Annotated in this window: 72 protein-coding genes, 3 tRNA genes and 3 rRNA genes (1 of these 78 running past the window's edge); 35 read left to right on the top strand and 43 right to left on the bottom strand. The window is 41.7% G+C overall.

Features of this window, described 5'->3' with window-relative positions:
* The first annotated feature begins 548 nt into the window (after positions 1 to 548).
* The gene (pdxR, locus tag PING_RS03015) at positions 549 to 2,048 is read left to right on the top strand and encodes a MocR-like pyridoxine biosynthesis transcription factor PdxR (RefSeq protein WP_011768982.1); all 1,500 of its coding nucleotides are present in this window, start codon (positions 549 to 551) and stop codon (positions 2,046 to 2,048) included.
* A 1,050-nt stretch (positions 2,049 to 3,098) separates the two neighbouring features.
* On the opposite strand, the gene rrf is transcribed toward pdxR, so the two are convergent.
* From rrf to PING_RS02990, 5 genes are all read right to left on the bottom strand, one after another.
* Positions 3,099 to 3,214: ribosomal RNA gene (rrf, locus tag PING_RS03010) — 5S ribosomal RNA — on the bottom strand.
* Between the two features lie 306 nt (positions 3,215 to 3,520).
* A 23S ribosomal RNA gene (locus PING_RS03005) occupies positions 3,521 to 6,412 on the bottom strand.
* Positions 6,413 to 6,891: 479 nt separating this feature from the next.
* Positions 6,892 to 6,967, bottom strand: a tRNA-Ala gene (locus tag PING_RS03000).
* Positions 6,968 to 7,017: 50 nt separating this feature from the next.
* Positions 7,018 to 7,094: transfer RNA gene (locus PING_RS02995), tRNA-Ile, on the bottom strand.
* Between the two features lie 202 nt (positions 7,095 to 7,296).
* Positions 7,297 to 8,843 (bottom strand): 16S ribosomal RNA (locus PING_RS02990).
* The 16S, 23S and 5S rRNA genes sit together here with 2 tRNA genes alongside, the layout of an rRNA operon.
* A gap of 647 nt (positions 8,844 to 9,490) precedes the next feature.
* Between PING_RS02990 and rapA the strand changes: the two genes are divergently transcribed.
* From rapA to pntB, 4 genes are all read left to right on the top strand, one after another.
* The gene (gene rapA / locus PING_RS02985) at positions 9,491 to 12,403 is read left to right on the top strand and encodes an RNA polymerase-associated protein RapA (RefSeq protein ID WP_011768981.1); all 2,913 of its coding nucleotides are present in this window, start codon (positions 9,491 to 9,493) and stop codon (positions 12,401 to 12,403) included.
* 152 nt (positions 12,404 to 12,555) lie between these two features.
* Positions 12,556 to 13,224, top strand: a complete 669-nt coding sequence (locus tag PING_RS02980; protein ID WP_011768980.1) for a pseudouridine synthase — start codon at positions 12,556 to 12,558, stop codon at positions 13,222 to 13,224.
* Positions 13,225 to 13,734: 510 nt separating this feature from the next.
* Positions 13,735 to 15,279 carry a Re/Si-specific NAD(P)(+) transhydrogenase subunit alpha gene (locus PING_RS02975; protein WP_011768979.1) on the top strand — a complete coding sequence of 515 codons (1,545 nt, stop codon included), beginning with the start codon at positions 13,735 to 13,737 and terminating at the stop codon, positions 15,277 to 15,279.
* 2 nt (positions 15,280 to 15,281) lie between these two features.
* Positions 15,282 to 16,658, top strand: a complete 1,377-nt coding sequence (pntB, locus tag PING_RS02970; protein ID WP_011768978.1) for a Re/Si-specific NAD(P)(+) transhydrogenase subunit beta — start codon at positions 15,282 to 15,284, stop codon at positions 16,656 to 16,658.
* 132 nt (positions 16,659 to 16,790) lie between these two features.
* On the opposite strand, the gene PING_RS02965 is transcribed toward pntB, so the two are convergent.
* From PING_RS02965 to PING_RS02950, 4 genes are all read right to left on the bottom strand, one after another.
* Positions 16,791 to 17,735: an ABC transporter permease gene (locus tag PING_RS02965; RefSeq protein ID WP_011768977.1), complete on the bottom strand. Its 945-nt coding sequence runs from the start codon at positions 17,733 to 17,735 to the stop codon at positions 16,791 to 16,793.
* Between the two features lie 2 nt (positions 17,736 to 17,737).
* Positions 17,738 to 18,715, bottom strand: coding sequence for an ABC transporter permease (locus PING_RS02960; RefSeq protein ID WP_011768976.1), 978 nt, complete (start codon positions 18,713 to 18,715; stop codon positions 17,738 to 17,740).
* 235 nt (positions 18,716 to 18,950) lie between these two features.
* On the bottom strand, positions 18,951 to 20,507 hold the full coding sequence (locus PING_RS02955; protein ID WP_011768975.1) for an ABC transporter substrate-binding protein: 1,557 nt from the start codon (positions 20,505 to 20,507) through the stop codon (positions 18,951 to 18,953).
* A gap of 127 nt (positions 20,508 to 20,634) precedes the next feature.
* On the bottom strand, positions 20,635 to 22,335 hold the full coding sequence (locus tag PING_RS02950) for a dipeptide ABC transporter ATP-binding protein (RefSeq protein ID WP_011768974.1): 1,701 nt from the start codon (positions 22,333 to 22,335) through the stop codon (positions 20,635 to 20,637).
* Positions 22,336 to 23,357: 1,022 nt separating this feature from the next.
* Here PING_RS02950 and PING_RS02945 point away from each other — a divergent pair.
* Positions 23,358 to 24,302 carry a MalM family protein gene (locus tag PING_RS02945; protein ID WP_011768973.1) on the top strand — a complete coding sequence of 315 codons (945 nt, stop codon included), beginning with the start codon at positions 23,358 to 23,360 and terminating at the stop codon, positions 24,300 to 24,302.
* Between the two features lie 247 nt (positions 24,303 to 24,549).
* On the opposite strand, the gene PING_RS02940 is transcribed toward PING_RS02945, so the two are convergent.
* Positions 24,550 to 26,643, bottom strand: coding sequence for a carboxypeptidase-like regulatory domain-containing protein (locus PING_RS02940; RefSeq protein ID WP_011768972.1), 2,094 nt, complete (start codon positions 26,641 to 26,643; stop codon positions 24,550 to 24,552).
* Between the two features lie 449 nt (positions 26,644 to 27,092).
* Here PING_RS02940 and PING_RS02935 point away from each other — a divergent pair, with 449 nt between their 5' ends.
* Together PING_RS02935 and PING_RS02930 are read left to right on the top strand one after the other, a co-directional pair.
* Positions 27,093 to 28,442, top strand: a complete 1,350-nt coding sequence (locus PING_RS02935; protein WP_011768971.1) for a glycoside hydrolase family 16 protein — start codon at positions 27,093 to 27,095, stop codon at positions 28,440 to 28,442.
* Positions 28,443 to 28,903: 461 nt separating this feature from the next.
* Positions 28,904 to 29,545: a thiol:disulfide interchange protein DsbA/DsbL gene (locus PING_RS02930; protein WP_011768970.1), complete on the top strand. Its 642-nt coding sequence runs from the start codon at positions 28,904 to 28,906 to the stop codon at positions 29,543 to 29,545.
* A gap of 1,216 nt (positions 29,546 to 30,761) precedes the next feature.
* Here the strand turns inward: PING_RS02930 and PING_RS02920 are convergent.
* Together PING_RS02920 and PING_RS19340 are read right to left on the bottom strand one after the other, a co-directional pair.
* The gene (locus PING_RS02920; RefSeq protein ID WP_011768969.1) at positions 30,762 to 32,624 is read right to left on the bottom strand and encodes a glycoside hydrolase family 17 protein; all 1,863 of its coding nucleotides are present in this window, start codon (positions 32,622 to 32,624) and stop codon (positions 30,762 to 30,764) included.
* Positions 32,625 to 32,871: 247 nt separating this feature from the next.
* Positions 32,872 to 37,152, bottom strand: coding sequence for a carbohydrate-binding CenC domain-containing protein (locus tag PING_RS19340; RefSeq protein WP_011768968.1), 4,281 nt, complete (start codon positions 37,150 to 37,152; stop codon positions 32,872 to 32,874).
* Positions 37,153 to 38,139: 987 nt separating this feature from the next.
* Here PING_RS19340 and PING_RS02910 point away from each other — a divergent pair.
* Positions 38,140 to 39,738 (top strand): glycoside hydrolase family 16 protein, encoded by a 1,599-nt coding sequence (locus PING_RS02910; protein WP_011768967.1) that lies wholly within the window; start codon positions 38,140 to 38,142, stop codon positions 39,736 to 39,738.
* Positions 39,739 to 40,823: 1,085 nt separating this feature from the next.
* On the opposite strand, the gene PING_RS02905 is transcribed toward PING_RS02910, so the two are convergent.
* The gene (locus tag PING_RS02905) at positions 40,824 to 42,176 is read right to left on the bottom strand and encodes a carbohydrate porin (protein ID WP_011768966.1); all 1,353 of its coding nucleotides are present in this window, start codon (positions 42,174 to 42,176) and stop codon (positions 40,824 to 40,826) included.
* A gap of 493 nt (positions 42,177 to 42,669) precedes the next feature.
* On the opposite strand from PING_RS02905, the gene PING_RS02900 reads away from it, so the two are divergent.
* Positions 42,670 to 43,674 (top strand): LacI family DNA-binding transcriptional regulator, encoded by a 1,005-nt coding sequence (locus tag PING_RS02900; protein WP_011768965.1) that lies wholly within the window; start codon positions 42,670 to 42,672, stop codon positions 43,672 to 43,674.
* Between the two features lie 187 nt (positions 43,675 to 43,861).
* Here PING_RS02900 and PING_RS02895 read toward each other — a convergent pair whose 3' ends face one another.
* The 8 genes from PING_RS02895 to PING_RS02860 all read right to left on the bottom strand — a co-directional run bounded on the left by PING_RS02895 (position 43,862) and on the right by PING_RS02860 (position 54,783).
* Entirely contained in the window at positions 43,862 to 44,293 is a 432-nt protein-coding gene (locus PING_RS02895) for a hypothetical protein (RefSeq protein WP_011768964.1), read from the bottom strand.
* A gap of 8 nt (positions 44,294 to 44,301) precedes the next feature.
* On the bottom strand, positions 44,302 to 47,841 hold the full coding sequence (locus PING_RS02890; RefSeq protein WP_011768963.1) for a hypothetical protein: 3,540 nt from the start codon (positions 47,839 to 47,841) through the stop codon (positions 44,302 to 44,304).
* 73 nt (positions 47,842 to 47,914) lie between these two features.
* Complete coding sequence (locus PING_RS02885; protein ID WP_011768962.1) at positions 47,915 to 48,901, bottom strand: ABC transporter ATP-binding protein; 987 nt, start codon at positions 48,899 to 48,901, stop codon at positions 47,915 to 47,917.
* A gap of 7 nt (positions 48,902 to 48,908) precedes the next feature.
* Positions 48,909 to 49,865, bottom strand: coding sequence for an ABC transporter ATP-binding protein (locus PING_RS02880; RefSeq protein ID WP_011768961.1), 957 nt, complete (start codon positions 49,863 to 49,865; stop codon positions 48,909 to 48,911).
* Positions 49,862 to 50,845, bottom strand: coding sequence for an ABC transporter permease (locus tag PING_RS02875; RefSeq protein ID WP_011768960.1), 984 nt, complete (start codon positions 50,843 to 50,845; stop codon positions 49,862 to 49,864). Before PING_RS02875 ends, PING_RS02880 begins: the two co-directional genes overlap by 4 nt.
* Positions 50,846 to 50,855: 10 nt before the next feature.
* Positions 50,856 to 51,830 (bottom strand): ABC transporter permease, encoded by a 975-nt coding sequence (locus PING_RS02870; protein ID WP_011768959.1) that lies wholly within the window; start codon positions 51,828 to 51,830, stop codon positions 50,856 to 50,858.
* Between the two features lie 53 nt (positions 51,831 to 51,883).
* Positions 51,884 to 53,521 (bottom strand): ABC transporter substrate-binding protein, encoded by a 1,638-nt coding sequence (locus PING_RS02865; protein ID WP_011768958.1) that lies wholly within the window; start codon positions 53,519 to 53,521, stop codon positions 51,884 to 51,886.
* A gap of 302 nt (positions 53,522 to 53,823) precedes the next feature.
* Positions 53,824 to 54,783, bottom strand: a complete 960-nt coding sequence (locus PING_RS02860) for a LysR substrate-binding domain-containing protein (RefSeq protein ID WP_041765859.1) — start codon at positions 54,781 to 54,783, stop codon at positions 53,824 to 53,826.
* A gap of 185 nt (positions 54,784 to 54,968) precedes the next feature.
* Here PING_RS02860 and PING_RS02855 point away from each other — a divergent pair, with 185 nt between their 5' ends.
* Positions 54,969 to 56,171 (top strand): multidrug effflux MFS transporter, encoded by a 1,203-nt coding sequence (locus PING_RS02855; RefSeq protein WP_011768956.1) that lies wholly within the window; start codon positions 54,969 to 54,971, stop codon positions 56,169 to 56,171.
* 42 nt (positions 56,172 to 56,213) lie between these two features.
* Here PING_RS02855 and PING_RS02850 read toward each other — a convergent pair whose 3' ends face one another.
* Complete coding sequence (locus tag PING_RS02850) at positions 56,214 to 56,858, bottom strand: alpha/beta fold hydrolase (RefSeq protein ID WP_011768955.1); 645 nt, start codon at positions 56,856 to 56,858, stop codon at positions 56,214 to 56,216.
* Between the two features lie 240 nt (positions 56,859 to 57,098).
* Between PING_RS02850 and PING_RS02845 the strand changes: the two genes are divergently transcribed.
* The 5 genes from PING_RS02845 (at position 57,099) to PING_RS02820 (ending at position 63,482) form a co-directional block, all read left to right on the top strand.
* Positions 57,099 to 57,920, top strand: a complete 822-nt coding sequence (locus tag PING_RS02845; protein WP_011768954.1) for a mechanosensitive ion channel family protein — start codon at positions 57,099 to 57,101, stop codon at positions 57,918 to 57,920.
* 598 nt (positions 57,921 to 58,518) lie between these two features.
* The gene (locus PING_RS02835) at positions 58,519 to 59,517 is read left to right on the top strand and encodes a DctP family TRAP transporter solute-binding subunit (RefSeq protein ID WP_011768953.1); all 999 of its coding nucleotides are present in this window, start codon (positions 58,519 to 58,521) and stop codon (positions 59,515 to 59,517) included.
* Between the two features lie 171 nt (positions 59,518 to 59,688).
* The gene (locus tag PING_RS02830; protein ID WP_011768952.1) at positions 59,689 to 60,312 is read left to right on the top strand and encodes a TRAP transporter small permease; all 624 of its coding nucleotides are present in this window, start codon (positions 59,689 to 59,691) and stop codon (positions 60,310 to 60,312) included.
* A gap of 2 nt (positions 60,313 to 60,314) precedes the next feature.
* Positions 60,315 to 61,688: a TRAP transporter large permease gene (locus tag PING_RS02825; protein ID WP_011768951.1), complete on the top strand. Its 1,374-nt coding sequence runs from the start codon at positions 60,315 to 60,317 to the stop codon at positions 61,686 to 61,688.
* Between the two features lie 111 nt (positions 61,689 to 61,799).
* Positions 61,800 to 63,482 carry an NAD-dependent malic enzyme gene (locus PING_RS02820; RefSeq protein WP_011768950.1) on the top strand — a complete coding sequence of 561 codons (1,683 nt, stop codon included), beginning with the start codon at positions 61,800 to 61,802 and terminating at the stop codon, positions 63,480 to 63,482.
* Between the two features lie 192 nt (positions 63,483 to 63,674).
* On the opposite strand, the gene PING_RS02815 is transcribed toward PING_RS02820, so the two are convergent.
* Complete coding sequence (locus PING_RS02815) at positions 63,675 to 64,832, bottom strand: FAD-dependent monooxygenase (protein WP_011768949.1); 1,158 nt, start codon at positions 64,830 to 64,832, stop codon at positions 63,675 to 63,677.
* A 182-nt stretch (positions 64,833 to 65,014) separates the two neighbouring features.
* On the opposite strand from PING_RS02815, the gene miaB reads away from it, so the two are divergent.
* From miaB to lnt, 5 genes are all read left to right on the top strand, one after another.
* Positions 65,015 to 66,436 (top strand): tRNA (N6-isopentenyl adenosine(37)-C2)-methylthiotransferase MiaB, encoded by a 1,422-nt coding sequence (miaB, locus tag PING_RS02810; RefSeq protein WP_011768948.1) that lies wholly within the window; start codon positions 65,015 to 65,017, stop codon positions 66,434 to 66,436.
* A 170-nt stretch (positions 66,437 to 66,606) separates the two neighbouring features.
* Positions 66,607 to 67,635: a PhoH family protein gene (locus PING_RS02805; protein WP_011768947.1), complete on the top strand. Its 1,029-nt coding sequence runs from the start codon at positions 66,607 to 66,609 to the stop codon at positions 67,633 to 67,635.
* Positions 67,635 to 68,111, top strand: coding sequence for an rRNA maturation RNase YbeY (gene ybeY, locus PING_RS02800; RefSeq protein ID WP_011768946.1), 477 nt, complete (start codon positions 67,635 to 67,637; stop codon positions 68,109 to 68,111). The genes PING_RS02805 and ybeY overlap by 1 nt, the downstream gene beginning before the upstream one ends.
* 9 nt (positions 68,112 to 68,120) lie before the next feature.
* Positions 68,121 to 68,981 carry an HlyC/CorC family transporter gene (locus PING_RS02795; protein WP_011768945.1) on the top strand — a complete coding sequence of 287 codons (861 nt, stop codon included), beginning with the start codon at positions 68,121 to 68,123 and terminating at the stop codon, positions 68,979 to 68,981.
* On the top strand, positions 68,974 to 70,563 hold the full coding sequence (gene lnt, locus PING_RS02790; protein ID WP_157035297.1) for an apolipoprotein N-acyltransferase: 1,590 nt from the start codon (positions 68,974 to 68,976) through the stop codon (positions 70,561 to 70,563). Before PING_RS02795 ends, lnt begins: the two co-directional genes overlap by 8 nt.
* A gap of 253 nt (positions 70,564 to 70,816) precedes the next feature.
* On the opposite strand, the gene relA is transcribed toward lnt, so the two are convergent.
* Positions 70,817 to 73,030, bottom strand: a complete 2,214-nt coding sequence (gene relA / locus PING_RS02785) for a GTP diphosphokinase (protein WP_011768943.1) — start codon at positions 73,028 to 73,030, stop codon at positions 70,817 to 70,819.
* A 30-nt stretch (positions 73,031 to 73,060) separates the two neighbouring features.
* Positions 73,061 to 74,395 carry a 23S rRNA (uracil(1939)-C(5))-methyltransferase RlmD gene (rlmD, locus tag PING_RS02780; protein ID WP_011768942.1) on the bottom strand — a complete coding sequence of 445 codons (1,335 nt, stop codon included), beginning with the start codon at positions 74,393 to 74,395 and terminating at the stop codon, positions 73,061 to 73,063.
* A gap of 471 nt (positions 74,396 to 74,866) precedes the next feature.
* Between rlmD and barA the strand changes: the two genes are divergently transcribed.
* On the top strand, positions 74,867 to 77,647 hold the full coding sequence (barA, locus tag PING_RS02775) for a two-component sensor histidine kinase BarA (protein ID WP_011768941.1): 2,781 nt from the start codon (positions 74,867 to 74,869) through the stop codon (positions 77,645 to 77,647).
* A 93-nt stretch (positions 77,648 to 77,740) separates the two neighbouring features.
* Here the strand turns inward: barA and cgtA are convergent, their stop codons facing one another.
* The 3 genes from cgtA to rplU form a co-directional block, all read right to left on the bottom strand.
* On the bottom strand, positions 77,741 to 78,901 hold the full coding sequence (gene cgtA, locus PING_RS02770; RefSeq protein WP_011768940.1) for an Obg family GTPase CgtA: 1,161 nt from the start codon (positions 78,899 to 78,901) through the stop codon (positions 77,741 to 77,743).
* A gap of 417 nt (positions 78,902 to 79,318) precedes the next feature.
* Positions 79,319 to 79,576 carry a 50S ribosomal protein L27 gene (gene rpmA / locus PING_RS02765; protein ID WP_011768939.1) on the bottom strand — a complete coding sequence of 86 codons (258 nt, stop codon included), beginning with the start codon at positions 79,574 to 79,576 and terminating at the stop codon, positions 79,319 to 79,321.
* Between the two features lie 16 nt (positions 79,577 to 79,592).
* Positions 79,593 to 79,904 carry a 50S ribosomal protein L21 gene (gene rplU / locus PING_RS02760; RefSeq protein ID WP_011768938.1) on the bottom strand — a complete coding sequence of 104 codons (312 nt, stop codon included), beginning with the start codon at positions 79,902 to 79,904 and terminating at the stop codon, positions 79,593 to 79,595.
* A 469-nt stretch (positions 79,905 to 80,373) separates the two neighbouring features.
* Here rplU and ispB point away from each other — a divergent pair, with 469 nt between their 5' ends.
* On the top strand, positions 80,374 to 81,345 hold the full coding sequence (gene ispB, locus PING_RS02755) for an octaprenyl diphosphate synthase (protein ID WP_041765849.1): 972 nt from the start codon (positions 80,374 to 80,376) through the stop codon (positions 81,343 to 81,345).
* 232 nt (positions 81,346 to 81,577) lie between these two features.
* Here ispB and treC read toward each other — a convergent pair whose 3' ends face one another.
* From treC to PING_RS02735, 4 genes are all read right to left on the bottom strand, one after another.
* The gene (treC, locus tag PING_RS02750) at positions 81,578 to 83,260 is read right to left on the bottom strand and encodes an alpha,alpha-phosphotrehalase (RefSeq protein ID WP_011768936.1); all 1,683 of its coding nucleotides are present in this window, start codon (positions 83,258 to 83,260) and stop codon (positions 81,578 to 81,580) included.
* A gap of 135 nt (positions 83,261 to 83,395) precedes the next feature.
* The gene (treB, locus tag PING_RS02745) at positions 83,396 to 84,856 is read right to left on the bottom strand and encodes a PTS trehalose transporter subunit IIBC (RefSeq protein WP_011768935.1); all 1,461 of its coding nucleotides are present in this window, start codon (positions 84,854 to 84,856) and stop codon (positions 83,396 to 83,398) included.
* Between the two features lie 445 nt (positions 84,857 to 85,301).
* Positions 85,302 to 86,285, bottom strand: a complete 984-nt coding sequence (locus PING_RS02740) for a glutathione S-transferase family protein (protein ID WP_011768934.1) — start codon at positions 86,283 to 86,285, stop codon at positions 85,302 to 85,304.
* Between the two features lie 220 nt (positions 86,286 to 86,505).
* Positions 86,506 to 87,243: a pirin family protein gene (locus PING_RS02735; RefSeq protein WP_011768933.1), complete on the bottom strand. Its 738-nt coding sequence runs from the start codon at positions 87,241 to 87,243 to the stop codon at positions 86,506 to 86,508.
* Between the two features lie 189 nt (positions 87,244 to 87,432).
* Here PING_RS02735 and PING_RS20395 point away from each other — a divergent pair, with 189 nt between their 5' ends.
* Positions 87,433 to 87,576: a hypothetical protein gene (locus PING_RS20395; RefSeq protein ID WP_157035296.1), complete on the top strand. Its 144-nt coding sequence runs from the start codon at positions 87,433 to 87,435 to the stop codon at positions 87,574 to 87,576.
* Positions 87,577 to 87,664: 88 nt separating this feature from the next.
* Positions 87,665 to 87,793 carry a hypothetical protein gene (locus PING_RS21575; protein ID WP_269571557.1) on the top strand — a complete coding sequence of 43 codons (129 nt, stop codon included), beginning with the start codon at positions 87,665 to 87,667 and terminating at the stop codon, positions 87,791 to 87,793.
* A gap of 141 nt (positions 87,794 to 87,934) precedes the next feature.
* On the opposite strand, the gene ribA is transcribed toward PING_RS21575, so the two are convergent.
* Together ribA and PING_RS02725 are read right to left on the bottom strand one after the other, a co-directional pair.
* Entirely contained in the window at positions 87,935 to 88,537 is a 603-nt protein-coding gene (ribA, locus tag PING_RS02730) for a GTP cyclohydrolase II (protein WP_011768932.1), read from the bottom strand.
* A gap of 99 nt (positions 88,538 to 88,636) precedes the next feature.
* Positions 88,637 to 88,897 (bottom strand): hypothetical protein, encoded by a 261-nt coding sequence (locus PING_RS02725; protein WP_011768931.1) that lies wholly within the window; start codon positions 88,895 to 88,897, stop codon positions 88,637 to 88,639.
* 457 nt (positions 88,898 to 89,354) lie between these two features.
* On the opposite strand from PING_RS02725, the gene PING_RS02720 reads away from it, so the two are divergent.
* Positions 89,355 to 92,297: a bifunctional diguanylate cyclase/phosphodiesterase gene (locus tag PING_RS02720; RefSeq protein ID WP_011768930.1), complete on the top strand. Its 2,943-nt coding sequence runs from the start codon at positions 89,355 to 89,357 to the stop codon at positions 92,295 to 92,297.
* 75 nt (positions 92,298 to 92,372) lie between these two features.
* Here the strand turns inward: PING_RS02720 and yegD are convergent, their stop codons facing one another.
* Positions 92,373 to 93,686: a molecular chaperone gene (gene yegD / locus PING_RS02715; RefSeq protein ID WP_011768929.1), complete on the bottom strand. Its 1,314-nt coding sequence runs from the start codon at positions 93,684 to 93,686 to the stop codon at positions 92,373 to 92,375.
* A gap of 283 nt (positions 93,687 to 93,969) precedes the next feature.
* Here yegD and PING_RS02710 point away from each other — a divergent pair, with 283 nt between their 5' ends.
* Positions 93,970 to 94,962 carry a metallophosphoesterase gene (locus tag PING_RS02710; protein ID WP_011768928.1) on the top strand — a complete coding sequence of 331 codons (993 nt, stop codon included), beginning with the start codon at positions 93,970 to 93,972 and terminating at the stop codon, positions 94,960 to 94,962.
* A gap of 427 nt (positions 94,963 to 95,389) precedes the next feature.
* Here the strand turns inward: PING_RS02710 and PING_RS02700 are convergent, their stop codons facing one another.
* A complete protein-coding gene (locus PING_RS02700; RefSeq protein ID WP_011768927.1) occupies positions 95,390 to 96,391 on the bottom strand; it encodes an LLM class flavin-dependent oxidoreductase in 1,002 nt (333 codons plus the stop codon).
* 965 nt (positions 96,392 to 97,356) lie between these two features.
* Positions 97,357 to 99,477: an FG-GAP repeat protein gene (locus tag PING_RS19335; RefSeq protein WP_011768926.1), complete on the bottom strand. Its 2,121-nt coding sequence runs from the start codon at positions 99,475 to 99,477 to the stop codon at positions 97,357 to 97,359.
* A 507-nt stretch (positions 99,478 to 99,984) separates the two neighbouring features.
* Here PING_RS19335 and PING_RS02690 point away from each other — a divergent pair.
* From PING_RS02690 to PING_RS02680, 3 genes are all read left to right on the top strand, one after another.
* Positions 99,985 to 100,377 carry a hypothetical protein gene (locus PING_RS02690; RefSeq protein WP_011768925.1) on the top strand — a complete coding sequence of 131 codons (393 nt, stop codon included), beginning with the start codon at positions 99,985 to 99,987 and terminating at the stop codon, positions 100,375 to 100,377.
* 98 nt (positions 100,378 to 100,475) lie between these two features.
* The gene (locus PING_RS02685) at positions 100,476 to 100,937 is read left to right on the top strand and encodes a PEP-CTERM sorting domain-containing protein (protein WP_011768924.1); all 462 of its coding nucleotides are present in this window, start codon (positions 100,476 to 100,478) and stop codon (positions 100,935 to 100,937) included.
* A gap of 437 nt (positions 100,938 to 101,374) precedes the next feature.
* Entirely contained in the window at positions 101,375 to 103,213 is a 1,839-nt protein-coding gene (locus PING_RS02680) for a putative bifunctional diguanylate cyclase/phosphodiesterase (protein ID WP_157035294.1), read from the top strand.
* Positions 103,214 to 103,640: 427 nt separating this feature from the next.
* On the opposite strand, the gene PING_RS02675 is transcribed toward PING_RS02680, so the two are convergent.
* A tRNA-Trp gene (locus PING_RS02675) sits at positions 103,641 to 103,716 on the bottom strand.
* A 210-nt stretch (positions 103,717 to 103,926) separates the two neighbouring features.
* Here PING_RS02675 and PING_RS02670 point away from each other — a divergent pair.
* Both PING_RS02670 and gorA read left to right on the top strand, forming a co-directional pair.
* Positions 103,927 to 105,051, top strand: a complete 1,125-nt coding sequence (locus tag PING_RS02670; RefSeq protein WP_011768922.1) for a phosphoserine transaminase — start codon at positions 103,927 to 103,929, stop codon at positions 105,049 to 105,051.
* 26 nt (positions 105,052 to 105,077) lie between these two features.
* Complete coding sequence (gorA, locus tag PING_RS02665; protein ID WP_011768921.1) at positions 105,078 to 106,436, top strand: glutathione-disulfide reductase; 1,359 nt, start codon at positions 105,078 to 105,080, stop codon at positions 106,434 to 106,436.
* A 76-nt stretch (positions 106,437 to 106,512) separates the two neighbouring features.
* Here gorA and PING_RS02660 read toward each other — a convergent pair whose 3' ends face one another.
* Both PING_RS02660 and lgt read right to left on the bottom strand, forming a co-directional pair.
* Positions 106,513 to 107,364 (bottom strand): thymidylate synthase, encoded by an 852-nt coding sequence (locus PING_RS02660; RefSeq protein ID WP_011768920.1) that lies wholly within the window; start codon positions 107,362 to 107,364, stop codon positions 106,513 to 106,515.
* A gap of 33 nt (positions 107,365 to 107,397) precedes the next feature.
* Complete coding sequence (gene lgt, locus PING_RS02655) at positions 107,398 to 108,261, bottom strand: prolipoprotein diacylglyceryl transferase (protein WP_011768919.1); 864 nt, start codon at positions 108,259 to 108,261, stop codon at positions 107,398 to 107,400.
* Positions 108,262 to 108,556: 295 nt separating this feature from the next.
* Here lgt and sstT point away from each other — a divergent pair, with 295 nt between their 5' ends.
* Positions 108,557 to 109,834, top strand: a complete 1,278-nt coding sequence (sstT, locus tag PING_RS02650) for a serine/threonine transporter SstT (protein WP_011768918.1) — start codon at positions 108,557 to 108,559, stop codon at positions 109,832 to 109,834.
* A 154-nt stretch (positions 109,835 to 109,988) separates the two neighbouring features.
* On the opposite strand, the gene ptsP is transcribed toward sstT, so the two are convergent.
* Together ptsP and rppH are read right to left on the bottom strand one after the other, a co-directional pair.
* A complete protein-coding gene (gene ptsP, locus PING_RS02645) occupies positions 109,989 to 112,271 on the bottom strand; it encodes a phosphoenolpyruvate--protein phosphotransferase (protein ID WP_011768917.1) in 2,283 nt (760 codons plus the stop codon).
* A 29-nt stretch (positions 112,272 to 112,300) separates the two neighbouring features.
* Positions 112,301 to 112,846 carry an RNA pyrophosphohydrolase gene (rppH, locus tag PING_RS02640; RefSeq protein WP_011768916.1) on the bottom strand — a complete coding sequence of 182 codons (546 nt, stop codon included), beginning with the start codon at positions 112,844 to 112,846 and terminating at the stop codon, positions 112,301 to 112,303.
* 610 nt (positions 112,847 to 113,456) lie between these two features.
* Here rppH and mutH point away from each other — a divergent pair.
* Positions 113,457 to 114,131 (top strand): DNA mismatch repair endonuclease MutH, encoded by a 675-nt coding sequence (gene mutH, locus PING_RS02635; RefSeq protein ID WP_011768915.1) that lies wholly within the window; start codon positions 113,457 to 113,459, stop codon positions 114,129 to 114,131.
* Between the two features lie 73 nt (positions 114,132 to 114,204).
* On the top strand, positions 114,205 to 114,534 hold the full coding sequence (locus tag PING_RS02630) for a hypothetical protein (RefSeq protein ID WP_011768914.1): 330 nt from the start codon (positions 114,205 to 114,207) through the stop codon (positions 114,532 to 114,534).
* Between the two features lie 67 nt (positions 114,535 to 114,601).
* Here the strand turns inward: PING_RS02630 and PING_RS02625 are convergent, their stop codons facing one another.
* Positions 114,602 to 115,343: the final stretch of a lytic transglycosylase gene (locus tag PING_RS02625; RefSeq protein WP_011768913.1), read on the bottom strand. 833 nt of this gene lie beyond the right edge of the window; the window shows 742 of its 1,575 coding nt (coding positions 834-1,575); its start codon lies off the right edge, out of view — the gene reads right to left on this strand; its stop codon occupies positions 114,602 to 114,604.

Below are 115,343 nucleotides of genomic sequence, written 5' to 3'. Positions count from 1 at the left end.
TTAATATTTTAAAATCAATAAAAACCTCCATATGTTAAACTTTTTTGCATTAAAATGGGGCATTACGCACATTATTGGTGCAAAAATCAAATAACTTTAAATAATATAAAAGTTATTAAATAAAAATTAATTAAATCAACAAATTACAACAAAATAAAAATAAAAAATTTAATTTAAGTTAATTTTAGACAAGCGGCGTTAATGAGCTTTTTTTGCTTTAAAGGGAGGCTGTTTTTGGGAAAAAAAGAGACTTTTAACGTTTCTTATTTAACAGCAAAAAAGATCTAAAGATGAAGTCAATATCAATAATTTTATTGTTTTACACATTCGATAAGATGGTATTTTTCACCCATACATAAAAATCACAGGTACTGTCAACAACACAAAATATTGCATCAGCTCAACGTTTATTTAGTTTGTATTAATAGTCATCTTATATTCAATCTTTCAAGCTAGTATGTTAATAAAGTGTTACAACCGAGGGGATGTATTTATACGGCATGTGGTTGTATAATCTAGTACCAATTGTTATTAATTAAGGGGGCCAATTGGAATCATTAAGTAGCGATCTATTATTACAACGGTTTGCAGAGCAGTCCGATGAGAAACTTTATAAACGTCTGTATAACGCGATTCGCAGCACTATTCTAGAGGGTAGTTTGCTGCCGTCGAGCCGCTTACCTGCAACGCGTGATCTGGCAAAGGTACTGCAATTATCACGTAATACCGTCCTGACGGTTTACGATCAATTACAGGCAGAAGGTTATTTATTAACGCGCGCCGGCAGTGGTACTTTTGTGGCGGAAACCCTGCCGGATAGTTACTTATCCAGCGAAAGCGTGCCCGATCAACTATCAATTAGCAGCCGACAAATTAAGCTATCCCAACGAGGTTGCACACTGCTTGGAGATGCCAGCGCAAGCCCTGAACAATGGGGTGCATTTATCCCGGGGGTACCTGATGTTACGGCCTTTCCCCATCATTTATTCAGCAAAATTCAGGCACGCATTAATCGCCGTCCTCCGCCGCAGGAGCTAAGCTACAGCAATCAGGGAGGCCACCCCGAATTACGTCATGCATTGGTTGATTATCTGCGCGTAGCACGTTCAGTACGTTGCAGCGCGGATCAAATTCTGATTACCGAAGGAATTCACCAGGCCATTGATCTGGTCACCCGTCTATTATGTGATCCCGGGGATACAGTCTGGCTTGAAGAGCCTGGGTATTGGGGAATACGCAATATTCTGCACATGAATGAAGTTAATATTCACCCGCTTCCGGTGGATAAATCAGGTCTGGTGTTACCTAAAAAAATAGAAAAAAAACCCAGTTTAACCTTCGTGACCCCCTCCCATCAATATCCATTAGGGTCGGTAATGAGCCTCAGACGCAGACAGCGTTTGCTTTTGATGGCGGCAAAAACAGGAAGTTGGATTATTGAGGACGATTACGATAGTGAGTTTCGCTTCTCCGGTCAGCCTATTCCCGCCCTGCAGGGCTTGCAATCCGATGCACCGGTGATCTACATAGGCACTTTTAGTAAAACCTTATACCCGGCATTACGTATTGGCTATGTAGTCATACCCAAATCATTAATGAAACCATTAAAAACCGCCCATTCAGAATTATATCGCGGTGGCCACCTTCTGATTCAAAAAGCATTAGGACAGTTTATTCAAGAAGGTCACTACGCTGCCCATATTCGCAGGATGCGTTTACTCTATGCAAAACGCCGCGCCTTTTTGGTTGAGTTAATTGAATCTCATTTAGGCAAAACAGCGCTAAGTGAATTCAATAGCAATGCAGGTTTACATCTCATTTTAAATCTGCCGGATAACAGTAATGATGTCGCTATCAGTGAGGCCGCCAATGCACAGGGAGTGTTGGTCAGGCCGTTATCCCGTTATTACATGTTAGACAATGTACGACAAGGCTTACTGATGGGTTTTGCTTGTGTTCCTGAAGAGCAAATGGCTAAAGCCTTCACCCTATTATTGGATTGTATACGCAACGCAAGCAGCAAGTTTGAGATAAACACAACACACTAAGCGATGAGATAGAGTTCACTGAACTTAAACGCTTAAACGAAAAAATTCCTGCTGACGTTAGTCAACAGGGATTTTTCTGGATTTAATTGCACAGCTTGTGCGAGATACTCGCGATGGAACGGGATTCGCAGAGCTCACCCGCTCATGAACCTTGGCTGAAGCCAAATTATCCAGGGCACGTAAAACTTAGCCCGTTCGTAACACTCAGCTATCGCTGAACTCACCCCGACTATTACATGGATTGAATGCCACTACGTGGCTACTCTTGATTTCCCATGTGAGAGTAGCTCATCGCCCAAGCGCTTAAACGAAAAAATCCCTGCTGACGTTAGTCAACAGGGATTGTTTTAGATTTAATTGCTCAGCTTGTGCGAGATACTGGCGATGGAACAGGGTTCGCAGAGCTCACCCGCTCGTGACACTTGCCTGCCGGCAAATTCGCCCTACTCCACATGGATGGGTTAATGCCTACGGCATACTCTTAACCTTTCCCATGTTCGAGTTGGTCATCGCGTCAAAGCCCTAATAACGAAAAAATCCCAGCACTTCTTTTGAAGGACTGGGATTTATCGTTATTAGGCGCTTGGCGATGGAACAGGATTCGCAGAGCTCACCCGCTCGTAAACCTTTCCTGCCGGCAAACAACCAGGGCACGCAGAGCTTAGCCCGCTCATGACACTTTGCTAATGCAAAATTCGCCTTCCTACTCGAGAGTAGGTCATCGTCTCAAGCGATTAAACGAAAAAATCCCTGCTGACGTTAGTCAGCAGGGATTTATCTGGATTTAATTGCTCAGCTTGTGCGAGATACTGCCGATGGTCCTAATTGTTTAAGTTTGTGCACAATACTGGCGATGGAACAGGGTTCGCAGAGCTCACCCGCTCGTGACACTTGCCTTCCAGCAAACTCACCCTACTCCACATGGATAGGTTAATGCCTACGGCATACTCTTAACCTTTTCCATGTTCGAGTTGGTCATCGCGTCAAAGCCCTAATAACAAAAAAATCCCAGCCCTTCTTTCGAAGGACTGGGATTTATCGTTATTAGGCGCTTGGCGATGACCTACTCTCACATGGGGAGACCCCACACTACCATCGGCGCAATTGCGTTTCACTGCTGAGTTCGGAATGGGATCAGGTGGTACCACAATGCTATGGTCGCCAAGCAAAAACTTTTTAAAGCTTAGGCTTTTTTTAGCTTTAAATTGTTTTGGCCGGTAGGAGATTAACGTCTTTTTGTTAATCTTCCGTAAGGCAACAATCTAAAGTCTTTTTAAAATTTAATTAGAAAAGCTGTTTATTGTTCTGTGTTTTGATACAAGCATTAATTTTTGTAAAATATGTTTCGCAAGCATATTTTTTCTTTGTCTTGGATACTGTTGTTTCAACTCTTAGCTTAATCAGAGGGAATGTTAATAACATTCACTGACCCACTATGCGTCTACTGCAACTCAACACGTCTTAGGTGTTGTATGGTTAAGCCTCACGGGTAATTAGTACAAGTTAGCTCAATACATTACTGCACTTACACACCTTGCCTATCAACGTTGTAGTCTCCAACGGCCCTTTAGGGAGCTTAAAGCTCCAGTGAGAACTCATCTCGAGGCTCGCTTCCCGCTTAGATGCTTTCAGCGGTTATCGATTCCGAACGTAGCTACCGGGCAATGCATCTGGCGATACAACCCGAACACCAGCGGTTCGTCCACTCCGGTCCTCTCGTACTAGGAGCAGCTCCTCTCAATTCTCAAACGCCCACGGCAGATAGGGACCGAACTGTCTCACGACGTTCTAAACCCAGCTCGCGTACCACTTTAAATGGCGAACAGCCATACCCTTGGGACCGACTTCAGCCCCAGGATGTGATGAGCCGACATCGAGGTGCCAAACACCGCCGTCGATATGAACTCTTGGGCGGTATCAGCCTGTTATCCCCGGAGTACCTTTTATCCGTTGAGCGATGGCCCTTCCATTCAGAACCACCGGATCACTATGACCTACTTTCGTACCTGCTCGACGTGTCTGTCTCGCAGTTAAGCTGGCTTATACCATTGTACTAACCTCACGATGTCCGACCGTGATTAGCCAACCTTCGTACTCCTCCGTTACTCTTTAGGAGGAGACCGCCCCAGTCAAACTACCCACCAAACAATGTTCCAAACCCCGATTCAGGGGCCATGGTTAGAACTCAAAACATACAAGGGTGGTATTTCAAGGTTGGCTCCACGTCATCTAGCGACAACGCTTCAAAGCCTCCCACCTATCCTACACATGTAGGCTCTAAGTTCACTGCTAAGCTGTAGTAAAGGTTCACGGGGTCTTTCCGTCTAGCCGCGGGGACGCAGCATCTTCACTGCGATTTCAACTTCACTGAGTCTCGGGTGGAGACAGCATGGCCATCATTACGCCATTCGTGCAGGTCGGAACTTACCCGACAAGGAATTTCGCTACCTTAGGACCGTTATAGTTACGGCCGCCGTTTACCGGGGCTTCGATCAAAAGCTTCGACCTGAGTCTAACCTCATCAATTAACCTTCCGGCACCGGGCAGGCGTCACACCCTATACGTCATCTTACGATTTAGCAGAGTGCTGTGTTTTTAATAAACAGTTGCAGCCATCTGGTATCTTCGGCCTCCAACAGCTCAGAGAGCAAGTCTCGTCACCGTCGGAGGCGTACCTTCTCCCGAAGTTACGGTACCATTTTGCCTAGTTCCTTCACCCGAGTTCTCTCAAGCGCCTTAGTATTCTCTACCTGACCACCTGTGTCGGTTTGGGGTACGATCCTCTATTACCTGAAGCTTAGAGACTTTTCCTGGAAGCATGGCATCAATGACTTCATCACCTTGGTGACTCGACATCGTGTCTCAGCGTTAAAAGAAACCCGGATTTACCTAAGTCTCCCGCCTACGCACTTGAACCTGGACAACCATCGCCAGGCTCACCTAGCCTTCTCCGTCCTCCCATCGCAATAATAAAGGGTACTGGAATATTAACCCGTTTCCCATCGACTACGCCTTTCGGCCTCGCCTTAGGGGTCGACTCACCCTGCCCCGATTAACGTTGGACAGGAACCCTTGGTCTTCCGGCGGGGAGGTTTTTCACCTCCCTTATCGTTACTCATGTCAACATTCGCACTTCTGATACCTCCAGGATGGTTTACACCTTTCCCTTCGACGGCTTACAGAACGCTCCTCTACCATGCCTATAAATAAGCATCCGCAGCTTCGGTGATATGTTTAGCCCCGTTAAATCTTCCGCGCAGACCGACTCGACTAGTGAGCTATTACGCTTTCTTTAAAAGATGGCTGCTTCTAAGCCAACTTCCTAGCTGTCTGAGCCTTTCCACATCGTTTCCCACTTAACATATACTTAGGGACCTTAGCTGGCGGTCTGGGTTGTTTCCCTTTCCACGACGGACGTTAGCACCCGCCGTGTGTCTCCCGTGATTGCACTTGTTGGTATTCGGAGTTTGCATGGGGTTGGTAAGTCGGGATGACCCCCTAGCCCAAACAGTGCTCTACCCCCAACAGTGATACACGAGGCGCTACCTAAATAGCTTTCGAGGAGAACCAGCTATCTCTTGGTTTGATTGGCCTTTCACCCCCAGCCACAAGTCATCCCCTAATTTTTCAACATTAGTGGGTTCGGTCCTCCAGTTGATGTTACTCAACCTTCAACCTGCTCATGGCTAGATCACCAAGTTTCGGGTCTAATCCCAGCAACTATTCGCCCAGTTAAGACTCGGTTTCCCTACGGCTCCCCTATTTGGTTAACCTTGCTACTGAAATTAAGTCGTTGACCCATTATACAAAAGGTACGCAGTCACGGAACACAATGTCCGCTCCTACTGCTTGTACGTACACGGTTTCAGGTTCTATTTCACTCCCCTCACAGGGGTTCTTTTCGCCTTTCCCTCACGGTACTGGTTCACTATCGGTCAATTAGGAGTATTTAGCCTTGGAGGATGGTCCCCCCATATTCAGTCAGGATTTCTCGTGTCCCGACCTACTCGCTTTCACTGTAAAGAAGTTTTTGTGTACGGGGCTATCACCCTGTATCGCGGCACTTTCCAGAGCCTTCCACTAACTTTTAAACAGCTTAAGGGCTGTTCCAATTTCGCTCGCCGCTACTATCGGAATCTCGGTTGATTTCTTTTCCTAAGGGTACTTAGATGTTTCAGTTCCCCTCGTTCGCTTCGTTATGCTATGTATTCACATAACGATGACACTAAGTGCCGGGTTGCCCCATTCGGAAATTCCAGGATATAACGCTTGTTATCAACTCCCCTGGACTTATCGCAGATTACCACGTCCTTCATCGCCTCTAATTGCCTAGGCATCCACCGTGCACGCTTATTCACTTAACCATACAACACCTAAAAGGTGTCACTTTAAGCGTTTTTATGAATGTTAATAACATTCAAAAAACACATAAGACAACAAAATCTAGATTTTGTATTTATTTGAGTTTCCAAGACGCTTGCGATTTCTCATATTTTACAATACAAAAAACAACATTCGTTTTTCGTGCACCTAGAATTAATGTTTAACGATTAATTCGTAGATACGTACGTTATCCAAAGTATCAGTTTGAACAACATTTATTTTTGCTTGATTACGATTATTTAAATAAATTTAAATAATCGAGAACAATTTCGTTTAATTTATCACACCAATCAACACCTGAGTGCCATTGTTATTGTGTGATAAAAAGAACTTTTATCAGCTTTCCTAATTGTTAAAGAGCAAACTTTTTAGTAAAAAAAAGCTTAAGGTAAATTTTATAATTTATCTTAAGCCTCTCCTCAAAAAGAGGTTCATGTCGGATACTTATCGTTACAATAAGTGGTGGAGCTATGCGGGATCGAACCGCAGACCTCCTGCGTGCAAGGCAGGCGCTCTCCCAACTGAGCTATAGCCCCGACATGTTGTGTATAAATAGACTCTGTCATGCGTTCCCAAATCAACGATTTGGTGGGTCTGAGTAGATTTGAACTACCGACCTCACCCTTATCAGGGGTGCGCTCTAACCAACTGAGCTACAGACCCAGCATAAGGTCTATCTATACTCTCTATACATTCTAATCAAACAATCTGTGTGAACACTCATCAAGTATTTGCAAAGCAAAAACTTGAGCCGTAAGGTGAATTTGCAAAGCAAAATCGCCGAAAGGCTTGTACTGCAGAGCACTTGCAAGCAAGTCTCTAATGTGTCAATCCGCAAGCGAATTAACTGATGTGTCTCTTTACGTAAGGAGGTGATCCAGCCCCAGGTTCCCCTAGGGCTACCTTGTTACGACTTCACCCCAGTCATGAACCACACCGTGGTCATCGCCATCCCCGAAGGGTTAAGCTAATGACTTCTGGTGCAGCCCACTCCCATGGTGTGACGGGCGGTGTGTACAAGGCCCGGGAACGTATTCACCGTGGCATTCTGATCCACGATTACTAGCGATTCCAACTTCACGGAGTCGAGTTGCAGACTCCGATCCGGACTACGACAAACTTTATGAGATTCGCATACCTTCGCAGGCTAGCAACCCTTTGTATTTGCCATTGTAGCACGTGTGTAGCCCATCCCGTAAGGGCCATGATGACTTGACGTCGTCCCCACCTTCCTCCGGTTTATCACCGGCAGTCTCCCTAGAGTTCCCACCATTACGTGCTGGCAACTAAGGATAAGGGTTGCGCTCGTTGCGGGACTTAACCCAACATTTCACAACACGAGCTGACGACAGCCATGCAGCACCTGTCTCAGAGTTCCCGAAGGCACTCTACTATCTCTAACAGATTCTCTGGATGTCAAGGGATGGTAAGGTTCTTCGCGTTGCATCGAATTAAACCACATGCTCCACCGCTTGTGCGGGCCCCCGTCAATTCATTTGAGTTTTAACCTTGCGGCCGTACTCCCCAGGCGGTCTATTTAATGCGTTAGCTTTGAAACCCACGGCATATAGCCACAAACTTCTAATAGACATCGTTTACTGCGTGGACTACCGGGGTATCTAATCCCGTTTGCTCCCCACGCCTTCGCGCCTCAGCGTCAGTCTTTGTCCAGGTGGCCGCCTTCGCCACTGGTATTCCTTCAGATCTCTACGCATTTCACCGCTACACCTGAAATTCTACCACCCTCTACAAAACTCTAGTTAACCAGTTTCAAATGCAGTTCCAAGGTTGAGCCCTGGGCTTTCACATCTGACTTAATTAACCGCCTACGCGCGCTTTACGCCCAGTAATTCCGATTAACGCTCGCACCCTCCGTATTACCGCGGCTGCTGGCACGGAGTTAGCCGGTGCTTCTTCTGCGAGTAACGTCACAGATATTGGATATTAACCAATACCCTTTCCTCCTCGCTGAAAGTGCTTTACAACCCGAAAGCCTTCTTCACACACGCGGCATGGCTGCATCAGAGTTTCCTCCATTGTGCAATATTCCCCACTGCTGCCTCCCGTAGGAGTCTGGACCGTGTCTCAGTTCCAGTGTGGCTGGTCATCCTCTAAGACCAGCTAGGGATCGACGCCTTGGTAAGCCATTACCTTACCAACTAGCTAATCCCACTTGGGCTCATCTTGTCGCGATAGCATATAAATAGAGGCCACCTTTGGTCCGGAGACATTATGCGGTATTAGCAGTCGTTTCCAACTGTTGTCCCCCGCAACAAGGCAAATTCCCAAGCATTACTCACCCGTCCGCCACTCGTCAGCAAAATAGCAAGCTATTCTCTGTTACCGTTCGACTTGCATGTGTTAAGCCTGCCGCCAGCGTTCAATCTGAGCCATGATCAAACTCTTCAATTTAAAGTTTAATTTGCAGCTTGCGCTGCGACTCAATATAACTGACTAAAACTAATTACTCTTCATTTCAACACCTAAGTATGAAAACTTCAGTATAAAAATAATGAATAACTTATTATTCTGAATAAATAAATTTATTCGTGTGTCACTTTTATTGATGAGTAAGCTATTTACGAAGTAAAAAGTTACTGCCTTTACAAGAAAGGACTTTGATTTTTTTGAAATCACATCAACAATAAGTGTCCACACAGATTGTTTGATTAAATTGTTAAAGAGCGTGCCTTTCGGCGAGGTGCATATATTACGCTACCTGCAAACGATGTCAATGATTATTTTTAATGTTTTTAATCAACGTTTAACGTTATTAAAAACTTAACCTCTTTCGTTCTAAGTAACCGGTTTGACTTGCGTCTTTCCCGTTTCCGTGGGGCGCATTATAGGGATTTTGTTAACGTTGGCAAGGGTTTATTTACAACAAACTTCTGACTGCTTATTTGTTAAACAACTGCTAAACAATGCCCAATATTTCTTCATTTATATGGGAGTTTCAAACAATCCCTGTTTTTATTGATTTATAACTAGCACCAGCCAAGGTGATTTAGGTAACATAGCGCCCCTTCTTGTTTTAGTTTTATTTTGAGTGGTATTTTATGATATTTTCTTTAGGTCAGCGTTGGATTAGTGATACAGAATCCGAATTAGGATTAGGCACCATTGTCGCCTTAGAGGGACGTATGTTGACAGTGTTATTCGCAGCTTCAGGTGAGCAGCGTTTGTATGCTATTGAAGAAGCGCCTATTACACGTGTTCGTTTTAATGTCGGGGATGAAATTCTTAGCCATGACGACTCGAAATTATTGGTCAGTGAAGTCGTCGAAAAGGATAACTTAATAACCTATATAGGAACACGTGTAGATAATGGTTCAGCAAGCGAATTAAGAGAAACGTTCCTAAATAATTTCATCAAATTTAATAAACCGCAGGATAAACTGTTTGCCGGTCAGATTGATAAATTTGATCGTTTTGTGCTGCGTTATAAATCCTTAACCAATCAACACCAGCAACAAAAATCTAAACTGCGTGGTTTATTAGGCCCGCGGGTAGATCTTATTCCCCACCAGTTTTATATAGCAGAAGAAGTGGGTAAGCGTCATGCCCCTCGTGTTTTATTGGCCGATGAAGTGGGTCTTGGTAAAACTATTGAAGCGGGTTTAATTATCCACCAGCAATTAGTGACCGGTCGCGCTAAACGTATCTTAATTGTTTTACCTGAAAATTTACAGCATCAGTGGTTGGTCGAAATGATGCGACGTTTTAATTTACATTTTAGTATTTTCGATGATGCACGTTGTAATGAAGCTTATCTTGATTCGATTAACCCCTTTGAAACTGAACAATTAGTCCTGTGCAGTATTGATTTATTACGTAAAAGAACCCATTTCGAAAATGCATTAGAAGCGGATTGGGATTTACTGATCGTTGATGAAGCACATCACCTTATCTGGGATAAAGAAAAACCAAGTCGCGACTATCAGGTTGTTGAAGCCTTATCAAAAAGTATTCCCGGCATTTTATTACTGACAGCCACACCTGAGCAACTGGGTCACGAGAGCCATTTTGCACGTTTGCGTTTATTAGATCCAAATCGTTTCTTTGATTACCAAAAATTTATCCAGGAAGAAGAAGGTTACAAGCCCGTTGCGACAGCAATTAATGAACTGCTGGACAACAATCAATTATCCAATGAATCAAAGAACAGTATTACAGAACTGCTCCGCGAACAGGATGTGCAGCCCCTGTTTAATATTATTGATGATATTTCTCTTGAAAATGACGAACGTCAGTCCGCACAGCATGAATTGATAAGTAACTTGTTAGACAGACATGGCACCGGGCGCTTATTATTCCGTAATACCCGTTCGGCTATTCAAGGCTTCCCAAAACGTCATTTAAAAACCATTGCCCTGCCTTTGCCTGAGCAATATAAAACCGCGATTAAAGTATCTAAAATGTTGCCTTCCGGCACACTTCAAGAACAAGCCTTTCGGGCTCTTTATCCTGAACAGATTTATCAAGCCTTTGAAGGGGGTGAAAGCAATTCCTGGTGTTCATTCGATCCACGCATAAATTGGTTAATTGATCTTATTCAGCAGTTAAAAGGGGAAAAGATCTTAATTATTGCAGCACAAGCTGAAACCGCATTAGCACTTGAAGAGGCATTACGCACGCGTGAAGCCATTAAATCGGCTGTTTTCCATGAAGGTTTATCATTAATTGAACGTGATAAAGCGGCCGCTTATTTTGCCCAAACTGAAGAGGGTGCGCAGGTGATGATTTGTTCTGAAATTGGTTCAGAGGGGCGTAACTTCCAATTTGCCCATCACCTGGTATTATTTGACCTGCCGATCAACCCGGATCTGCTTGAGCAGCGTATTGGCCGCTTAGACAGGATAGGCCAACGTTGCGACATTCAAATCTATACCCCGTATTTAAAGGGTACATCACAGGAAAACCTGCAAAAGTGGTATGAACAAGGTCTGCAAGCCTTCACGCAGACGACTCCTACGGGCCACACTATCTTTGAGTTAGTTGAAGAGGATTTAATTAATTTACTGGCAACGGGTGAAAACGATAATGGTGAAGTAGATAAACTTATTAAGCTGACACGCAGTCATAACGACAAGCTTAAAAAGCAGCTTGAACAAGGCCGTGACAAATTATTAGAAATCAACTCCAGTGGTATTCTACATAACAGTGATCTGCTTGATGATATTACGGAAATCGATCAGAAACCGGATTTCACCCAGTTTGCTTTGCAGCTCTTTGATGTGGTGGGTGTACAGCAGGAAGACCGGGGTAATCACTGTTTAGCGCTCCGCCCTACCGAGCATATGCTGACCAGCGATTTTCCGGGATTACCGGAAGAAGGGACAACCATCACCTTTAACAGAAAAACCGCATTAAGTCGTGATGATGTGCAGTATTTAACCTGGGAGCATCCCATGATAAGCGGCGGTATGGAAATGATCTTAAGCTCAGATACCGGTACAACCGCGGTGGCCATTTTAAAAAACAATTCATTACCCGCTGCGACAACATTTTTAGAATTAATCTATGTCGTAGAAACAATCAATACAGAAAATGCACAATTAAAACGTTTCTTACCCACAACCCCTATTCGTTTGTTATTGGATAAAAATGCAAAAGATTTAGGACAGAATGTCACCTTTGATAGCTTTAATCGCCAGTTAACTCCCATTAACCGCCATATCAGTCGTAAAGTCGCCAATACCTCACAGCCTTTAATTCATCAATTGATTAAAGACTCACGGCCAACAGCACAAAAACTAATGGCTGAAATTATTGATCAGGCAAAACACAATATGCAGCAGACATTACAGCAGGAACAAGATCGTCTGCAGGCATTAAAAGCGGTCAATCCAAATATCCGCGAAGAAGAGATCCAGCACCTACGGGATCAGCAAAGCAACTTCGAAAAGATATTAGATCAAACCCAATTAAAATTAGATGCCATCCGATTTATTGTTTCAACACAATCCTAGAAAAGGCCGACAGCTGATAGCTAACAGCTGTCAGCTTTATTTCGAGCCTCTAGCTTCGAATTTCGTAGCTCGTAGCTAAGATACTGGCCGACAGCTGACGGCTAACAGCTGTCAGCTTTCTTATCGCTTTCAAACCTATAGCAGATACTCATATGCCAAATTTTGTTTACTATCCCCCCACAACCCCCTATTTAGATATCCTTTATCAGGATGACGATATTGTTGTCTTAAATAAACCCTATGGTTTATTAAGTGTCCCTGGCCGAGCAAAAAAAAATCGTGACAGTTTGGCCTTACGTATTTTACGTGTCTGGCCAAATGCATCCGTTGTACACCGTTTAGATATGGCCACCTCTGGACTGCTTATTTTAACCATGCGTAAATCTGCACAAAGTCATATAGGACGACAATTCCAACAAAAAATAATAGATAAAACCTATTACGCACGCGTTGAAGGCATTATCAAAGAGGATAATGGAGTCATTGATTTACCCATTCGTTGTGACTGGGAAAACCGCCCGCGTCAAATTGTTGATTTTGCCGAGGGTAAAAGCTCGCAAACAGAGTGGTCAGTGGTTAAAAGAGAAAAGTTAACCACTTTAGTTTGTTTAAAGCCTTTAACGGGGCGGACTCATCAGTTACGCGTACATCTGCAGGCGATTGGGCACGCGATTGTTGGCGATGAATTTTACTCAACCGAATTTGGTAAGAAATTATCACCGCAGCGCCTGGCATTACACGCCGCAAGCATCACCCTTACCCATCCTTCAACTCAGCAACGTATTACCTTTAATTGCCCTCCACCCTTTATGAATATTTAAACGGCTAATCGACTCTCTCAGATCATTTGGTGATCCAGGTTCAAGTGATTTGAGCTTTAATAGATAATAACAATCAACTTAATAAATTTAAACGAATTTACAAGCGTTAATACTCTTGTCAAAATTCGATTCTATTTTATTTAAATACGATCAAGATCACCTTTCTTTATATAACTAAATGTTATATAAAGTGACATAATTATACTGTTGAGCGGAGTTTAAAGAGTGAAAATAGTAGCCGTACACAGATTTTTTCACTAGTATGTGACGTCACCACATATATTAATAGAATAAAAAATGTATAGAGCTCACTTCGAGTTCCCCTCTTTTTTGTTGTACTTACAACAAGAAAAAACGCAACAGGCCTACAAAACCAGATCAAGGTCTTTAAGTTAATTAAATAAATAAAAGCCTGTACAAATAAAAGCTGAATATGATCCAGATCTATTTATGCCTTTTTTTTGTACGTAAAATCAACAATTCATAATAACAAGCGATCATGGACTTACTATGCAGATAGGTATACCTAGAGAGATCCAAGAGAATGAAAACCGCGTGGCAGCAACACCAAATACTGTTGAGCTGCTCATTAAACAGGGTTTTACTTTTCTTGTGGAAAAAAACGCCGGAATAGCTGCCAGCTTTTCTGATCAAGCCTACCAGAATTCTGGTGCCGAAATTGGCACTGATAAAAATCTGGTATGGCAATCAGATATTATTTTCAAAGTGAATGCGCCTACCGATACTGAGATTACCTTAATGAAGGAAGGGGCGACCCTAGTCAGTTTCATCTGGCCAGCACAAAACCCTGAATTACTTGAAAAATTAACCAGTAAAAAAATCAGTGTTATTGCAATGGATTCAGTACCACGTACTTCCCGGGCACAAGCACTTGATGCACTGAGCTCAATGGCCAATATCGCAGGTTACCGTGCCGTTATTGAAGCCGCTAATCAGTTTGGCCGTTTCTTCACCGGACAGATCACGGCAGCAGGTAAAGTACCACCCGCCAAGGTACTGATTATAGGCGCGGGTGTTGCAGGTCTTTCTGCATTAGGCACCGCCGGCAGTTTAGGCGCAATTGTACGCGCATTTGATACTCGCCCTGAAGTAAAAGAGCAAGTTGAGAGTATGGGTGCTGAATTCTTAGTCGTTGAATACGAAGAAGAAAACGAGGTCAGCAGCTCGGGTTATGCTAAGACTATGAGCGAGGGTTATCAAAAAGCGCAAGCTGCAATGATGGCTGAGCAAGCTAAAGATGTTGACATCATTATTACAACGGCACTTATTCCAGGTAAACCGGCTCCGCTTCTTGTGACCAAAGAAATGATAGCATCGATGAAAGCGGGTAGTGTGATCGTTGATTTAGCAGCGCAAGCAGGCGGTAACGCGGCACTCACGGTTAAAGATGAAGTTTTCTTAACCGATAACGGTGTAAAAATCGTTGGCTATACGGATCTTCCCAGCCGTTTACCGACGCAATCAAGCCAGCTTTATTCAACCAATTTAGTTAACTTGATGAAGCTGCTTTGTAAAGATAAAGACGGCATTATCAATATTGACTTCAACGATGAAGTTATCCGCGGTGCAACCGTTGTCAAAGAAGGTGAAATTTCCTGGCCACCACCGGCAATCAATGTCAGTGCTGCACCTGCGCCTAAAGCAGAAGCTGCAAAATCGGCTACCGTTGTTGAGAAAAAACCAGAAAATAAATGGATTAAACCCGCTGCAGCTGTTGTTGCTGCCATCCTATTTGGATGGCTTGCAAGCGTCGCACCGGCAAACTTTCTCGCTCATTTTACCGTCTTTATACTGGCCTGTATTGTGGGTTACGGCGTGGTTTGGAATGTTGCCCATTCTCTGCATACACCACTAATGAGTGTAACCAACGCAATCAGCGGCATTATCATCATCGGAGCGCTGCTGCAGGTAGGTCAAGGTAACGGTTTTGTGACTACCCTGTCGACCATTGCAATACTGATCGCCACTATCAATATCGTGGGTGGCTTTACCGTTACTCAGCGTATGTTGAAAATGTTCCAAAAGGATAAATAAGCATGTCTCAAGGATTAATTACAGCTGCATACATGATTGCAGCCATCCTCTTTATTGCCAGCCTTAACGGCTTAAGCAGTCAAGAAAGTGCCAAGCGTGGTAACACTTTTGGCATCATAGGTATGATAGTTGCAATTATTGCAACTATCGCCAGCGCACAAGTTGCAGGCATGGGTTACATTACCGTGGCAATGGCTATTGGCGCAGGGATTGGAGTTCGTTTAGCATTAAAAGTAGAAATGACTTCAATGCCGGAGCTTATCGCAGTACTGCATAGTTTTGTTGGTCTGGCTGCGGTCTTTATCGGTTTCAACTCTTATTTAGAACATGGTCTGCTGACCGGTATTGAGCAATCAATCCATGATGTAGAAGTGTTTTTAGGTATCTTTATTGGCTCTGTTACCTTTACTGGTTCAATTGTTGCCTATGGTAAACTGAGCGGAAAAATTAACAGCACGCCACTTAACCTGCCGGGTAAAAACTGGATTAACCTTGCGGTGCTGGCATCAAGCGCCTTCCTGTTAGTGGGTTTTGTCAGCAGTGGTTTAGGTTTAACCGCTCTTATCATAATGACCATTATTGCTCTGGCCTTCGGTTGGCATTTGGTTGCTTCAATCGGCGGCGCAGATATGCCGGTGGTTGTATCAATGCTTAACTCCTATTCAGGTTGGGCAGCAGCAGCAACAGGTTTTATGCTCTCCAACGATCTGCTGATCATCACAGGTGCATTAGTGGGTTCTTCAGGTGCCATTCTTTCTTATATTATGTGTAAAGCAATGAACCGTTCGTTCATTAGCGTTATCTTAGGTGGTTTTGGTAACGAAGTGACGGTGCAAAGTGGCGATGAGGAGCAGGGAGAGCATTTTGAAACAAGTGCTCAAGAGGTTGCAGATTCACTGGCCGCGGCTAAAAATGTGGTAATTGTTCCAGGTTACGGCATGGCCGTTGCGCAGGCACAATACCCCGTTGCTGAACTAACCAAATACTTGCGCAGTAAAGGTAAAAAAGTGCGTTTTGGTATTCATCCGGTTGCAGGACGTCTGCCTGGTCATATGAACGTATTATTAGCGGAAGCAAAAGTACCCTACGATATCGTATTGGAAATGGATGAAATCAATGACGATTTCGCTAAAACCGATGTGGTCTTAGTCATTGGTGCAAATGATACGGTCAATCCGGCCGCCAATGAGCCAGGTACGCCTATCTCAGGTATGCCAGTATTACACGTTTGGGAGGCCGAAAAAGTGGTTGTCTTTAAACGTTCAATGGCATCAGGTTATGCAGGTGTGCAAAATCCATTGTTCTTTAAAGAGAACTCTGAAATGTTATTTGGCGATGCAAAAGCATCGGTTAATGCTATTTTACAAAATCTTAATTAACCTCTCAGTTAAATAAGATATTAATCAAAAAGGCGCTATCCAGCGCCTTTTTTGTATCTAAAAATCGGAAAGCTGGAAAGCTAACGGCTGACGGCTGACGGCTGACGGCTGACGGCTGAAAGCATTAAAGGCTTAACCTTTGTAGATTTTCGGGTTAAAGGCATCTCTTAACCAGTCACCCAGCAGGTTAATAACCAGTACCAGAGTTACCAGCACAATCCCAGGGAAGAGTGTTATCCACCAGGCACCCGAGAAAATATATTTAAAACCTATACTAATCAGCGCACCTAATGAAGGCTGGTCAACGGGTAAACCTAAGCCCAAAAATGATAATGCAGCTTCAGACATGATTGCATTAGCAACTTGTACCGTAGAAATAACCAGAATCGGTGATAGACAATTTGGTAAAATATGTCTGAACATTATTCGACCGGCTTTAAATCCCATCACCTGCGCAGCTTCTACGTATTCTTTTTCCTTTTCCGCCAGTACCGAAGCACGAATGGTGCGCGCATATTGCGGCCATTCGGCAATACCGATGATCACAACCAGCATGATCACCGCATATTCACTGTAGAATTCATTACCAAAACTCGCTTTAAAAATAGCCGAGACAATAATAGCCACCATCAGGGTTGAGAAGGACAACTGTACATCGGCAAAACGCATCAGAAAACTGTCAATACGTCCGCCAAAATAACCAGAAGAAAGACCAATGACTATACCTAATATAAGCTGCAAGCCGACGGCTAAAAAGCCAATGGTTAAGGATAAACGAGAGCCATAAAGTATGGTTGAGAATATATCGCGCCCTTGATCGTCAGTTCCCAGTAAAAAATTCTCATCTCCCTCTGCCATCCAAGCAGGGGGAAGTTCCGAATCCATCAGACTAATGCTGGTAAGATCATAGGGATCAGTCGGTGCAATAAGTGGCGCAAATAAAGACATCAGCAAACAAGTCAGAAAGATGGCAAAACTGAACATTGCGACTTTGTCTTTCAGAAAATAATAAATCAGATCTGAGTTTTTCAAACGTTCCCAACGGGTCGGGACATGAGAAGAAGTAATAGTATTCATGTTTAAGCACCTTTACCGGTTATATTAACAGTAGGATCAACCACACCATATAAAAGATCAACAACGGTATTTGTCACCACAAAGATTAAACCGACAAAAATAACATAAGCCGTAATCAAGGGTGTATCCACACGGTTAACTGCTTCTAAAAATAAAAAACCGGTTCCCGGCCATTGAAATACCGTCTCGGTTAAAATCGTATAAGCAACCATAGTCCCTATTTGTACGCCACCTACAGTCAACACCGGCAGCATAGTATTTTTCAGAGCATGCTGGTAATGAACTTTATTCACCGCCAACCCTTTCGCCATGGCAAATTTAACATATTCAGAGCCAAGCGCTTCCAGCATTTCAGAACGCACTAAACGGATAAACAGCGGCAACATAATAGACGCTAAAGAAACACAAGGTAAAATAAGGTGTAACAGACCATCTTTAGTCAGATATCCTGTCTCCCAACCCAAAACATTAAAGGTTTCACCACGTCCGTAGGAGGGCAGCCACTGAAGCTCAATGGAAAACACATACATCAGCATAATGGCAGTCAGGAAAACCGGAACAGAAATACCCAAACTGCTGAATGCCATAATCATTTTTGTCCATGCGCTTTTAGGGTGAATAGCACAGTAGACCCCCAGCGGTATAGCCACAAAAAGAATAATCAATGCAGCCCCAAAAACCAGTTCAAGGGTTGCTTCAAGTTTATCGAATATAACTTCAACAACAGGCTTTTTAAAGAAATAAGAAGTGCCTAAATCCCCATGGGCAGCATTTACAATAAAACGGGTGTATTTGACAGGAAATGGATCATTAAGACCTAATTCATCACGTAGTATTTGTCTCTCTTCCTCGGAGACAGATTGGCCAACTAACTCACGAAGCGGATCGCCCAGATTATCTTGAATAGAGAAGGCAACCAAACTGATCACAAACATCACTACCAGAGCCTGAAAAAGGCGCTTGATCAGAAACGTAAACATTCCTTATACCTCAAATTAATTAATAGAATAAAAGTTTAAACGAAGCACTAAGGTCTCCGCCATAAAAATCTTAATGAAAAAACGATCTCTTTTTTATATCCAAACCACTTGAAGATTCAGGAATTAGACTCTTCAAGTGGTTTGGATATTGACTAAGGCCCTAAATAAATAGGGCCTTTTTAAGTGTTACTTAACTACTTCTTACCTATTCAATAACTCGTTATTTAACAACTCACTATTTAACAATAAGGTCACCGAAGTATGGGAAGTTCATGGAGTTAACTATGGGTTCAATCTGAAGGTTAGATTTTGATCCCCATGCCAAGTTCTGCCAATGAAGAGGTACAAATGCCGCATCTTTGTACAATATTTGCTCAACCTTTTGTAACATAGTCGCACGTTTAGCAGGATCTGTTTCAGCATTGGCAGCATTAACTAAACGATCAACTTCTGGATTAGAGTAATTCCCGCAGTTATAAGCACCTTTACCCGCATCAGCATCACGCGTCATCATCAGGAATTCAGAAAAGTTAGCTGAATCTTCTGTATCTGAATGCCAACCGATCATCATCATGTCCGAAGCACAAACATCAAATTCAGGCCAGTATTGCGCTTTAGGCAGTGTTTTCAAGTCTACATTAATGTAAATTTTAGCTAGCATACCGGCAGTTGCCTGTGCGATTTGAGCATCCTTCACATAACGGTTGTTGGGTGCCATCATAGAAATCTGCAAGGGTTTATCTTTAGAGTAACCCGCTTCTTCCATTAATTTCTTCGCTTTTGCCACATCAAAACGAGGCACTAAGGCTTCATCATAACCCGCGTAACCAGCAGGTCCTTGTTGGCCAGCAGTCGTTGCAAAATCTTTCATGATCTTTTTAACAATACCGTCATTATTAATGGCATGGACAATCGCCTGGCGAACGCGTACATCTTTAAGCGCCGGATTACTTTTCTGATTCATTTGGAAAGTGATAATGCGAGAGCCGGGAACAGTCGTTAGTTTAAGACCTTCAGTATCAGCAACACGTTTCTGATCGTTTGGTGCCACCGGATAGATCATATCGACATCACCAGAAAGAAGGGCTGCAACACGTGTTGCATCTTCTTTAATCGGTACCAGTGTCAGTTTATCAACGTTACCGGGAGAGTTTGTATCCCAATAATCATCAAAACGATCAAATACCACTTTAATGCCCTGTTCACGTGTTGTTATTGTATAGGGACCTGTGCCTGAAACGTGCGTTGACGCAAAAGAACCACCATGTTTTAAAATTTCACTTTTATCTTTACCGTCCATTTCGCCAGTATAGAATTTTCTGTCCATCGGGAAGATATAGGTCGCCGTTTGCAGTACTAACGGGTAAGGTTCAGTTGACTTGATCTCTACCGTGTAATCATCGATTTTAATCATTTTCTCATAAGGTGAAAAAACGCCTTTAAAGTCAGCAGAGTTTTTCAGACGATTAAATGTCCAAATAACATCGTCCGCAGTCATCGTATTGCCGGAGTGGAATTTAACCCCTTTACGCAGATTAAAGCGGAATGTGGTCGCATCAATACGTTCCCATTTTGAAGCTAAACGGGGTTCAAAGTCCATTTCTTGAGTGAAACGAATAAGCGGATCAAAAAGCATATGGGACATCTGCAGCGTTCCACCTGAAAGTTGCTCATGCGGGTCAAGTGATACCGGATCAGCATCATAAGCAACAGTAATATCTGCTGCTGCAACACTAAAGCTTAATCCTGCTGCCAGCAAAGCAACCGTTAGTTTGGTTTTGAAAAATTTCATTACATAACTCCTTGATGCCGGGACTAATTTCCCGTTGGTTTTGGTTGTTTTAGAATGTAGTCACACAGCTAACATGATGCTTACACTATTTTAAATTCCTGACGTTTTCGTTAATGTCAGTTAATGATTAAACTCTCAGGCCTTTAAATTCAGGCATTAAAGAAACAAGATGCTGACTGTATTGATGTTGTGGTGTGTTAAATAATTGCTCGGTAGGGGCTATTTCTAACAGTTTTCCTTTCTGCATAACCCCGACACGATCACACACTTGACGTATAACAGGGAGATCATGACTGATAAATAACATGGTCAGATTCAGTTCATCCTGAAGATCTTTTAACAAGTTTAATATTTGCCCCTGTACAGAAACGTCTAAAGCGGATGTCGGTTCATCACAGATTAATAAGCGTGGTCTGGTGGCTAATGCACGCGCAATAGAGATACGTTGGCGTTGACCACCTGAAAATTCATGCGGATATTTAACCCCCGCCATGCGCCCGAGACCCACATGATCTAATAAATCATGCACAATTTGACGCGTTTGCGCTTCTGATTGTGCGAGTTTATGAAAGCGTATCGGTTCAGCAATGATATCGAATATACGCATTCGAGGATTCATTGAAGTATAGGGATTTTGAAATACCATCTGCATTTGCCGGCGAATTGGCCGGCGCTGTTTTTCTGATTTTATTGCGGTTAAATCAATTCCTTCAAAGGAAATTTTACCTGCATTTGGTTTATATAAACCGGCAATAACGCGGGCGACAGTGGATTTTCCTGAGCCAGACTCACCCACCAGACCGAAGGTTTCACCTTCGTTAATGTGAAAACTAATATTATCATTAGCTTGGACATATTCACGGCGACTCTCAAACATTGAGTCTTTGGTGGTAAAACGTAAACTAACATTTTCTACATTTAATAGCGGCCCGCTATATTCACGCTGATCTTCACTTTGACCTAACCAATGGGTTTTTATATCCAGTTTCTTCATTTCACCCGCTTCCTCTATATAATTTACCAGAGGAAATCGGTCTAACTTAATATCTGAACGGGGTACAGCGGAGATCAGGCTGCGCGTATAATCATGATCGGGATTGCCAAGCACTTTTTCCGTTGGTCCAAATTCAACCAAATCACCACGATACATGACTGCAACTTTATCCGTTACATTAGATACCACGCCCATATCATGGGTAACCAGCATACAGCCAACATTTTTCTCAATGCACAGATTACGGATCAGGGTAAGAATTTGATCCTGAATGGAGACATCCAGTGCCGTCGTCGGTTCATCAGCAATAATTAAATCAGGCTCACCGGAAAGTGCTATCGCGATAACAACACGCTGGCGCATACCACCTGAAAATTGATGAGGATACTGTTTGATTCTTAAATGCGCATCAGGAATGCCAACCTGGTCCATCAAATTAAGCGCGCGTTGATAAGCTTCTTTTCCAGTCACCTTTAAATTGGCGCGAATGGTTTCGGTCAGTTGCTTTTCAACGGTGAAAAGAGGATTGAGAGAGGTCATTGGATCTTGAAAAATAAAACCTATTTTTGAGCCGCGAACTAAGCGCATTTGCTCGTCTGTTAAACCGGAAATTTTTTCCCCATCTAAATAAATGTCACCACTCGCAATAACACCAGGCGGACTCAGCAGGTCAATAATGCCATTACCGACAGTCGACTTACCGGCACCTGACTCACCAACAACGCCGACAATTTCTCCTCTTTCGATTGAAAAAGAGAGTGACTTAACGGCAGCATGGACTCCATGACGAGATGGATACTCAATGCGAAGATTTTTTACTTCTAATAAAGACATGACAATTACCTACAACTAGATGAAATAGCATCTGGCTTCAAAAAATTATTACCATTTAGTATGTTTTACAGGTTATTAGATAAAACATATCTAATAACAAAATACTATATGAGAGTGCGGAGTATATTATTCAATATATTTAATTTTGCAATGCGCCAGATTAGGAATAAAGAAAAACATTAATACTTAAAAAACAACCTTTAGAACATTATTTATACGCTGAAAACAGACAGTGTACGGCTCTTAAACTGTAGCCTGTGCACAATAAAGCAAAATATATGCCCAAAAAAAATTATTGCCTTTTTAATCTGCGGCACACTTTTTTTTATAAATAATTGTCTATACAAGCCTACTGCCGCTTGATCCAGTCTTTTTTTAGAAAAAAATCACGGCTAATTTTATCTGGAAAGAACAAGTCAATTTAAAATCAAAGTGCACTATATTAGTGCTGAACAGCCTATTTTGGATCATCATTTAACGGGTTGTTATAACCGTATAAAAATTGATCTATGGACACTTCAAATACGACATATTAAATTTCATAAAACGTGAAACACATCACGTCAACTTATGTCTATCGGGATAGATACAGGTAGATATTCTAACCATTCGCTTAACTATCTGATCGGTATTACTTGTTGAAATGATAATAACTTGGTGTTTTTTTTCAGTCCCAATAGCCAGCTATTGCTCAATTAAACATCTTGTCCTTATTAATTTTCACGGCGCAATTTCTAACGTTTTAATTAGGCGAATTAGTATTAGCTGCGCTGTAATGCAAAGAATAAAAGTTACCTTTTTCAGCCTTACCTTTATTATTTTACCGAGTAAAGCGAACTATTCTTGATGCCAGTGATTAAAACAGAGCATTAACATCAGCGCTAGCAGGATAAAAAGATCCCCCTCCCGTTAATAAAATCACCAAGTTTGCAGCTCCCGATAAAGTAAGCGCTTGCTTAAATAATAACGGACGATTACTCTTTCCAGACTCGTTTGTAGCGCTTTTAATACAAGGAATGAAAATGAAAAAAATACTTGTTATCGGTTTAGCAATATTAGCCACAGGATGCAGTAATAATAAGATGATAATTGCTGATAACGGCAAAAAAAACATCCAAAACATGCAAGAAGCAGATCTGTCTAGCGGCTTTCAAACACTAAAAAAAGCACCCTTGTGCTGCGATTCATTAAGCGAGCTTAATTATCAGATAATAACTGAAGCGGGTAAATTTGACTTCGTCATCACGCCACAAAATGAGGCGTTTAACTTTACGACGGGTAAATCCTTTGTCAAAGGTATTGCCTTACCGGTGGTGGATGGGACAATTAAAATGACGCTATCCTCTCCGATAGCAGCAGGCGTATTTGTCCCTACCCTATTGATCTTAGATGAACAGCATAAAGCGCTGCAACGCTATAGTGAAGAGACCATTAAATACGACAGCGCTTCTTTATTAAAAGCTGACCGCTTGTTTGCTGATATTGAATTTCCGGCAGTATTTGCAGATGGCCGACGCGCAAAATATTTGCTTGTCCTGACAACCGAAGAGGCGATGCAGAGCACAACTAAACTTGCGCCACAGAAACAATTGGCAGCAGAGGTAGGTCGTGCAGATCTTTTTTATAAAACCCAACCTATTGCGCACACTGCCACGGGAGTAGTAAGACTTACCTTTGATTACACGCCAGGTAGCCGCAATTTGGCAACAAGGATAGTGACAGAAGCCCCAAACGGCAGTCAAAAAGCACAAGTAAAGGTTGCGGCTCAAAGCATAACTGCAACCGTTGCCACTGAAGCTGGAGCTGTTATTAACAACAGCATTCAGCCAGAAAGCGAAGCAATGTTTTTAACCCTTATTGAACAAGCAGTAAAAGACGGTGACTACGAAAAAGCGCTGCGTCTTGTTAAACAAGCTGAGCGGGCCGGCTCAGCAAAGGCTCTGAATACGCTGCTTAAGTACCAATAATCAAAACCAGAAAAACAACCCTGCGCGCTTTTATAAAAGATCCAGGGTTCTATTTTTAATCGTTTGAATAAATATCTGCATCAATAATAATTACCATAGTTACCTTGCCATTCACAATGTATTTATAACAAACCAATACCATAAAAAAAGCCTTGATATCATGTACTTATCAAGGATCTTTAGATCTGACCTACACATAATCTAAGGCTGTCTGATTGCGTGATAACAACACACTATCGGTTATTACTTAGTAAAAATAGATATTGTCCAGGTAAACACTGTCACTGCTTGTTCCCCATAACTGCAAGCCTAACTGAGTTAATTCCTCTGAACTAAAAGACTGATTAGAATCGACTAAATCATCAAATACAAGTTCTAGTGATACCCATTCTCCAGTGGTTACAGGTTTTATGGTCTGTATTCTGGCACCATTAGACGCGACTATCTGAATGACCGCTTGTGTAACACCACTAGTCGCATAGATATCAAAGCGCATGCCAATTTTATTCGAGGCATCAACAACCCCGCCTTCTACACCATACTGTATACCGACTACCCCTCCATCGCGACCATCAGGTGTGATTTGAAATTTAGCCATGTTATTACCTGCTAAATTAACCTGCGAATATACTGGTGCGTTATACCAATTATCTTCCCAGAAAGAGATGTTTTTATCGACTAATAATGAGTCACTGTATAATACAAAAGCCTCTGCATCGCTGTGTATTGGCGCAGGTGCTGGCAGAAAAGGCCCTGGGTTAAGTGGCTGCATAGTCAGTGTTATTGCTCCACCACCAACATTAGATTGAATCTGTTGTCTCAGCCCAAAGCCATCTGCACTTACTTTTACACTGTGCTCACCTTCCTGTAGATTCAGTGTCGCAACGCCATTTGCATCTGCTGTAACACTTAGATCACCAATCGATACAATCGCACCGGCAATGACAACATTATTATTATCTTCAACGGTCACAACCAGATCAGAAAATATTGATTCACCAGAAAAATAGATATTATCAACATAGAATGACTTACCTGCTTCACCGAATACGATAAAGCCTGCTAATTTTAGTGTACTTGGTTCAAGGGTGCCCGATAAGACTTCCAGCTCTGAAAAAACGGCTTGATGTGAAACCCATTCTCCCGTTGGTGGATTAATGGTTTTATATAAAGAGTCACCGCCATCTGAGACTAATTTCAGTTGGATTTGTGTTATGCCACTTTCAACATACATATCAAAGTTCATCATGGTTTTTGCAGATGCGTCAACAAAACCATTTTCAATCCCAAACTCAAGGCCAACGGCACCACCAACTGTGCCTAATTCTGTAATTTCATATTTTGCATAATAATTGCCGTCTATATTTCCCTGGGAATAAATGGGTGCATTCCACCAGTTTGAACTCCAAACCGAAATATATTTATCCTGCTTTAAGGAATCACTGTAAAGAACGATTGCTTGAGCATCGCTTAGTTGTGGAGGTAAAGCCGCGGCCTCATGAGGTCCCTGAATAATCATAGTCTGGGTAACAAAGTGCACATCAGCAAGCAGTACCAAACCAGATTGCTCACCATTGAATGCCAATGCAAACCAGGTCATATCAGAAAAATCAGGCAACACCGCGGTTATTTCTACCCATCCATTTTCTAATAAAGTGCCATTATTGATTAAATAACCAATATTAGATTCAACTTTGGTGGCGCTATTAACAATCACTTCAACATCAGTCAGGTTAGTCGCTTTAACTTTAAATTTAACATGTGTATAAGTTGAGATATTAATGGCATTTTGGTCTTCATTACCCCAAGCAACCGCCCCTTTATTACCCCAGTTTGTGCCACTGCTCACTTTAAGTACTTTGATAAAATCAGGGTCGTCATCAATATTAGTTATTGTTGCACCAGATCCCCAATTATCACCCCAATATTGCATAAAGTTTGAATCTTCATTTTCAGAGTGGAATAGGTAACTCACTTCGGGTACTGGCAGCGTTTCAGCCATTGCTGCAAGTACTTGCTGGTTATCGGCAGTGAGATCAAAAACGTGTGTATAACTCTTATAGCCTGTCGCGGCAATACTAAGGGAGTAGCTGGCTTTTGCTAACTCAAAGCTTGCAGCACCTAACGCATTGGTTATTTTTGTTTTTCCTGCCAGCACGACTTGCGCGTTGCTGATACTTGCCCCATTGATATCATCGCTCACCTTCACGGTAACAGAGTATGTAATAGGCGGGGTGTCGTCCCCTCTGGCACTAACAACTGCCTCAAGTTCCTCGTCAGCGCAGCCAAAAAACAGCACAGATAACAGTAATAACATGAATATCTTTATATTTTTGAACATTTTATTTCTCCATAGCTTTAGTTAAAAGGCGCTTTGTTAATATTCTTAGATACCTTCACAATAACCCTTGAACAACCGAAGAAAGCGCTTTCTTTAATTGCGTTTGATACTATGTAATAACCTTATAAAGTACAATCTTCATAGAAATAAAACACTAACTTGCTCACATTATAACGGCAGTTAACAGCACAATGCTCACCAATACCCATACCAAAATGACAAAAGATGGAAAACAGGGTCTAAAGTTAGTCATAGCAATGGGCTGTCAAGATAACCACGCCCTCACTGCTGTGATCAAGCTTGTGTTTACGGTGTAAAGTGATTGGCTTATTCCATTGTATTCTATAGCATAAAGAAAGCGCTTACTCTTGGTCATAAGACATGTAAAAATAGATCCTTAACCCGCAACTTAACAGACCATTAATAGTTAATAAATTTACGAGGTTATAATGACATTACAGCTCCAGAAAATGTATTTTTGTATTGGTCAGAAACTACAAAAATCACGGACAACTCTTTTAGCAGCTTTATTAATGCTCAGCTTCAGCAGCTCGGCAATGGCTGGCTGGGAACTGCAGTGGATTGATAAATTTGATGGAACAAGTGTTAACTGGGATAACTGGACCGCGCAGACACAAGCCAACTATAACAATGAAGTACAGTGCTATACCAATGATGACAGCTCGGTGAATAAAAACTATGATGTTTCGGACGGCACCCTGAAAATTATTGCCCGTAAACAAAACATTAATTGTCCCGGCTTAGGCGGCACGCAAAAAAGCTGGACCTCGGGCCGTTTAAACAGCAAAGATAAAAACGAATTTCTTTATGGACGGATAGAATCAAGAATCAAATTCCACAATTTAGAAGGTGGTACCTGGCCAGCATTCTGGATGCTGGAAAATCGTATTGCTGAGCAACCTGTTAAGGGTGATGGTGACTCTATTAACTGGCCCAATGCAGGGGCTGGCGAAATTGATGTCTGGGAATGGTTTTCTAACGCACCTAATACTTATATCACTAACTTCTTTAACACCGAAAGCTGTGCTGGTGAGACGCTGTATAGCTACCCGAACGGTGGACCTGATGTACAAAACTGGCACAACTACGCACTGGAATGGAGCAAAGATAACACCTCTTTTTACATTGATGACATTCTGGTTGTCTCACAAGATATGAGTAGTTGTAATCAATATCAAGAACCAATGTTTGTGCTGCTCAATGTCGCAATGGGTGGCAACTTAGGTGGCAACATCAACCCAAGCCTCACCCAAGCCACAATGGAAATCGACTATGTTGCCCACTGTCAACCTTCTGCTGCCAACAACGCAACTTACTGCAATCAAGCACTTGCCGAGCAAAATAATGGTTTGCCCGAGGTCAGCATCAAGATCACTCAAAACGGGTACACTATTACTGATATTAACCCCGATAATGGTTTAGTCACACTCAGCGCACAAACCGGCAATATAAATGCAGACAGCAGTTACAGCTATGACTGGTATACCAGTGGCCTGGCCAGCCCGATCATAACAGGGAATCAAATAAACTTTGACCCGTCTTCAATGGTTAATGGTTATTATTATGTGTCTGTTATCCTGACGGACGATCAGAATCCCACACAGACAGATAGAGATGCGCAAACACTTAAAGTGATATCGGAGTCAATATCCACCAGCAATACAATTAATGCCAACAGTACGGGTGGTAGTATAAGCGCAGGCATTTTATTATTTTTAGGTTTATTGGGCTTGTTCCGCGCCCGGCACAGCCTCCCCCATCAAAGCGCAGGCAAATAAAGAACGGAACATGAGTAACACTTCCTGGAGTGTAGATAATATTGTTTTAGAAGAACCAGAAATTGTTACCTTCCCAATTTTATTAGCATCGTGAGTGCTAACAAATTTTTAGGACTTAATCTAGCGGAATGGTACTCTTGTCAGCCATTGGATCAGGCGAATAGATATATGGCCACCAAAGCTAACACGGTTTGATGGCAATTCTTCTCTAGAAATTAAAGGTGAGGCCGCACAAGGCATTAGTTCAGGTGAAGCCCTTAACCAGATATCAAAACTCGCCAGAAAGCTTGCCATGCTGGTTAAAGTCAGTTCGCTAACGGATAAGTCTGTCTGGCATCAGTGCGTTTAGGCCCATTTAAAACTGCTGCTGAAATGAATGATGTCGTCACTACATTAAAACAGAATGGTGTGCCCGCCACCCGTGGTGCCCAATAACATTAGCTTTTATTAAAGGAGTCCACATGAATCTTATCAAGCAATTATTTTTGACCCTAATTTTGCTATGCGCCAGCCAGGCTTTTGCAAAACCAGAATTAGGTAAGGATTACTCAATTTTAAATCCCGCAATGCCTACGCATAGCGGTAAAAAGATTGAGGTTCTAGAATTTTTTTCCTACGACTGTATTCATTGCTACAACTTTAATCCTTTGATGCAAGCTTGGACAAAGCGCATGCCCGATGATGTTTCTCTGACTTATGTGCCAGTAGTATACAGAGCCGACATGGAAATACCTGCCCGTGCTTTTTACGCGGTGGAGTACCTCGGTTTACACAACAAATTGCATGACACCTTATTCGACATCTGGCATAGCAGCAACCCACCTTATGACAAAGCCAGCCTGATCAATGCGCTCACACCCTATGGTGTAGACGTTACTAAATTCCAAAATGCCTACAACGCTTACTCTATCAGCCAGGCATTGGAACGCGCCAGGGGATTGGCATACACCTTGGATATACATATGCAAAAGAACGACTATCACATTCGTAGCACACCAACGCTGATTATCGGTGGCAAATATGTCATTTCTGGGGAATCGGCACACACGATTAAACTCCTCTATGCCTTGATCGAAAAAGTTCGCAAGGAAAAAAAGCATTAATTCCGCAGCACAATTGTCCCCGTATTTTAATCACTGGCATATCGTGCGGTATTGGCTTGGAATTGGCATTGGCATTGGCATTGGCATTGGCCGAGTACTATTTGCAACAAGGTGTGTGTATAGATAGAATAAAACGTCATTTTTCATAAAATGAAAATACATCTAGGCTCATATTTTCCATATTGACATTTATTTTAAATCCCTTAGGGAATGAAAGTCGACTATGAATCAACTGTTTCAACATAATTCAGAATTTAAAACAACCGCATCCCACTGTTGTGCAAACCAGTTTTGAATATTGCTTTTGTTTATGATGATGAACTGCTTTTATTCAAACAGACTTATCTGAGGCGGCGCTCTACTTTGTGGGGGCAATAATTCGACGATTTCGTCATTTTTTGTATTCAGGTGACTGAGTATCTTTTGGATCACCAACTGAGCTTCATTAGACACATCCCTGTGCCTAACCCTCCGGGTAGCATTCGCTGTGTAAATCAGCTCTTTTTTCCAATGCATAGGATCTAATCTGGCAATATTTACAATTGCCGCCCCCTTTTTATCTAAGTAAGCATCAGAAACATTAACCGAGTTATGATAGCTATTTGCCGCATTATACCAATTCCACTCATTAAGTGATCTGTTTAGGCGCCGGAAAAACGCATGAAAGCAAGGCACTGATTGCAGTAACAAGTTGTTCTAATTATACAAAATAGTAGGGAACTATTTTGAACAGCTTCTGCTGGCCACTAAGTGGTGAATAACAGGGTGTATGAATCAAATCAATAATAAAGACTAAAATATCGTTTTATGTCTCGCTAGCATGCAGCATAAATGAACAGAAAATTAATGGATTTGGTATTACGTTCCTATTGCGCAAAAAATGGTGGTTGCGCTGTTATGCTTATCAGCCAGTTGGGGTTAATTATACAGCTTGAGAATCAAAAGAAAGGAGGTAATAGCCACAGGTCAAGGGCTTACTTGTGCCTTGTGGCCGGATTTAAGGATAGATACAGCTAAGCTGAAAAGGCAAAAAAGGATATTAAATAAACCCGTTTGCATATACAAGATGTTTAAGGCTGCAGTGCAGCGTGAAAGTACAAAATAAAAACGGCCTTGAATCCATTATTAAATTCAAGACCGTCTTATTAAGAGACTCGCTTTTCGGGGTTACTTCACACTTTGGGGCGGTTCTAATATTTAAGTTAGTTATCTGATTTTATTCTAACCAGGAAATATTTTTCACCTCAATCGTACTTAAGGTAGGCGCACTGCCTCCCGACGTTTCGTAAATATCAGCAATAGTAAAGGGTGAATTGACAACCTCTAAATTGCCACTTGCAAAGTCCGAAAAGTCACTAAGACTAATGGTATATTTAGCCCACTGGTCAGTGAGTGTATAGCTGCCAGTATTAAATCTAACCCAGTGATTTGTTCCTGCGCCTTTGGTCGTTTGGAAGCCAAGGTAAAAGCCAAAAGCGGCATCACCTTTAATTTCAAAGGTAATCTGTGTAGAAGTGCTTAGATTACTGGTCTCATTTGGAATTCCAACACCTGCTCCCCAGCCCCAAGTTGCTGCAGTATCAGGATCTGTTGCTACCGTTAAGACACCCGTATCATCATTAACACCAGCCCAGGCGGTCTCTGGAGAATCCCAACCGTAAGCAAGCGCATTTGAATATAATGAAATGCCTAGGACAATGAACTCACCCGCTACAGGTTCGTTAGTTACCGGCGCTGCAGGCGGCACAAAGACCTCATCCATCATAGCCGCTACATTACCACCGTAAGTTTTAGTAATTTGTAAACCATCCCTTTCCAGGCCATTAAATGCTCCGGCATCAACCAGATCCCAAAGCAGGTATTTCGCTTCGCCCTGCATATTAATTAAGCCAAAATGTTTTTCAGGGTGAGTTGCAGGGTTTTCTGTGCCCGCTTTCCACTGCTCATCAAAAGCTTCAAAAAAGAACAGCGATGCACCAAACTCATTTGACCAGGTACGCAGTGCATCATAAGCCATTTTTTGTTTGTATTCGTCCGCTGCTGCAGAGCCGGATTGAGTAAAATCTTCACCACCCGGGCTACCCACTGTTGCCCAGCCTGTTTCGCCAATGTGGATCGGTTTATTGATACCTAACTTTAACATATAAGCTTGTGCAGCCGTATATTGTTCAACAACACGCGCTTGAGCTCTGACCATCGCGGCATCAATTTTCTGTTGATCCGTTAAACCAGCTTGATCCGCAGGAACCTGCCAGAAATCGGGAATGTGGTGCGTATCATGGAAGGGGTAAGTATGCAGTGAGATATAATCAACCGCTGCAATCAAGGCATTTAAATCATTCAGTTGTCCAGATACTCTCGGATCGCTACCAGACCAAACGGCCTGATTATCTGAACTTGTGATCCAGATATCAGCAGAAATAGTACTGTCAGCTTTTAAGCCTTGTAACTCGTTTACATAGCCAAGCACAACACTGACAGGAATATCATGTGCCTGCCAGTCCACCATCGCTTCATTACCCACGGCAATCACTTTAATAATCTCAGGATAATTCTGTGCCATCTCTATTGCTTTATCCATTTCAGCTCGGTTCAGCGCAGCATCTCCAGTTGTATTATCTACATTAGCAGTATAAGAGCCTTGTGCTTGTACCCAAACACCCAGCATCACGTACATTTCAAAGTTAGGATCAGCAGCCATTAACTGATCAATGGCTTCCAGTAGATTTGCCGTATCACTAAAAATTTGAGTGTTATAAGTTCTTAATACTTTTATATCCATCGCCTGCAGTAGCAGCATATCTTCTTTAAGATCAGCAACACTGGGCACCGTTGCTTCTTCACGTGTTGGTGCTCTAAAGGCACCGTAGGAGATCGCCTGATAATCCGGATTACCGAGTATCTGCTCGCCTGATTTTGACAGCGGTGCATCGCTGACGATGGCCTGCGGTTGTAGAGTGCCGGTATCACCTGCAGAAGACGTATTATTTAATAATGTTGTTAAGGGTTCATCCCCACAGGCAAACATAAATATCGATAGGAATGCTATTAAAAATATTTTGTAACTACTTTTTTTCATTTTATTGCCCTTTTCAAAAAATCTATTAACCATAAAACGTTATATTTATTATGTTGTTAAAAATCAGTCTGCAGACGCCTTTTAAATTTTGCGCGATCTTATTTATCCGGCGTTTTAAAATCTGCGGCAAACAATCTGTAAACTCCAAACAAAGAAAAGGCTTTCTTTGTTTGGTAAAAAAGCCATCTTTAAAAACCGGTTTAAAGATGGCTCCAACAAAAATATAACTTCTATTTCATATTAACTATTAGTAAAAATACATGTTATCGAAGTGAATGGTTGCGCTTGTATCGTATGCCTGAGCATCAAACTTAAACTGATTTACAGCGGTAAGATTAACACCAGTATAAACACTAAGCGGTATTTCAATACTCTGCCAGCTACCTGTTACAGGGGTTATGGCATGTGCTGTTTCACCGCCGCCAATAAGGTATACATCAAAGCCAGTTGCATCAGCTGTCCAGTAATCAAGATGCAGATAAGTTTTACTGCTTAAATCCTGAGCACTTAGATCTAACCCTTGATAAGTTAAAGCAGCCATTTTTAATGTATTGTTACCAGCAATATCAACCTCAGTTGTCACCGTTGATTGCCCCCAATCAGGGTTAGTGTTAACACCCGCGACTGAAGTATAAGAATCACTGAATATAGAGATAACATCTGCTGCAGACGCTGTTGGTGCTGGCGCGGCTGCAGTTAGCTCCACTGGGGCATCTACTGCCGCTAATGCATTAATTACAATGTTATCGATGTAAGCTGTGATATTAACAGCAGCGCCAGGATCAGCTTTCAGTAACAGTGATAGACCGCCGTCTACATCATTACCCAAGGTAGTTTCGTAGCGATAGTTAGTCCAAGTTGCGTTAGGAAAGAGTGGACCACCACTGAGGAGTTCACTCTTTGAGGTTCCGTCGCCAGCAAGATTGGACATCAATTCAGCAAAAAACACGCCACCAGGGCCATCAATTGAACCTTTCAGATCAAATGACACAATCACTGATTGTCCTGCGACAACAGTACCGGGAGCCGGGTCTATCAGCCTAATCATTGCAACCTGAGCAGTATCAGCAGACAGTTTTGCCGAGTAAGTACCACTTTGACTATCTTCACTACTAACCTGCGCAATTGCGCTATTTTGTGACTCATCAGCCCAATCGCCCAGTGTAGCCGATTCAAAACCACCGTCAGTCACCAGCGCAACACCCTCTTCTACAACTGAGCCAACTGGATCAACCGAGTTAGTTGAATCACCATCGCCTGAGAAGCTGATATTATCAAAATAGATTACTGACTCTTCAGATCTTGCATTAGTCACATCAGGCATAACCACAAAACCACCAATAGCATCATTCTCAGGCAGACCAATATCAGCAGCGAAATCAATGGTTAACTCTTCCCATTGGTTAATCAGTGTATTTGAGACAGAGCGAGATGGATGTGCGCCCCAACCATCACCATGTTGCTTTTCGAACTTGATATGCACAGGGCTAATAGTATTTTTATAAACCCAGATTTTAACCACGTTATTACTTGCATCAAGTGTAAAGGTTTCTAGACCACCACGTGTAAATGCACCAACCCATTCACCATCAGATGTTAAATTAGTCAGTTTAGCGACGGTTGCTGAACTATTAGTTCCGCTGCTATCAGGGTTTGCAACAAACTGCAGTGCTGCCGTATCAAATGATTCCCAAGTTAACTGTGAACCTTCAAAATCGATACCCGCAGCAACAGTTGTTGTTGCACTATCACCCGATGCGCCTGGCGTACGATCGCCCGCCGCTGGTGCATCAAAGAATTGTACATTATCAACCGAGTACACAGCTCCGGTACCGGTACCCCAAGCAGGGAAAACCATCAGTAAATCAATCGCACTGGTATTCACTGTGCCTAAACCGGCTAAGCTGAAGCTATAATGCTGCCACTCAGCCGTGGGTGCATTTGCTAAATCAAGTTCAATTGCGCCCCCTCCACTACTTTCAACTTTAAATTTCCAGGTGGTATCACCCGCATCTGCCGGTGTCGTCATTTTCAGATCGAATTCTATTGTGCCCGTTGCTGCTATCGCACTGGCATCAAAAGGAATCCCGTCTACAGCAGTATGGGATGGATCTTGTGCATTACTTCGGCTGGTAAAACCGGCCACCGCTTCACCAAAAATTGAAAACTGAGTGACATTAGCGTAGGCATCAGAAGCATCATAAATATGTTGTGTTGAGGCGTTATCACAACATCCCCATGCCGCCCATTTAGGATTAATCTGATCATTAAAAACAGTGAACACAGGAGCACGAGGGCTTGAGTCAACAACTTGGTCAATAATTGTACCTACTTTTGCTCCATTAAATACAACTTGTGCGGCTGCTAAATCACTGACTGCTTGATCTACTGCAGCCTGATCTGCGGCTGCATCACGAATAACTCCAGCTGCTAAAATAGCATCATAAAATGCCTGCCAGTCTGTCTGTGAAGCTTGACCTTCAGCCTCACCAATACCTGTTTGGCGTAAATTATCACCCTCAGAGGCAGTGATTGCTGCTGATAAAGATGTCTTATCTACTCCAACTGGTGCTTTTTGCTCTAATCCAGCTGTTGCAGTTGTTATTGCTTCTGTTTTAGCTGTCACTTCTGCTTGGGTTGTTTCTGGCATTGCTAATGCGGTTGTAAGTGTTGCCCAAGTTGATGTTGTATAGCTTGTATCCACAAGTATGGCTGCTGCTGTTTTCTGTACTTCTAACGCTGCATCCTCTGTACTTGTGCCTGTATCAGCCAATTGCACAAGCGATAAATCGGCAATATGAATCTGAGAAACACCTGCCGTCCCGGTTTTAGCAAAAATCGCAATAAATTCAATCGAAGAGAGATCGTAGGTGGCAAGATTAACCTCTACATCTTGCCAGCCTGTTGTTCCATCACTAACTGATAATGGAATCTCTGTCTCTACGCCGCCTGCACCTATTTTAATAAAGTAGCCATCAGCATAACCGCCCGATGTGGCTACTTTTAATTTTAATTTATCGAATGCAGTAAAATCACCTACAAAACCACCGGTTAGAGCAAGTACCGTTCCCCAATTATTATCCCCGCCTGCACCTGATGTAACTGACCAAGCATTAAGCCCTTCATAACTAGCCTCGGCATTTATTACACTTCCTGTACTCCACTCACCAACCTCAGTATTCGCATTAATTTCACTTGCCGTACCTGCTGATGAGATCAAGGTATACTCTTGGATCACTGTGTCAGGAACAGCATCTGGTTGTTGCCCGAGCGCTAAGTCGGCAATATGAATCTTAGAAACACCTGCCGTTCCAGTTTTAGCAAAGACCGCAATATATTCAATTGACGAGAGATCATAATTAGCAAGATCAACCTCTACATCTTGCCAGCTTGTTGATCCATCAGTAACTGATAATGGAATCTCTGTCTCTACGCCACCTGCACCTATTTTAATAAAGTAGCCATCAGCATAACCACCCGATGTGGCTATTTTTAATGTTAATTTATCGAATGCACTGAAATCACCTACAAAACCATCCGATAAAGCTAGTACCGTTCCCCAATTATTATCCCCGCCTGCACCTGATGTAACAGTCCAGGCATCCAATCCATCATAGTTACCCGCAGCATTAATTACACTTCCAGTACTCCATTCACCAACTACAGTAGCATCATTAATTTCACTTGCCGTACCTGTTGAAGAGATCAATACATATTCTTTTGCATCAGATTTAACAGCTACTACAATTTTATCTCCGATTTCGGTAGCGATAGTATCAGGATCAAATGCCGAACCAGCTTCAATTGCCGCATCAACCTGCCCTGCAATACCTCCAGTTGCTTTAAACACTTCAGCCATTATTGCCGTGCTTATTTCCTTAGCAGTAAACGCTGTTGCTGCACCGTTGAACTGATCCACCTTAGCGGCAATAATTCGCGCGACAACCTGTGCCACTTTGTGCAATTTTTCAAACTCAGCTTGGTTTGCACTGTCGCTCTTGCCTGCAATATAGTCTTGACTTAAGTCTAATGTTGTTCCTAGCTGCGCTTTTACCAAATCTTCAGCATCTTTTGCTGAAATGCTACTGTCACTTTCAATCGCATTTTGAATCATTGTGGTAATCGGGCTGACAAAGGTAAAACCAACAGGCGCGCTTAATGTATAGGGTGTTAACGTTTTCTCAGGGTAGTCTTCATCTATTGTATCTGCAGTTATTTGAACTAACAGAGGATGGGCATCAATCAGACTTTGTGCAACACCTGTTATACTAAACCCCCCACCAGCACTAGTGGTTGCCGTTGGCTCATCGATACCACATATTTTATCATCATTGACATCAAGGCAAACTATCGCTCCGCTTAAATAACCATCTGCAGCCTTACCTGACAGATCAGTTGTATCCTTTGGAGCAGCTGGTGCATCTGGTTTATGACTTAATAAATCATCCCCATTACAACCAGCTAATGCGAGTGCCATTGCACTAGCCAATACAACATTTGCTAATTTAAAACCTTTAATTACTTTCATTTATAGGAATCCTTACTATTTAATAGTTGAGCTTTTGTTTTGAGAACCCTCTTCATCGCGCATTGGAAAGAAAGCGCTTGCTTTATAGGGCAAAAAAAATGACAAGATCCAATTCAGCGGTTAACATTTAAGCTAGAACAGACATATTGATAACAATTATGCTTCTCTAATTACCAGTAATCATTTTATAGGCGCAATTATATACAGAAAATCGCATCCAAAATGAGATGCGCATCACTTTAGCAAGCGCTTTCTTTAAGGTAAGTCACATTTCCAGCGAAATTTAATTCTTTTTAGCAGGGTTAGAGATGTGTAAATTATAATTTTTAATTTAAAAGTAGACTGGTGTGGCACATAAAAATACTTAAATAGATGCCACATATCAGCTGGTAAAAAGGCCTTATTCTAATATTCAACAAAAAAAGGGCTGTATTTATGACAATTAAATAGTGCTATGCGGTCAGCTGCCCGGGCAGATAATTGTCAGCAGATCCAGGCATTATAAGGATCTATTTAGATTCCATAAGCAACATAAGCAGCATAAAAAATAACTGTATTGATTTCTTCCCTGCAACACTAAGAGGAACTGTTTCAGCTCAAAAAAAATCGCCCATCCTTTAAATTAATGACCTATAGCGCTGTTGAGAATTTTTTATCTTGATTGCGCTTGCCCCACACTATTATAGCCATCTTATTTTCAACCTTAAAATAGCCAAAGAATTACGGGTCACCCATCAGCAATCAACAGCTGCCTATAAATAGTTATCTCTCACCGCCACTTCCATGCAATCACTGGAAATTGTGCAGGCAGAAGCAAATAACGTTAATTAAGCTTTAGCATCAGCACTAAAAAAAACAGTTGTGAAGTTGCTCTCAAATAACGATCTCCATTGCGGCCATAGTAAGGCTTATATGTAAACAGGTGTTTAATAGTGATATAAGAAAGCGCTTACAATTAATTTCACACAAACAAGGGAAGAATAAATAATGAAGACAATACTGCACTTAGCCGCCAAAATGACCGCCATCGCATTAGCCGTTTCACTCGCCGGTTGCAGCTCAACAGCAAAAGAGGCTAATGGCGATACCACTCTGGTACAAACCAAAAAACCAGTTGTTTTGACAGATGCGCCTATTACACCAAGTGAAAAATGGAAATTGGTCTGGAGTGATGAATTCGATGGTGACAGCATTGACAAGAGAAAATGGGATTTTGAAGAAAACTGTTGGGGTGGCGGTAATAATGAGCAGCAATGTTATACCAAGCGGGAAAGTAATTCCTTTGTAGAAGATGGAAAACTTAACATTGTTGCCAAAAAAGGCAGTTTTACTGGCCCGGACAATCCAGATGGCCGTACTGAGACGACCAAAACCTTACCCTATACTTCGGCTCGATTACGTACCTTAAACAAAAAAGACTGGAAATACGGTCGTTTTGAAGTCCGGGCGAAACTGCCTCAAGGTCAAGGAACCTGGCCCGCAATCTGGATGCTACCAACGGATTTTGTATATAGCGGCTGGGCAGCTTCAGGTGAAATAGACATTATGGAAGCGGTAAATTTGAAAGTCCAATCTGATGCGCCGAATGCCGCTGCAGGTGAAGAAGAATCACGTGTTTATGGCAGTCTGCACTATGGGAAAGAATGGCCGGATAATGCCTACACAGGTCAAGGCGCAGCATTACCAAAGGGCATCAATCCCGCCGATGATTTTCATACCTATGCTATTGAGTGGGAAGAAGGTGAAATTCGCTGGTATGTCGATAATATTCACTTTGCCACGCAAAGACAAGACGGTTGGTACAGTCAGTATGAAAAAGATGGCACGCTGATCAATGCCGAAGAAAGTGCCCCTTTCAATCAAAAATTTCATCTGCTGCTAAATCTTGCGGTAGGAGGTTCATGGGCCGCAAATGCCAATAATAAGGGGATTGATGAATCAGTCTTCCCGCAGACATTAGCGGTTGATTATGTGCGTGTTTATCGCTGTAGCGTGGATCGCTGGAAGGGTAAAGGTTGCGCCAGTACTTCAGAAACGGACAAACTGGTTAAAGGTCATGCAGTGCCCGCCATTCTTGCAGCCGATGACAGTTATGCAGAAGGTCCTCTGTTAGATATTTATACAGATGCATTGAATACAAGCTTAGCGTTTGACAGTTACAACCCTGTTGATGTGGTCAGTTATCAAGAAATTGAAGAAGCCGGTCGAGGTAAAGTCCTGCAAGTCACTAAGAAAAACGGTGCGGGGAACATTTATATCCGAGCGCCAAAAACAGATTTGACCCACTGGCTTGATGGCGGACAGTTAGTGTTTGACATCAATGTTGAAAGCCAGGAAGAAGGTGCAGAACTTTTAGTTAAACTTGATAGTGGCTGGCCTGCAAGCAGTGATTACACGGTGACAACACCTCCAGTGGGTACGTGGGGAGAAGTTAAAATTGATATCGCCGACATCCTAGCTGGCGGTAACCGCTTCGAAAATGGTAAAGCCAACATAGCTGCGATTACAAATTTATTGGTTTTTGAACCCTTGGCATCAATGACCTTTAAACTGGATAACATTCGTTTTGAATATGCACCAAAATAACGGCTCCATCTGCTCTAATAACAGCTGATATCAGTCGGTAATATTACTCTCTGTTGTTATCCTGACCGAGGTCAGACAGCCTTTAAATAAGGCTATCTGACCTTTTTCCATTATTATTTTAATCCTTCTTTAAGCCACGGCAATAAATCCATAACAATGCCCACCCCAGCGCCACCCCTGTTGCGCTCCAACTACTCATTTTGTCCACAATTATTGTCTTAGAACAATTTGCATCCGTAAATCACCTGAAGTTACCCAAAAAAAAAGAATGATAGCAAAGCGTTTATTTTAACCTATAAGATGGATTCGATATTTATGCGGATTGTTATTCTATCGGGCACTTAATACCAAAAGCATTACGTTTATGATCACGGGCTTCAAAGGTTAAATCTACGCTCACAAAGCCGTGAGGATCAATTTTAAGAGTAAATCTGTTCACTTGATTAATACATTTGCTATAAATACGCTGTTCAAGAGATTGAATCGACATGACAAATTAATTAATGGAATTGGTCTATCTTATCGGCAGGGTGCGCTACGCGGATTGCAAGCGGTGGAAATCGGTGCGCAGAGCGCACCCTACAAACTATAATATGGATTCGATATTTACCCGGATTACTATTCTATCGGACACTTAAAACGGAAAGAGCAACAGAATCCAGACATTCCCAGCTGCAAAATGCCGCTATATTATTGGCATAACAAGGTCAAAAATCCTGCGCGGTTTACCGGTAAACAGCCCGTTTAAGCATAAAATAAGCGTTAGCCCTTTCAGGCAGATTTAGGTGAACACAGGATTCATGATCTGCGACAGCAGAACAGAGTAATCGGATAAAGATAAAGAGGAGACTTTTATTCGATAGTAAACCCTTTAAAGGGTAGCTGAAAGTGACAGTGTAACGGAAGAAGACTGCATTATTTTAATTTTAAGCAAGTTGCTTCGATGGTTGGGTTTAATACAGATAAAAAAAACACTTCAGGCACGTCTTTTTTGCAGAATGAGAAGATAAAAAACCGTCATTATCACACCTGACGGTTTCTGCTCGCTCAGCATTAGCCATTAACAGATAATGGCTAATGGCTAATTACCACCACATATCAGCCTGCAGACCAACAATAATGTCACTTTTACTATCGACATCATCTACATTCCACGCATTATTGACATAACTCGCTAATAGACGAATTTCCGGTGCAGGTCCAGCACCGGTGCCAATAATCCACGTTGGTGCAATGGTTGCTTTAGCTTGATTCCCTGAGGCACCATTCCAGTTGGTATACATCGCTCCAAATTCAGTTGCCACAAAGAAGTTATTTGATACAGGGAAGATAGGACGAACCATTGCCGAGAGCCAGTACTCTGTGAAACCTGGATTACCAACCCATTGTTCGTGATCATTCCATTGTCCCTGAATTGAAGGGAATAGCTTAATACCGTTGTCAAAGAAATAACCACCCCAGAGTAATACACGCGCTGATACATCATCTTTACCAACGTAGGTTAAAAGACGTGTCGCTTCGCCGCCACTTGGATGCCAAGCAGCATAGTCATCGTGCTGTCCCTGGGTCAGTGAACCGGGGCGAAAAGCATTATACTCGGTGATTGTGCCACCCAGTAAATTTCCTGAACCCAGACCTACACCACCCTGGGCAATAATTTTAGAGAAACCATTACCGGGCATAAAAAAGAAGCTATCAAGGTTGTAGATAGCGGTTAAGTCAAAACCGGTTTCCGCATATTCGGTACCATCTTCATCCCAGTTATCGGGCATAGCCTTTAACAAAGCAGAAAGTTCAAATGCACCAAATGTTGCTGAAAGATGAAAAGCGTGCATCAAATTATTTAAATTTGCAAGGTTACCACTGTCATCGGTTGCCCAACGATCAATCACATCATCATTTCGATCACTGGCTATATAAGCAAAGTCCAATGAAGTATCACCTAGTTGATAATCCATCACGCCAATACCTGTACCCGACATATCAGTGTAAAAGAAATCGGTCATAAAAATATAATTAGCTTTACCATAATCTCTTGTACCGCCCCAGAAAGTACCGCTTGGAGAAACACCTTCAAATTCAACATAGGTTTGACCAATACCCATATGGGTAGCATCCGCGCTAGTGCCTAATGAATTTTCGCTATCTGTCCCCGAAGCACTCACTACAATTTTTATTTTTTTATCGTCATCGAATGCCCAAGTCTTCGCCAATGTAACTGACACATCATTATCAGCTTCAATGCCTAATCGACCCAAGGTTTCTTTTTGACCCGAAAAATTTGACTGTTTAAAATCATGCTCAGCACTGGTTAATACCCCTGCACGAAAATAGCCATGGAACTCAAACCCTTCAGTTTCGCCAGCATTAGCTGCACCCGAGACAGATAAACCAGAGGTCGCCAGCAGGCATGCAAGGGTAATTTTTGATAGTTTCATTACAACTCCATATATATAATTAGTGATTCTTATTTTAAATCAAGGACTACAAGTAAGCGCTTTCTTTGCTACCTTAAAAAAAACCTGAACCGTTAGGCAGGCATTTGCAGCTGCAACTGGCATGATTCTGAGGTGTTTTTGACAGAAAAATCCGTTAAGCTATTAAAGGGAAATTATAACGATCTAAAGCATAAATAACGTGACTCAGCTCTCTAAGTAAGCGCTTTATTTAGATATGTGTCACATTTTTATCTACAGGCTTATTTAGTGAGCTCTTTTTTGGAATTTTTTTCTGATGGTGCAGGCCTCATGTTAGTATGATATTGAAACTCAGCTACAGTAATATTTTTTGGGGAAACTAAGGGTTAATACCGCTCTGAGAATAAAAAGAAATATATCATTCACACGCGATATAAAACGGCATAATAAGACAGCTCCTTATTGGAATAAATAATTATGCTTCAATTAATAGATAGATATTTTTGGTAAGGTAATGACGTTGATCACGATTAAAGAGGTATCCGATCTTGCGCAGGTCTCTCAGGCAACAGTATCAAGAGCCATCAATGGGCACCCAACTGTTAAAGAGAGCAATAAGCTCAAGGTGTTTGAAGCAATCAAAAAACTTGGTTATAAACCTAACTCTTTCGCACAGGCACTGGCGTCCAACCGTTCAAATAGCATCGGTATGCTGGTTGGTACACTCGATGGCCCCTTCTTTGGTCCTTTAATGCATAATGCAGAAAATATTATTCGTCAGAAAAATATGCATTTAATTGTCACCAGCGGCCAGGAGTCGAGAACCAAGGAAGTCGATTCTATTGCATTTCTCCAGTCTAAACAGGTTGATGGTATGATTATCCATTCAGATAAATTAACCGATCAAGAATTAATAACCATCGCGCAAAAAAATCCTGCAATGGTTATTTTAAACCGCTATATTCCGGAATTAGATAAACAGTGTATCTGCATAGATAATGAACTGGGCGGATACCTGGCAACAAAATATTTACTTGAAAATGGACATACAAAAGTAGGCTGTATTACAGGTCAAATGAGTAAAATTGACAGCCGTGATCGCTTTCAGGGATACAGAAATGCGCTGGCGGAGTTTTCTATCCCCTACGATACTAATCTGGTTATTGAAGGGCGTTTTGATCATCAGGGCAATCACGAGGTGGTCAGAAGATTGCTCAGCCGTGATAATGGAATAACCGCTATTTTCTGTGAGAACGATAATATCGCCCTGGCAGCTTATGATATCTGCAACGAAAAAAACTTGTCCGTAGGTGATGATATTTCCATTGTTGGTTTTGATAACGATACCTACAGCCAGCATATCCGTCCCAGACTGTCGACGGTCAACTTCCCCGTTGTTGACATGGGTCTGGAAGCGGCACACGCGGTGCTCGCGATGATCGATAAAAAAAGCTATCCATTCAAAAAAAGATTGGTGCCTGAATTAGTCATCAGAGATTCGGTAAAAAAAATAAAATAAAGATAGCAGTACGATAACGGAGTATTAACGACGTGAATACTCCGTTTCGCCCTGCATTCTAGAAACAGTTAACTATCATTTGGACAATAACAGTGTAGATATGATTTTTAGCGCTTAGGATCTGTTGACCTTGCCCGGTGAATTTTTTAAGATATAAAAATCCACCTTCAAAATGCACATAAGCAGCCTATGATGATGGCCATAATTGTGAGGTTATTTTCTTTAACTTATAACCAACAGTATCGTCAATCATTATTTTCGGTGAGTTGTGATCACCCGTATCACTATTCTCCACAATCAAAACCTTCGCATCTTTACTCAGCGTATGAGTATGATAAACCCCACGCTTAATATTATAGGTTTTGTGTATTTTCATATCCCAGCTGATGATGTCAATAATATTATTTTTATCATCCACTTCAGCGCAAAATAAAATACACTTTCCTGATAACAATACAAAGACCTCATCGGTTTCGTTATGGCACTGAAAGTTATCGATTTGATCGGGCTCCAGTTCATCAATATAATTAAGTATTGCGACTCGCCATGCCTGAAAATCAACGACGGGCGCATAGCCCGCCGTATTGTATTCAGACACCTCTAACAGGTGACTATTCACTCTCACTCCTAATATGTTTTCAATAACATAGTTTCCGGAATAGAAACCTTGACCTGTTCAATCTCAGCGCAACGGGAAAATATTTGAGAACTGATCAAGTTGCTCAGTGCTAATGTATTAAACTGCAGCGTTGAACCATTTTCATGTTCAACCGTCACGCCTGCCTCTTCAGCTCCTACAACCTCATACACGAAAGGAACTTGGCAGTAAGTAAATGCCAACATACGTGGTGCTAACGAGATTTTTTTATATTCACTGTTAATATCAATAAACTCAAATTCGTCGTCCACAGACAAAAACTCCGTTTCTTTAAGCAGCGTTGGCTGGAAATAAATTTGACCATTTTTAACCAGCAGCCCCAATTCACCAAAACGAGTCAGGATCTCTTCTTTTACCTGCCCGGTCATACCAGGCTGTTGAGCACCGGCTTGTTTGGGTGTATGAGAATACGGGTCGGTCGGGAACGCACCATAAACATCAGGGGTTTTATTAAAACCTATCCCGGCGCGTACTTTATAATAATACTCCGCAAGCTTACCAGTCGCTTCAGAATCCGCATTGTTGTTCCACGCTGTAAAATAGTTTTCCTGAACAGCAAGCAATAACTTAGAGACCATATGCCAGTAGATACTGCCCAAACCTTCATAGCCGAACATCGTCCCTGAGCGCCCTGTAAATGCCTGGTGATTAAAAACCTCTTCATAGCAGATTAGAACGTCCGCGAAGGTGGCACTCTCAATACTCAAGTAATCAGCTTTAACTTCCTGAAGCGCATTTTTTAGGAAAGTCGCATTTTCAAAGTTGGCATTAAAATGATAAACACCTTCAGCATCGACTTCAATTAAACGGCGATCCCCTTTTTCAGCCATTAATTTAAGCAGCCGGTTGTCATTGACACGCGTACCATCAATACAGTTTTTAGCGGCAAAGCACGATAAATCACGATCTGGATAGAGCATAAAAGTTTGCTGATCCGCGCGGAACATATCACTCGCATACAAATTATCTATTAAAGTAACAGCTTGTTCCGGTGTTAATACCCCCGAGGATAAAACTGCTACCTGACCTTCAAGCATCGGATAGAGCACGTCAACATTAATATTATCAGGCGTACAATTAATAATGTTATAGGCATTATACAAGCCATCCTGACGCAGATTAGTCTGAATGCTTTGATCAATCACCTGCAGGCTGGCGTTTAACATTCCGTTGATAACCGAGCAGTCAAACGCAATTTTACCCGAGAAACCATTTTTATAAACAACAGCGCGGTAGTCACCCGCAGCACCGGCAAGTTTTCTGAGCAGATCGTTACGTGCTTCACTGTTAATTTTATTATCATCAATCAGAACAGCGGCTTGCTGCAGAATTTCGCCTGTACTGCTAACCCATTTTGCAAGCTCGGCAGAAAGCGCAACTGTACCGCTATGATCAATAAGTAACGCTTGTAAAAAGGCAATATAACGACGCATGTAGTACAAAGTCACCATCGATAGACCCGTGCCTACAATGGCGTTATTGGCATCATTCCATTCAGGGCGCTGTGTATTTAACCAGATCCCACCGTCCACCACCAGGTTGCCCAGTTTCGCCAGCAAAGGTATTAATAGTTTCTCCGTTAAATTAACCAGATAGACACTGTCATCAGCCTTCAATAACAAGCGTCCATCACTGCCCAATTGTGCTACTTTCGCTTCGATAACAGCTTGTTTTTCATTATTGAAGATAACGGTATTTTTAGGATCGGCAAATAATTGATCAACGTCTTTAATTTCATAGGGAACATTGGCATAGCTGAAAATATCAGCATTCAATAGCGCTTTAAGCTCTTGCGGTTGGAATTTCTTTGATAATTCCAAAAACTTAAGCAGATAAATAATCTGGTGATCACCCCAGTAACCTATATTACCCCAGAGATCATCTTCTTCCAGCTGTTCCCAATCAACCCCTGCTTTGGTAATACGGTAAGGATTATAGCCATCAATGGTTGATGCGTTAACAAATTTTGAGATAAACGACTTAATAAAGTGAGGATAACTCAGGCCCAATGCTTCCCAGTTTTGGAAAATATCACGCCAGTTACCCTGATAAGATAATAATCGGTCACCATTCGTATCTTTTAACTTAATTTCAAAATGGTTCCATGGACGGCTGGGATCACCATGACGACGTCCAAAAGTTAACGGCAGGTATTCATGGCAAAGACGTAAAAGCTGAGGGTCGTTCTGCTCTGCAGCCGATGCAAGCAAGGCTTGATAAGCGATACGTTCAGGAAGCGTTGCAAAAAAGTCGCGATTATTCGCTGCAACAACCTTGTTGGCACTGGTCAGCGTTTTAACAAAATCAGGCTTTTCTACCCAGTATTGATCGACAACAACACCGCCACGCATATTATTAAATAACACATTGGCATAGTGGTGGACAGTCGTCTCCTCTTCTGCCGTTTTCTGATAGGCATCGCTGCCCGCCATCAACATAATAAGATCCTGATGGTTAGCTTCAACTGACCCTATTACCGCGGTTTTAATAAGATCATCAGCCTGAATATGTTGTTTTAGCGCAGCAATATCAGCATGAGATTGATCGATATTAGCCACAATCTGCCAGCTATCTTGTTGACCGGCACTGAGTTGACATTTTTTATGAATAAAATATGCCCCTCTCAGGCCACGGCACAATTCCTCATTATTAATTTGTTGGCCGCGACGGAAAGCGCCTAACTGCCGACTTGACAATAAAACCGACTGACAATTATCAATAATACTAAATACTGATGTGGCAAGCAGTGACTCAGCAGGCTCCGCTCGATCACTTAATTTTGCATACAAACTATAAGTGGCGAGTGTGGATTCAGGCAGTAATTCATTCCACTTATAAGCATCAATTAATGCACTGCTGGTTTGCATAAGGGAAAGCGGCGCGTTAGGGGGTAAAATATTTTGAATGCCATCAAGCAGTTCAAATACGACGGCTTTCTGATCATTATTTGTTACCGTTGAGCTTCTAACAAAACCAAACTGGTCACTGGTCGCCCATTGATATTTAAAGGTCAGCCCCAAATCAAGGTTTATCTCTTCAAAAATAATCTTGTCACCAGCAATGTTTTTATAAAGATTACGCTGTACCTCATAAAGGCTATTGTGCTGCAGATTAAAGGGCTCCCATGTTCTGCAACCGTTTTTAGTCTGCACTTTAACAATGGTTTTACTGCCGGTGTTTTCGGCACTCTCGTGGATATAATCTACGGATTTATAGGGGAATAAAGCATTTTCTGGGCGTATTCTACCAGCAGATAAACAGCCCGTAGATGAAATAAACAACCAGTGATCACTGGCTGATACAACACTGATAAAAAAGGGCGCCATCTGATCCACATTTTTTATTTGATAGTATTTATCGCCATCAATGGCAATAAACTTCCCTGAAACACTATTTGATAAATTTTCCATCTGATCTACTTTTTTGGATTGATAAGATTTATCGCCCTCTGGCGAAAGAAATTGTTCTGGTACCTTATCTACTAAAGTACTTATATTTTTCACAGTCATAGAGTAAACCTTAAGTAAGCGCTTTCTTTATCTGACACTATGCTGACACTTAAATTTAAGTTTCAGCATAGTCTTAGATATTAAAACATCGGATGAAATGATCATCTGCTATTTGCGTGATCGCGGGAAAACTGTCGCTGCATTTATCTAAAACACGCGGACAGCGCATGGCAAATGGACAACCTTTAGAGTCCGGTTTCCATAATGGAATTTCGCCTTTTTTGGCATCTAACTCACGACGACCACTTTTACCCGCTTCGGGAACCGCAGATAGCAGTAATTGTGTGTACGGATGCTGAGGGGTTTGCGTCACGTTATCGCTACTGCCCCACTCCACCATATGACCGACATACATAACCGCTGTTTTTTCTGCAAAATATCTCGCGGTGGCGATATCATGGGTAATGTACATAAATGAGATACCGTGTTTATCTTTAAGATCGCTCATTAAATTTAAAATACCCAAACGTACCGAGACATCCAGCATTGAAATAGGTTCATCAGCTAAAATAACTTCAGGGTCCACTGCTAACGCGCGGGCAATAGCAACACGTTGCCTTTGCCCACCGCTTAACTCATGCGGGTATTTTTCTGCTGTCTCAACCGCAGGTTGTAAACCGACTAATTCAAGAAGCCCATATACCACTTTCTCAAGATTTTCCTTATTTGCCCGCTTATGAATAAGCAGCGGGCGTGCAATATGGTGGAAAATAGAATGCACAGGATTCAGCGATCCAAAAGGGTCCTGGAAAATCATCTGCACCTGGCGCGCATAATCCAGGCTACCATGCTCTTTAACATACTCATCTAGCGGCTGACCTTTGAACATGATCTCGCCTGCTGTCTTATCGTAAATTCGCGATAAAATGCGTGCGCCGGTGCTCTTACCCGATCCTGATTCACCAACAATAGCCAGCGCTTCGCCTTTACATAAATCAAATGAAACTTCATTAACGGCGCGCATCATCTTTTTTTTGCTATTGGATTGACCCGTGGGAAAATCTTTGACCATGTTTTTAACTGAAAGTATTACTTCTGGACTTTTTAAGGTATCCATCATTCATTCCTTATAATTTGTGGCAAGCAGCTTGGTAACCGGCACTTAATTCAATCAACGGAGGTTCATCTGTTTTACAGATATCCATACAGTCAGGGCAACGTGTTTGAAAATTACAGCCGGTTGGTAGGCTTAACAAATTAACCGGATCACCCGGAATCCCGTAAAGGCGTTCTTTCGGTCCGTGAATAGTCGGGAATGAAGAGATAAGGCCTTTTGTATAAGGATGGGACGGGTTATTAAATACGGTTTTAGAATCCCCGAGCTCAATCAGATTGCCGGCATACATCACGCCGATCCGATCCGCGATTTCACCCATTAAACTTAAATCATGGCTGATAAATAAAATTGAAAAACCGAAACGCTCTTTCAGATCATAAAGTTCATTCAAAATTTCGCGTTCCACAACCACATCCAATGCGGTTGTCGGTTCATCCATAATGATAAGTTTAGGTTCAAGTGCCAGAGCAATAGCAATAACCACACGCTGTCTCATGCCTCCACTCAGCTGATGCGGAAAGCTTTTTAGACGATCGCCGTGCATACCGACAATAGAAAGCAGTTCAGCCGCTTTTGCTGTTGCGTCTTTAATGCTAATTTTTTTATGCGCAAGCAGCACATCCGTAAGCTGCTCACCAATAGTAATCACAGGATTTAATGAATTCATCGCACTTTGAAACACAATGGAAACATCATTCCAGCGAAAATCACGTAACTCTTTTGGGGACATTTTGAGTACATCACGTCCCTGATAAAGAATTTCACCATGAGGAATTAACCCCGGCGCTTTATGCAGACGTGTAATGGCAAAGGCCAGCGTGCTTTTACCACAACCGGATTCTCCTGCAATACCGACGGTTTCACCCGGTGCAATACTGAGGCTGACATTATTAACCGCTCTTGCTATGCCGTTTGGAGAAACATAATCAACACACAGATTATTTATTTCTAAAAGTGCTTCTTTCATAGTAGGCCTCGACGCTGATTTGCTTCTTTATTTAATTTTTTCCATAACTTCATATGCGGCCCGGTTTTAAGTTTCGGGTTACTGACTTGATCAATTGACATATTGAGCAGTGCCAATGCCCCCCCAGTTAACGCCAGTGCAGCTGCAGGTACAATCATCTCCCACCATGCGCCGGTATATAAAGAAGAGGATACCTGTGCCCAATAGAGCATTGATCCCCAGCTTACTTCCGTTGCATCACCTAACCCAAGAATACCCAGACCGGCTTCAGCGCCCATCGCATAGATAACAGTGCCCAGAAATCCACCAAATACGATTGAGATTAAATTAGGCAGAATCTCCACTAGAATAATACGAATTTTGGATTCACCCATGACTTCAGCTGAAAGAATAAACTCTTTATTTCGAAGGGCCATCGTCTGTGATCGAATCACCCTTGCTCCCCATGGCCAGGAGGTTAGCCCCAACAGAATGGTAATAACCATTGAGCCGACCTGCCCTAAGAAGGCAGCGAGTACAATCAATAAAGGCAGCTGCGGAAAAACCAGGAAGACGTTAGTAACAAAATTCATCCATTCATCAATTTTTCCTCCTAAATAACCGGATGTAACCCCGACGGCAACGGCGATTGACATGGCAATAAGACCGGCGAAAAATGCAACACTTAAGGTTTTTCTTGCGCCGTAAAGAACCTGACTATAAACATCTCGTCCACTTCGCGTGGTACCCATTATATGTTCAGCATTAGGCGCAACATGGGGCCTGGCAACCCGTTTCTCAGGATTATGCGAGGCAAATAGCGGCGCAAATAAAGCACCAAGTAAAATAACAGTGATTAAAAAGCCTCCAATAATAGCGGGAGGATTACCGTCAAAAAAAGCTTTGGTTTTTTTTATGATAGATTTAAATTTTTTTCTAAACTCACTGGTATGAGCAGCAGAAACAGGCGCATCTGTATTGATTGTCTTGTTGATGTTCATGTTGTAAACCTTAGTTAGAAATCCGAGGGTCAAGCCAGACATAAAGCAGATCGGCTATGAAATTTGCGGTAAGGACGGCAGAGACAAGAATAAGTAAAATGGCCTGAATCAGCGGATAATCCCGTGCAACAATGCCCTTCAGGAGAATATTGCCCAACCCCTGATAGTTAAAGACCACCTCAGTCATAATCGAACCGGCAAAAGAAAAACCAATTGCCATCGCAATCGCCGTCGCAACCGGCAAAATTGCATTTCGACCGGCATAACGATACATCACACGCGGACCACTTAAACCTTTAGCTTCAGCCATGGTGACGTAATCTTCACCCAGTACATTGATCATCGCATTACGCATATTAAATACCCAAGTCGCGATACCGACTAAAATCATTGAGCCCATCGGTAAAATGGCATGCTCGGCAACGCTGCTAATAAATTCCAGCGTAAATGCTTTTTCTATAGAAGGGTCATAGGTATAAGCAAGGGGTAAGAGTTCAAGCTGCAAACCGAAAAAGAAGAATAGTAGTAGCGCGGTTACCACGTATGGAAAGTTACTGACAAAGGCGAGAACGGGCGGCACAATTTGCCCAAACAATCCATCACGATGATATGATGAATATGTTCCGATAGTGACCCCTAGAATTAAAGCAACAATCAATGATCCCAGTGCTAAAAACATTGTCCACGGCAGTGCCATTCCAACAACATCAATAACGTCAATCGGGAACATTAATACCGATGGACCCAGATCCAGAGTAAACACACTTTTAATGTAGGAGATATATTGTTCGAATAATGTTCCGTCCATAAAACCGTACATTGCTCTTACTGCATCCATCTGAGCAGGATCCATTCGACCTTGCGCTGCTGCAAATAAGGCATCAATAGGATCACCTGGCATCATCCTTGGCAGGGCGAAGTTAAAGGAGATCGCTATCAAGAAAGCAGTAAAATAAAAACCAAGTCGACGTAATAAAAAACTCATAATCTTTTCCAACAATTAAAGAGCCACAATGTGGCTCTTTTTATAAACAAAAATTACTTAAGGTGAAGATTATTGATAATTAAGTTACGTTTACCACCGTCATACCAAACAGGCTGAACATATGGATTTTCTTTGCTTGGCCATCCAACAATTTTTGAGCTGTTGTATTGGAACCAGGTAGGGTTTGAAAACAAAGGAATAAAGGCTAAGTTTGCCGCAGAGAATTCCTGCAACTGATTAAGTATTGCCTGCTGCTTTTTAGGATCATTGGTTGAACCAAAGCTATTGATCAGAGTATCAATTTTTGCCGAATGGACACCGTGACCTGCATGCCAGGTTTTACCGATACGTGCAGTATCAAAGTATTCCTGATAAGCCAGAATCGGATTGGTTGCCACTAAAGACCAGTTAATGGCCATTTTGTATTTACCGTCTTTCAGTGATGAGTCATAAACTGCCCAATCGACGGTTTTAACATTCGCTTTAATACCCACTTCTTCGTAGTACTCAGTGACCATCTGGACGACTTGAATCCAATCCGTCCAGCCATTTACCACTTCGATATCAAATTCAATTGGCGTGCCATCCGGCATGTCGCGGAATCCGTCGTCGTTAAGATCGGTGTAACCGGCAGCATCAAGCAACTGCTTTGCTTTTTCAGGATTAAATTCAGTAATGTCTTTGTATTTAGCTGTTACTTCCTTATCAATATAAGAATCGTACAGTTCACCAATACCACCCACATTAAAGTTAGCCGTTGGATAACCATATGCCGCGATATCAACAATTTCGTCACGATCCAGTGCCATTGATAAAGCTTTACGGACGTTCAGATCATCAAAAGGTTTTACTTTGGTGTTGACATAAAGATGGATTGCATCATTAGCCGGGTACCAAAAATGATGATTTTTAGGATTCTCTGCGACAAAGGTATTTTCGACATCGGCAATAAAGTTAGAACCCCAGTCAATCTCACCTTTCATTAAGGCAGGCTGAATTTGTGAGTTATCATTGTAAGAACGGAAAGTAATACAATCCAGATACGGACGGTTTGCAAGGTAATATTCAGGGTTACGGCAAATTTCCATCTGCTGCGCTTTAAGATAGGTAACCTCTGTCATTGGACCGCTGCCAATAGGATCTGGGTTAGTAAAAGTGGTTAAATTTTCTGCTTTACTCCAAACCTGCTCAGGCACGATATGGTATCTTTCCAGATTCCAGATAAAAGTAGAATCAGCTTCATTTAAGGCAAAAACAATGGTTGTTGCATTCGTCGCGGTGACACTGGCCAGGTTACCTGCAGTCCAAATCCCTTTCTGATCAAAGGCCGGTGTATCCTTAGTCATGGTAAAGCTAAAGGCGACATCTGTTGCTGTTAATGCCGAGCCGTCAGACCACTTTAAATTATCACGTAACTTAACTGTGATAGTTTTAAGATCATCGGAATATTCAGCAGATTTTGCTAAACGGTATTCAGTTTTACCAGTCATATTATTAAAAACCAGTAAAGGTTCAAACATCACACCGTGCAATAAGTCTTTGGTTGTATAGGGATTGTAGTTATCAACAAAACCGGTACCAATAATTGGCACAGTCAATGTACCACCCTGTTTAAAATCTTCTGAGGCGACGCTGTTTGAAGATATTAATAAGCCGCATATGATAGAAGCTAAAATCTTTTTGTTATGCATTAAAGAATCCTTAAATTTAGTGAATCACAACATAAACGCTTGCCTGAGCCTTATCTGGTATCCATGCCTTTACAGAAACCTAATCCCACAACAACAAAGAAAGCGCTTTCTTTCTATGATATTATTGGATGAATAGAAGGTAGGCAACCATCTCGCCTAAATATTGATACTTAGGTCACATTATCTTATTTTCACTGTTTTTAATGCCTCAGAGATCAGAATTTTGGTTTTAAAAAGTGACCACAGTATTGTGCCAGCCCTCTCTAATCCCCCCAGGAATTGGTTTTAGATTACGCTCATAATCATGCTTTCATTGCCTGCGCAATACTTGCGCAGATTGTTTCTCTTATCCATTTATGACCCGGTTCATCGTCGTTACGTTTATGCCATAGCAGGACATAGGCAAGGGGAGAAAAGGTGAGCGGTAAGGGTAGCTGCACTAATGGATATAATTTTTTAGCGTGCGCAACAAAGCTTGAGGGTAGGGTGAAAATAAGATCACTGTGCGCACAAACACTGGCTGCACCATAAAAATCCGGCAGGGTACTGCTGATGTGCCTATGCCGTCCGGATTCTGCCAGATGATAATCTAAGGCCCACCAGTCATTACCTTCGCAGCGTACCTGCACATGTGACATTTGCAGGTAACTTTCCATATTCCACCCTCCGACCTCTAGTGTATTAAGTATAGGATGCCCCACTCTGACTAAACAGATCTGCTGGTCAGTAAATAAGGTACTTTGATTAATACCTTCCGGTAGATTATTAAGCCTTAAATCTGATGTTGGATGCAAATCCCGCGCGGTGATACCAAAATCAATCTGCCCTTGTAATAAAGCCTGCATTGATTTTTCAGCCCACCCGTATATATCAAGCGTTATTAAAGGAGCCTGCTTAAGCAGTGGTCCTATGTAAGAAGGTAATAGGGTTTGATAAGCACTTTCAAGTATTGCAAAAGAAAATTGCCTGTGGCTTGTATGCGGCGTAAAGACGGGCGGCAGAGTAATTTGGTACAGGCCTTGTAAAATGGCGGGTAATTGTGATTTAAACTGCAATGCATGTGCTGTCGGCTTTAATCCATGTGCATTACGTACAAAAAGAGGATCACCCAGCGTCTCTCTTAAGCGCTGCAGGCTTTTACTTAAAGCCGATGGACTCAAGTTTAAACGGTTTGCAGCGCGGGTAGCACTCTCCTCTTCTAATAAAATTTGCAGGGTAACTAAAAGATTAAGATCAATCTTTGCAAGGTTATTGATATTGATAAGACAAACTCCTTGAAAGTCTATTCAGAAATACACGGCCATCTTGATAAGGGTCTCTCTTCGCGTCATCCACTTAAGATATGCCCAAAAGGAAATTCAGTTCTGAAATCATACCATTATGATTCATAACTAACCTTGGGTAAACTACCTCAGATAATCAATGTGTTAACTATTTGAGTCTTATAATGCGCAAAAATATATTACCGATGTTGATGTCGATGGTGGTTTTAAGCCCGCTTGCCATCGATATCTATCTGCCTTCAATGCCGGCAATGGCCGCAGAATTTAATGTTTCATCCAGCGAAATACAGTCAACCTTAGTATTGTTTTTATTCGCAATGGGGGTAGGACAAATATTAATTGGTCCACTCGCGGATCGTTTTGGTAGACGCCCTATTGCACTCGCCGGAATGGTACTTTACGTGGCAAGCAGTTTGCTGGCGGCGAATGTTATAGAGTTCCACTGGCTACAATTTGCGCGGGTATTACAGGGGCTTGCGGCATGCGCCACTTCGATAGTGGTCTTTAGTGCGGTACGTGACAGTTATACGGCCAAACAAGGTGCCTATTATTACAGTTATCTCAACGGAGTTATCTGCGTGATTCCGGCATTGGCACCCACCCTGGGCGGATTGCTTGCCTTGCAGTTTGGCTGGCGTTCAACCTTTGTATTTATGGCGCTTTATGCACTGCTTATATTATTTATTTCCCTGTTGCACTTACCGGAGACTCGCCCCAAAAATACTGACAGCGACGGTCTATTATATAGCTGGGCTCGTTTTAAACCTGTCCTGCAGGATGCCCATTTTATCTTTTACGCTTTAACCTGCATGGTCGGTATGGCGTCCATTTTAACCTACGTTTCCTATGCACCTGACTGGTTAATAAGGCATTTAGGGGTTTCCGAATTAACTTTTAGTGCTTTATTTGCTGTGAATGCCGTGGTTAATATCAGCGCATGTTTTGTAGCCCCTCTGGTGATTAAACGTTTTGGTAACCGTGCCACTGTGTTGATTGCTTTGCTGACCCTAATAACCTCAGCCGCCCTGCAGTTTGTTGCACAGCACCTTGGACTTGACAGCGGTATCAGCGCAGCATTTGCATTTATGCTGCCTATGATGCTGTTATGCGTTGGTTTTGCATTATTACTTGGGCCTGCTACCAGTATGGCCTTATCTGCATTTGACGAACGCGCGGGAACAGCAGCGGCGATATTAGGCTGCATTCAGATGAGTGGTGCAGCATTGTTAGCCGGCTTGATTCAGCAAACTAACTTAACTGCCCCCTATGCTTTGATTGTATTAATGGGCGGATTGAGCAGCAGTTTATTACTGGTCATGTTAATGCCGCGTTTTAATCACTGGCATCAGGAGCCCCTCCTACAATAAGGACTCGCGCAACTTCAATCATCTCTGGCATTTAATGGTTGTTTATAAGGGATTATCTAGTGTCTTTACATCTAGTGCACTGATAATAAATAACGCCATTTTATCAAGTGCTTTTTGCAGGTGGGCTTGATGGGTAAATCCACTTTTAACCCTGGGTTTAAGATCGTGATCTCCATCTTCCAGCCATAGCCATTGGATCTCCTTTGGCAATCCATAGGACTGTACTTCTTCGCGGGTTCCAAGTTTGTCGCGTTCACCCTGAATAATAAGCATCTTCTGCTGAATGGAAGGCAAATGTGCCGTTCTTAATGTTTCAGGTTTGCCCACAGGGTGAAATGGGTAACCCAGGCAGACGATCCCTTTAACCTTATCATCGGCGAGCTCTGCGGCAAGCAAACTGGCAATACGTCCACCCATTGACTTACCACCAATGACCATAGGTTGATTAAGCTTCGCAATCAGCTGACCAAATTGTACTACTAACTTTTCTGCGCGCTCAGGCGGACGACGCGTGCCATTATCAATGCGCTGCTGCATATAAGCAAAGTTAAAACGTGCCACGCGGATTCCACGCAAAGCAAGCCCCACGGCAATTTTTTCCATAAAATCGGCATTAGCCGGCGCGCCCGCACCATGGGCAAAGACAAACAAAGGACCTTGAGTGGGCCCGTTATAGATAAGATTCATTATTTTCCAATTTTTAAGCTAAAGTAGTAACAAGATAAAGAACAGAAATGGAACTCGTTGCTGCGTAAAAGTAGACAAATGGATCTTATTTAACTACTCTAACCGATGGTTTCAAAACAACTTATTACCTACTATGGTATTTCCAAATTATATAAAGTTTAACAGCTTAGTTCTAAGCAATACAAAACCGATATAATGTAGTCCTATTAATTGATAACAAATAACAAAGGTAAAAAATAAATGATGACTCCCGATCAAATGATCACCTTAGTAACAGTGAACGCTATCGAATACGGACCTAAGTTAATTGCCGCCATTGTCCTTTGGGTGATTGGTAGTTGGGTCATTAAGTTGCTGGTTTCCGGTTTAAATAAAGCAATGGAAAAAGGCAAAGTCGACCCTTCTTTAAAACCTTTTTTATGCAGCATCAGCGGCATAGTGCTTAAAGTGATGTTAGGTATAACTGTGCTTGGTATGCTGAGTATTGAAATGACCTCTTTTGTTGCCATTCTTGCCGCAGCGGGTTTAGCTGTCGGTATGGCACTTTCAGGTACATTACAAAACTTTGCCGGTGGTGTAATGATTCTGCTCTTTAAGCCCTTTAAAGTCGGAGACTTTATTGATGCACAGGGGCATATGGGAACAGTTAAAGAAATACAAATTTTCAATAGCATTTTAACCACTCCCGATAACAAAACCATTATTATACCTAATGGCGGATTATCAACGAGCTCTATGGTGAACTTTTCAACTGAAAAAAAACGTCGCGTGGATTGGACTATCAGTGTTGCCTATGGTGATGACTTAGATAAAGCACGTGCAGTCATCAAACAACTTTGTGATGCAGATCAGCGTATATTCACAGATCCTGCCGTAGTTATTGTGGTTTCTGCACTAGCAGACAGTTCAGTGAATTTTTCGGTACGCGCCTGGGTTAACGCACCTGATTTTTTTCCGGTGTTCTGGGCCATGAATGAAAATATCTATAAGACATTTCCCAAAGAAGGGCTTAATATTCCGTTCCCGCAAATGGATGTCCATCTGCATAAAGAATCTGCATAAATAAAGTCAGATTTTGCCTAAAGCCATCGTTATCACTTTGGCTTTAATCTCTTCTCCCCCAGCCTTAAAACAGCCCCTTTTACTACTCTCAGAAAATAGTTCCCGGCAACAGAATAATAAATAACGACTATCTTTTGTTATTATATTCGTTCGCATCCATCAATAATCTAAAATCACGCCGGAAAAAACCTTATCGTTATTTTTCTTTTAACAACTAAGCCAAAGAAAAGATCAAAGAAATCATTTAGAGGTATTGGATAAGCCTTTTAATCCCCACCCGCCCCACTTTTAATTCGCCAATTAAAACTAAATTGGCAATAACCCACCCATAACAGAATATAAATGGGTGGGTTTCCACCCGTTTTAACCTTCTTTGATCAGGTATCAGGTTAACAATATGTAAGCGAGTTGTTTGATTACGCGGCTTTTGTAACATTTATTTAACATTGGCACGTTAATTGCTGTGTATTAATTAACATATAGTAATGACTATATGTTAATTGCTATATGTTAATTGCTATAAATAATATGTAGTTCAACCAGCGCCCTGCGTCATCAATGCGCTATTAGACTAAAAACTGCCGTACAGGAGTACAACATGTTAAAAAAATTAATGACCCTTTCCCTTGGCACCGTTGCAGTACTTGCAAGCTTTAATGCATCAGCAAGTTGCGAGCCGGGCGAGATAGTAATCAAATTCAGCCATGTAACCAATGAGACCAGCCACCCTAAGGGCATAGCTGCTTCTTTATTATCTGAGCGAGTGAATAAAGAGATGGATGGCAAGGCTTGTATGGAAGTTTTTCCTAATACCACGCTTTATAATGATGACCAGGCCTTAGAAGCTATTTTAAGCGGTGATCTACAGCTTGCGGCTCCTTCTTTATCCAAGTTTGAAAAAATAACTAAAAAATTCCGCATTTTTGATCTTCCCTTTTTATTTGCTGATGTGGCCGCCGTAGACCGTTTTCAAAATTCAGCATCCGGTGATATTTTGAAAGAGTCGATGACCCGCCGAGGAATCAAAGGATTGGAATTTTGGCACAATGGCATGAAACAGATGTCAGCGAGTAAACCTTTGTTACTGCCAAGTGATGCTGAAGGTCTTAAGTTCAGAGTTCAAGCATCCGATGTGCTTGTTGCTCAATTTGAACAACTGGGTGCTAACCCTCAAAAAATGTCCTTTAGTGAAGTTTATGGTGGTCTGCAAACCAAAGTTATCGATGGTCAGGAAAATACTTGGTCAAATACCTATGGTAAAAAATTCTTCGAAGTACAAGATGGTGTGACTGAAACAAATCACGGTATTCTCGATTACCTGCTTGTGACCTCCGATGATTGGTGGAAGGGTTTACCAACAGATGTACGTGAGCAGTTAGCCACAATAATGTCTGAAGTGACGCAAACCAGAAATGGTGAGTCAATGAGAGTTAATGAAGAAAACAAGCAAAAAATTATTGATGCCGGCGGCGTGGTGCGTACGTTAACAGCTGAGCAGCGTCAAGCCTGGGTTGACGCACTTAAACCTGTCTGGAAAAAATTCGAAAAAGATATCGGCAGTGATCTTCTTGAAGCTGCAATAGCATCAAATAAATAATATTATTATCCTCCCATTTGCCAATACACAATGCTGTATTAGCAAATGGGTTGGATAAGCTTTTCTAATCATCAATAGCCCACAACTAATAACCAATAACTAATAACCAATACCCAATAACTAATAACCAATACCCAATAACTAATAACTAATAAGTTCGGAGTGTGGCAAATGAAGCGTGGATTTTTTACCCGATTAGGGGAAATAACTGACTATATGGAAGAGACGCTCATTGCGCTCTTTTTAGGTTTAATGACCCTGTTAACCTTTGCCAATGTCGTTGTCCGATATATTTTCAACGATAATATTTTATGGGCATTGGAGCTGACCGTGTTTATGTTTGCCTGGATGGTGCTGGTCGGTGCCTCTTATCTGGTGAAAAAACATTTTCATATCGGGGTCGACGTGATTATTAATCTTGCGCCTGCAGGGCTTAAAAAAGTCTTTGCATTAATCGCCGTTGCTTCATGCTTAACGTTTTCAATTTTATTATTAATTGGTTCTTGGGACTACTGGCTCCCTTTTATAACGGACCAGGCCTGGTATGAAACTCAGGATATTCCAATGCCAGATTTCTTACAATTTTTATCTGGCTGGTTCAATGAAGGAGAACGATATGAAAAATTACCCCGTTTTATCCCCTATTTTGCGCTGCCGCTGAGCATGGCAATGATGACCTATCGATTTCTGCAAATTGCCTGGCTGGTTGCCACCAACAAAATAGATAAGATGATTGCAAGTCATGAAGCCGAAGAAGATTTAGATTCGTTACACAATTCAGAGAAAGGAGAATAATTATGGCGATGTTAACCCTTTTTCTAATGGTGATTGTATTCATGACGGTCGGTGTGCCTATTGCGGTTTCACTGGGTCTGTCGAGTATGATCTTTTTATTAATACATTCTGATGCGTCGCTCGCGTCAGTCGCACAAACACTGTTTAACGCGTTTGCCGGACATTATACTTTATTGGCCATCCCTTTCTTTGTATTAGCCTCCAGTTTTATGGCAACGGGTGGCGTCGCTAAGCGGATTATACGTTTTGCGATCGCAATAGTGGGCTCACTGCGTGGTGGTCTGGCAATGGCCTCGGTGGTTGCCTGTATGATGTTTGCTGCCCTGTCGGGATCGTCTCCGGCAACCGTTGTTGCAATTGGTGGGATCGTTATTGCCGGAATGGTCAAAAATGGTTACAGCAAAGATTTTGCAGCAGGTGTTATCTGTAATGCCGGCACCTTAGGGATTTTGATTCCGCCCTCGATCGTGATGGTGGTTTATGCGGCGGCGACGGATGTGTCTGTCGGGCGAATGTTCTTAGGTGGCGTTATACCCGGTTTGCTCGCGGGTTTAATGCTGATGATTGCTATCTATATTTATGCGCGGATTAAGAATATTCCGGCTCAGCCTTTTGTTGGCTGGAAAGAGGTTTTTGATTCGGCTAAAGAGGCGGGTTGGGGATTACTGCTGATTGTTATTATTCTTGGCGGGATTTATGGCGGTATCTTTACACCGACCGAGGCCGCGGCTGTAGCGGCAGTTTATGCCTTTTTTATCTCTAATTTTATCTATAAAGATATGGGGCCTTTATCCGATAAAGAGCCTGAGGAGAAACGGGCTAAAGCATACTGGCGTAAAGCGTCACATGTATTTTTTCATGAAGATACCCGTAAAACCCTCTATGAAGCGGGCAAATTAACGATTATGTTAATGTTTATTGTTGCCAATGCTCTGATTTTAAAGCATGTTCTAACTGAAGAGCAGATCCCGCAAATGATCACCGCATCAATGCTCGATGCCGGTCTAGGCCCTATCACTTTCCTTATTGTGGTTAATATCATCTTATTAATCGGTGGCCAATTTATGGAGCCCTCCGGCCTGCTTATTATCGTTGCGCCTTTGGTCTTTCCAATTGCAACATCATTGGGCATTGATCCTATTCACCTTGGTATTATGATGGTGGTGAATATGGAGATAGGCATGATAACCCCACCCGTAGGACTGAATCTGTTTGTGACCGCTGGTGTTGCACAGATGTCGGTGATGAAGGTAGTGAAAGCCTCGTTGCCGCTAGTGTGTGTTATGTTCGTCTTCTTGATGATAGTCACTTATGTACCCTGGGTTTCAACCTGGTTACCCACCCTGATGATGGGACCTGAGATTATTACTCACTAACAGCAAATCTATTAAATATGTGGTCATGCATTGGACACGAAAAATTAATCTGCAATGCTGATCACATCATTAATTTTTTGGTATAACTTCAAGACGTAAAAACGAGAAACTATGACATTTCAACGACCTTTATATATCCCCTTTGCCGGTCCGGCATTATTAGAAAGCCCTTTACTTAATAAAGGCAGCGCTTTTTCCCAGGAAGAAAGGAACAACTTCAACTTAACCGGCCTGCTGCCACATAATATCGAAACCATTGAATCGCAATCGACGAGAGCCTATCAACAGCTTAGTTCATTTAAATCTGATTTAGATAAACATATCTACCTGCGAAATATCCAGGATACTAATGAGACCTTATTTCATCATCTGATAGAAAATCATCTCGAAGAAGTTATGCCGCTTATTTATACACCAACGGTCGGGCTTGCTTGTGAGCAATTTTCTAAAATATACCGGCGTAAAAGAGGATTGTTTGTTTCCTACCCTGAGCGTCATAAAATTGATGATATGTTACAAAATGCCACCAAACAAAACGTAAAAGTCATTGTAGTGACCGATGGTGAGCGCATATTGGGGTTAGGCGATCAGGGCATAGGCGGCATGGGCATTCCAATAGGTAAACTCGCTTTATATACTGCCTGCGGAGGTATCAGTCCCGCTTATTGTTTGCCAATCGTACTGGATGTTGGTACAAATAACAGTCAGTTACTGGCAGATCCTATGTATATGGGCTGGCGTAATCCCCGTATTACGGGCGAAGAATATAATGAATTTGTAGATCTCTTTATTCAGGCGGTCAAACGCCGCTGGCCTGAGGTACTACTGCAGTTTGAAGATTTTGCACAGACTAATGCAACTCCTCTATTAAATAAATACCGCGATCAGATATGCTGCTTTAATGACGATATTCAAGGTACTGCAGCCGTTTCCGTCGGTACACTTATTGCGGCTTGCCAGAATAAAGGTGAAAAACTCAGTGATCAGCGTATTGCTTTCCTGGGGTCGGGATCTGCGGGTTGCGGTATTGCCCAGCACATCGTAAGACAAATGCAGCGTGAAGGTTTGACCCAAGAGCAGGCACGCCAGCGAGTATTCATGGTTGACCGTTATGGCCTGTTAACTGATCAAATGACCAACCTGCAGGCGTTTCAACAGCCTCTGATACAATATACAAAGGATCTTAGTCACTGGGATATAAGCTCCCATATTGGACTAGAGCAGGTCATCAAACAGGGCAATATCAGCGTATTATTTGGTGTAAGTGGTCAACCTGGCCTATTTACTCAAGAGGTTGTTGAAAGTTTGTGTGCTAACGTTGATCATCCGATTGTATTGCCTTTATCAAATCCCACCTCAAGGGTTGAAGCCACTCCAAAGGATATAACCACCTGGAGTCATGGTCAGGCGATTGTTGCAACCGGCAGTCCATTTCCGCCCACTTTATATGAAAATGAGTATATTGAAGTATCCCAGTGTAACAATAGTTACATATTCCCAGGGATCGGGCTGGGGGTCTTAGCGGCGCGGGCGACGGCAATTAGCGATAATATGTTAATGGCCGCCAGTCAGGCATTAGCAGATGCATCTATGCAGTATGAAAAAGTAAAAGGCGCACTATTACCGCCATTGGGTGAAATAAGACCAATAAGTAAATCAATCGCTTATGCAGTTGCCAAACAAGCAATTGCCGATGGGTTGGCTTTGCCTGTGTCTGAAGAAACCATGCAGCGCCGATTAGTTGATAATTTCTGGGCACCTAAATACAGAACCTATAGACGCACCTCTTTTTAGATACTCACCCTTGATATGAGATTACTGTCTGTTTAAAACAGGCAGTAATGTATTACAAACCCATTGCATATTTCATGACTTTATTCTTAAGCGGCCCGCCTCTCTGCGCCAATCCTAACATTCCTAGCCGTATTAAACGCAACGACGAGCCAAGGCCACTATTGCTTGCGTTATGAAATACCTCCATTGCGCTTACAACCCCATTGCATACTTCATGACTTTATTCTTAAGCGGCCCACTTTTCTGCGCCAATCCTAGCACGCCGCGGCGCATAAAACGCACCGGGCCAAGGTCACTCTTACTAACTTTATAAAATACGTCCATTGCGCTCTGCATCAATAAATTAGCCGGTTTACGCTGCCACTGGTAACGTTTTAACAAAGTTTGCATCGGTAAATCTGAGCAATTCAGCAATAAATCAACTAAACACTCAACATCTTTAAACCCCAGGTTTACCCCCTGGCCCGCCAGTGGATTAATAGTATGTGCGGCATCTCCCAGTAAAACGCAGGATCCTTTAAAATAAGATTGTGCATGCCGACGGGTAAGCGGGAAAGACCCTTTATCTACGATCTCAAAGTCAAAATCCAGAGGCGGGAATTCATCTTTAATGACCTCTTTTAACTGCGCATTGGAGAGCGATTTTAAATGGCCGATTTTTTGTGGATTATGGTACCAAACTAAGCTGGCATTGTTTTCTGCCAGCGGCAAAAAGGCACAGGGACCGGTTTCACGAAATTCCTGCCAGGTAATATTTTGCTGCGGGCAATCGGTTTTAATAGTTACCAACATACATTCCTGACGATAATCCCAAGCAGTAATACCAATATCCAGCAGTTGGCGAACAGCTGAATTAGCCCCGTCACAGGCGATTAATAATTCCGCTTTAATCTGCTCCTCATTATCTAAACTAATCAATACGCTTTTATCTGAATTAATAATGCGCTTAACTTCTCTATTTTCATAACAGGTGACGTTCGAAAGTTTTTTTAATGCCTGCCATAAGACGGCTTGCACCCAGTTATTTTCCGCAATGTAGCCTAATGCATTTATACCAATCTCCTGACTGTCAAATTTCAGTTTTTGACTGCCCTTTTCCCAGGTTTGTAATCCCTGATAAGCACACAAACGGTTTGGCGGAAGGTTCTGCCACACGCCAGCAAGCTCAAGCAAACGTTTACTCTGAGCACTAAAAGCTGACACGCGCAAATCAAAGGGTGCGTTAGCCGCGGGTGTGATACAGGGGCTTTTCTCCACTATATGAATAAAAAACCCCTGATTAGCTAACAATAGTGCACTTAGGGCCCCGACCATCCCTCCACCGACGACAATTATTTCTCTGCGTTGCATTTTTATTCCCTCCGTTATTTTCTTTATAGCACGATTTTTATTGTACTTAAATTATCCTTAAAATCACAAAATACAAACCATTATTAATCTTAAAAAAGGAAAAAAACAAAGAGTAGCATGATCGACCTGATGTGCGTAAAATACGACCTCTTTTTTAGATCCATTGTATGAGCTAATATATTATGAGCATGAAATTACACGTCAAAACTTGGGGTTGTCAAATGAATGAGTATGACTCATCAAAAATGGCCGACCTACTAAATTCAACAAACGGTTATATCTCAGTTGAGCATGCAGAAGATGCGGACGTGGTGTTATTAAATACTTGTTCTATCCGTGAAAAAGCCCAGGAAAAGGTATTCCATCAGCTGGGCCGCTGGAAAAAATTAAAGGTTAACAAACCCAATCTGGTGATTGGTGTGGGTGGTTGTGTTGCCTCCCAGGAAGGTAAAGCGATTCGCAGTCGTGCCCCTTTTGTCGATATTGTTTTTGGCCCGCAAACCTTACACCGTTTACCCGAAATGATAAAAGAAGTACAAGAAAACAAAGGCACTGTGGTTGATGTTAGCTTCCCGGAAATTGAAAAATTTGACTCATTACCTGAGCCGAAAGCCGATGGTGCAACCGCCTTTGTCTCGATTATGGAAGGCTGTTCAAAATATTGTTCTTTCTGCGTTGTACCCTATACCCGGGGTGAAGAAGTTAGCCGCCCACTCGATGATGTGTTATTAGAAGTTGCCCAGTTAGCTGAACAGGGTGTGCGTGAAGTAACCCTGTTAGGTCAAAATGTTAATTCTTATCTTGGTGCAACCTATGACGGTGATACCTGCAGTTTTGCTGAACTGTTACGTTTTGTTGCATCCATTGATGGTATTGATCGCCTGCGCTACGTCACCAGTAATCCGATTGATTTTAGCGATGAAATTATCGCCGTCTATGAAGATACACCGGAACTGGTCAATTTCTTACATTTACCCGTACAAGCGGGTTCGGATAGAATACTAGCGGCAATGAAACGGGGTCATACCGTTGCCCAGTACAAAGATCAAATAGCGCGTTTATTACAAGTCCGCCCGGAACTCACCGTCAGCTCCGATTTTATTATTGGCTTCCCGAATGAAACCGATCACGATTTTGAGCAAACCATGGATCTGATTAAATATATTAATTTTGATACCAGCTATAGCTTTATTTATAGTCAGCGTCCGGGCACACCAGCGGCTGATATGCCCGATGATGTGACTCTGGAAACTAAAAAACAGCGCCTGGCAATTCTGCAGGACAGAATTCAGCAGCAATCGCAGGGCATTGGCCGGAAAATGGTGGGCAGCGTTCAGCGTATTTTAGTTGAAGGACCTTCACGTAAAAATATTATGGAATTATGCGGTCGTACTGAAAACAACCGTATTGTTAACTTTGAGGGTGACCATCGTTCCATTGGCGGCTTTGTTGATGTAGAAATAACGGAAGTTCATACTAACTCAATCCGTGGGAAATTCATCCGTGGAGAAGCAGAAATGAACCTGCGTGAATCAATTCGCCCGAGTGATATTGTTAACAAACATGAAAACAAATCAGCTGTTAACAGCTATATTCCTGCCTAATTGGCTTAATCAACAAAACTAACCCTATTAATAGGTTAGTTTTGTTGATATAAAGTTTATCAAGATTAATGCTTTCAAAAGCTCCCTCAGGGGACTCAGAAAAACATGCTGAAGCTTTAGGCTTCTCCTGCGAAGAATCATTTAACTGCTTAATTTAAGGTTTAACTAATTTGACTACCAAACTGACTACCGTCTATATTGACTTAGTGCCTGCCGACATAAAACGCTTAGCGATATTATGTGGCGCATTTGATGACAATATCAAACAAGTAGAACGCCGCTTAGGACTTGAAATAATTTATAAAAATGAAAACTTTCAGATTATCGGCGAACATCGTTATGCCCAAGCCTGCAGCGAACTTTTACAGGAATTATATCTGGAGACCTTGCCTGTCAAAGGTAAAATACCTTCGTTATCGGCAGATGATGTGCATCTCGCCCTGCAAAACCTTATCTCGACTCACCGTTTATTAGAAGTAAAATCCATCGATCAAACATCCACTCAAAGTCTGTCGATTAAAACCAAACGCGGCATTATTAAACCGCGCAGTGAAAATCAAACTAACTATGTGAGCAACATTTTAAAGAGCGACATTAGTTTTGGCGTAGGTCCAGCCGGAACAGGTAAAACCTATTTAGCCGTCGCCTGTGCCATTGAAGCGTTAGAACGCCAGGAAGTACGGCGTATTCTTTTGACCCGCCCTGCGGTTGAAGCAGGTGAAAAATTAGGATTTTTACCCGGGGATTTATCACAAAAAGTGGATCCTTATTTGCGTCCTCTTTATGACGCACTGTTCGAAATGCTGGGTTTTGAAAAAGTAGAAAAATTGATTGAAAAAAAGGTTATTGAAATAGCCCCTCTAGCGTATATGCGCGGCCGTACGCTAAATGATGCCTTTATAATTTTGGATGAGAGCCAAAATACAACGATTGAACAGATGAAGATGTTTTTAACCCGCATCGGCTTTAACTCGACGGCGGTGATTACCGGTGACATCACCCAAATTGATTTACCGCGCCATCAAAAGTCGGGTTTGCGCCATGCGATTGAGGTACTGGCGAATGTTGAAGAGGTCAGTTTTAATTTTTTCCTGGCCGATGATATAGTGCGCCATCCGGTTGTTGCCCGTATCGTTAAAGCCTATGAAGCCTTTGAGCATACAGCAGAAATAAAAGCCGCTAAAGTGGAAAAAAAATAATGCAATTATATGTCGATTTACAAATTGCCTGCTCTGATCCTAATGACCTCCCAATGCCGGCATCCTTTGAGAAATGGATTGAAGCGGCTATATTAGGTGGTTCAGAAAGTCATCGGGAAGAAGCGGAATTAACGGTCCGTATTGTTGATCAAGATGAAATTATGCAGCTAAACCACCAATATCGAAATATAAGCAAAACCACTAATGTACTCGCTTTTCCTTTTCAAAATCCCCCTGGGCTTACCTTGCCATTACTCGGTGATCTGATTATCTGCAAAGAGGTGGTGGAAAGTGAGGCAAAACTGCAGGGCAAATCCTTAACTGCACATTGGGCTCATATGTCTATTCATAGTACCCTGCATCTGCTGGGTTATGATCATATTGAGCAAGCCGAAGCAGTTGAAATGGAAAGTTTAGAGACAAAACTGTTAACCGAACTTGGTTTTACAGACCCTTACTTAAGTGAAAAAGAGTAAATAAAATTAATGCCCGACGATAAAGCACAAACATCATCAGATAAAATAGGACTATTCGATAAAATTAGTAATCTTTTCCAGGGCGAGCCACAAACTCAACAAGAATTACTGGATGTGATTCAAGGTGCTAAATCGCGCCAGATTATCGATCAACAAACCCGAGAGATGATTAAAGGCGTTTTAGATGTATCAAAATTACGTGTCCGTGACATTATGATCCCGCGTTCACAAATGACCACCTTAGGTCTGCATCAAAGCGTCAATGAATTCCTGCCGAAAATTATCGATTCCGCACATTCTCGCTTTCCGGTGATAACCGAAGATAAAGACCATATAGTCGGTCTTTTGCTGGCCAAGGATTTGATTAGATTTGGTTTCAGCAGTGAAGCAAATGAGTTTAAAATTGAAGATATACTCAGGGAAGCCGTCGTTGTTCCTGAAAGTAAACGCTTAGGAACTTTATTAAAAGAGTTTCGCAGTCAACGCTACCACATGGCGATTGTCGTTGATGAGTACGGTGGCGTATCAGGGCTGGTGACCATCGAAGATATTTTAGAAGTGATAGTGGGTGAAATTGAAGATGAATTTGACGATCAAGAAGAGGATGATATCCGTCAGATTGGTAAAAGAACTTATGTGGTTAATGCCATGACATCCATTGAGAAGTTTAATAACTTTTTTTCCACCTCATTTGATATTGAAGGACAAGATACCGTTGCTGGTTTTATTATCCATGAATTAGGCCACCTTCCCCGCCGCGGTGAAAGGATCACTATTGATGAGCATCAATTCAAAGTCACTATTAGTGAAAAACGCCGCTTAATACAACTGCAGGTACTGATTCCTAAAGAATTAAGCAGTATTGAGTGATCCTGTTTTGATTAAAAAAATAGATAATTTAACCAAGCACCTTTATGGACAACTTTTTGTTGCCTGTATTTTAGGTGCCGTTCAGGTTTTTGCTTTTGCCCCTTTTGAGCAGTGGTGGGTGATTTATCCCACTTTTGTTGGTTTTTTTCTTTTACAGAAACAGTTACAAAAAAGCACCCGACGTTATTTTTTAGTTAGCTTTATTTTTAGCATCTCAAGCTTAATTGCAACCTTGTGTTGGATTTATGTCAGCATGGATCTCTATGGCGGCATGCCAAAAATTGTCAGTGCGCTTTTAATCGTATTATTATGTGCCTATCTGGCGATTTATCCAAGCCTTGCCTTATGGGCGAGCACCCGCTTATCAGGGGTGTCTGACACACAGCGTTATCTTTTACTGATACCCGTCTTCTGGTTAATTTCCGACTGGTTTCGAGGTTATGTCCTAACCGGTTTCCCCTGGGCATATTTGGGCTACAGTCATGCAGATACTCCCTTAGTCGGCTTCGCACCCGTATTAGGCGTACAAGGCATCACCCTTGCTGTAATGGTGATTTGCGGCGCACTGACTTTACTTATCCAGAAACAAAAAATCGGCTTAAGCCTCTCGGTAATCAGTGCGCTGTTGATAAGTGGTTTTATTTTACAACAACAGCAATACACCATAGCGCAACCCTCAATCAACGTATCACTGGTGCAGGGTAATATTGATCAGAATGAAAAATGGAAAAAAGAACAGTTATCCCCTTCCCTGCAGAAGTATTCAGCTCTCAGTGAAACGGGACTCGACGACCAAACTGAGCTGATAATTTGGCCAGAATCCGCCATCGCAGCCTTAGATGTTAATGTGCAGGCATTTCTGCAACCTTTATCGGCTGACTTAGCGGCAAAAAATAAAACGCTGATGACGGGAATTATTGGTTATGAATCAAAAACCGATAGTTATTACAACTCGATCGTTACCTTAGGAAAATTACCTAATCAACAATTGCCCCAGCGACAAGGTTATTCATTACAGAGTGAAAATCGCTATCAAAAGCACCATCTACTGCCGATTGGAGAATTTGTTCCTTTCGAGAAGTTATTACGTCCGCTTGCCCCCTATTTTAACTTACCTATGTCAAGTTTCCAGCGTGGTACGCAACTACAAAATAACTTACAAACAGAGCAGGTATCTATTGCCGCCGCGATCTGTTATGAAATCGCTTTTCCCGAACTGTTACGCAAAAATATAGGCGAAAAAACCGGGGTTCTTTTAACGGTCAGTAATGATGCCTGGTTTGGTAATTCGATTGGACCGGATCAACATTTACAGATAGCAAGAATGCGCGCTATCGAGTTTGCTCGCCCGCTTTTACGTTCCACCAATAATGGCGTAACCGCGATTTTCGATGCATCAGGCAATGAACTGGGCAGATTACCAGTTAATGTAGCAGCTGTTTTAAGTAAAAAAATTCAGCCGACTTTTGGTCAAACGCCCTATCAATATGCCGGCTCCTACCCCCTTTATTTATACTGTTTATTGGTGCTTCTTGGATTGTTTTTATCTTCCAAGTATAAAAAACACAAAACCAAATCTTAGGGCTGACTATCGCACCTCTGCTGCTGGTTCGCGAATATCGCCCCTGATGATGCTATTAGAATCTTTAGCAGATAAGAAATAAAGGGGTCATGATTATGAAGCAGCGTAATAGTCCTTATATCAGCCTAATACCAATAAAGAACGTTCTCTGCGCGCCTTATCTAGCGGGCAACAAGCTGCTATGCAAAAACATTTCTGCCAATAAATTCTATTATACTATTACTCCCCCTGGCACACAGGAGGAGTTCATTCACTACAAACGTCTAACCTGTAAAACATCTTTTAATTGTTTGATTTTATTTTGTATTTTGGCAATGTTATCACTCGTATGTATTTCTAAATCAAGATCAATAATGGCCGTCTGAGTTTTAACATTAGTCATACTGTTAACGCCCAATACATTTACTTTTTCATTAGATAATAACGTCGATACATCTCTTAGCAGGCCGCTCCGATCTAAGGCTTCCAGACGAAGTGTTAACGAATAACCTGACGAGTTAGCATCCCCCCAAGATGCTTCAACCAACCTTTCTGGATTCGCCTCACGCAAGTCAGCCAATTGTTCGCAGGCTTTACGATGCACTGAAATTCCTCGCCCTTGGGTGATATACCCCTCAATAGGCTCTCCAGGAATGGGCTGACAACAACGGGCGATACTGTGCAATAAATTACTTTCACCCTGAATCGTAATATTATCACCAATGGGTTTGGCAACAAAAGAACTACTGCGCTTCGCTAAGGATTCTAACGCCGCCTGATCTTGCTCAGCTAATGTTTGTTGGTGGTGGTAATCATTTAAAAAGTTTAGCAGCTGATTAATACGTAAATCACCGTTGCCCACACCGGCGAAAATATCCTCGACACAGCTCACATTAAAACGTGTTATTGCGGGAGGGAGATCACTTAATTTCAGTTTCAGTTTAGCCAGTTCATTTTCTAATAACTCACGTCCCGCTTGGACATTTTTATCACGATCTTGTTTTCTAAACCAGGATGAAACCTTATTTCTGGCGCGCGGGGCATTAATATAACCTAAATTAGGATTGAGCCAATCTCGACTTGGATTAGGTTCTTTTTGAGTGAGAATTTCAACCTGATCACCGGTTTTTAAGTGGTAAGTGAAAGGCACAATATGGTTGGCAACTTTAGCACCAATACAGCGGTGTCCGACCTGACTGTGTATGTAATAGGCAAAATCAAGGGGTGTCGCTCCTGCGGGAAGATCTATCACCTCACCCTTGGGGGTAAAAACATAAACACGATCATCAAAAACTTGACTGCGCACCTCATCAACTAAGTCCTCACTGTCGGCAATATCCTCCTGCCAGGCGAGTATTTTACGTAGCCAGGCTATTTTCTCTTCATATCCGCTGGAGGCCTTTCCACCAGCGCTGCCCTCTTTATATTTCCAGTGAGCCGCAACCCCCAATTCGGAATCTTCATGCATTTTTCGAGTACGTATCTGCACTTCAACCGCTTTTCCTTCTGGCCCTAATACGACGGTATGAATAGATTGGTAGCCATTCGCTTTCGGATTGGCAATATAATCATCAAATTCACTGGGAATATGGCGCCACTGAGTATGAATGGCACCTAAAGCCGCATAACAATCCTGTAGTTTTTCAACCACAACCCGCACCGCACGTACATCATAAAGATCTTCAAACTGTAAATTCTTTTTCTGCATTTTGCGGTAAATACTGTAGATATGTTTGGGACGCCCATAGGCCGTACCGTCAACATTCATCTCTTGCAGAGAATCTTTTACGGTGTTAACAAAATTTTCAATATAATGTTCACGATCGATACGCTTTTCATCAAGCTGTTTGGCTATTTTTTTATAAATTTCAGGTTCTAAATAACGAAAGGATAAGTCTTCCAATTCCCATTTTAGCTGTCCAATACCTAAACGATTTGCCAGCGGGGCATAAATCGAAGATATTTCACTAGCGACTAACAGCCTTTTATCTTTATCTGCTCCTTTTATCTGCCGTAAATAACAGATCCGTTCAGCCAATTTAATAACAACGGCACGGACATCATCGACCATTGCCAGTAACATATTACGTAAGTTATCCACTTGTGCGGCATTGTTATTCGACCCTCCCTGATTTTGTAATGCCCGAATACCTTCCATATCCGTCGCACCCTTAACCAGTTTGGCAACACGCTTAGACCACCATTCATTCACTTGCTCCTGACTGATAATTTGATGGTCAAGCAGAGGAAAAATCAGTGCGGCATTTAAGGTGTCCATGTCCATGTTTAAAGTGACCAAAATCTCAACCATTTCAGTCCCTAACTCCAACAGGGTATGCTGCTCACTGTTCAGGCATAAAGCGATAATTTTTTCGTAATTGTCTAATAATTTGCTTTGATCCGAGCTACTTAAGCCTAACGTAGTGACCCATTTTTTAGGGTTTTTTTGCGCGGTTTGATAAAAATGTGTATCTCTGACTGAAACCATTAAAAGAAACTCCAAAAAATAAAAATAAATCTAACCAGTAAACAGTGCCATCGATTCCATATGAGCCGTTTGCGGGAACATGTCCAACAAACCTAATTTATCCAGTTTATAACCCTTATCAAGCAACACTTGACTATCCCGGGCCAGGGTCAGCGGATCACAGGATACATAGAGGATATGCGATGGTTTTTTTTGTGCTATAAAAGCTAAACAATCCAACGCGCCAGCACGCGCCGGATCTAATAAAACCTTATTAAAGTTTTGGTTGGCCCACTCCTGCTCGATAAGATTTTCGCCGCTTAAGTCGGCTTGATAAAATCGGGCATTCTGTAAATTATTTAATTGTGCATTGGCCGTTGCACGGTCCACCATTTGTTGAACCCCTTCAATACCCACTACCGATTCAACCTGGCGCGCGATCGGTAAAGTGAAATTCCCTAAACCGCAGAAAAGATCTAAGACACTGTCGTTTTTTTCTAAAGCGAGCCACTGCATAGCCTGACTGACCATTTTTTTATTAATATCACTGTTTACTTGTAAAAAATCGGTGGGTGTAAAACTCAAGGAACAATCCCACTCCGGCAACCGGTAACTTAGATTTGCCTCGCCGGCCAGACAAACAGACTGGTTAGAGGAAGCCTGTCCAAAAAAGTTCACTTTTTGTAGCGCTGAAAAAGCCGTTATTAGTTGTAAATCCGGGCTGGTTAAGGTTTTCATATGACGTAATAAAACCACCGCACCTTGATCTGCGTAAAGCAGCTCCACATGCCCTAAATGGGCTTTGCATTGTAAGCTATTTAATAATATTTTAAGGGGCGGAATTAAACACTCTAATTCAGGTAATAATACAGGGCAAACTTTTTGGTCGATAAGCTCATTACTTTGGGCGCGTCTAAGGCCCATTTTTAACTGTTTATTTTTTTTATCAAATTGTAAACCAAAACGCGCTGTACGACGATATTCCCATGCCTTATCAATAATCGGTTTTTCCAGTTGTTGCGGTACTTTTTTAGCAAAACGTTGAAATAATGATAATAGCCCATCTGATTTAATCTGGATCTGCGCAGCTTGGTTTAGATGCTGCAGATCACAGCCACCGCACTCCTGATAATGAGGACAAGCGGCAGTAATTCTTAACTCACTGGCCTTGATGATCTTTTTAATCTTCCCTTTGCTATAGCGTTTTTTACTTTCTACAATTTGTACTTCAAGTAATTCACCTGCAAGCGCCCCATCAATAAAAAGAGGTTTATTCTGAAAATAGGCTAAACCACGTCCCCGGTGATCTAATTTTTCAACTTTTATGTTTTTTAAAATATGATTTTTGATACTATTTGTGGGTGCTGCTTTAAAGAACTGGGCCATAAGTGATTCACAGGTTAAGTAAGCTATGCGATCATAGACTGATATTTATCGATAAGACTATTGTCACACAATGAAAAATAAAAGCATTCATTTATATAAAATCGATGAATACGCTGATGCTGTTTTATACATTAATATTAACCTGCGGGACTCAATAACCATTTGATGGTTTTGCTATTACCACTCATTTTAGAAATGTAACCTATGACAAAATACGGACTTCGAGCTCAAGTGATTGCTTTTACTATTCTACCGACTATTTTGAATTGTCACGCACTTTAGAAAGGTAACCTATGACAAAATACGGACTTCGAGCTCAAGTGATTGCCTTTACTATTCTACCGACTATTTTGAATTGTCACGCACTTTAGAAAGGTAACCTATGACAAAATACGGACTTCGAGCTCAAGTGATTGCCTTTACTATTCTACCGACTATTTTGAATTGTCACGCACTTTAGAAAGGTAACCTATGACAAAATACGGACTTCGAGCTCAAGTGATTGCCTTTACTATTCTACCGACTATTTTGATCGGTGGCATATTAGCAAGTTACTTTTCTTTCCATCGTTATTATCAAGCCAATGATTTTTTGATCGACAGGGCCATTAATATAAGTGAGCCACTGGCTATCGCCAGTGAATACGGTATACAAGATCAAACCAGAACCATTCTAAGGCGTCTGATTGGCTCAACACACCGTAAAAACAGCCCTATGATTAAAAGTATTGCTATTTTTGATACAAACAACCAACTTTTTGTAACCAGTAATTACCATCGCAACTTTGATATCTTACGACTCAAAGACGATCAAAAAATTCCACTCTTAACCGAGGTTACACACGAGCAGGACAGCATAATAATTCGCAGCCCAATCGTTGATGAAAGTCGTTTTTTAGAATACCAGTCAACCTTTGAGCAAACGCCAAAAATAATGGGTTATGTCGCATTGGAAGTTAATACGGATGAAATTGTACTGCTGCTTTATCGCGATACTGCCTTGTCATTTGGGGTGGTTTTATTAGGAATTTTAGGCAGTTTACTGCTTGCTTTCGCACAAGCGAAACGAATTACAGGCCCAATTTGCGCAATGGTCTCTGTGGTTGAGAAGATTAGTTTAGGGCGCTTAAATTCACGTGTAGAAGGTAATTATTCTGGCGAGATTGCCTCATTACAATTGGGCATTAATGAAATGGCAGTGGCGATGTCCAAACATCATGAAGAAATGCAGGACAGCATTGATTTAGCGACCAGTGAGTTAAGAGAGACACTTGATCAGATGGAAGTACAGAATATTGAGCTTGATATAACCAAAAAAAAGGCACAACAAGCGGCACTGGTTAAATCTGAGTTTTTAGCCAATATGAGTCATGAATTACGCACGCCGCTCAATGGGGTGATCGGATTTGCCCGGCAACTCCTAAAAACACAACTCACCACCAATCAAATTGATTATCTGCAGACCATCGAACGATCAGCTGGAAATCTACTTAAAATCATTAATGACATTCTTGATTTTTCTAAATTAGAGGCCGGTAAATTCACTCTGGAGCACATCCCCTTTGATTTACGAGACTGCATCGATGAGACAATGCATCTGCTTGCACCCAGTGCCCATGAGAAAAACCTTGAACTAAGTCTGATCGTTGACCCCGAAGTACCCTATGAAGTCTTTGGCGATGCGATGCGTTTGCAGCAAATTTTGACCAATTTAATTGGTAATGCGATTAAGTTTACCGAAAAAGGTGATATTAAAATACAAATTCAGCGCATTGAAGAACAGACCAATAGGGATAATAAAGTAACACTTAAAATAATGATTTCAGATTCTGGCATTGGAATTTCAAAAAAACAGCAAGCACAGTTATTTAAAGCCTTTGGGCAGGCCGATACCAGTATCACACGTCAATATGGTGGTACTGGATTAGGTTTAGTCATTACTCAGAAACTGGTCAAAGAGATGCAGGGTCGAATAGAATTAATATCGATTCCTGAGCAAGGTTCGACTTTTGGTTTTACGATTGTTATCGAAAAAAGCGCCAGAGCAGCATTAAGCAATATCGCGCTTAGTCGTTTGCAAAAACAAAAAGTATTAGTTTTTGAGACTAACGAATATGCTGCACTAGCCTGCACACAACTACTCCGTCAATGGAAAACCGAACCTTTATTAGCAAAAACAGAGCAACAGTGGCAGCAGTTCTTAAATACACGTTACGACAGCATTGTTATTGGATATAGTCACGTTAAGAACTTACAACCCCTTTTTAAGTATATTAAACAAGCCAAGTCATTTAGCGGGAATGTGATTATACTGGTTAATTCCAGCGATCCAGGCATTTATGATACCTTGATGGCGGCGGGCGTGACTCACTGTTTAAGTAAGCCTATAAATCACAAAAGTTTCGCTAATGCACTTATTTCTGATAAAACAGATTTTAATACAATCACATACCATAAGGCTTTACCGATCTTTATGCGTAAGGATATCAATGTTATGGCCGTGGATGATAACCCGGCAAATTTGAAACTTATTTCAGTCATGCTGGCGGATCGCACCAACCATGTAACAACCTGTATTAATGGTCAGCAAGCCGTTGAACAAGCTAAAAATCACCACTTTGACCTTATTTTTATGGATATCCAAATGCCGGTATTAGATGGCATTAATGCCTGCCTGCAAATCAAAAAGGGGAAAATAAATTATAAAACCCCTGTTATTGCTGTTACTGCACATGTATTGTCAGGCGAAAAAGAACAGTTTTTACAACTTGGTATGGATGATTGTCTGGCCAAACCCATTGATGAAATTGCCCTGCAGAAGATGATTAATAAATGGACTCCCAATGCCAAGGTGATGGATGGTAAATCCTTACAGCCCAGATTAGCCCCAAGGGTTAAATTTACGCAGAAAAACCTCTCTATCGACTGGCCCCTTGCGCTGCAGCAGTCCGCGGGCAAAGAGGAGCTTGCCAAGGAATTGCTGGGCATGTTACTTACTGAGTTTGTGGAGATAAAAATTGAGGTTAATAAAGCACTGCACTGCGACATCAACACGCTGCATTTTGCCCAAATCATCCATAAGTTTCATGGGGGCTGCAGTTATAGCGGGGTACCTAAACTTAAGAAGGTTACTGGTCTTATTGAGAATGAGTTAAAACGAGGTATCACACTGGAGTTATTAGAGCCTGAGTTACTTGAGCTGTTGGATGAGTTAGAAAACGTTGCACAACAGGCAAAAAAACATTTAGCTTAGAAAGCCCAGAGCCTGTTTAAAGATAACAAAAAGCCCTGCTGTGGAACAACCAAAGCAGGGCTTTAAATTTCAAGCAGACATGGAAATAGGAATTTACTCTTTTGTGTAAATAACTTCCATCATCTCATCATCTTCACTCCAATCATCATCATCACTATCATCATCAAGCTCTTCTATTGCTGTCTTATGATAATCATCCCACTGGAATTCGACCTGTTGACGCTCTTCCTCTGGCGTAAATTCAGCCGGTAACTCTTCTAAATATTCAACAACATCCCGACAAAGGGTATCTGTCCCGGTTTTTGAAATGGCGGCTACTTTATAAACAGGTCCATCCCACTCAAGTGCTTCTTTAACACGCTCGATGACTAATTCAGCTTCATCTTCTAACAGAAGGTCCGTTTTGTTAAAGACTAACCAACGCGGTTTAGAGGCAAGTTTAGGGCTGTGTTTTTTAAGCTCTGCAATAATAACCAGTGCATTTTCTGCCGGATCACTGCCATCGGCAGGCAATAAATCGATCGTATGCAATAATACACGGCAACGCTCTAAATGACGCAGAAAACGTGCACCAAGGCCCGCTCCATCAGATGCCCCTTCAATTAATCCGGGAATATCTGCAATCACAAAACTGCGTCCATAACCCATACTGACCACACCTAAATTTGGCACTAAGGTCGTGAACGGGTAATCTGCCACTTTTGGTTTTGCCGCTGAAACACTGCGGATAAAGGTTGATTTACCGGCATTAGGCAAACCCAGCATGCCAACATCGGCAAGCAATAATAACTCCAGAAGCAGGTTACGCACTTCACCTGGCGTGCCATCGGTCTTTTGACGAGGGGCACGGTTAGTACTGCTTTTAAAACGTGCATTTCCTAAACCGTGGAAGCCACCTTTGGCAACCATGAGCTGTTGTCCATCGCGCGTTAAATCGCCAAGAACTTCCCCTGTATCAGCATCACGGCAGCGTGTTCCGACGGGTACTTGAATAATTTTATCTTTGCCACGGGATCCGGTACAGTCTCGTGTTTGACCATTTTCACCACGCTCAGCATCATAAAAACGCACAAAACGAAAATCGACCAGGGTATTTAAATTTTCATCTGCCTGCAGGTAAACGTCACCGCCATCACCGCCATCGCCGCCATTTGGGCCGCCACGCGGGATATATTTTTCTGTACGGAAGCCGATACAGCCGTTGCCACCATCTCCGGCATCAACCTTTATTTTTGCTTCGTCAACAAACTTCATTCCAACCTCCAAGAAACCAACACCATCGTTGGCTTGTATAATACCAAAACCATTAATTTTCTGCTCATTTATGCGGGTTAAAACACATGCTAGCTTCGTGATTGATTTTATTCATAACATCCTGTTATTCCCCACTACGTGGCCAGCTAAAGCTGTCCAAAATCGTTCCCTACGATTTTCTATAATTAGAACAACTAGTTACTTCAATCAACACCTTGCTTTCATGCGTTTTTCCTGTGCCTAAATAGACCTCTTAATTAGTAGAATTGGTATGAACTATAATTATACTCATTTCTATTGAACATAGATCACATTTTCATATGTAAATAGAGATAAGTACAATCTAAAATATTATTTAAGGTAAAAAAAAAGCCCCGCATCAGCGAGGCTTTTAAAATTCTTTCATCAAGCCTAAAGTTATTCAGCTACGATAGTAATGAAGCTACGCATCTTTGGACCTTTCTTTTCAAACTTAACTACGCCTGTAGCTTTAGCAAAAAGAGTATGGTCTTTACCGATACCAACATTAATACCAGCGTGGAATTTAGTACCACGTTGACGAACAAGAATATTACCCGCTAGAACTGATTCACCACCGAAACGTTTCACACCAAGGCGTTTACTTTCCGAATCGCGACCGTTATTAGTACTACCACCAGCTTTTTTATGTGCCATTTTTAATAACTCCTAATTAAGCGTTGATTGCAGTAATTTTAACTTCAGTAAACCACTGACGATGACCCGCTGTTGTACGCGAATGCTTACGACGACGGAACTTAACGATTTTAATTTTATTACCACGACCGTGAGCTACTACTTCAGCAGTAACTTTACTTCCTTCAACGTATGGAATACCAACTTTAACGTCTTCTGCATTTGCTACTAAAAGAACTTTATCAAATTCTATAGTCTCGCCAGCTTCAACATCTAGCTTTTCCAAACGAAGAGTTTGTTCAACAGCTACACGGTGTTGCTTGCCACCACTCTGGATAACAGCGTACATGTTTCTTACTCCGTTCAGGCATCTCGTGCTATTTCATTCGAAATTTTGCATCGAGAGCACACTTATATTAATTTCAATGGTGTCGGATTCTACGGCAAATAACTATTTTTGGCAACGATATTCACTAAAAATTTTCAATTTAATTAAGACTAAAATTAACCCGCTAAAATAAAATAATATTGGCAAAGAGCCGATCTTGTTAATAACCCGACTTACTTTATTTGCCATCATTTTAAGGAGCTATTAAATAGTCACCCGATCAAATATTTAAGCTGCCATGGAATCAATTTTTCCAGATAATAAGCTATTCCCACAACGTAAAAAACCGCTAATTTATAAGTTATCATGTGCAATAGTGCACTGGATTATGAAAAGCAGGATAATTTTTAGCTTAAGCAGTTGAGATATCACTAATAAACGGCAATAATAGCGACTCTTTTTAAGAATGGCTATTTGGACTTTTAGGACCATGGATATAAAAACAATTCAGCGTATTTCTGCAACTGAAATGAATCAGGTCAATAAACTGATCACGGAACAATTAAGCTCGGATGTCGCCTTAATTAATCAACTGGGTTTTTATATTATTAATAGCGGTGGTAAACGTATCCGCCCGTTAATTACCGTATTAGCAGCAAAAGCCCTGGGTATTCATGATCAAAATACGACCAAACTTGCCGCGATAATTGAATTTATTCATACGGCAACCTTGCTGCACGATGATGTCGTTGATGACTCAGATCTGCGCCGCGGCAAAAAAACAGCGAATGCGGTATTTGGTTCAGCAGCAAGCGTATTAGTCGGGGATTTTTTATATACCCGCTCTTTTCAGATGATGACGCAGTTGCGTAATTTAAAAGTGATGGATATTTTATCTTCAGCAACCAATATTATTGCTGAAGGTGAAGTTTTACAGTTAATGAATTGTAATGATCCGGACACCACTGAAAAAAAATATATGGATATTATCTACTTTAAAACTGCCAAACTATTTGAAGCGGCAACACAACTTGTCGCCGTATTAGGAGAGCAATCTGAGGAAATTGAAACAGCTTTACTCAATTATGGTAAATACCTTGGGACGGCATTCCAGTTAACCGATGATGTGATGGATTATAACTCTGACGCAAGCGAAATGGGTAAAAATACAGGAGATGACCTGGCAGAAGGCAAACCGACCTTACCGCTTTTATATGCGATTCAACACGGCAATAAAAAGCAAGCAACGCTTATCAAAGAGGCCATTAAAAAAGGTAATGGCATGGATCATTTTGATGAGATTATGCAGGCACTGCATGATACAAATGCATTAGAATATGCAAAAAAACGCGCACTTGAAGAAGCAGATAAAGCCATTAAAGCTCTTGTTATTATTCCAGACAGTGAATACAAACAAGCATTAATAAGCTTGGCTCATATTGCTGCAGATCGAAAATCTTAAAAAGGCTTTAGCAGAGCACTGTTAAGTAGATACAAACAAGCATTAATAAGCTTGTCTCATATTGCTGCAGATCGAAAATCTTAAAAAAGCTTTAGCAGAGCACTGTTAAGTAGATACAAACAAGCATTAATAACCTTAGCTTATATTGCTGCGGATCGAAAATCTTAAATTTTAAAAAGCCTTTAACAGCAAACTATTAAAGGCTTTTTCTTACTATCGGTAAAACCTTAAGTTAATGATGGTTAATCAGCAATACTCGACTCTCATAGGGTTTTAATTTTACTGTCCTCGTTGGTTGAAGGGTTAATAATTCCGGGTAATTTCCAATAATATATTGTCCGTTGTGCAGTTCCAGATGTGCTGGCAATTCATATTCAAGCGGCTTCCCGTAATAGTTATTGATACAGATAAGCGTTTGCTTGTCACTGCGCCGTTGATAACAAAACAGTTGTGCATGCTCCGCTGCCAAATCCGTATAATCCCCGGTTGTTATTACCTCCACTTCTTTACGCAGCGCGATTAAATGCTGGTAATAATAAAAAACCGAGTTTTGATCCTTAAGCGCCCGCTCGACATTAATCTGCTTATAATTCTTTGCCACATCCAGCCAGGGAACACCTTTTGTAAAACCGGCATTCTGATCACTGTTCCACTGAATGGGTGTGCGCGAATTATCTCGCGATTTCTGGGCAAGAATAGCCAGCACCTGCTGCTCACTTTTCCCCTGATGATTGAGCATAATATCGTACATATTAAGGCTTTCAAGATCGCGGTATTGTTCAATTGATGTATAACCAGGATTGGTCATGGCAATCTCTTCACCCTGATAAATATAAGGTGTGCCCTGCATCATATGCAGTGATGTTGCCAGCATCTTCGCGGATTCAACGCGATATTCTTGATCATTACCTAAACGGCTAACTATTCGCGGCTGATCATGATTACACCAGAATAGTGCAGACCATCCTTTCCCGAACATGCCCTGCTGCCAATGATTAAAAATAGTTTTCAGCTCTATAAAATCAAAGGGTGCCTGCGTCCATTTTTCACCGTTTATATAATCAACTTTTAAATGGTGAAAATTAAACACCATAGATAACTCTTTTCCGTCAAGTGCTGAATATTGCTGGCACTCATCGAGTGAAGTAGAAGACATTTCGCCGACCGTGACTGCACCATATTGATTAAACACAGCATCACTTAACTCGCGCAGGTATTGATGCACGCGTGGTCCATCGGTGTAGAAACGGCGACCATCGCCCTGATAGTCATTTGCATAATCCTGCTGTTTAGAGATTAAGTTAATCACATCAAGACGAAAACCATCAACTCCTTTTTCAGCCCAAAACTCGATGATGTTTTTGACTTGATCACGCACTTTGGGATTTTCCCAGTTTAAATCAGCCTGCTCCGGGGCAAAAAGGTGCAGGTAGTATTGCTGAGTTTTTTCATCTAACTGCCAGGCATTACCGCCAAATTTTGATACCCAATTGTTCGGCGCCTGACCATTTACAGGGTCTTTCCAGATATAATAATCCCGATATTCACTGTCTTTATTACCCAAAGCCGATTGGAACCATTGATGCTCAGTTGAAGTATGATTAACCACAATATCTAAAATAATGCGGATACCTTTCTGATGAGCACTGTCCAGGAGCTGCTCAAAATCCTCCATACAACCAAAATCAGGATTAATAGTGTAATAATCTGAGATATCATAACCATTATCAATCATCGGTGATGCATAAATCGGGGTAAGCCAAATGGCATCAATACCCAGAGTTTTAAGATAATCCAGTTTAGAGATAATACCTTTAAGATCCCCCGTACCTTTACTGCCGCTGTCACAAAAGCTTTTAGGATAAATCTGATACACCGTCGCTGTGCGCCACCATTCTCTTTCTATTTTATTCATATCTATTAACTCTTAGCTCTCTTAAATTAAGAAAACCGTTGATCACTCAACGGCTAATATCTTTTTTCAATACGCCAGACAGTTTTAATTCATTAACATTAAAAAAATTTCAGCGTATCTTTTTTTGATAGTCAGTTAATGAGTGGCTAATGCAGGTTCTGCCTCGTCTTCAATTAACTCATCTTGGTCAAGATTGCCCTTTTTCTCTGCACGTTTGTAAAGTATCAGTGTTAAAGCAATAGGTACCACTATTGCAGTAAGCATCGCCAGTGCATAGACGCCCCAATACTGCGGCTGAATGGATAGAATACCCGGCAATCCACCGACACCAATCCCGTTCGCCATCACACCTGCAATACCACAAATACCAGCGGCAACCGCAGAGCCAATCATGGCGCATAACATGGGAAATTTATATTTCAAGTTGATCCCGTACATAGCGGGTTCAGTCACCCCTAAAAATGCAGAGATAGCAGCAGGTATCGAAATCTCACGTTCATTATGTTTTTTACTGATCCAGATAATACCCACCACAGCTGACGCTTGTGCAATATTAGATAAGGCAATCAGTGGCCAGATAGGTGTTCCGCCAATATCCTGCATTAACTGTAAATCAACCGCATTGGTTGTATGGTGAATACCGGTAATCACTAAGGGTGCATAAAAGAAACCAAAAATCATCGAACCAAGCACAGCAAAATCACCCGTCATGGCAACTTTAGCGGCATAACCCACGGCATTACCAATTTCACGTCCGATCGGACCTATAATCGAATGCGCCAAAACAACAGCAACAAGCAATGAAACAAAAGGCACAATAACAAGGTATAAATAGGCGGGAATAATACGTTTTAAATTCGTTTCAATAATAGCTAAAGCCAGACCGGCTAAAATAGCGGGAATAACTTGCGCTTGGTAGCCCACTTTTTCCATCACAAAGAAACCAAAGTCCCAAACATCTGGTGTGCCAGAACCAATGCCGTAAGCATTCATTAATTGTGGTGAAACCAGAGTGATACCTAAGACAATACCTAGAATCGGTGTACCGCCCAGTTTTTTTACCGTGGCCCAACACACACCAACGGGCAGGAAGTGGAAGATAGCCTCGCCAAGTAACCATAGGAAAGAGTGAACTCCAGTCCAAAACTGACTGGTTTCAACCAGGGTTTTACCATCGAACATTGGGATATCACCGATCACATTTCGGAATCCGAGAATCAAACCGCCAGTAATAATAGCAGGGAGCAGCGGGACAAAAATTTCCGCCATATGCGAGATACCGCGCTCCAGAAAATTCATATTCTGCCTTGCAGCCGCTTTTGTCGCTTCTTTATCAGCCCCACCGCCACCTGTTATCTTGGTTAATATTTTATATACGTCATCAACTTCAGTACCAATCACTATCTGAAACTGCCCCGCAGTAGTAAACGCCCCTTTTACCATCGGAATTTTTTCAATTTCTTTAATATTTGCTAATTCAGGATCACCTAAGGCAAAACGTAAACGTGTTAAACAATGGCTAACACTGGCTATATTGCCCTTCCCCCCGATAAGCTCAACTAAACGTTCAACTTGTTTCTGATCAATTTTACTCATTTCATTATCCCTTCTGTTATAAGTCTTTTATGGGAGCGCTCCCAATTGCAGGCATAATAACGCAAACAAAAAATAATTAAATGGAGACGGCTTGATTACGCGAAGGTGATCACAAAATGGGAATGCTCCCATTATTATGATCAGGGCGGTATCTTTAAAGGCACTAACAAAATATATCGAGCAATAAAACAGACCAGTGACTTTTACTGCTTCGCTGTAATGCCTTACATCCCGACCATAAAGACTGGGTGCCTGTAATAGTTGCAGAAGCTGGAATGGATTGGCGCGATGATAGTGCTGTTAACTCGCTTTAGCAGCGCATTAGACAAGAAAGCCGAAGCTCAAGCCGTTAATATCAGAAAAGCTTAATCAAAAATAAAGGCGATATTCAAAAAATATCGCCTTTATATCTTTTACTTTATAAAAATACAGTTAAAACAGCAAATCAGTTAAATAACCGATCCCTGTTATGGGCTGCTGACCAGTCCTGCTGGTGTCCTAAAGGTACAATGCCATAAGGATTAATAGCCAGATGACTGGCATAATAATGGCGTTTAATATGCGCCATATTGACCGTTTCAGCTATACCAGGTATTTGATAGAGTTCCAGCATGTAGTTGTATAAGTGGGTAAACTCTTTGATCAAATTCAAGTTACATTTAAAGTGGGTATGATATACAGAGTCAAAACGCACTAATGTCGGCCACAAGCGCCAATCCGCTTCGGTAAGTTCATTGCCCGTTAAATAACGTTGTGTGGCGAGCTTATTATCAAGTTGCTGTAACGCTGAAAATAAATCTTTGGCATTATTGTCATAGGCCTGCTGGCTGGTGGCAAAACCGGTTTTATAAACACCATTATTAATATTGTGATAAACCAGCTCATTAACCTGGTCAATTTGATCTTGCAAATACTCAGGGTAAAAATCTAACTCATTACCGGTAATCCCGTTAAAAGCGGAATTGAAAATGCGAATAATTTCCGATGATTCATTATTGACAATCACTTTTTGTTGTTTGTCCCATAATACAGGCACACTAATAACCCCCGTGTAGTCGGGCACTTGTGCAAAATATTTTTCAGACAAATATTCCCCGCCGTATAAGTCGTCACCGGTTGTCCCGTATAACTCTTGTGATCCTTTATCATGTTTAAAAGACCAGCCCTTTTCAAACATCTCAGGATGAACCACACTGACGGTGATCATCTCCTCAAGCCCTTTAAGCTTTCGAAAAATCAAAGCACGATGGGCCCAGGGACAAGCCAGAGAGACATATAAATGGTAACGGCCCGCTTCAGCCTGGAATCCGCTAAGACCCGTTATACCGGCACTGCCGTCCGGGGTGATCCAATTTCTAAATTGTGAATCTTTGCGGCGATATTCACCCTCATTGATACTGCTGTTCCAACTGGATTTTACTGATTTCATTTTAGCTGCCTCTTTGTTATATCTTGAGTAAATATTAAAGCGTGTTAAACGATACTGGGTGGTTTTAACAGAAATAAAATATTCTGACGGGCTGTTTCTTGACGCTGTCCCCTATCGCTTTATGCGTTGATGATTTAGACATAATAATTGCCTGTAAAGTAAAAAAGTAATCGACGATATCTTACTCTTACCCATTTTTTCATTTTGATGATTTTCCATCTCAATGACTTTCCATTTCTATAATAATGAAATGCGCATGAGATCCCTGCAGTGAAAAATTAATCTTTCCGGCAGCACTTAATTCCAGTGAGTCGCGTTCATTAAGTAACGGGTAACCTTCAATATTGATACTGCCTTCAATACAATTAATATAAGCCTGCCTGCCCGGTTGTAATTCAAATTCGACAATAGCGCGCGAATCGGTTAGTTCAGATACATATAAATTAACATCTGAATTGAGATACAAAGGGGAGGTGTTTTTATTTTTTGGATTACCAACAATATGTAATAGTTTATTTTCTCTTTCCTGTAATTCAAATTGTTGGTGATGGTAACGAACAGGCCCTCCCTTTTTCGAGGGCATAATCCAAATTTGTAAAAATCGACACCAATCATTCTGCTTATTAAGCTCTGAATGCGATATACCCGAACCCGCTGAAATAGCCTGAACATGGCCACGGCCAATGGTCTCTTCGACGTTGGTGACACTATCCCAATGGGTTAATTGACCTTTAACTATATAACTGACAATCTCCATATCCCTGTGCGGGTGACGGCCAAATCCACTGTGCGGGGTGACATCATCATCGTTTAAAACACGCAGTGCGCCAAAGTTCATTCTTGTCGGGTTGTAATAATTAGCAAATGAAAAATGAAAACGGGTATTTGCCGGATGCATACTGCTACTCGGTAAATAATATAATTCAGATGCACTGATTTTTTGATGGCTTGCTTTCATATTGACACCCCTAATGTAAACTTCATTGTTAAAGCTATTATATTTAATCCCAACAACGATTAATAACGGTAATAATTGAACTATTAGTTCAAAAGGATTGAAGTAATGAATTCACCGATCACACTCGACACGTTAAAGGTACTTGATGCTATTAAACGTAAGCATAGTTTTTTCGGCGCAGCGGATTAATTGTTTCGGGTGCTTTCGACTATCTTCTATACGGTCAATAAGCTTGAAGAGGATTTAAATATTGCGCTGTTTGATGCAGCACGTTCAGCGGGTTTACTCGATGGTCAGGCGCGTATTACCGCTCCTAGTATTGACAAAAAATAGAGGTACAGTTGCTGGTTTAGGAGTGGGTTATTTGCCTGTTCATCGCCTATAGCAAGAGTGACAGCTGTGGCACCCAGTGGCATTAACGGTGGCAAAACCTGAAGATAGCAACCATGATTTGTGTATTGCATGGCATAAATATAATAAAGGCAATACACTGGCGTGGTTTGTGGAAAAAATACAGGCATTACCAAGCAATGTGTTTTTGACCCATTAATTACAAAACAATAAAAAGCCAGCCGAGTAACTACCGGGCTGATTCTATTGTGACTTAATACAAGCAACGCAGTGATTATTTAAATCTAAACTTGAAAAAATCGTATTTTATTTTCCGACGCTAAACTTGAGTGCTTCGAACCTAAAACGGAAAGCGGATAGCATGACCGGCATTTTTTGCCTTAGTCCTTAAATAGGATTCGTTATCGTCTTTAATAAATGTTGAAGTACTGATCACCTTATCAACCGTTATCCCATACTCCCGCAACGCCTTCACTTTTAGCGGGTTATTGGTTAATAGCTGTAGTTTCCTAATATTTAACGCCGCGAGCATTTGTCCCGCTTCGGTGAAATCTCTAAGGTCGTCTTCAAAACCTAACTGGTTATTAGCTTGATAGGTGTCCATACCTTCAGATTGAAGTTTATAAGCATCAATTTTGTTATATAGGCCAATTCCCCGACCTTCCTGACGCAGATAAATAATAATGCCGCCTTCTTTTTCCATTAGCTCGATGGCTTCATCTAATTGTTCACCGCAATCACAACGTGATGAATGAAAAACATCTCCCGTTAAACATTCGGAATGTATGCGCACGATCGGCGAGCTTGAGCACTCGTCTGCTTTTCCAAAAATAATAGCGATATGCTCTTTATCGGACGTTAAGCCATTAAACGATGCTATCTGAGCTGGAATTCGGCTATTAGCACCTATTTTTAGCGAAATTTTGGTTCTTACTTTGGTCATAATATTTAACCTTATATCTTCTACTATTATTTTAGTTACACAGGATGAGTCCAATTAAGCCACTTGATCGGCCAGTATCAATGACGCATTGGTGACGTTTCAGATAAGCTTTGCAGCGAGTCCCGTAAGTACTTCAAGCACTTGATCTTTCTTATAAGCGGCGTTAATAAAATCGGTTCTTTTTTCATTCCCAATATGACCTCTCTCAGCAAGCAGCGCTCTGCTAAAATCATACCAGACTTGCAGTATTTTTTCCTTTACCCGATGCTGCAATAACATTATTCGGGATTTTGCTGATTTTATCATCCTCCTATGGTCAGGGACATAATAACCGTCATTGTTTTTAACGTTGACAGCCATAGGCGCGCCTTGCTACTGAGGCGCTGTGAGTATCATGTCCGTCATAAATGAACCAAGACAGAGCAGTATTGATGCCACTTTTTTGTGCAGTCCATTTCTTTGAATAATCTCCGTTTTCAACAAACCTGAATTTGTTGATCCGATAAATCTGTTAAGCATCTAGATATTTTTATGTTTTTGGTATACATATAACACCCTTGCAAAATTTCTCTTAAAAAAAGCTGTAATGAACCGCTGGATTTTACCACGCAATAATTAAGAATGAGTTGTAGACTTAAGCATAGGAAGTAGATGAGCGTTTAATTGACAGGTTCAAGCTGCCTAATTATGACTGATAACTTAACTCTTTTCATGTGCTAAAATCTTTTATGCCAATACAAAAAAATCTATTTTATGACATTAAATAGAACGCTTTATAACCAATCGCTTAAAAGCCTTAGATTACGAGGACTTAACATTGTTTAGCAGAATATTGTCATCACTGTGTAAATACTTTACATATATTCACTCCAGTCACTCGCCATCATTAGGTAAGGCCATTTTCTTTACGGGCTTAATGGCGGCTGGGCTTGTCACGGCAATTTTGGTGCAACCCTTGATTGAAATTGGAGGCTGGCAAAACTACCTGCCATTACACACTGCGCTTGAAACTATTTCCATTATTATCGCAGCATTAATATTTGCCGTGGGCTGGACAGGCAGAAAACGCAAGTTACCCGGCAACATAGTCTTGCTTGCCTCTGTGTTTTTGGGGGTGGGCATACTCGATTTTTCTCATATACTCTCCTACCCGGGCATGCCTGATTATGTAACGCCAAGCAACCCTAATAAAACCATTGGATTTTGGCTTGCGGCAAGAATACTTTCGACCATCGGATTATTATTATTCGTTATATTACCAATTCGTCTATCGTCTTTTAGGTTTTTCCGCTATCTGATTTTGTCAATCATACTGGCAGCAACGGGAATTGTGCACTGGCTGATCCTAATGAATCCTGACTTTCTTTCACATCTGTTCTTTACCCCGCAAGCGGGACTTAGCGCTCTTAAAATCAATACTGAGTATATTATTATCGGTTTAACTTTAATAACAGTATTGCTACTGCTGCAGCAAATGCACCGACCCCAAACCTATCATGCATCATCCCTGCTCACAGGTCTGTGTATTATAGCGATGAGCGAGTTTTTCTTCACTCTATACGCCGATTTAACGGATATTTACAATATATCGGGTCATCTCTATAAGGTTATTGCCTACCTCTTTATTTACCGGGCAATTTTTATTACTGTCATCGAAAGACCCTACCACAATCTAGAGTTGGCAAAAACTCAACTTCGCGAAAAAAAACGCTTACTCGACGACATTATAGAGAATATTCCAACGGCTATTTTTCTGAAAGATGTTAATAATTTACGGCTTTCTCTTATCAATAAATCCACTGAAAAGTTATTTGGACATAGTCGTGAAACTATTTTAGGGCAAAGTGATTATGACTTTTTCCCTAAAGAACAAGCAGACTTTTTCACCAATAAAGATCGCGAGACGATAGAGCGAAGAACACTACTTGAAATCCCCGAGGAAATCATAGATACCCCCTTTGGATCCCGCACTCTATACACAAAAAAAATAATCATCACCGATGAGCACAATAATCCCAAATTTCTGCTTGGCATTTCAGAAGATATTACCGAACGCAACGCCGCCAAAAAGGCGCTTGAAGAAAGTGAACACTCCCTTAGAGAATCACAGCGAATTGCACGTTTGGGAAGCTACCTTTTCGATTTGCGCAGTAACCAATGGTCCGGTTCTGAAATATTAGATAATTTACTTGGTATTGATGCCGATTACCAACGTACTATGGAAGGTTGGGCGCAATTAATTCATCCTGATGATCGCAGTAGAATAGATCATTATTTTAAAGAAGATGTCCTTAATCAGAAAAAATCCTTTAATCAAGAATATCGAATGAAACGTCAAAATGATCAAGCTGTCCGTTGGGTACATGGCTTAGGTGAGCTCGAGTTCGATAATCAAGGAAGCCCTATCCTCATGAAAGGGACCATTCAGGATATTACCGAACGAAAACTTGCTGAAGCTCACCTGCAGGCTCTGGCAAACTTTGATCAGCTTACCGGGCTGCCGAACCGTTTTATGCTCAAGGATAAAATCACCTACCTTTTTACGCTTGCAAGACGTAATAATGAATCCTTAACCATGATGTTTCTAGACCTTGACCATTTTAAAAATGTCAATGATACCTTAGGGCATGTAATTGGTGATCGACTGCTGATCGAAATAGCAAAGCGACTAAAATCTGCCATCCGGGAGGTCGACCTTGTATCAAGGATTGGAAGCGATGAGTTTATTTTACTTTTCCCTAATACCGATGCAGACAGCGCATTAAATATTGCGACAAAACTGATTGAAACCGTGTCACTGCCTACTGTCTTTGAACACCATGAACTGTTTATCACTGCCACAATAGGTATTGCTATCTATCCGAATGATGGCGAAGAGTTTGAAACCTTGATCAAAAATGCCGATACCGCCATGTCTCAGGCAAAAAGATACAGCCGCAACACTTTCCATTTTTTCACCGAAGAGATGCAGGTTCATTTGCAACGTAAGTTAAAAATAGTCAATGCCATGAGACATGCTCTGCTGCGTAATGAAATGCAAGTACACTACCAACCACAGATTTCAGCAGTAAAGGGGCATATTATAGGTGCTGAAGCGCTGCTGCGCTGGAGACATCCGGAGCTGGGAGACATTTCTCCCGGTGAATTCATTCCCATTGCAGAAAGCAGCGGACAGATTGTAGCGATTGGAGAGTGGGTATTACGTACCGCCATTGATCAAATGAAGGTCTGGCAAAATGAAGGACTCGCGCCAATGGTTGTCGCTGTCAATCTGTCTGCTCTGCAGTTTAAACAAGCCAACCTTATCGGCATGATTATTAGCATGCTAAATAAAGCACAGCTCGCACATCAATACCTGGAATTGGAACTCACCGAAGCCATTACTATGGATGATCCGCAGCAGGCGATTAACATTATGAATCAATTGCATGCAAAGGGCATTCGCATGTCGATTGATGACTTTGGTACAGGTTACTCTTCCCTGAGCTATCTCAAGCAGTTTAAGGTTTACAAACTTAAAATCGACCAATCATTTATTTGTAATCTTGCCAGGGATTCCGATGACCGAGCGATGGTGCACGCCATTATCGATATGGCGAAAAACCTCGGAATGCAGACCATTGCCGAAGGGGTCGAGACAGCCGAACAGCTGGAATTTCTACGCCTGCACGGCTGTAATGAAATACAAGGTTATTATTTTAGTAAAGCTATTCCGGCTGACGAATTTTCCCGCTTTGCCAAGCAGGGCCCGCACCACTAAAACGATAACAGTTTAAACTGACCAAATTCGGTGATTGCAAAGCTTCTTTAGAACCACCCTCTGGCTTGTCATCGCTCAGGAAAATAGACGTTTAGCTTTTAATAGCGCGCCCAAAACGACTGAGCTAAAGGCATCAGCAACGGTAATATTAACCTCTGGATAACGCGCTTTAATCGCTTGCTGGACTAGCGGTGATAACCCCATACCGCCGGTTAAATAGATAATTTCTGGTTGCTGTTTGGCCTCATCAACCGCGCTGTCAATCATGACAAACATCTTTTCTAACCATTTTGTCATAGTCTGTGCAACCTGATCACGTTTGATGGTCACGTCCAATGATTTGTCTATAAAAGCTAAGGGTAAATCTGTTTGTTGCTGGTCACTTAAATCGATCTTCGCAAGCTCAATGGCATGCATCAATTGATGAGTAAGCCTTTGCTTTTGTACCTGCTGTAAACGCATCAGTGGTGCAGGATCTTTACTATCGGAGATATATTCAGTGATCGATTTAGCACGAGCGGGGGAATAAAAATCACTCATCTCGGGAATATTGTCAATCGCATAAACGCCAAAATACAACATATTTGGAATTGAACGGCCACCTGCTGTGCGCCCTCCCCGACCAAACAGAGGCGACACTATGCTGCTTGCTAAATATTTATCACTTACAATGCCGCCCTGGCGGATCCCCTTGGTGGCATAAATATCAGCATCTCTCTCAAGTTTATCGGCTTTCTCTTTACTTAATAAACAAAAAGTAACATCGGAAGTACCTCCTCCTAAATCGACTACCATCGCCTTAGTTGGCTTCTTAATTTGTTGTTCAAAGTGATAAGCTGCTGCCAGGGGCTCATGGATAAAGTCAACCTGTGTAAAACCCGCTTTGGTTGCTGCGCGTAACATTAGCGCTTCAGCTTGTTGGTTTCCTAACTCCCCCATAGTGGAGTGGTAGTTGACCGGGCGCGCAATAACCGCTTTATTAATAGTAATATTTAACTGTTTTTCAGCACACTGCTTAAGATAAGATAAAAAGCGAACGACCAATAGTTCAAAGTTATCTAATAAACGTTTTGGAATTTTAGCGCCAAGAAAATTCTTTGGGCTATTAACATAGCGCCCTTCATCAGGGGTTAATAAAAAGGTCTTAAAGCCTTGTTCACCAAACAAAATCTCACCGGAATTTAACATCTCATTTAAGGTTTGCTCATTCGTTTTTGCATTATTACTCGCGGCACCCGATTCATTATGGGTCAAATAGATTGCAGAACGGATCTTAAACGGGTTCTCACTCTCTTTATCGACAACAATCAGTGTCGGTTTGTTATTAAGCCAAGCTGCTACGGCACAATTGCTTGTACCAAAATCAATACCAATAAAATCAGCGGTCATTATGTTTCCTGACAAAAAAAAAGGCAGGACATCCATACCTTCTAATTATTAAATTAAAGGCAAGATCATACCTTGAACAACTAAACATTAACATTGGACAGGGCAAAAAAGACTTAGCACGGGGATTTGCAGAGGCGGCTAATTGGCCGTTAGCTATACTATAATGGACATATCAACGCCAGAAAGAAAAAGTAGCGTTTAATTCCTGCGCCAACTTACATAACCTGCACCGTTGGGCTGTTGATTCTAGGGATCAAATGCCCAACGGCCTAGAGGAAAAGCTATGTTTGGATTTACGCTTATTCTTAACCTGATTGCCTCTCTGATGCATGGCTATCTCACCTGGCGTATTGCATCTCTCAACTGCTTCAAGCCAGTTCATCTCCGTCGCAGGCTATGGCTGCTTTCCCTGACACTGTGGCTGTTATACCTGGTCGGCATACACGCTGGTGATGATGTCAGCGGAAGTCTGCTGAGCCTGCTAAATCAGCTTGCCCTGAACTGGCTGGGAGCGCTGTTTCTTGCTACCACTATCCAGCTTATGCTCGAACTACTGAGCGGCTTTGGTTTTTGGGCAAAACCCTATCTTAATCAGCTTCGCAGCAGTGCCCTTTTGCTCTCGTTGCTATTGATTGTCGTGGCACTGGTGCAGGGTATGCGTGCGCCGATCGTTAGCCGGCACGAGGTTACCCTGACTGCACTGCCCGTATCGCTCGACGGCACTCGTATTGTGGTGCTATCAGATCTGCATCTCGGCAGTCAGTTGGGAGCGCAATGGCTTAATGCGCGGGTTGCTCAGGTTGAAGGACTCAAACCAGATCTGATCGTTCTGTTGGGTGATATCTTTGAGGGACATGGCAGAATAGATAGCGGCCTGCAAGCTGTCTTTGCGCGCCTGAAAGCGCCGATGGGAGTCTATGCCGTCACCGGTAATCACGAGTTCCACGGTGACAGTACGGCAGCCATCGCCATCAGCGAGAAGGCCAGCGTAGTATGGCTGCGCAACTGCTGGCAGGAGGTCGCCCCCGGATTACTGCTTGCAGGCGTAGATAATCTATCCAGACAGCAGCTCAATAATAATAACGGGGATCGGGTATTGTCGTTACTCGATGGGAATTATAAGGGCGCTATAGTACTACTTTCGCACTCACCGTTGCAGGTGAAAAAGGCCAAAAATAGGGGTGTCGGGCTGATGTTGTCAGGCCACACTCACGGAGGCCAAATCTGGCCCTTCGGCCTTCTGGTCAAACAATACTATCCCTACTTCGATGGGTGATATCAGATCGGCAAGATGAGCCTGATCGTTAGTTGCGGCACCGGCCTGTGCGACCTCACATGCGGCTGTGGCAGCCGGGTGAAATTATTGAAGTGACACTCCGTGCGGACTAAATCAGCGCCAGCCGGCTATCTCAAAATTTTTGCTGCAGACCACTCTTCCCTCAATCACAGCTTTCGCTGCGGTCTCAAAAAAAACGGCTCTACGCTTAAGATAGAAAGAACAAAGTCCCGGTCAAAGTTATTAAAGTTATTAAAGTTATCAAAGTTGATTTGAACAGCTTGTTTGGGTAAAAAACTTTTATTCTTCCTATACTGAATTACTTGTGCAACATTAAACTGCTCAATCATCAAAAATAAAAAAATCACAGTAAACAAAAAAATCGCATAATTTTTAAACACATCCCTCGATTTTCTTATTTAAGGATTTAAAATTCCTTCATCACTTCCGAAAAAATCCGATAAGATTTCACCCGATCCTCATGATCAAAGATATGAGATGCCACCATTAATTCATTGACCCCCGTTTTTTGAAGAAAATCTGTGGTATTTTGCTTTAGTGTTTCCTTGCTACCCACAAAAGAATATTTCAGCATACGCTGAAAAGTGGGATTTTCAGACAACTCCCGCAATTCATCGGTCATATTGGTAGGCTTCTGAAGATAGTCAATATTTCCGGTCAAAACACCAAACATCATTCGAATCATAGAGGTAGACATTTTTTCTGCCTCCTGATCGCTGTCTGCTGCGATCACATTGATGCAGGCAATTGTATAGGGTTCCTGCAATAATTCTGAAGGCTTAAAATTATTGTTATAAATATTCAGGGCCTCAAATAATTGTGCAGGCGCAAAATGACTTGCAAAAACATAGGGAAGTCCTTTTTTAGCCGCAAGGTGAGCGCTATCTGTACTGGAGCCTAATATATAAAGTGGCACATTTATCCCTTCGGCAATGCTAGTCCTTACTTGGGCCCCGCTATTCTTAGGAGAAAAATACTGTTGAATCTCACCGATTTCTTCGGGAAATTTATGGACCGCTTGCATTCTGTCAGACCGGATGGCATGCGCCGTTATTTGATCTGTTCCCGGAGCTCTTCCCAGGCCCAAATCAATTCGATTTGGGTAAATAGAGCCCAAGGTTCCAAATTGTTCGGAGACAATTAAAGGAGAGTGGTTGGGAAGCATAATTCCACCGGAACCCACCCTTATTTTATTTGTACCACCAGCAATATATCCAATTAGGACTGCCGTTGCTGAACTGGCAATGCTTATCATATTGTGGTGCTCTGCCAGCCAAAAACGTTTGTAACCAAATTCTTCTGCTTTTTGGGCAAGGTCAAGGCTCTTTTTAAAGGTTTCTTCAGGTGTCGAATGGCTGGAAACAGTGGCTAATTCTAGTATCGAAAATGGGATGTTTTTAAAGTTCATACTTAATATTTAATCCTTGTTTTATTCAGATGTAATCTCTGTTGCTCAACTTGAAATATGATTTATTTTGGTTCTGTTTTAGCCGTCATCGCAGTGGCACATTGCGAGCAAGACAGCACATTTAAAGGTATTCCACTGGGCCAGAGTCGCCATAAAATACGATTATTGCAGAATAGTTCTCTCTGAGTTAAAGGCACACTCAGAGGCTGATAGAAATCTTATTCGAAACCATTAGGGGCATAGCCGGAATGAGTCAATTTGCTCTTACTTTGATTGTTATGCTTGTTCTAGCTCATTTTTTGAATAGATCATAGCTTATGGAAAATAGCGACTTACCCCGGAACTGACACCTGGAAAAGTAAGTTTTTTTCCAAACTAAGAACAGCTCAGATAAATGACTATCCTCTTATTAGATTACAGAAGCAATAGGAGGCGGGAAGCGTTTTGTGTAAGTCGCTTTTGGGAAGAAGCGAGCATAATGCTCACTTTTATTTTTACTACCTGAGTGTAATAAAACACAAAATGAGGCTAAAATCTGCATACAGAAAGCGCCGCCTTTATTATTATGATAGATTTCTGCATAACACTACATCGACGAACACTCTTACCGCGACGATGTGTTCGTTACGGTTATTCAGAAGGGTTATTACCCTACCGTGTTGTTTAGTAATTAGATGGCTGTCCAACTATTAATTCTTATCACTCCATGGCCGGAGGTTCACCCTCCCAACGGATTAAAATATCAGCATAGAATAAATATCGCCGCGCTTTATTAAAAGAGCGGCGATATTCATTTATTCAGCTGTCGTAGCGCCGACGAGAGCTGATCGTTCACACCATGACACACTTAAAATAAGACTAAATAGTGTAATCGCTAGCACTAACTCTATAAAAGCGCCGCAGCCATATTTATTTCTGGCTACAGCGGATCTAATATCATATTCCAGAATGTGTTAACGACCCCATCAAAGCTGCGCCAGCGCACTCACCAACAGTGGATAGATTTTGTTTTGATCCACGCAGTTGCTGATATAGTCCTTAGTTGCACCACCAGCAGTGTCGGGCGAGCCTCGAAGCGCGCAACCATCGGTACGGGCGATGGCCTTTTCAAGTTTCTGCCGGGTTTGATCAACTTTTGACTTTTGCAGACTGTCAATCGCCTGCAACAGAAAATTTTCCATTGCAGTCTGGTTCCCACTGGTTGTGACACTGCTAAGTGATAACACGGTGATAATATTTAATGATTCCATCGCCTGTTGCTGCACATATTGTTCCGTGGTGATAACCGCAATATTTACCTCGTCCGGCGTGGAGTCAGCATAACCATCGCTGACCACAAGCTCTGCCGTATAGGCACCGGCAAGATCCGGTATTAACTCTGGAGTCACACCAGCATTGTCGCTGAGGGTTGCGCTACTCCCGGTGGGCGCAGTGAGAGTCCACAGAAAGGTCAGTGCATCAGAGTCTGAATCAAAACTTGCCGAGCCATCGAGCACCACGGTTTCACCCACATAACTGCCCCGATCAAAGCCGGCATTTGCCACAGGTGGCGTATTTAATGAAGAAACGGTGACTATATCAGGAAGGCTGGACAGTGCGCCTTGATCCGTCACCACTAGGCTTATCAGATAGTCGCCCGGTAGATCCACAATAAAGCTGGGGGTCACTGTATCGGCATTGGTCAGCACAACAGGGCTACCCGGCGGTTTCGCATCAAAGGTCCAATCGTATAAAAGATCTTCCGATGCTGTTTTGTCATCTGTAGAGCCACTGCCGTCAAGGGCAACGTTCTGCCCGACATGAATGGACTGATTAAGCCCTGCCTCTGCCACGGGCGCCGTATTACCAGTCACGCCGGTGAATATGTAGGCGGCACCTGCATCAGCGCCATTGTCATCCTCAAGATTTGCTGCAATCAGTGCGGTATCGCCGGACAGTCCCATTGAAAAACTAAAAAAATCACGGTAAGCACCGTCGCCTGGTTTGATTTTCGCTTGCTCACTCCAGATAGTCCCATTACGGGCAAATATGTAAACTGCGCCAGAGTCAGTGCCGTTATCATCATCACGGATGGCGCTAACAAGCGCAGTATCACCAGACAGCGCAACCGACCAGCCGGACTCATCATCGGTTTCGACATCACTGCCGATGAGTTTTGCCTGTTGGCTCCAGAGTGCGCCGCTGCGCACAAATACGTAGGCCGCACCGGCTTCAAGACCCTTGTCAGCATCACCATTCGTTCCAATTAGCGCCGTATCTGCAGATAACGCAACTGATACCCCAAAAAAATGATAGCTTTTAGAATCATCCGGCTGGAGTTTGGCCTGTTCGCTCCAGGTTGTGCCACTGCGTGTAAACACGAAGGCGCTTCCTGAACGAGTGCCGTTATCATCATCGTAAACTGTACCGATCAATGCAGTATCATCGAATAGATCCACCGCCCAACCAAACCTGTCATTTGTTAAACCATCACTGTCCCTGAGCTTAGCCTGCTCGTTCCAAGTAGTTCCACTGCGAGTGTAGATATAGACCGAACCGGCATCTGCGTCCGGATTATCGTCGCCATAGGCGCCGATTGCCAGGTTATCGCCATAGATTGCTAGCGAATTACCGAAAAAATCACGAAATTGACCATCACTGGCAGTGATTTTTGCCTGTTCACTCCAGACAGTTCCACTTCGAGTATAAACATAAACAGCGCCAGCGTCAGTGACCACGCCGTCCGCAAATCTGGCACCAACGACTATGGTATCGCCATCTATCGCCACTGAGTAACCGAAGTTATCAGCGGTGCTGCCATCACTGGCGGTCAGTTTGGCCTGTTCACTCCAGGAAGTGCCGTTACGGGTATACACATAAGCGGCACCCGGGCCAGAAGCTGGAACAGTATATGAAACACCGGCACCAATAACGGCGGTATCCCCGGACAATGCCACCGAGTAACCAAAATAATCATAAGCGGCGCCATCACTGGCGAGAATTTTGGCCACCTCAACAGGCGTCAGCGCTGCCCAGGATGCACTTGCAATAAGACTCAAGAATGTAATAGCTACCAACCTCAGTCCTGAAAGATATAAATGAAACATACTCATATACTCCTATTAGTAGGGTGTTTTTGAAATGATAGATAGCTATAAGTATAGTAAGAGTAGAAAAGCTTCACCAAAAAAATGTTGATTTAAACAGCCTGTTTTAGCTCTTTAATACTGGTCATTATTTTACTCCTCCGCGATGCCTGCCATTTTCAATATCAAGATTAAAAATCAGCTTTAATCTTTGCGCCCAAGTCATCAACGGGTGTTTTCTGACGGGGCTTTTATACTTTCGCCGCACATTATATAAACACCTAATGCACAAGTTTCGCATACTTAAATTTATTGAAAAATGAATTATTTTCAATTTGTATTTACAGAGACCTTTATAAATGCAAATGCAAATGCAAATGCATCATTTTCCCAAGACAAAAAAACCATTTACAAGTGAATATGTATGCTACCCAACTGTTTTATTACGTGCTCTGGTCTAACCTTTAACAATCAAAAAAATTTAAATGTTTATGACTAATACACTGTTAGTCCACACCAGGGATAAGCATGAAAAAACTATTATTATTCTTTGCAGCGGGCTGCTTGGGAGCACTAGGCAACAGCATAACTGTTTGGCAATTTGGACAGCTTGGTATCACTTCAACATGGGGTGTTTCAATTGACCCCTCTTTCAGCCCTGCATGGTTGTATCCAAGAATTGTGTGGGGCGGTCTCTGGGGATTTCTTTTCATTCTACCCATATTGCAATCAAGGCTACTTCTTAAGGGAACAATCTTAAGTCTATTTCCAACCGCTGTTATGCTCTTTATTGTTTTCCCCTATCAGGCAAACAAAGGTATTGCTGGAATAGAGCTTGGACTAATGACACCGGTGTTTGTAATATTCTTCAATTGGGTGTGGGGTATTATTACAGCCATCACCATTAAGTATGCAAAGTAAAAGGGCTCACAATGCGTTCCTGTTGAGGTTTTGGTTTCCGAAGAATGTCACCAAAAAAGTCAGTTCCTATTTTTATTAATGGAAAGGAGATAAGTCACATGCGTACATTTATTGTTGGAATATTTATACTGGTATGGTCGTTGCAGGTAAACGCAACCTTGATTGACATCACTAAAACCTTCGACGTCAAAAATGACACAGGTCATTTTGCGACTGATTTTCATGTGGAGATTATATTTGATAAATCCAGTGCTTTTTCAGGGCCTCTATTAGGGGAGTTAAGCGCAACCAATACACCTGATTGGGATTATTCCTGGGGATTTCAGGGGACAGCAGGTAACTCTAAAGATGCCAGGTTACGGGTAGATTTTGTAGGTGATATTAAAGATCATGTTCCCATCGATGGCACAGCAACTTTTAAGTTTACTTTTAAGGCCGATCCAACCGACATTAAGAGCATAACGCATTATTGGACGGTTCCTGAGCCTAATATTTCCATATTATTGGGTTTCGGTCTGCTCGGTATACGGCTCTTTTCCAGAAGAAGAAAGCAGCATTAGCCTTTATGCAGATATTGTTTCCTTTGCTGCCAAAGAGGGTCAATTTTTTTTTCATCTTGCGCTGTCAGTATCATCAGGCAACGCACAGGAAAGCGTCACCCTCTGCTGAATATTTATAATAGTCGAGTAGAGCAGGCTGCGGCTTAAAGCTGTTAAATCCAGTTTAAAATGCAGAGACAATACCTAACGGAGCCTTTGCTGCTGTTTGCAACCTACTTGAACGCATTATTAATATTGTTCAATAGGCCAAACATCACTAAATTCACTAAAAAACAAAAATTAAATCTATTTAATTTGTAATATTTAATAATTCATATTGCTCTCTCCTTTCTTTGATCGTAGTGTTTTTAAAATTGCGAACATCTTGCAACATTGCATTTAAGAACATAACCACATTAGTGAGTGCTACCGTGAAAATTAAAGAAAGGTTTAATATTTTGAATTTAGACGCTAATGAAAAACTGCTCTTTCAAAGTGAAGAAAAAGAAAAGCTGGCCGCTGAGTTAATCATTGCCGAGGAAGAAAAAGAAAAGCTGGCTGCCGAGTTAGTCATTGCCAAGGAAGAAAAAGAAAAACTGGCTGCCGAATTAGTCATTGCTCTTGAATTTCGTATTGCCGCCACTGCCTTTGAATCTCAAGAAGGCATGTTTATCACCGATGCTAATAACCGTATTCTTCGCGTGAATAAGGCCTATATCAGAATTTCAGGCTACAGTGCAGAAGAAGTTATTGGACAAAAACCTAAGCTATTTAGCTCTGGCCGGCAAGAAAAAGTGTTCTATAAGGCGATGTGGGACAGTATCAACAGCACCGACGCATGGGAAGGTGAGATATGGAATAGCCGCAAAAATGGTGATATCTATCCTGGACATATGACTATTACTGCAGTGAAAGATACCAACGGGATGGTCTCTAATTATGTCGCTATGATCATAGATATTACGTTAGACAAAGCTGCCTCGGAAGAAATCAATAACCTCGCCTACTTTGATCCGCTCACTAAGTTGCCAAACCGCCGTCTATTGCTTGATGAACTTAATCTTGCCCTCACTATTAATGCGCGCACTCATCAGTATGGTGCATTACTGTTTATTGATTTAGACCACCTTAAAACCCTCAATAATACCCGTGGCCACGATGTGGGAAATTTATTATTAAAACAAGTAACCACCCGCTTAACTGAAAGTGTTAGAGAAGGTGATACCATCGCTCGATTGGGCTGTAATGAGTTTGTGGTGGTGTTAGAAAACCTCAGCCCACAAGCAATTAAAGCTACTGCACAAACCAAACAGATGGCCAAAAAAATCCTCTTTACACTGACTCAACCCTACTCACTCAATGCGATCAAGTATCACTGCACCCTCAGTATCGGCGCGACAATTTTCAATGGGCATGAATTGGGATCAGAGGAGCTGTTAAAGCAAGCGGATATTGCTATGTATCAATCCAAGGACGCAGGGCGTAACAGCCTTTGTTTCTTTAATCAAACAATGCTGGAAGCTATTACTATCCGTGCAGAGATGGAAAATGAACTGCACAAAGCGATTAAACAAAATCAATTCCAACTATATTATCAAATACAGGTTAACGGCTCTGGTCAAGCATTAGGAGCTGAAGCCTTAATCCGCTGGCAACATCCAGAACGTGGTCAGATTTCACCCTTTAACTTTATTCCTTTAGCCGAAGAAACAGGGCTTATTTTACCGATAGGGCAATGGGTATTAGATACCGCCTGTGCTCAACTTAAAAAATGGCAACAGAACCCACTGACACAAGACCTTGTACTCGCCGTTAATGTCAGTGCGAAACAATTTCATCAAGAAGACTTTATAGAACAAGTCAAAACCACTCTGCAACGTCATCAGATTATCCCTGACCGACTAAAGCTAGAACTAACCGAAAGTATGTTGGTGGAAAATATTAGCGATATCATTATCAAAATGAATACGCTCAGAAAAATAGGTATTTTATTCTCATTAGACGACTTTGGCACTGGTTATTCTTCTTTACAATATCTAAAAAGATTGCCCATCAATCAATTAAAAATAGACCAGTCATTTGTGCGTGACCTTATTACGGATGCCCATGACAGAATAATTGTACGCACTATCATTGCCATGTCACATAGCTTAGGTATCGACGTTATTGCCGAGGGTGTCGAGACAGTAGAAGAAAAACAATTCCTGTTGAATAAAGGCTGTACCCATTATCAAGGTTATTTATTTAGCAAACCCGTGCCAATTGATGAGTTTGAGGCGTTGCTTAAGTCGGGCTGATTGTTAATGGTCTACGTTATCGCTGATCGTTATTGAATCTGGTGATTTATTCGTCTGCAGAGCAATATAACTGGTGCGGATGAAAAGCGAGGCACATACCTTTTAATCATTAAATTAAAGGAAAGATCAAACCACCTGCTGCACAATCCGCACTGATAACCCGTAAAGACACGGAACAGAACAATGACTATATTGAACTGGTATTGACTAAGTATCAGACTCACTTGAATTTATCAGGATCTACTTTGGCTCCGATTCTGCGCATGAAAGACAAGATATCGACAGCAAGTGTAGCTTTGTAACGCATAATACAGGGAAATAACGGGTTATTAGATTAAGGTTAATTGATGCTAACCTTTTGCCAATTTTAAAATATTATCCTAGAAACAATAAAGCCCCGACATAAGTCGAGGCTTTATTTAATGTTTGGCAGGGATGGAGAGATTCGAACTCCCAACATACGGATTTGGAATCCGTCGTTCTACCGTTGGAACTACACCCCTGTAGACGTGTTGAATAATACCTAAGCTAAATTTAAAGTAAAGTATTTTATACTGCAAAGTGTTTGACTGACGACAAAATAAACAGTTTAAGCCTAAACGGTTAAACATAAAAAATTTTTTTTATGTTTAACTACTCGTAGCCAGTTGCTATTCTCTAGTGTATTTTTACGATTTAAACACAGTGATTATTTAACGAGGATTTTGATTAATATGAGTACCCCACAACCAAGCATCAAACCTGCTGTTCCTAATTTTTCATCTGGCCCATGTGCAAAACGTCCGGGTTATGATGTGAGTCAACTCGATCTTTGTGCATTAGGCCGTTCTCATCGATCCAGTCTTGGCAAAAAAGCATTAGAAAAAGTTATTTCCGATACGGCTGAAATATTGCAACTGCCTAAAGGTTACCGCGTGGGTATTGTTCCAGCTTCAGATACTGGCGCGATGGAGATGATTTTATGGTCAATGCTCGGCCCAAGACCCGTTGATGTCTGCTACTGGGAGTCATTTGGTGAAGGCTGGTATGCTGATATTATCAAGCAGCTGAAATTAGACAAAGTCAATAAAATCAGCGCAGATTACGGACAGTTACCCGATTTATCAAAAGTTAATCCAGAAAATGATATTGTTTTCACTTGGAATGGCACAACCTCTGGTGTTAAGGTTGAGAATGGTGATTTTATTAAAGATGATCGCCAGGGACTAACTATTTGTGATGCAACTTCTGCTGTATTTGCGATGCCATTACCTTGGGAAAAATTAGATGTTACCACCTTTAGCTGGCAGAAAGTGCTTGGCGGTGAAGGGGCTCACGGAATTATTATTTTAAGTCCCCGTGCCGTTGAGCGTTTAGAAAGCTATACACCAAGCTGGCCTTTACCTAAAATATTCCGCTTAACAGCAGGCGGAAAACTGATTGAAGGTATTTTTAATGGTGCAACCATTAACACCCCTTCTATGCTTTGTATCGCTGATTACCAAGACGCCCTTAACTGGGTAAAAGAGATGGGAGGTGTTCAAGCAAGCATCCAAAAATCTTTGGATAACTTAGCTGTTTTAGAGACGTTTGTGGCCAATAATAGCTGGATTAATTTCTTAGCTGAAAAAGCAAACACTCGCTCAAATACCAGCGTCTGTTTATCCCTTGATTTAAGTGATTCACAAATTAAAGCATTGGTTAACTTACTGGCAGAAGAGCAAGTTGCCTATGATATTGCAGCTTATAAAGACGCGCCCAGTGGTTTACGCATTTGGTGTGGCAGCACAGTAGAAAAACACGATTTACAAGCTTTATTGCCTTGGCTAACTTGGGCTTACCAAGAAGTCACCGTATAACAGCACAACAAAATTTAAGGGTACTCATGAATAATAATAAATTCGATTTTGACTATATCTGTATTGGCGGCGGCAGTGGCGGCATTGCCTCGGCTAATCGGGCATCGAAGTATGGACAAAAGGTAGCAATCATTGAAGCAAAAGCATTGGGCGGCACTTGTGTCAATGTTGGCTGCGTGCCTAAAAAAGCGATGTGGTATGCCGGACAAATTGCAGATGCGCTACGCTATGCGCCTGATTATGGTTTTGATGCACCGCTTAAAAATTTCAGCTGGGCAAAATTAATTGAAAGCCGCGAAGCTTATATTGCGCGTATTCATCAATCATATGAACGGGTTTTGGGTAACAATAATATTACTGTGATTGACGGTTTTGCTAAGTTTATTGATAATCATACGGTTGAAGTCAATGGAAAAACCTATACAGCACCTCATATTACGGTTGCAACGGGCGGTGCTCCAACTGTTCCAGCAATTGAGGGAGCAGAACACGGTATTACATCCGATGGTTTTTTTGCCCTTAATGAGCAACCCAAACGAGTCGCCGTTGTTGGTGCAGGTTATATCGCGGTGGAAATAGCCGGTGTCTTTAATGCCTTGGGCAGTGAAACCCATTTACTTTGCCGTCGCCATACTTTTTTGCGTGACTTCGATCATATGCTTTCCTCCACATTGGTTGAAGTGATGCAGGAAGAAGGCCCGACACTGCATACTCACTCGACCCCTAAATCAGTACATAAAAATGAGGATGGCAGCCTTACCTTACATTTAGAAAATGAAAAATCGCTGACTGTTGACTGTTTGGTTTGGGCTATTGGTCGTAACCCGGCCAATACTGATATCGGTCTGGAAAATACCGATATTGAACTTAATAAACATAAATTTATCAATGTTGATAAATACCAAAATACAACAGCTCAAGGTATTTATGCCGTAGGCGATAATACTGGTGAGATCCAATTAACCCCGGTTGCGATCAAGGCCGGTAGATTTTTGTCAGAGCGTTTATTTAACGGACAACTGGATGCGCATTTAGATGCTAAATTAGTGCCGACAGTGGTCTTTAGCCACCCGCCGATAGGAACAATAGGCTTGACTGAGCTTGAGGCGGAAGAAAAATACGGTAAAAGCAAGCTGAAGGTTTATACCTCACAATTTACCAGTATGTATACCGCCATGACGACCATGCGCCAACCAACACGAATGAAATTAGTTTGTGCCGGGGAAAACCAAAAAGTGGTTGGTTTACATTGTATTGGTTTAGCATCTGATGAGATTTTGCAGGGTTTTGCGGTGGCCATGAAAATGGGTGCAACCAAAGCAGATTTTGATAGCTGTGTCGCGATTCACCCAACCAGTGCAGAAGAATTTGTAACGATGACTTAAGTAATAAAGAAGCAACAAAAAGCCCCGCTTAATGTCTTGTATTAAGCGGGGCTTTTCTATTAATACGCTTTAAAAATTAAACAGAAAAAGGATATTTAATTGCATCATGGCATTGATAACCTTCTACTTCAAAATCATCCATGGTTACCCAGGTTTCGAGATCTTGTAATGATTTAATTTTCGGGTTAATCTTTAATTGCGGGGATGCAAAGGGTAAACGCGGTAGCTGCACATCACGCATTAATGCTAATTGATCTTCATAGATATGCGCATTCACTATTTTATGGTAAGCCATACCCGCTTTTTTACCGGTTATTTGCGCCATTAAGGCGAGCAAAGCAAAGACCTGAACTTGATTAAAATTAAGGCCAAGCGGAACATCACAGGAGCGTTGGTAACTGGTCAAGTGAAGTGTGTCGCCAAGTAATGAAAAGGTGTGAGTATGCATACAAGGCCGCAAACAGCCCATCTCAAATTCGCCGGGATTATAAAAAGTCACTATTTCCCCGCGATCATCAATACCGTTACTGAGATCATCCACTACTTTTTTAAGCTGATCAATAAAACCGCCGTCGGGCTTAGCCCAGGAACGACCCTGAATCCCATAAACGCGGCCCATGTCGTCCTCACCTTTACGGTACGGATTATTCAGCCAGGCATTATTTAAATTGGAATTTGCATCCCAGGTTTTGGTGCCTAATTTTCTAAAATCAGCCGCATTATCATAACCTCGGAGATAACCAATCAATTCTGCAATGGCTGATTTATAAAAACTTTTACGCGTCGTTATCATCGGAAATTGATTATTTCCCACATCATACTCAAGGTCAGCATTGATCACCGTCAAACAGCGTTTGCCGGTTCGCTGGTTTTCAATCCAGATACCCTTGTCGACAATGCGCTGACATAATCCTAAATATTGTTTCATTTTCTGTTACCTAAACGGGTGAGTTATGATTTTTTAGCCATGTTTTTTTTTGGCCTTATTTGTTTTTGCTTTAGGCGGTTTAACATTATCTGCTTGAGACGGTGCTTGTGCTTTGGCTCTGTAGGCATAAGCTATAAATGCCATTCCAGCAAAAATCATAGGCAATGATAATAACTGCCCCATGCTTAGCCCTAAGCTTAATAATCCAAGATGTGCATCTGGCTCTCTTGCAAACTCAACGATGAATCGAAACACGCCGTAGGCAAGTAAAAATAATCCAGCCACTGAACCGGCTGGTCGGGCTTTACGAATATAGAGGATGAGAATAATAAATAAGACAACACCTTCCAGCGCAAATTCGTACAGTTGCGATGGGTGACGGGGCAACGGACCTGCATTTTGGAAAATAATGCCAAAGGGAGAATCAGTCACTCTTCCCCACAATTCAGAGTTAATAAAGTTACCGATACGCCCGGCTCCGAGTCCAACGGGTAAAAGTGGTACGATAAAATCCCCGACAGATAAAATTGAACGTTTATTCTTTTTAGCATAAAAAATAATCGCAGTGGTAACACCCAGCACACCACCATGAAATGACATCCCGCCTTCCCATATTTTAAACAGATAAAGTGGGCTATCTAAAAACAGCGGAAATTGATAAAACAAAACATATCCAATACGGCCGCCTAAAATAACGCCCATAAAACCATAAAAAAGCAAATCGCTCGCTTGTTCACGTGTCCAGATGCCATTTGATTTATCGCATTGACGATTTGCCATCCACAAAGCAAAAGTAAAACCAAGCAAATACATCAAACCATACCAGTGAATATCCACAGGACCAATACTAACTGCGACGGGGTCTATTTTGGGTAAAACAAAATTTGAAACTGACATTTAGCGACTCATTTAGCAGTATTTTAAACGGGGTGGTATCATAACCTAATCATCTGATGATACCAATAATAGCGTCACAGAAAGCTATAGACCGACCTGGCTGATAACTGCAGACCCATTAAGATTATTTCATTTTTTACCTGTAAATGTTATATTTTCATGATAAATCTCAACACCCCTCAGGCTGACAGCTTTATAATACGTGCCAATTACCCCTATAAAGGTGATTTCCATATACCCGCAACTAGCTGGATTTATTGACCACGAATCCCATAATATAAAACAGGTTTAAGATATGACCCCAACCCCCACTCTCATTCAACGATTTTTAAACGGAAGTTTAGTTTTACAAATAGTAATAGGCATTGTAGCCGGTTTAATACTGGCAAGCTTTTCACCAACAAGCGCCTTGTCAGTCTCCTTTTTAGGCAGTTTATTCGTCAGTGCTTTAAAAGCTGTCGCACCCATTTTAGTTTTTGTGTTAGTTGCCTCTTCGATTGCGAATCAACAAAAAGAAACCCGTACCAATCTTAAACCTATTATTAAGCTTTATTTGCTTGGCACGCTATTCGCAGCATCTACCGCTGTTATGGTGAGTTATTTTTTCCCTACCACTTTAGTACTGGTTGCAACCGATATTCAAGCAACGCCGCCAAATGGGATCCTTGAAGTATTAAATACCCTTTTATTTAAAATCGTTGATAACCCGGTAAATGCATTAGTGAGCGGCAATTTTATTGGTATTTTAGCATGGGCGGCAGGTTTAGGCTTTGCTCTGCAACGTGCCAACCAAAGTACCAAACAGGCATTACATGATATCTCCAATGCTGTGACCCGCATTGTTCATTTAGTGATACGTTTTGCACCTCTTGGTATTTTTGGCTTAGTCGCAGGGACTATTGCCGAAACAGGCTTTGACGCGCTTTTCGGCTACACCCATTTATTAGCGGTATTACTTGGCTGTATGATCTTAATTGCCCTGGTGATTAACCCAATTATTGTCTATGGAAAAACGAAAAAAAATCCATACCCGTTAATTTTCAGATGTTTACGTGAATCTGGTGTCACGGCCTTCTTTACTCGCAGTTCAGCTGCCAATATCCCGGTGAACATGGCGTTGTGTGAGAAATTAGAGCTGCACAAAGATACTTACTCTGTATCAATTCCGCTTGGTGCAACTATCAATATGGCGGGTGCTTCAATCACCATCACAGTATTGACCTTAGCGGCAGTGCATACCTTGGGCATTGAATTTGATATTGCCACGGCTATTTTATTAAGTGTGGTGGCTGCTGTTTCGGCTTGCGGGGCATCCGGTGTTGCAGGCGGTTCTTTATTATTAATTCCACTTGCCTGTGGATTATTTGGTGTACCCAATGAAGTCGCAATGCAGGTGGTCGCAATAGGTTTCATTATTGGTGTTGTTCAAGATTCAGCGGAAACTGCATTAAATAGCTCAACGGATGTGATCTTTACAGCAGCGGCTTGTTACGCAGCAGAAGAATTACCAGCAGCGGATACGATTGAAACGCTGGAAACGCTGGAAACGCTGGAAACGACGGCAAAAGCATAACAGTAAAAGATCAAAGCCGAGTGTAAAAACTCGGCTTTGATCTTATCTAATACTGATTATTTAGACTAAAAAAAGGGTGATCTAAATTAAAAGGTAAAAATACTCCTTTAAACTAACAGTTAAAGGGGTTGTGCCTATTTTATAATGTAATCGCTTAATTATTTTTTTTGCTATTACCTGCACGAATAAACCCGCCTAATTCTTTTATATTAAGGTAATCAACAAAAATAGCGCGAATATCTGTACCCTTGTTTGCCTTTAAAGCCTGCTCTACACAAGACTCTAATTCATAACGGGGAAGCGCATTAATTAAATACTTGATTCGGCCCATATTATAGGAGTTCATGCTCAATTTGGTATAGCCCAGACCGATCAAAATTAAAGCACCAATAGGATCACTGGCAAGCTCGCCGCAGATACTCACTTCCAAATCAAAACGCTTACTGTTATCTATAATCATTTTTAGCGCTTGCAGCACGGCAGGATGATAACTATCGTAAAGCGACGCCACACGACTATTATTTCTATCCACCGCTAATAAATATTGGATAAGGTCATTGCTGCCAACTGAAACAAAGTCTACTTTTTTGGCAAGTGCAGGAATAAGGAAAACAGCAGCAGGTACCTCAACCATTGCACCTATCGCAGGCATAGGGAATGCTTCGGAGGAATAATTAAGCTCAAACTTAATTTCATTCCATGCTTGGGTAATCAATTTATGGGCTTCGTCCACTTCTTCAATTGAAGTGACCATTGGCAGCATAATACGTAAATTTTGATGCTTTACACTGGCTCTTAACATCGCTCTAATCTGAACCAAAAATATTTCAGGATGATCCAAGGTTAAACGAATTCCACGCCAGCCAAGAAAAGGGTTATCTTCAACTATCGGAAAATAACTCAGGGATTTATCACCACCAATATCCAAGGTGCGCATGGTCACCGGTAACTTGGGATATTGATCAAGTAGTCGTTGGTAGACTTGCACCTGTTCCTGTTCGGTAGGAAAAGAGTCCGTCAATATAAAAGGTAATTCACTGCGGTATAAACCTATGCCATCAAAATGCCCTAATATTGTCCCGTGCTGCTTGGCATTTAAACCTGTGTTGAGCAGTATCGAAATAGCATGACCATCAAGGGTAACGGCTTTTTCATGCGGATCAGATTCAACCAGCTTTTTTAATTCATTTTCTTCATCTAGCACAGATTGATAATGACTCACTAATGATTGCTCAGGCAGCAGAATCACGCCACCTTCATAACCATCGATAATTAAACTTTTTTGATTAATATTATCTAAGGAAAATTGCACCCCCATTACCGCCGGAATACCGAGTGTTCGCGCTAAAATCGCCACGTGAGAACCAATGCCACCGTGAACCGAGACAATGCCCTGTAACTTGTCATTTGGGATACTCGCAACCATAGATAAAGTCACTTCATTAGCCACTAGAATAAGCTTATCGGGTAACTTTAAATCATCTTCAACCTGATGCGTAAGATGGTATAACAAACGTTGGGCAACATCGCGAATATCTGAAGAGCGTTGACTTAAATAGGGATCACTCATTGCCTCAAATTGTTTGATATAAGACTCTGCGACAACTTTAACTGCACTGGGGGCATTTAAATGAGATTCATTGATTTGTGATCTAATGGCATTTAAAAATGTTTTATCCTTTAGAATATGCGAGTAAATATCAAACAGAATGAAGGCATCTTTTGACACTTGTTCTTTAAGTGTTAATGCCAGATTAGAAAATTCGTCGATGCATTTTTTGACTATTATCTCAAACAGCAGGAGCTCTTTAACGACCGAGTGACTTTTTCCTATGATAACTTCCGCTAATGTCATAATAGAACGTACAACATACGCATCTGCAATTGCAATGCCCGGACTTGCAGGAGAGCCCTGCAGATAAATTGATGCCCTTGGCTGGTTTAATCGTTCAACATCTAAACTAAACGGCTGGTCAAGTACACTGGCTAAATGCATTGCGAGGGTAAGTAAAAAAGATTCTTCTAATTCGCTGAATAAACGGGGTTCTTTTTGCTGTACAACCAACACCCCTAATGCTTTTCGACGATGGATAATCGGGGTGCCTAATAATGAATTAAAAGACTCCTCTCCACTGCTCGGCAGATATTTGTAATTGGGGTGTTCGGTGATGTTGGCAATGTTTAAAGGCTCTCCCTTCTGGTGAATTAAGCCTATAATACCTTCGCCAAATTTGAGATAGGAAAAACCAACAACTTGGCTTGCAAGGCCTTCACTGGCTATTAAATTAAGTTGAGAAGTACTTTGATCGGTAATATAAATAGAGCAGCAGTCGACTTCCATGGCTAATTTGGTTTGGCGCACCAGAATGTCCATGGCCTCAGTTAAATTTTTTGCATTGCCGACCTGCTCTACTATATTCCGCAATTGACTTAACATACAAAACGCCTTTCTTAGAAAAAGCTCTGTTATCTTTTTTTATAAAAAGATGCCCGACGAGGCCGTTTATTCCTTTTCTTGTCTGAACTTTTTTTCATTAACGAAAAAGCAACAGCTGAAAATTCTTTTAGGGCACAACGGTAAACTTCACATTTGAACGATACAACCTGACGAACAGGATACCAATAAGTTACCCAGCGCCAAGCATCAAATTCAGGATTGCCGCAAGCCTCAAACTCAATTTGCTGCTCATCTGAAATCAATTGTAATAAAAACCAGCGCTGTTTCTGCCCGATGCAAACTGGATCAGGCGAGTCCCAACGAACTAATCGTTTAGGTAATTTATAACGTAACCAATGACGGCTAGTTGCTAATAATTTAACGTGCTCAGGTTTTAAACCAACTTCTTCGTACAGTTCTCTATACATGGCTTGTTCAGGCGTTTCCCCCTCTTTGATTCCCCCTTGAGGAAATTGCCATGAATGCTGTCCAAATCGTTTCGCCCATAAAACCTGCGCATTATTATTACAAATGATGATACCTACATTTGGACGGTAACCGTCAGTATCAATCACTAAAGTGCCTTTTATAGGTTATGATCCATTATTTGTTTTTATGATTTTTATAATAATGAATGAATGAAAATTTAATTAATGCCGTATTCTTTCACAGATTATCTGATCCATCAAATTCTTCATTTGAAAAATGTCGGTTATCTATCAAGACAAATTTTCAGCAAATAATTTATACTGTTAGATATCCACGAAAACTGTGCATAACTTTGTGCATAATAAAAGCCTGTTGTTATAATAGATGTTTTTTAAGCGATTCAAGATCCATTAAACTCAGAACAATATTTTTATTATACCGGAAATAACAAGTAGTTATACATTTTTAACATGATACTGAAATTAGTCTATGTACTTAAATCCAGTAGTCTTCATTCACAACTGGGTGTGCATATCTTGCTCGTTCAAAAAACAAACAGTTGTAATATTAGCGCGTTTTTTAGTTTAATTATTCGACATTAATCTGTTTTTTAAGACTTTTTAAAATAGTGATTTAATTTTTTGAGTCATTGACAGCTAAGACTCAGTTATTCAACCGATAAAAGTGAATAACTCTGTGCAGCTAACAAAATAAACATAAATAGTCCGAATAGAGTCAATAGATAGGGTAAATAGCATGGACTTTAATTCTCCCCGTTCAACCGCCGAACTGCTAAGTCGATGTGAGCAAATTGCTGGCCATTCTCTGGAGGAACTGGCCGAGATGGCCGGCCAGCCTATGGCTAAGGATTTACGCAGCAATAAAGGCTGGGTGGGTCAACTTATAGAATGGCACCTAGGCGCCACCGCCGGCAGCAAACCTGAGCAAGACTTTAAGCATCTCGGTATTGAACTAAAAACAATTCCAATTGATCAAAATGGCAAAGTATTGGAAACTACCTTTGTCTGTAGCGCCCCTATTTTAAATACCCGTCAGCTAAATTGGGAAAACTCCAACGTGCGCAATAAGATCAGCAAGGTTTTATGGGTTCCGGTTCAGGGAGAGCGAACTGTCCCGCTTTGTGATCGCATCGTCGGTAATAGTTTTTTATGGTCAGCTAATCAGCAACAAACCCAATTATTAAAATTGGACTGGAATGAAATAATGGAAAAAATTGCGCTTGGCCAAATAGAATCAATCACAGCTCGGAATGGTCAAGTGATGCAACTCAGGCCAAAGGCGGCTAATGGGAAGTGCTTAACCAATGCGGTTGGAGAAGACGGACAATTAATAAAAGTTCGCCCACGGGGTTTTTACTTAAAAAAGACATTTACACAATCAATTATTAGTCAATATTTCAATATAAAATAAGAAATAAAGATAATTTTTATAGAATTTAATCCGTTTTTACAGTAAATTTATTATTAATCTTAAGGAGTTAAAGATGCCCATAAAAAAACAATATTTGAAAAGTAAACCTCTGCTTAAAGTCACGTTTGAAATAGAAAAGGAAGAAGCTTTAGGCGCAAAAAGCATTATTTTGCTTTCTGAACACAACAATTGGTCTGCAATTGAACTTAAAAAATTCAAAAATGGCAAGTTTAAAGTGACGGAAAATATTCCCACTGCAGGTAATAATAGTTTTCAGTTTATCTACATCGCCACGGCAGATGAGGGTCACGAATTCAGCATATTACCAAGCGATGCTGATGCCCTCGTTGATAACGGTATGAATAATGGTGGCAAAAATGCATTATTACAGATTACCCAGTAAATATTTATTTTAACTGTCTATGAAAAAACCGCTTCTTAGCGGTTTTTTTTATAGATTATCCATCCAGTTAAGTCCGAGATTTTTGCACTGCAACATAGAGTTCTAATTTTTGCCCCGGCTGAATATATTCACCTTTATTCAACTCATTCCAACGCACTAAATCGACGAGCTTTACATTAAATTTTGATGCAATCAGGTGAAGAGAGTCTCCGGCGCGTACCTGATAGGTCATACGGTGAGTATCGTTTTTATTGGGTGTGGATTTAATCGCTTTCCAAACGGTTAATTTTTGCCCCAACTGTAACGGTTCTGTACTATTGATTGTATTCCATTTGGCAATCTCTTTAACCCTCACATTAAAGTCACGACTAATATCCCAGAGCGTATCAGCTTCACTTACTGTGTAGATAACTTTCTTTTTTGTTTTGTTTGCAGAGGCTTGTTGACCTTCAAAGCGCCTCGCCTGACGAGAAAAATCATCCTTCTGGGCCTCACTTGCAAACGGAATAAGTAAAGGCTGTCCTATTTTTATAAATGCACTATCAAGGTTGTTAACCTGTTTAAGAATATTTATCGTTGTATAATTTTCGCGCGCAATGAACCCCAGGTTATCACCTGACTGCACAGTATAACGAGACCATCTGGTGCGCTTATTTTGCGCCGTATTAGCCAATTTTTGACTAAACTGCTGTGCAATTTTTGTCGGGATAAGTAATCGGTGAGGACCGTTTGGTGAAGTTACCCAGCGATTATAAGCGGGATTTAATAACTGAAGATCGTCAGGTGATAACTCGGCCAATTCTGCCGCA

This window comes from Psychromonas ingrahamii 37, from assembly GCF_000015285.1.
Taxonomy (GTDB): Bacteria; Pseudomonadota; Gammaproteobacteria; order Enterobacterales; family Psychromonadaceae; genus Psychromonas; species Psychromonas ingrahamii.
This window is presented reverse-complemented; position numbering and strand designations above follow the sequence as displayed.

Coding starts and splice junctions, on each gene's coding strand:
- rapA (WP_011768981.1), top strand. CDS start 9,491: ATGATATTTTCTTTAGGTCAGCGTTGGATTAGTGATACAGAATCCGAA.
- PING_RS02980 (WP_011768980.1), top strand. CDS start 12,556: ATGCCAAATTTTGTTTACTATCCCCCCACAACCCCCTATTTAGATATC.
- PING_RS02975 (WP_011768979.1), top strand. CDS start 13,735: ATGCAGATAGGTATACCTAGAGAGATCCAAGAGAATGAAAACCGCGTG.
- pntB (WP_011768978.1), top strand. CDS start 15,282: ATGTCTCAAGGATTAATTACAGCTGCATACATGATTGCAGCCATCCTC.
- PING_RS02965 (WP_011768977.1), bottom strand. CDS start 17,735: ATGAATACTATTACTTCTTCTCATGTCCCGACCCGTTGGGAACGTTTG.
- PING_RS02960 (WP_011768976.1), bottom strand. CDS start 18,715: ATGTTTACGTTTCTGATCAAGCGCCTTTTTCAGGCTCTGGTAGTGATG.
- PING_RS02955 (WP_011768975.1), bottom strand. CDS start 20,507: ATGAAATTTTTCAAAACCAAACTAACGGTTGCTTTGCTGGCAGCAGGA.
- PING_RS02950 (WP_011768974.1), bottom strand. CDS start 22,335: ATGTCTTTATTAGAAGTAAAAAATCTTCGCATTGAGTATCCATCTCGT.
- PING_RS02945 (WP_011768973.1), top strand. CDS start 23,358: ATGAAAAAAATACTTGTTATCGGTTTAGCAATATTAGCCACAGGATGC.
- PING_RS02940 (WP_011768972.1), bottom strand. CDS start 26,643: ATGTTCAAAAATATAAAGATATTCATGTTATTACTGTTATCTGTGCTG.
- PING_RS02935 (WP_011768971.1), top strand. CDS start 27,093: ATGACATTACAGCTCCAGAAAATGTATTTTTGTATTGGTCAGAAACTA.
- PING_RS02930 (WP_011768970.1), top strand. CDS start 28,904: ATGAATCTTATCAAGCAATTATTTTTGACCCTAATTTTGCTATGCGCC.
- PING_RS02920 (WP_011768969.1), bottom strand. CDS start 32,624: ATGAAAAAAAGTAGTTACAAAATATTTTTAATAGCATTCCTATCGATA.
- PING_RS19340 (WP_011768968.1), bottom strand. CDS start 37,152: ATGAAAGTAATTAAAGGTTTTAAATTAGCAAATGTTGTATTGGCTAGT.
- PING_RS02910 (WP_011768967.1), top strand. CDS start 38,140: ATGAAGACAATACTGCACTTAGCCGCCAAAATGACCGCCATCGCATTA.
- PING_RS02905 (WP_011768966.1), bottom strand. CDS start 42,176: ATGAAACTATCAAAAATTACCCTTGCATGCCTGCTGGCGACCTCTGGT.
- PING_RS02900 (WP_011768965.1), top strand. CDS start 42,670: ATGACGTTGATCACGATTAAAGAGGTATCCGATCTTGCGCAGGTCTCT.
- PING_RS02890 (WP_011768963.1), bottom strand. CDS start 47,841: ATGACTGTGAAAAATATAAGTACTTTAGTAGATAAGGTACCAGAACAA.
- PING_RS02885 (WP_011768962.1), bottom strand. CDS start 48,901: ATGATGGATACCTTAAAAAGTCCAGAAGTAATACTTTCAGTTAAAAAC.
- PING_RS02880 (WP_011768961.1), bottom strand. CDS start 49,865: ATGAAAGAAGCACTTTTAGAAATAAATAATCTGTGTGTTGATTATGTT.
- PING_RS02875 (WP_011768960.1), bottom strand. CDS start 50,845: ATGAACATCAACAAGACAATCAATACAGATGCGCCTGTTTCTGCTGCT.
- PING_RS02870 (WP_011768959.1), bottom strand. CDS start 51,830: ATGAGTTTTTTATTACGTCGACTTGGTTTTTATTTTACTGCTTTCTTG.
- PING_RS02865 (WP_011768958.1), bottom strand. CDS start 53,521: ATGCATAACAAAAAGATTTTAGCTTCTATCATATGCGGCTTATTAATA.
- PING_RS02855 (WP_011768956.1), top strand. CDS start 54,969: ATGCGCAAAAATATATTACCGATGTTGATGTCGATGGTGGTTTTAAGC.
- PING_RS02850 (WP_011768955.1), bottom strand. CDS start 56,858: ATGAATCTTATCTATAACGGGCCCACTCAAGGTCCTTTGTTTGTCTTT.
- PING_RS02845 (WP_011768954.1), top strand. CDS start 57,099: ATGATGACTCCCGATCAAATGATCACCTTAGTAACAGTGAACGCTATC.
- PING_RS02835 (WP_011768953.1), top strand. CDS start 58,519: ATGTTAAAAAAATTAATGACCCTTTCCCTTGGCACCGTTGCAGTACTT.
- PING_RS02830 (WP_011768952.1), top strand. CDS start 59,689: ATGAAGCGTGGATTTTTTACCCGATTAGGGGAAATAACTGACTATATG.
- PING_RS02825 (WP_011768951.1), top strand. CDS start 60,315: ATGGCGATGTTAACCCTTTTTCTAATGGTGATTGTATTCATGACGGTC.
- PING_RS02820 (WP_011768950.1), top strand. CDS start 61,800: ATGACATTTCAACGACCTTTATATATCCCCTTTGCCGGTCCGGCATTA.
- PING_RS02815 (WP_011768949.1), bottom strand. CDS start 64,832: ATGCAACGCAGAGAAATAATTGTCGTCGGTGGAGGGATGGTCGGGGCC.
- miaB (WP_011768948.1), top strand. CDS start 65,015: ATGAGCATGAAATTACACGTCAAAACTTGGGGTTGTCAAATGAATGAG.
- ybeY (WP_011768946.1), top strand. CDS start 67,635: ATGCAATTATATGTCGATTTACAAATTGCCTGCTCTGATCCTAATGAC.
- PING_RS02795 (WP_011768945.1), top strand. CDS start 68,121: ATGCCCGACGATAAAGCACAAACATCATCAGATAAAATAGGACTATTC.
- relA (WP_011768943.1), bottom strand. CDS start 73,030: ATGGTTTCAGTCAGAGATACACATTTTTATCAAACCGCGCAAAAAAAC.
- rlmD (WP_011768942.1), bottom strand. CDS start 74,395: ATGGCCCAGTTCTTTAAAGCAGCACCCACAAATAGTATCAAAAATCAT.
- barA (WP_011768941.1), top strand. CDS start 74,867: ATGACAAAATACGGACTTCGAGCTCAAGTGATTGCCTTTACTATTCTA.
- cgtA (WP_011768940.1), bottom strand. CDS start 78,901: ATGAAGTTTGTTGACGAAGCAAAAATAAAGGTTGATGCCGGAGATGGT.
- rpmA (WP_011768939.1), bottom strand. CDS start 79,576: ATGGCACATAAAAAAGCTGGTGGTAGTACTAATAACGGTCGCGATTCG.
- rplU (WP_011768938.1), bottom strand. CDS start 79,904: ATGTACGCTGTTATCCAGAGTGGTGGCAAGCAACACCGTGTAGCTGTT.
- ispB (WP_041765849.1), top strand. CDS start 80,374: ATGGATATAAAAACAATTCAGCGTATTTCTGCAACTGAAATGAATCAG.
- treC (WP_011768936.1), bottom strand. CDS start 83,260: ATGAATAAAATAGAAAGAGAATGGTGGCGCACAGCGACGGTGTATCAG.
- treB (WP_011768935.1), bottom strand. CDS start 84,856: ATGAGTAAAATTGATCAGAAACAAGTTGAACGTTTAGTTGAGCTTATC.
- PING_RS02740 (WP_011768934.1), bottom strand. CDS start 86,285: ATGAAATCAGTAAAATCCAGTTGGAACAGCAGTATCAATGAGGGTGAA.
- PING_RS02735 (WP_011768933.1), bottom strand. CDS start 87,243: ATGAAAGCAAGCCATCAAAAAATCAGTGCATCTGAATTATATTATTTA.
- ribA (WP_011768932.1), bottom strand. CDS start 88,537: ATGACCAAAGTAAGAACCAAAATTTCGCTAAAAATAGGTGCTAATAGC.
- PING_RS02725 (WP_011768931.1), bottom strand. CDS start 88,897: ATGGCTGTCAACGTTAAAAACAATGACGGTTATTATGTCCCTGACCAT.
- yegD (WP_011768929.1), bottom strand. CDS start 93,686: ATGACCGCTGATTTTATTGGTATTGATTTTGGTACAAGCAATTGTGCC.
- PING_RS02710 (WP_011768928.1), top strand. CDS start 93,970: ATGTTTGGATTTACGCTTATTCTTAACCTGATTGCCTCTCTGATGCAT.
- PING_RS02700 (WP_011768927.1), bottom strand. CDS start 96,391: ATGAACTTTAAAAACATCCCATTTTCGATACTAGAATTAGCCACTGTT.
- PING_RS19335 (WP_011768926.1), bottom strand. CDS start 99,477: ATGTTTCATTTATATCTTTCAGGACTGAGGTTGGTAGCTATTACATTC.
- PING_RS02690 (WP_011768925.1), top strand. CDS start 99,985: ATGAAAAAACTATTATTATTCTTTGCAGCGGGCTGCTTGGGAGCACTA.
- PING_RS02685 (WP_011768924.1), top strand. CDS start 100,476: ATGCGTACATTTATTGTTGGAATATTTATACTGGTATGGTCGTTGCAG.
- PING_RS02670 (WP_011768922.1), top strand. CDS start 103,927: ATGAGTACCCCACAACCAAGCATCAAACCTGCTGTTCCTAATTTTTCA.
- gorA (WP_011768921.1), top strand. CDS start 105,078: ATGAATAATAATAAATTCGATTTTGACTATATCTGTATTGGCGGCGGC.
- PING_RS02660 (WP_011768920.1), bottom strand. CDS start 107,364: ATGAAACAATATTTAGGATTATGTCAGCGCATTGTCGACAAGGGTATC.
- lgt (WP_011768919.1), bottom strand. CDS start 108,261: ATGTCAGTTTCAAATTTTGTTTTACCCAAAATAGACCCCGTCGCAGTT.
- sstT (WP_011768918.1), top strand. CDS start 108,557: ATGACCCCAACCCCCACTCTCATTCAACGATTTTTAAACGGAAGTTTA.
- ptsP (WP_011768917.1), bottom strand. CDS start 112,271: ATGTTAAGTCAATTGCGGAATATAGTAGAGCAGGTCGGCAATGCAAAA.
- mutH (WP_011768915.1), top strand. CDS start 113,457: ATGGACTTTAATTCTCCCCGTTCAACCGCCGAACTGCTAAGTCGATGT.
- PING_RS02630 (WP_011768914.1), top strand. CDS start 114,205: ATGCCCATAAAAAAACAATATTTGAAAAGTAAACCTCTGCTTAAAGTC.